Raw genomic sequence first — 115,343 nt, forward strand, 5'->3', positions numbered from 1 at the left:
ACAAGGAAAAACTTCTGTTTTTGTTTCCATAAACAATGAAATAAAAGCACATTTCAGTTTTGATATTTCGTTGATCCCAGGAACAGAAATTATGATTCAGGAATTGACTAAAAAATATGAAATTTCACTTATTTCAGGAGATAATACTTCTTCAAAAGAGCGTCTGTTAAAATTGTTTGGGAAGGAGGATAAATTAAATTACTGTATGCGCCCCGAAGATAAGTTAGAATTTGTGAAATCTCGTCAGCAGGAAGGTAAAAAGGTTATGATGATAGGAGATGGCTTGAATGATGCTGGCGCACTTCAACAGAGTGACGTAGGAGTTTCAGTGGTAAAATCTTCATTTGCATTTAGTCCCAGTTGTGATGTAATTATGGATGTTACCAAACTTCATTTATTGCCATCTTTCCTTCAATGGGCGAAAGGTACAAAACGCTTAATTAATATAGGATTTGGCTTTTCAATTTTGTTTAATATTTTTGGACTGTCTTTTGCGCTTACAGGTGGTTTAACTCCTTTGGTAGCAGCTATATTAATGCCTTCTTCAACCTTGACCATCATCTCTATTGCGTATTTCGGTTCGAGGAGAATGATACGGGTAAAGTAATCTATATTTAATATATTTCCGTTCACAAACTCTCAATTAGTTAAGCTCAAGGTAAAAAGTGAAATGCTGGTTACTATCTGTTGGAAAGGTAATTATTCTTATCTAACTTATAAAAAAAAGAGGCTGTCAATTTTAGTTTTGAGACAGCCTCTTATATACTATTAGTTTCCTAATTATCTAATTACAACTCTTTGTGTTGTTGTAACATTATTGTTAGTCACTTTTACAAAATAGATCCCTTGATTTAGACTAGCTACATTGATAGTTTCAGAAGTAGAGTTTACATTTGAAGTATAAACTGAGCGACCTAATGCATCAACCATTTCTATAGCAACCTCACCTTTAAGAGAAGGGAAAGAAACATTTAAAATATCATTTGCTGGGTTTGGATAAACTGTAAAATTAGTTAATCCTTCTTTAACCAATCCTGAAGGTGTTGGTTCTTCAAGGCTTAAAACCACGCTAAAGTCCATGAATCCTGTTTCCATAGATACATGAATGAATAAAGGAAGTTTATTATCAGTTAGACTATAGTATTCATATTGGTTTCTAATGATATTAAGATCTCCTAGAGGTGTTCCCGGTACAAAAATAGAATCGATAACATTGTATCGTAATACGTCTGTATAATCGTTTGTAGCTAATTTTAAAGTACCTTTTCCATCTACTTTCACATAAGATTTTCCTGAGAAAGGAAAACTCATTCCCATGATACTAACTGCTCCTGTATAAGTACTTGTTAAAGCATCACCATAATTAAAAGGGAAATTATAGTACTCTACATCTGTACCATCAAAAGTAGCAACTGCATCTCCTATTCCAGAAATTTGGAATACAAAACCGTTAGAAATAACTCCAGCGGCATCTACGGTTGTAAAGCTAGTTGTTAAATTTTCAATGTCTATCGCGTGAGTAGCTGTTGCGAAATCTGATGAGAAACTTGTGGATGAAGGATCCATTACGGTTAGAAGACGTGTGGTTCCATTGTATCCTGTGGCAGAACTATAATCCCAAGTCACACTATTTCCTACGGTAGCACTATAATTAGGAGCCATACTGTCAATCAAGAAGTAAGTGTCTCCCGTACCTATTGTAGGGTAAGTGCTTTGAGTAAACTGAGCTTTCACTCCCATTCCTATAAATAGAGCAGAAGCAAGTAAAAGTAAAGATTTTTTCATGTTTAAATTTTTAGTATTATTAGTCAAATGTAATATAAACCTATAAATTACACAATCTTAGACGCATATTTTTAATTAACGGTTGGATGTGTATTTAAATGGATTTTTTGATAAGCTTAGGATGAAAGTGAAGTACCGATAGTTATTGGCATGAAATAAGAAAGTTATTGTTAAAAATGTTGGGTTCACCAATTCCCCCTCTGGAGGGGGGTAGGGGGGAGGACTGGAGGAATCCTTTAGTCAGAAATATTGAAATTAAAAGCCAAATACGAATAGTTATCGATTGGAAAAAGGAAAGAGGAAAGTGCAACTTTCCTCTTTCCTCTCTATAGTGTGTGTCAACTAATTTTTGAAGATTTATGACGACCTCTTGCTCTTCTAGCAATGCGTTTATTTATTCAATAACTATCTTTTGGGTAGTCATTATCCCTTCTTGGTTTACTTGGATAGTATAAATTCCTTTGTTTAAGTTAGCAACATTGATCGTTTCGTTGTTAGAGGATAGGGTAGAAGTATATACAGTTCTTCCTAATGCGTCTATAATAAAAATATCGGAGTTATTTGTCCAAGTATTTAAATGAATATTTATTTGCTCATTTGCCGGGTTTGGATAAACTGTAAAAGAAGAAACTTTGTTTACCTCCAATCCAGCTGTTAATGGATCTTCATAACTTAGTGCTATGTTTACGTCAATTAAATTCATTCCACCTAAACTAAATATTAAATGGGAGCGAATAAAGATAGGTAAATTGCTTATGGTAAAATCATAATATTCATATTGAGTACGGTATAATCTAGCAGTATCTCCTAGGTCAACAACTTCTGCCCAAGCAAATTCATCAGTTTTTAAACGAGATACATTTGAATAACTATTACCCGCTAATTTCAATGTTCCAATTCCATCGTATGTTACGGTAACATCTCCTTCTAATTCAGGCTTAATTACTAACATAGAACCTCCTCCAAAATCTACTTTTACGTCTCCAGTTCCTTTGTAGGTATCAGTAACAGCATCTCCTAAATTGAATGGATAGTTAAAATACTTTGAAGTTTTATCTGTAAAAGGAACCACGATGTTTCCTAATTCAGACAAAGAAGTGTCTGAATTTATATATACAAATCCTTGGGAAATCTTCTCTGCCATAGTAGGATCTGTAAAATAGGTTTGTAGATACCCTTCAATTTCTATAAAATGAGAAGAACTTGTAAAAGTTGTATCGTAGGCTGTACCAGCAACTTCCTGAACGGTTACCATTTTTGCAAAATGATCATAGCCAAATAAAGAGCTGTAATCCCAAGTGGCATTATTTCCTGTTTCAGCATCGTAGGTATTTGCTAAGCTGTCAACTACATATAATTTTATACTTTCTCCTGTAACAGGGGAATTTGTTTGTGTAAACTGCCCAAATAAACCGAATGATGTAAGAGCAGTACAGATAAGAAGTGTGATTTTCATTTTCATAACGTTATTTTTTTTCAAATGTAATACTATTTAAAAAAGAAAACCCAAGTTTCCTTGAGTTTTCAATTATTTAAATTTGGAGGATCTTATTCAATTACAATTTTTTGAACTGATTTTGTATTTCCTTCTATAACATTTACAAAGTAAATTCCTTTGTTTAATGAAGTTACATCAATTGTAGTTGTTATATCGTTAGAAGTAGTAGAATATACTGTTCTTCCTAAGTTATCCACTAAAACAATTACTGTTTCTCCATTAGCACTTGGATTAACAATGTTTAACTGGTTTGTTGCAGGATTAGGATAAACTTTAAATTCCCCACTAATTTCAGAAGATATGTTGGATGTATTTGGATCGTCAATACTCATAACTACAGTTCTTGATGAAACAGGCTGGCCAATTGCAGATAAATCAAAATCCATTTTTGAGTGAATAAAAATAGGTAATCTGCTATTGTTGTGATCATAATATTCATATTGAGTAATTCCAATAGCAGCGATTGGAACCGTAAAATACTTTGCAGTAGCATTTTCTGTAATCTTAACCCTTTTTACGTTTGTATATGTGTTATTAGCTAGTTTTAATGTTCCATACCCATCAAACTTTGTATTTATGATACCTGTAACATCGAGATTCATTGGTCCACTACCATAACCTATGGCAGCTCCATCAACAGTAGCCGTTCCAGTAAAAGCATCGTTTGTTACAGCATCGTTTAATCCATACGGATAATTAAATACATTAGCATCATTTGCACCTGTATTAAACTTAACCACGATATCTCCTGAAGCGTCACTTGTAAAGATAAACCCCTTACTATTTAACGTAGAGGAGGTAGTAGCAGTATAGGTAGTCATAAAATTATCAATAACTAACTCTTCAGTAGCTAAAGGAAAATCGATGCTATAAGGTGCTGTAGTAGGAGTTATTACACTCGCTGCATTAGTTAATCCCGGAGCAGCAGCAGCTGTACCACTATAATCCCAAGTAACTCCAGTTCCTACTGTAGCATCCAAATTAGCAGCTGTACTATCTAACACAAAATAAGTTGTAGCATCTCCAACTTGAGGTGCATTCGTTTGTGTGAAAGGCGCTTGGGCCATTAAAGAAGTCCCTACTAAGAAAGTAGAAACAGCAAGTAAAATTCTTTTCATAAGTTAAATTTTTGTTTTTATATAAATCAAATATAGGTATTAATCTAGAAAATTAACAAAATACTAGATTATTTTTGAAATAATTAAAAATAATCTACTCCTCTTCTATCATTACTAAGCGAAAACCTACATTTGGATATGCTTGTTTATCGTAAGTTTTCACACTTCTATTTTGAATATCTCCTCCAAAATCCATCCAAGAACCACCGATCACCTCGTTTCCCTCATTTAGCATTTCAGCAACATTTCCATTCATGTTGTATAAACCCCAGACACTTGGAAAATATGAGACAGCAGGTGCTATTATATCCATACTTCCTCCCTTTTCATACTGTGTTTCACTCGATAAAATCGGTTTGCCATCTTCTCCTCTTATGATATTTTCATCTGGAACTCTAACGAAATTAGCTAAAAATTGCCCTTGACTATTTCTGAGAAAATTGCCTTGCCAAGCATAGTGACTCCCTTCTTTTCCTCCATTTGCAGCATAAATCCATTCTTCTTTGGTTGGTAAACGAAAAGTTATGTTCTGATTCTCTGATATTTCTCGGTTTCTTTCAGTGAGCCAAATAGCATAAGCTTGTGCAGCCTCATACGTTATATTCACTACAGGATATTCCTTATAGATATTCAACATATAGTGGCTGCCTTTGGTAAAATAATCTCCCCACTTAGTTGAGTCAGGATAATACGTATGGTATTCATCGATACGATTATGTTGCTTTAAATAAGCAAGAAACTCTTTATAATCAAAATTGGTTACAACTCGGGTTCCTAATTTATATGTTCTTAGTGTTTTACTTTTTCCGTCAATTTCAATTGTTCCAGCTGGAATGGTTGAAAAGATTTTAGAAAGACGTTTTTCAGTTTGTTTAACCGTTTCCTTTTTTATAGGTGTTTCCGGGTTGGAAGGGAAGAGAAAGAAAGAGCTTCCAATAAGTATAAGTAATAAAGTTTTCATAGAAAAATAGATATAATACTATAAAGATAGAAAAAATACGTTAGATTCCGTTCGCTTCGGAATATCAATCACCATTACTGTAAGGAGATTAGATTCCGTTCGCTGCGCTCCGGAATGACACTTAAGCCTTAAATAAAGAGGGAGAGGGGGCGGCTTCGCCGCCCCCTCTCCCTCTAACTACCTTGACGGTTGTCATTCCGGAGCGCAGCGAACGGAATCTGTTATTCATCCATGATTATCCTTTGTAGCATACGCGAAGCGAACGGAATCTGTTATTCTCCCATGCTTATCCTTTGTGGCATACGCGAAGCGAGCGGAATCCATTCTTTTATCAATGCTTTCGTATAGAATACATTTCCACAACGAAAACGTCATATAGATAGAAATTATAATTTAATCTTCATTGCAAAATCACCTATTTCTAGCTGATTAAATAGTGTCGAATGCTGACAGCCTCGGTATTATCTAATAAAAGAATACTGTTTTATTCTGTTAATCAAAGATTCTGATAAATAAGTATTTATATTTGTTTCAAAAAGGAATTTGAATACTCGAATGAAATGGTTGTCGTGGATATTGCTTAGCGTTGTACTACTCGTCACTGTTTTTTTTGGTTTACAAATCCCTAAAACAAAACTAGATTACAACTTTGAGAGCTTTTTTCCAAAGGAAGACTCATCAGCTTACTTTTTTGAAAATTATCGTCAGCATTTCCAATCAGATAACGATTTCTTATTAGTGTGTATAGAACGAAAAAAAGGAATTTTTGATTCTGATTTCTTAACGGAAATTCAAAAATTAACTCAAGAAATACAGTTACTCGACCATGTAACATACACACGAGCAATTACCTCAGAAAAAGAATACTTCATTTCTTCTTTTGGGCAAGTTTCTCAACGCCCTTACATCGATAGCAATTTAATTCTCGATTCTACTCTAATTTATTCGCATAGAGAGCTTATTAATAATTTAGTAAATAAGGAAGGAAATGCGCTCACCATTTTTGTTAAACACAATGATTATTTAAGCAAAGCCAAAAGTGATAAACTAGTAGAAGAACTTCAAAGTTTACTCAATAAATATGATTTTGAAAAAGTACGTGTAGCCGGAAGAGCAATAGGACAGCAGTACTACTTAAAAACAATGCAGCACGAGTTAGTGCTTTTTATTGGTATTGGGTTTTTACTCGTATTGATATATTTGTTGTTTACGTTTAAATCCATTTGGGGAATGTTGCTTCCTCAACTTGTTTTAATCGGCTCTATCACTTGGATATATGGTTGGTTAGCTTTTACCAATCAACCGATTAATATTTTACTCATTGTATTACCACCTATCTTATTAGTCGTTTCGATGTCTGATGCTATTCATTTGATATCTAAGTATTTAGATTTAAGACGCTCGGGTAAAGAAAAATTATCTGCCATTCAAACAACTATTCGTGAAATTGGAAAAGCAACTTTCTTAACTTCGTTAACTACTGCTATAGGATTTCTATCACTCGTTTTTATTGATGTAAAACCAATTCGTGATTTTGGTCTTTATAGTGGTATAGCTGTAATGATTGCTTTTTTAATCACATATTTAGTGCTTCCTTCTTTATTAACATTAACTAAAACCCCATCGCGTTTAATAGAAGCTTCCTCTGAATCATGGTATATGCGTTTGCATTTTCTGTTTTACGCTACTCTCAAGAAAAGAAAACTTATTCTAATTAGTGGAAGTATTATGCTTCTGATTTCAATTGTAGGTGTATTCTTTGTTAAAAATGACAGCTTTATCATGGACAATATTAGTCCGAAAAGTGAACTGAAGAAAGATTTCCTTTATTTCGATCAACATTTTGGAGGAATACGTCCTTTTGAACTTGCCATTCAGATTAAGCCAAACCAAAATATCTGGGAAAAGGAAACCTTAGAACAATTGGAAAAATTAGAGAATTATTTGCATTTCCAGTATGGAGTTGTGGTTAACTCATCACTTATCCAAACTATCTCCATTTTAAATCGAGGAAGTCACGGAGGAGAAAAGGAATTTTACGTACTTCCTTCACAACAAAAGGAGATAAATAACTTCAAACAACTCATAAAAATAAAAGATCAAGGAAAATTCGTTCGCTCCTTTTTGGATACTACGGAAACCCTTACTCGAATAAGTGGACGAATACCTGATTGGGGAAGTCATCTCGTGCAAAGTAAAAACAACGAACTTCACATGTTCATACAAGAAGCCGGAATAAACAACTACCTTACGGTAACACCAACTGGTTCTGCTGAGTTGTTAGATGTCAGCACTTCATTTATGTCACGCAAGCTATTGGAGAGTTTGCTATTTGCACTGGTGATTGTTTCGGTATGTATGGGACTTCTTTTTAAATCATTTAAGATGCTTTTCATTTCTCTAATACCCAATATTATCCCTTTGCTTATTACTCTTGGATTTATGGGGATTATGGGAATTCCATTGAATATTACAACGGCATTAGTTTTTACAATTTCTTTTGGAATAGCAGTAGATAACACCATTCATTTTCTCAATTATTACAAGCTTGAGTTAGCAAAGGGCAGAACTCCAGGATACGCATTGCGGAATGCATATTTCAAAGTTGGAAAGGCCATTTTATTAGCTTCTTTCCTTTTAATTTGTGGATTTAGTATTGTTAGTTTCTCTGCATTTACGGCTATTTCGTATTTAGGAATCTTGGTTACCTTAACTTTATTTATCGCCCTTTTAGCAGATTTAATATTACTGCCTTTGTTACTTATCTTTTTCTTCAGAAAGTAATTTCTCAACCACTACCTTATCAATTGGAAAGGTCACATCACTAACTGTCAGCTCTTTTAAACTTTTCCATCTCCATACTTCTCGTTCTTCTCCTTTAAATTGGAAAGGAATATGGCTTGTTAGAATTTCAGTTTCTTGCTCCGTTATTACTTTGTAATAAACACTAATAATCTGGTCATCTTTGTTGAATGCAGAGACTTGGAAGAAATCGGTTAGATAAATGAGTTCTCCAATTGTAATATCAATCCCCAACTCTTCTTTAAATTCACGAATAAGACAGTCTTTAAGGCTTTCTCCAAACTCTAACCCTCCTCCAGGAAATTTTGTGAATTCTTTTCCAAACCTACGTTCATCTGAGAGCAATACTTCTCCCTTTTGATTCATTAAAATCCCATAAACGCGAATATTAAAAGGCATATTATAAATTTTTCAAATACTAAATTTACATGCTTTTTTGATAAGAAGAGAAATTTATACCGATTTGATTGAATTAAGTGTTTGGTGTTTAAATAAAAAAGGGGATTGACAGTGTAATTATCGATCTAATTAGTTGTAAGAAGTTACTCATTATTTCTTTTCTTATTCGATTTTAGCTATTTTTGCTCAAAGCAAAAGCATGATTCCTGTACCCTCTATACCATTAGCAGAACGTATGCGTCCTAAGACGCTTGAAGAGTATGTTGGACAAGAACATCTACTAAAAGAAGGTGCAAGTTTGCGAAGAGCAATTAATGCCGGTGTTATTCCGTCGATGATTTTATGGGGACCTCCAGGAGTTGGAAAAACTACGTTAGCTTCTTTACTTTCTAATTACTTAAAAAGACCTTTCTATACGCTTTCTGCTATTTCTTCAGGAGTAAAAGATGTGCGTGAGGTTATTCAAAAGGCAGAAGGTCAAGGAATGTTTGAAAGTGGCGGTGCTATTTTGTTTATTGATGAAATTCACCGATTTTCTAAAGCACAACAAGATTCTTTGTTGGGAGCTGTTGAGAAAGGGATTGTAACCTTAATCGGCGCTACAACAGAAAACCCTTCATTTGAAGTGATCTCTGCTTTGCTTTCACGTTGTCAAGTATATACTTTGAATTCTTTAGACAAGAGCCAACTCGAACAACTTTTGAAGAATGCACTTGAAAGAGATGAATATCTCTCACAACTTGACATCGAATTAAAGGAAACAGATGTTTTAATGCGTATCTCAGGAGGAGATGCTCGGAAATTACTCACCTTACTGGAAATTGTAGTAAATACTTTTCCTAAAGATCAAAAAATCATAGTTACTGACGAAGATGTTTTAGCAATCGCTCAACAGAATATTGCACGCTATGACAAAGATGGAGAACAGCACTACGATATTATCTCTGCTTTTATTAAGTCTATCCGTGGAAGTGATGCGAATGCTGCCATATATTGGCTGGCACGCATGATTGAAGGCGGTGAAGATGCGAAATTTATTGCTCGTCGTTTGATTATTTCAGCGAGTGAGGATATAGGTTTAGCGAATCCTACAGCACTTATTTTAGCAAACAATACTTTTCAAGCTGTGAATACGGTTGGATTTCCAGAGGCTCGTATTATATTGGCAGAATGCACGATGTATTTAGCAAATTCCCCCAAAGGGAATGGTTCATATATGGCAATTAATAAAGCTCAAGAGTTAGTGAAGCAAACAGGAAATTTACCTATTCCGCTTCATTTACGGAATGCTCCTACCAAACTCATGAAAGAGCTAGATTACGGTAAAGAATACAAATACTCCCATAATTACGCTGGAAATTTTGTGCAACAAGAGTTTTTACCAGAAGAAATAAAAGGCACTTCATTTTTTGAAGCAGGAAGTTCCAAAAAAGAACAAGAAATAGCTGAGAATATGAAACGACTTTGGGGTGGGAAGTATTGAAAGGGGGAGAGTTCCAATGACTATTGGAGTAAAAGTAAGAAGTAATATGTTAATAGTTTAAAGTCTATAATATGAGATTAATCTGGTTAGTATTTCTATTCTTATTTTTCTATCCTATTTATTCTCAAGATAATTTGATAGAAGTATCTTCTCCTATAGATTCTTATATTATTTCCAATGACGATTCATTGTTAATATACATCTCGGAAGGGAAGATCTTTACGACCGATATCTCAAAGATGAGAGTGGAAAATAAATTTTCTATCTCTAAGAATGCTTCACAGTATAATTGGAGAATCATAAAACTCACGCGAGATAAGAAACGAATACTTGTTAGAAGAGAAGATAAAAGAACAATATATCAGCCAAAAATGGATATATATTCTTACCCCGAAGATTCTATATTCATAGTTGATATAGAAAAACAGAGTGTGCTTACAGCAATTGCTGGAAATATGTTTATTGATATCACAAATAGTGGGGGAATAATAATGGCTTCTAACAATTATAGAAAAAGCGAGAATGGTAATATATCACTTGTAGGAGAGATTACTTCTTCAAAAAGCAAATTACAAGGTGTGTCTCCTGGAATCATTATAGATATATGCTCTCATCCATCTAAAGATGAATTTGCACTGATTTACTATTCGTATAATTCCAAAGGAAAGAAAGTGTATTCTTTTGAAGTGTGGAAAGAAAATACATTAGAGTTAAAACCTCTACATAAGCGAGATTTTGATAATCAGCTTTTGGAAGTTAATTGTTCTAAAGATGGTTCTTTATGGCAAGTGGTTTTTAAAGATTGGAGGGGAGATACTCGTAGCTTATTTATGGAAGAAGCTGATATTAATTTAGATATGGAAGTCCTTGAATTATCTCCCTTTAAAGAAAAACTAAACTACAGTATATATGAAAAATCACGCATTTATCAATATAATGAAGATGAAGACATTGAAGTGTATAATCCCTCTTCTGATATCATTGAATATAAAATATGGCCTAAACTTTCATCTTTACAAGCTATTTCAGGCTTTTATCCTTTAAATAATGATGAGATATTACTTTTTAATAATCAGGATTTTTATACAAGCAAATTAGGTATTGAGAAATTCTCACTTGTTCAGAATGCATTGTATACTCAACAGAATAAAGATAGTGTTAAGGAAAGTTATCTCTATAATCAAAATGCTTTGGGATTTAGTATCAATACAAAAGAAATTTCAAATGCGAGAATAGAGCAGCAGATTGATGGCGAATGGCTTGTAATACAAAACGGCACCTCTGTTGAATTCTGGAACACGTCTCTACGAAAAAAATGGCGCACAATTCATATTTCTGAAAGAACTCAATTTTTCTTTGATTCTAAAACAATGCGTGTACTTCTTTTTGAAGAAACAACAACTAAAAATTATAGTGATTTTTGGTTGAGTACAATTGATTTAAATACTGGAAAAAAGACATCTCGAATCTATGAAAACAATCCATATCCATTCCCTTCATCTTCATCTAACTCTTGCATCCACAAAGAAGGAGATGAGTGGATATGTTCAGGTGGAAGGGGGATTTTTACAATTAATTGCCGAGACTTATCTATTACCCCAATCTATGAGTTTGATGAAAAATATTTATCACTAGAAGTAAATGCTTTAATCAACAATAAACTTCTCATTACACTTAACGAGAAAATTGCATCTCAAAATAGTTATGAAATTAAAACACGTAACTATAAGGCTATATTTAATTTTCTGGACACAACTTTTCATGTTATAGAAAACTCAATAGATTGGGAGCATATTTATCCTATTTCTGAATCAATATTTGCCGTCCAAAAGTCAGATGGAATTTATGTTTGGAAAAATAATATACAACAGAAAATATATACTCCGTCAAAGAATAATATATATTTTTCTCAGAATCTAGTATATACGAAGAATGGTGTTTGGCTAGCCGATGATAATTCACTTATTTTTGTAAATTATCTCGGAGTAAGTAAAAAAGATTCTAGTAAATATCTTATTTCTCATTTAAGTGGAAGTGATTCTCTTTTAGTATTTAATGATGCTTATTCGCGAGATATGATAAGTTTCTATCCCTCTAATAGTTATTTTAAAGAATGGAAGGTCCTGAAATCAGGTTTTATATTGAACCCAATATTGGATATTACTATTAATTCAAATGGGTATATTGCATGGAAGAATCAACTTCTTATTAATATCCATAATTTAGAAGTCGATCATATTGCAAATTCTCTCGATAAATTCTTTATCTTCCCGAAACAAGCCTCAATTTTGTCTATTGAATATACTTCAGAGATTGATTCTAAATATAATACTATTAATGAAGGTTCCTTCATTGTTAAAGAAATCTCAAAAAGGAAACAGCAAGAGGCCTTGTTAAGAAGTCCTTTTTTTAAAATGGATGATTATTTCAGCAGAGTTTTATTCTCAGAAGATGAAAATTATGTGATCGCTTATACTGATATTAACTTATTTAGTACAAAATATAGTTTTATATGCTGGAATATCAAAGCTAACAGAATTGTAACTGAGAAGGTTTCTGCAGGTATTATAACTGCTAAAAATATCCCTAATACTCCCTTAGTTGTTTTTTATCTTCAAGATAACTCTACTAAAACATATAATATGGAATTAGGAAAATGGGTTCATATAGAAATCCCTCTAATTAATGAACCTATTGTAGATTATCATAATGTGAATTTTCAAGATAGAAATGGTACATATAAGATTTTTTACTCAGATGTATATCTGAAAAGTGCTATTTTTATAAAGGATATCAATCGCATAGTAGCAGGTAGTGAAGATGGGAGGGTATATGTATGGGATATAGATAATTCTTCTCCTGAAATGATAATTCCTACAGGAGCTACTGCACCAATTGTTAATTTGCTAACATATTCTGAATTTATTATAGCAATTGATGCAGTAGGGGCACTTCATTTTATAAATAAGAATGATATGGTATGGAAGGTAACTATTGATATTATTGGAGGCATAGAAGGAGATACATTTAGTATGCCTCTTTCTGTAGTATGGCGTACATCTGAAGGATATTATAGTAGTGAAAAATCCAATTTGAAATATTTTAATATAATTAGGGGAAAACAAATAATTCCTTCGAACAGCTATGATGCGTTATTGAATCGCCCAGATAAAGTATTGGAGGTAATTTCATCTGATGAGATAGCCTTAATAAATGCCTTAAAAGAAGCTTTTGAAAAACGGATAAAACGAAATTATTTATCTAAAATAGAAGACATTCTTACTGTATCTCTGCCAGAGGTTAAATTTGCAAATAGTTTTGTCCCGCCGTTTACTACTCAAGATTCATTTATCGATATTCCCATTGAAAATTCATCGAATTCGGTGACTTTGGAAGTGAGAGACAATGGCGTTCTAATTTATGATATGCCTATTCAGGATATAGAGAAAAATTTGCGTTTAGAGCTGGTATCTGGAGAAAATGCTATTTATATAATCACTAAAGATGAAAATGGATTTGAAAGTATTCCCATTGCCTTCCAGTTAATATGCGAAAAGGAAGTTCAGCCTAAATTGTATTATATTGGAATCGGAGTTTCTAAATATCAAGATACTTTATGGAATCTTAAATATGCAGTAAAAGATATTGAAAAATTAAAAGAATTTTTTAGTTATAGATATGCTAATCAGGCTGAAATATATACTTTCTTAGACGAAGAAGTAATTAGTGAGAATCTTATAAAGATTAAAGAAATTCTATCGCAAACCTCTGTAGATGATAAAGTTGTTATTTCATTCTCAGGACATGGTTTGATTGGGAGAGATAAAGAGTTTATCTTTTGTAGTAACAATATTGATTTTTCAAAACCAGAAGAACGTGGAATTAAATTTTCTTTCATAAAAGATTTGATTAAAGATATTCCAGCAAGAAGAAGATTAATTCTAATTGATGCTTGTAATAGTGGGGCTTTGGATGAAGAGGAGAATATTAACATGACTTTGGCGGATAATATAAAAGAATATAATTCAAAAGGAATCACTGTGGTAGAAGGTTATAAACAAGAAAAATTTGATAGCTATGATTTAATGCAGCGATATTTCTTTGATTTCCAGCATAATGATGGTTCCTATATTATTTCTGCCTCTGGAGGAAAGGAATATTCGTATGAAGGAGAAGAATGGGGAAATGGGGTGTTTACATATAGCCTTATTAAAATATTGGAGGAGAAGAATTATTTTGATAAAAAAGAAACAGCTATTTCAATCTTACAAAAAAGAGTATATGAAATGGTTGAATCATTAACTAAGGGAAAACAAAAGCCAACAAGTAGAAATGAAAATCCTGAATGGAATTGGGGTTTATAAACTATTGTTTTATTATAGTAGAATCATGGCTTATAATCAATGACAATGCATCTTTTGCTCAACTTGATGATTCATCTTCGGACTAATATAAGGTATCCCAAGATTTAAACCTCGGAGTATAAGAAGTCCACCAATTAAAAATGCTATCACCAATGTGATTGGTTTTAATTTTTGACGTAAAGAGGCTGTGATTTTATCTCTTACCAGTGTTACTGCCCAAAGTATAGGTGTAGTTCCTATTCCAAAAGCAAGCATGGCTAAAAAACCATTGAAAGAACTTCCACTTGCAAAAGCTACAGTAAGTGCCATATACACCATGCCACAAGGTAAGAATCCATTGAGCATTCCTAATTGCAAAAAATGCCACCACTTAGGTTGATTTTTTATTTGCTGAAAGGTCTTCTGGAATGTTTTTTGAAAGGGATATTTCGAATTCTTCGGAATGATAAATGGGAATAATGCCATTAGAATAATTAGGACGCCGGAAATGATAGATAGGTATTGCTGAATTTCACCCCAGATAGCTTTGATTCCGAAAAAACCGATGAGGGCACCTAAAAAACCATACGCAAATGCTTTACCTATGAAATAGACTAGTTTTGAAAGAAAATTTTGTTTGTCTCTAGGGAAAGGAACAGCCATTACTAAAGGTCCACACATACCCAAGCAGTGTAAGCTACTACCTAAGCCTAATAAAAAAGCAGAACCGATAACAATTAAATCCATATTGAACTATTGCATTTGGAATTCTTTGTAATATTCTTTATTGAAAGATTTAAAGGAAACACGCACTAGATAATTATGACCAGAAGCAACTTCTTGCCTGTTAAATTGATATATACCTGTATCGTTTTGTGATAATTTCCGACGAGAATCTTTAGATTTATCTGAAACACAATAAAATTGAACAGAGCCTTCTTCTATACTTTCTGATATAAGTGCGGGAATTATTATAATCACCTTGCTATCTTTCTCTTCTATGCGAAAATCATCTCCGAAGTAGGAGGCGTTTTTCTTTGCCTCAAGAACATTGTTAAACTTGGTTTCTTCTTGGTAATAATCACCTTCCACTGCCATTTCATATTTTACGGTAGTGGCCACATAGGCCATATAGATCATACCTAAGGCAGCTAAGACAAATCCTAAAATGAGTAAATTACCTGTGTTTTTAAAGAATTTCATTCGTTTAATGAGTTAATAGCTACTAAGGAACGAAACTTTTTTGGTTTGTATTACCTTGTCTCCTGATAATATCTGAACATGTATATGCATCTTTCGACTACTTATCTTATCGGAAGGGACACGCACAAAGAACGTTATTTGAGGGTTATTTCCACTCAGTAATGAATCATAAGATTTTCCAGTCACATATTCAATCTGCGCAAAATTTTCTTCTACTTTCATGTCAAAAGGAAGTGTTTTTGCACTTTTGCTTACAATGATAATTTTGTATAAATTAGTTACTGTACCATCGTCATGTTCTTGATAAATTTGTCCGGGAACTCGCATTAGTGTTGCATCAAAGATAGGGCGTGTTAATACAATTGTTGTAAAGCCTATTGTCAGAATAGCTAATAGAGTAATTAACAATTTTGCTCGTAAATCCCAAGAAGATTGTCCAACAGTATTGGTTTCCAGTTGATGTTGACTTGCAATGGTAATTAGTTTGGGAGGTAAACCTACACGTAACATCATGTCGTCACAGGCATCCATACAAGCAGTACACCCAACACATTCCATTTGGAGTCCATCGCGAATGTCAATCCCGGTATGACATACATTAACGCACATTCCACAATCGATACAATCACCTTTAGCAGTATCATCTTTTCGTTTTTTACTACGTGGTTCCCCGCGGTTATAGTCATACACGACTGCTTTAGATTTTTTGTCCATTAAAACGCTTTGTAATCTTCCATACGGACAAATTACGGTACAAACGATCTCACGAATAAAAGCAAAAACAGTATAAAATATTATGGTGAATATTAAGATTGAAATAAACCCGATTATGTGCATACTTACGGGCTCCGTGGCAATTCTAAACACTTCATCAACTCCAATAATATATGCTAAGAAAGTATTTGAAATGATAAAAGAAAGGGTAAAGAAAATAATATGTTTGATTATTTTTCTAATGTAATAATCTGTAGATTTCTCTTTTTTTCTGGCAATTTGCATTTGTTTATGTGCTGGTCCTTCAATCCAAAATTCAATTTTACGGAACATCATTTCCATAAAAATAGTTTGTGGGCAGATCCAGCCACAGAATACACGCCCAAAGATCAGAGTAAAAACATAAATAAAGACTACTCCCAGTACCATTCCTACCCCTAGAATAATGAAGTCTTGTGGAAAGAACATTTTACCGAAGATGGAAAATTCACCTTTTGGTATATTCAACATTAAAAAAGGAATACCATTAATCTTTATAAATGGTAGTGTAAAGAAAATGGCATAATATAACCAACTGAGCCAGGTTCGGTATTTATAATATTTCCCTTTTGGTTGGAAGGCATAGACCCACTTTCGTTTTCCTTCGTTGTCAACAGTGGATATTTTGTTTCCGTAATGTTCAGGGATATATACTTCTTTTTCTGCCATTTTTTATTGTCGTGTGGACATTTTACAATTGTCTCTACTCTTCTTTGAAGATTTCACCTTCCGGATCCTTAGGGTCGGCTGGTGTTGTGCCTTGGATGGATTTTATATAACTAGCTAATTCGGCAATTTCTACTGGAGAGAATTGATCTTTCCATGAAATCATTCCTTTATCAGGCCAACCATATTTGATACTATAGAAAATATCATTTATTTTACCGCCATGTAACCAATGGTCATCTACCAAATTAGGCCCAATACCACCGCCTCCATCAACAGCATGACAAGCGGCACAGCTTTTTTCATATCTCGCTTTTCCGTTAGCGATAGCTGCTTCATCTAGCATAACTACGGTATTTTCATCTACGTTGTTGGCAGATTTTTTCAAATAAGCTTCTACTTGGATGGCAGCCACACGTTGTGTTTCTTTCAATTCAGATATCTGATCAGGGATACCCCCTGTGATAAATACACGGATGAGGTAAATAACACCAAAAATAACAGTTCCTGCAAAAGCAATGTTCCACCATGCAGGGATGTTATTGTCTAATTCACTGATGCCATCATAGTCATGACGGAGGTCAAGTCTTTCAACATCTTCTTTCGTATTTTTACCTCCTAGCCAGTCCATTAACTTTTCACCAAAAACACGTGTATCTGGCACAAATTCAGAAGATTTTTCATCTATAACATCTCCAGCAGCAGCTTTTTTTGCCATTCTCAAAATGGGATAGGCAAATAAGGCTATAACTAAAATAAGTAGAATTCCAATTACCTCTGAACCATGATTAAATAAATTTTGTCCCCATGTTAATTGCACTTCTTCAACAACTTCTTCAGCAGCTTCTGCTTCTTGTGCAAAAGACATAAAAGAAAGCACACTAAATAAGATTATAGTAGCTGCTTTGCACGAAATGATTTCTTTAAATTTCATATTCATTGTTTTTATCGTTTAAAGGAATATTCGCATTTTCTTCCATCTTCTTTTTGTTGCTAGTGAAAGCATACAAAGCTGCAATCACGAATACAGTTCCAAAGATGATAAGAGAAATGATAGGAAAGATGCTAACGTCTTCTATTTTAGTTAAATATTCCGAAAATTTCATATTTCTATTTATTTAATGAGTTACTTATTCTTTGCTTAAATCAACTTTTTTAATATCCGTTCCTAAACGTTGTAAATAAGCAATTAAAGCAATAATTTCAGTCTCTTCGTTTGCACCATTGATTTTTTGCTTCTTCAATTCTGCAGTGATTGCATTTGCTTGCATGAAATATTCATCAATCGCTTTATTGTCGTATCCTGCAGGATAAGGAGTGCCTAATTTCTGGAGTGTTCTAATTTTGCTTGGCAATAAGCCTACATTGGTTTTGTTTTCTAACAGCCATGGGTAAGCTGGCATGATACTTCCTTCACTAATACTTTGCGGATCATCCATGTGCATATAATGCCAAGAGTGTGAGTATTTACCTCCTATTCTGTGTAAATCAGGACCTGTTCGTTTACTTCCCCATTGGTACGGTCTGTCATAAATGAATTCTCCAGCGCGAGAGTATTCACCATATCGAGCAACTTCATCTCTGAATGGACGTATCATTTGTGAGTGACAGGTGTAGCAACCCTCTCGGATGTATATATCACGCCCGGCTAATTCAAGTGGAGTATAAGGAGTTACAGCATTAATTACCGGAACATCTTTATCAACCAATAGTGAGGGAGTTAACTCTACCAAACCGCCGATTCCAACAGCTACTAAACTTAAGACAGTCAATAGAATAGGTCTTCTCTCTATAATTTTGTTGTGCCAATATATTTTATGATTTTCATCTTCTGGTTTTGGTAAATGTTTATATGAAACAGCTTCTGCTAATTCATTTGCTTCAAATGAACCTTTAAGGATAGTTTTTCTCAAGTTATAAACAGCTAATACAGCACCAGTTAAGTATAAAGTACCTCCTACAATTCGTAAATAATAAGCAGGAAGGATATGAGTTACTGTTTCCAAAAATTGATATTTTAATTGACCTGATTCAGTGAAAGACTTCCACATGATACTTTGAGCAAAAGCAGCCCAATATAAAGGAACTGCGTATAATATGATTCCAATTGTACCAATTAAAAAATGAGTGTTTGCCATCTTTTTAGAATACAAATCTGTTTTCCACATTTTTGGGATTAGCCAGTACAACATTCCAAAAATTAAGAACCCGTTGAAACCAAGTGCTCCTACGTGCACATGCGCAATTGTCCAGTCTGTATAGTGTGAAATAGCATTGATTGATTTTACTGATAAAAGTGGGCCTTCCAAAGTTGCCATTCCATAACATGTTAAGGCAACAATAAACATTTTTAAAATAGGGTTATCCTTTACTTCATTCCACGCACCACGAATAGTAAATAATCCATTTAACATACCACCCCAACTTGGTAAAATCAGCATGATACTAAATACAGTTCCTAAAGCTTGTGCCCAAGTCGGAAGTGCCGTATATAATAGGTGGTGAGGACCAGCCCAGATATAAATAAAAATCAAGGCCCAGAAGTGAATGATACTCCAACGATAGGAATAAATTGGTCGATTAGCTACTTTAGGAACGAAGTAGTACATTAATCCTAACATCGGTGTAGTTAAAAAGAAGGCTACTGCATTATGCCCATACCACCATTGTACCAAAGCATCTTTCACCCCTGCAAAAGCACTATAACTATGACCAAAGGCATACGGTAAAGCCATGGAGTTAACAATGTGCAACATGGCTACAGCAACCCATGTTCCGATAAAGAACCAAATAGCTACATACATGTGACGTTCACGACGTTTTAGCATAGTTCCAAGCATATTGATACCATAAATTACCCAAACAATAGTTATAAGAATATCTATTGGCCACTCTAGTTCGGCGTATTCTTTACTAGTAGTAAAACCTAATGACAATGATACTGCGGCTAGGGCGATAATTAGTTGCCATCCCCATAAGTGCAGTTTTCCTAATAAATCACTGTACATTCTAGTTTTTAATACTCGTTGAAAGATATAATAAGAACCAGCAAATACAGCATTTCCTACGAATGCGAAAATTACTGCATTGGTATGAATTGGCCTAAGCCTACCAAAGGTAATATACGGAATACCTCCATTTAAAGAAGGAAAAGCTAATTGTGAAGCTGCGATAACCCCGATTAACATTCCTATAACTCCCCAAAAGAGTGTAGCAATTCCAAATTGTTTTACAATCTTGTTGTCATAATAAAATTGTTCTTTCTCTACCATTGTGTTTAGTTTTTGATTTTATTTTTTTCTTGTTTAGAAGCGTTTGTAGAAGCGTTCTTTTTTACTATTTCGTCCTCAAAAAAGATTCTATAAGCAGGGGAGTAGTCGTCTTCGTATTGACCCGACTTTACATTCCAAATAAAAGCACCTAAGAAAACAAGTGCCACGCACATGGATACGATTAATAAAAGTCCAATTATTCCCATCAGTTTCTTTTAAACTTAGTTTAAAGTGGCAAAGAAAATGAAATAAAGGACAAAGTTGTATGATATAGGTTTGGTCAAAACATGACTTTTGTCATGGAGTAGAAAAGGGTGGAAAGTTGAAAAGTTGAGAATGGAAAATAAATAAACTTTCCATTCTCAACTTTCAATTATTTTATTTTCCTATCTTATTTTCTAAGATAATTGCTTTAGGGAAAAGAATATTGTTTTCCAAATGAACATGTAAGTAGGTGTCACGCTCGAATTCTTCTAGTTTTTTGAAAAAGAAAGAATAAGAGTCACATGCGTCATTTGGCAATGCATAATTATTGGTGATTTTTCTGAAATTCCTTAGTGCATCACCAGTTTCGTCATGTTCAGCTTCCATTTTTGCTACAGCATTAGCAAAAGCGCCTCCGGTTGCTTCTGGCTTTTTACCTTCTGATAATAGCTGAGCCATTTTACGAATTGCAGGGAATAATACATCCTCCTCTTTACTCATGTGTGTAAGAAAATCTTTAAACATAAGTTTTACTTGGCTTGCTAACTCCTTTAATTCAGGGTGGTGTTGACCATGGCGTTGTGCTACATTATCTGCTAATCCACTAATGATTTCAGCATTTTCCCTCACATAACGATGGTGTGTTTCTAAAATATAATCAGCTAAAAACTCAACATCCCATAGATTATAGTCTTGAGACATTAAAAGTGGCTTCACGTTATGTTGTACTTCTTGGATTTCTTTTTCAATTTGTTCTTTTTCGACTCCTGCTTCTTTGCATGACTCGCTTAGGGTCTTGTTAGCGTGCCAAAAACAATCTACATCATGTTTCTCAAATACTTGGATAAGTCTATAGTCTTTAGCAACCATAGTTCGAACGGTTTCTTTTACTCCATCGAAGGAAATTTTAATTCTACTTCGTTTTAAAGGAGTTGTCGATGCAGAAGAAGCGGTGTTGGTGTTGGTGTTACTTTTCTTTGTGATACGAATTTCAAAAACACTAGGGCCTTGTTGTAAGTAATCCCAAGTAAAGGTATCGCCTTTAGTAGCTGATAATTGGTAATATAAAGGTTTTGGATCATGGTCGTTATGCAAGATAAAACTTTCACCTTCCTTCAGATTATCAAATGTTTCTATGATAGTTTTATGTTTTATTGCGGGAGACAACTTAGTTGCGTCCAATATTTCTTCATTTGAGTTCTCTCCTGCTTTCTTTTTAGTTATTCTAATTTCAAATAATTCGGGACCTTCTTGTAAATACACCCAATCAAAAATATTACCTTTTAAAGATTCGAGTTGATATTTTAGGGGTTTTGGGTCATGATCGTTACGCAAGATAAAACTTTTTCCTTCTTCAAGTTCTTCAAATGTTTGGATAATCATTTGGTGTTTGATAGAAGGGTGTAATAAAGGAGCATCTACAACTAATTCATCAGAAGTTTCTTCTTCAGTTGTCGGAGTATCACCTTTTTTTGTAATTTTTATTTCATAAAATGTTGGACCGTTTTGAAGATATTCCCATGTGAAAGTATCTCCTTTCATTGAAGAAAGTTGGTAATATAAAGGCTTTGGATCGTGGTCGTTCTGTAAAATAAAATATTCTCCTTCTGCTAAATCTTCATACGTTTGAAAAATAGTTTGGTGCTTTATAGCAGGAGCTAATTTGGTAGCATCCACCACTTTCTCTTGATTACCTAACCCTTTTTTTTCAATCTTAATTTGAAATATGGATGGTCCTTGTTGTAAATAATCCCAAGTAAATGTATCTCCAAATACAGAAGAGAACTGGTAATATAAAGGCTTTGGATCATGGTCATTTTGCAAAATAAAATAATCTCCTTCTGCTAAATCTTCAAAAGTTTGCAGGATGGTTTGATGTTTAATCATCGGAGAAAGCTTTGTGGCATCTAAAATTTTTTCAACTGTTTCCATATTTTCTAATTAGAGAATGCAAAAATAGTAGTTTTTATTAGGGGATAAAAGAAAACACTTAAAAAACACTTAAATGTCTTTTTTAAACTTTTTTGCGTTAAAATGGTGATAATTGTGAGGAGTTTAGTTGCTCCAGATCTGTTTTGTGAATTATTCTATATATCTTAAAGTCTTCCAAAATTTTCGTTGCTTTAGAATTTTCTTTTAGTTTTTTAGTTCATTACCGTTGTCTTACTAATACTATAAAACATTTTTCTTATTTTTGTACACGAAAAAAACGGATGATGAAGGATTTCTTTACAGCAATTGATGGGTTTGAAATATTTAATGCAACGATGGTGCTATTCGCTGTAATAGATATTATTGGTTCTATTCCAATTATAATTAAGGTAAAGGAAACCTCGGGAGATATTCATGCGGGGAGAATTACCATAGTTTCATTAATTATTATGGTTTCCTTCCTTGTTATGGGGGAAAGTATCTTAGGTCTTTTTGGAGTTAATATATCCTCATTTGCAGTAGCAGGATCCTTAATTTTATTTGCTTTAGCAATAGAAATGAGTACTGGAATTCAGTTGTTTAAAGAAAGCCCAGATCCTAAAGTGAGCGGGAAGAGTACGAGTATTGTTCCTATTGCATTTCCTATTATTGCAGGTGCTGGAACTATGACAACTTTGGTATCTATTCGAGCAGAATATGAGATGATTAATATTTTGATTGCTATTGTGATAAATATGGCTTTGGTTTTCGTTGTACTGCGTTTAACGCGTAGAATTGAGCGTCTTCTTGGACCCGGAGGTATTGCTATTATCAAAAAAGTATTTGGAATCATCTTATTAGCCATTGCTGTGAAACTCTTCGCAACGAATATTACAGTACTATTTCAATAATTTGTAACTCGTTTGCATTTACAAATTACTTTGTTAATGGACAACGGGTAGCTTGTAGTAGGATTAGTTCTTAAGGAATTTTATTTTGGCAAAATATTTGTAACTTTCTTTAAAATAGTGAGTTATTAATTTAAATTTGAAGCCATGAAAACCAGTCTCCTAATCCTTACAATCGCAATTTCTTTCGTGTTACGTGCAAATGAAGATTTTCTTGAAGCTATAAGCCAAAATAAGGTGAGTTATTCTATAAGTTATAAGAGTTTTGGAGAGAAAGGAATTTCTCTGAATATCAAGAATCTAACAGCTAATGTGATTAGTCTATCAATTGCTCCAGGAACTATTTTCTTACCTGAATCAGATGATGAACAAACTTTAATGAATGCAGATGAACAATTGATTGTATTGAGACCAAAAGCGGAAGATTTTGTATTGGTAGATGGATACTGTATAAATTATAATAAATTAGCTCCTAGTGAAGAGAGTACATATAAAATTAAAAAAACCAACAATCCTAATTTAATCGCTCTATTAGATTATTTCAAACAAAATCCAATTTCAAAAGATAACTATCAAGCAGCTATCTGGGCTGTTAGTGATAATGAAGATATTGCATATATAGAGCCAATAACAGAGTCAGACAAAGGTGTTCGTGAATTAATTGCTAAGATGACTAATAGGCCTAATCCATGGTATTCTAAAGATGAAAAGATTGAAGTTGAACCTAGGCAAGTTATTGCGAGAGGGAGTTCAGTTGTAGAAGGTATTTTATCTATGACTCCAGAGAAGGACGTGGAAGTATATGTCACTGTAGAAAATAGTAACATGGAACAAATTCGAGATTACCCAGGTATGAAATTTGACAAAGGTTGGAGCACTAACCTTCGTTTTAAAATTGCAGTATCCGGATGGGAAAAAGGGAATTATACTGCCACAATTCGAGATAAGGCTACCGGAGAAGGATTAAAAACTTTCGAATTTTCTATATAAATTAAACTTAAACTGTTCAAAATGAAAACCTTCACATGCATACTTTTATTGGCAGCAATAACTTTTCAAAGCTACGCCATTGACTTTGTTAGTGCCTTACAACAAAAAAAGGTAAAAGTAGAAGCTCAATTTTTTAATTTAGGAAAAGAGGGGCTTACACTTGAGTTATATAATCCTTCTAAAGATTCATTGAAACTTATAATTGAGGGAGGAACTATCTTTATACCGAAAAGTAATGAAGAACAAACTTTACTTAATGTGGAGGAGGAGTTTATTGTGATAGCTCCAATGGGGAATTTTTCTATTAACGTAGGCGCATATTGTACCATGTTGCATAAACATGTTCCGACTACAGAAGGTAATTCTTTTAGCTATAGCAAAACAACAGATCAGAAACTCCTTGCTTTTGTGAATTTTGTGAAACAACATAAAATTGATGAAGGAAATTATCAACAGGCTGTTTGGGTAATTACTGATAACCAAGATTTAGCATTTGTAGATCCAGATTTAAAAGGAGGAAAAGAACTGCGTGATTTTTTGGGTGGAATGACAAGCCAACCAGCCAAATGGTACACTATCAGATTTGATATGTTTGCTATACCAGGGCAGCCTGTACAACGAACTAGCTCTACTATTGAAGGTTTTATTTCTTTGCAACCTAATGTGCGTGTAGCTACATATCTAACGATTGAGGATGCAAATCATAAAATCATTCGTAGAATTGACCAACAGACTATTGTGTTTGAGCGAAATGATTCAAAGCAAGTTCCCATAACTTTGGTGATAGGGGATTGGGAAAGTGGAAAATATACACTAACTATTCGCAATCAATTAAATAGTCAGCCGTTGAAAAGTTTTGAGTTCGAATTATAAATGCAGTTTATTTCCCCTCAAGTTTAATGACACGAACAGGGCAGGCTTTTACTACCTGCTTACAAGTTTCAATGTCTTCAGGGCGAACATCTAGCTGAAATACTCCCTTCTTTTCAATTCCTCCAATGAGAACAGCTTTTCCATCTTTTCTAGACATTCTCCAGTGGTCGTAATCGATTTCAACACATGCGTTGCAGCCGATACATCGTTCTCTATAGTGAATGAGCTTAGGCATTTTCAGAAACTACTTTATACAGTTTATCAGAAGGTCTTACTTTCTCACTCACTTTAAAAGTAATGGTGTCTCCTTTTACAGCTTTTTCTACTACTTGCCCATTGTCTAGTCGAATTTCTTCCGCGATTGCTTCAACTAATCCTGTAGTTGGTCCTATGATAAGCACTTTATCTCCTTTTTTGATATCGTGACTATCCATACGGAACTCACCTACACCAACTTGTTCAAAGTATTTCATACTCTTTCCGATGTAGATTTTACGAGTGGTAGCAACGGAACCGTAGGATTTACTCCATTCGCCCATTTTTTGTCCCATATAATATCCATCCCAAAATCCTCTGTTGTAAACTGTGCTAAGTCTTTCTCTCCAAACAGCAATCTTTTCAGGAGTATAAGTACCTTCTTGAATAGAGTCAACTGCCTCACGATAACATTGTGTGGTTGTATATACATAGTCGGCAGCACGTCCTCTTCCTTCAATTTTTAATACACGAACACCTGCATCTAGAATTTGGTCTAAGAATTCAATAGTACACAAATCTTTGGCCGACATGATGTATTCATTGTCTATTTCTAATTCATTTCCGTTTTCGTCTTTTACTTCATATTTAAATCTACAATTTTGAACGCATGCGCCACGATTTGCAGATGCATTATCTGAATGTAAACTCAAATAGCATTTTCCAGATACAGCCATACATAAAGCACCATGAGCGAAAATTTCAATCTGTACTAATTCTCCTTTTGGACCTCGAATATCTTCTCTTTCAATTTGTTTTACAATATCACCTACCTGTTTTAAAGTTAATTCTCTTGCCATTACCATTACATCGGCATAGGAAGAAAACATTTCAATTGTCTCAATATTAGTGACATTACTTTGTGTACTAATATGTAATTCCATTCCAACTTTTCGGCAGTAATTCATAACTGCTAAATCAGAAGCAATAACAGCCGTGATTCCAGCTGCTTTGGCGCCATCCACAATCTTTTTCATTAATGAAATATCGTGGTCATAAATAATTGTATTAAGTGTAATATAGCTTTTTACGCCATTCTCATCACACAATTTTGCAACCTCTGGAAGGTCTTCCAATAAAAAGTTATTTGTTTGGCGAGCACGCATATTTAATTGCTCTACCCCAAAATATACTGAATCAGCACCAGCTTTGATGGCAGCAGCCATGGCTTCTTTAGAACCCGCTGGGGCCATTACTTCGATTTTTCCGTATTTACTCATAAAAACTCAGCTTGTAAGTTTGAATTGTCTCAAATTAGATGACAAATGTAGTTATTTTTTAGTTTTTTACTTAATGTAAGTAGGTTATACCCTAAAAGCTAAGGCATATTGTCAAGAATGTGACAAGGCGGGAATAATGCAAAATCAATTTATATTAATCGTTTCTTCTTGGCCAGCTCGATTGCTTCTATCTTAGAATGTACTTGAAGCTTTTGGTAGATATTCTCAATATGTTTACGGATGGTAGAGGGAGATAGGAATAAGTTTTCTGCAATAATTGTATAGGTAAGTCCTTTGGATAATTGTTCTAATACTTCAATTTCTCGTTTTGACAGGATAATCTCATTCGGATTGGCATCTGCTTCTTCACTGATTACAATAGGGTTTCTGAGTAGGTTTAATGTTTTTAAGGCAATAGAAGGAGTCATTGCAGCTCCTCCTTCTAAGGTTTGTAGAATGTAGTTGTGTAATTCTTCTAATGAAGTTTCTTTAAGTAAATATCCATCAGCTCCAGATTGAATGGATTTAAAAATATTCTCGTCATTATCAAAAACGGTGAGCATGATGATTTTAATTTGCGGATAGCGTTGTTTCACTAATTGACAGGCTTCAATTCCGTTACAATTTGGCATTTCAATATCCATTAAGATAACATGTATATTTGGGTTCTCTTCAAGCTTCTGTAAACATTGATTTCCATCATTAGCTGAAAAAACTACTTGAATATCATTAAAAAAAGAGAGTTTATCCTTGATACTCTTAATTAGAAAATTATTATCATCTATAATAGCTACTTTGATTTTCATAGATCATTTTTTAATATTAGCTCAATGCTTGTTCCTTTCCCTTCGGATGATGTTAAAGAGAGTTGAGTACCAAGTTCAATGGCACGTTTTCTCATGTTATTTAGTCCGTTACCTAGTTCAGTTTTCTCTTCATTAAATCCTTTACCATTGTCTTGAATGGTGAAATGTAAGTCTTTATCCTGTCGAATATTTACAACAACTTGGGAAGCTTCTGCATATTTTAAGGAGTTATTTATGGCTTCTTGAATTATTCTAAAAATGTTCAACCCTTTAAGATTTCCAAAGTCGATATCTTTAGGGAGTTGCTCATCAATTATAAAAAGGATTTCCGTATTGGGATAGAATTGTTTTGCCTTTTCAGTAAAGTTAGCCACGCGAGATAATAAATCTTCCATTGTAATGGATGTAGTATGCATAGCCCAGATAGTATCTCGTAATTCTCCAATAGTTCCAGATGTAAAGTCTTTAATTTCACTTAGTTTTTCTTTAATAGTAGGATTTTCTTTTTGAATACTATAGCTAAGATTGTCTAATGCAGAAATAATAAAGGCTAATTGGGCTCCAATATTATCGTGTAAATCGCGTGAAATACGTAGGCGTTCTTCTTGTAATTTTTGGGTAGCTTCGTACCTTAATTGAGTTTCTTTTAGTTCTGCTTCACGTTTAAATCTTTCATGTTTTGACTTTTGTCTATCAATAAGTAGATACGTAAATAATAGAATGAACACAATAAATATAGCAAATCCGATTAAAAATAAATTTGATCTTTGTAATTTCAATTGATTCTCTGCAATTTCTGCTCGTTGTTCAAGTATCTTTTTCTCTTTTTCTACAGTTTCATATTTTGTACTAATGTCTTCAACTGCTTTGATTTTGTTGATATTGTACAAACTATCATTTAGAGAACTGTGCTCTTTTAGATTGTAATAAGCATTCTGAAAGTCCTTTAAGTTCATGTAATTCTCTTCTATCTGTCCGTAGTTATAAACTCGAATATCTGGATATTGAATTTGCATAGCTAACTGATTACTTTTCTGGAAGTATTCATTAGATAAACTATATTGCCCTGTTTCCTTATAGAGTTCACCCAACGAAGTATAGCTCAACATCAAAGGAAAAATATCTTTTAACCGTTCTCGAATAGCTAAAGAGTGTAAGAAGTAATCTTTGGCATTTTCGTAATTTTGGAGTAGCATTTGATTTTGACCTAAAAATTCAAGGGCATAGCTTATCCCCACAGAATCTTTGCGCTTTTCCTGAATCTGCAAAGAAAGTAGAAAGCGTTCGTTGGCCGTTTTTAGATCACCTATATTTTGGTAAACAATACCACTTTCGTTATTGATACGTGCAATCCCTTCAAGGTCTTTTCTCTTTTCGTAAAAGAGTAACGCTTTATCATAGAAACTGATAGCGCGCTCATTTTGATTGAGTTTGCGGTGCATTCGAGCTAAATCATCATATAAAGCACCAATAACCTTTTGTTCATTTGCGTTTTGAAGTATTTCTAAAGATCGGTAATAATATACAGAAGCACTGTCTATAGCCCCTAATTTCATCCATGCATTTCCGATATTCCGGTAAAAATAACCTATTTGTATTTTGTCTCCCTTTTTATCGGCTACTTTTATTCCAAAGTGAGCCAATGAAATAGTTTCTTCATACTTGGTTGCATGAATAGATTCAATAGCTTGTTCGAGTAATTTAATTTGTTGCGTGTAATTTTTTTCCTTCTTTACGTGCTGAAGAATACTATCTATAAATACAGCCTTCTGCGAAAAGGAATTCGCACTGAATATCCAAATTAGAAATAGTATAATATATTTTAGTTTCATTTAGTATTCTATCAATAGAGGTTAAAAATGCTAATGTACAGAATAATTTTATACCATTAAAAGAAAAGCATCCTGAGAATAAATCATACTCTCAGGGGCATTTCTTATAACTTGAAAATCCAAGTTGGGTGGTAGGTAATATCTTCATTTTAACTTATTTTCCTTACTCTTTCTTTCTACAAATGTCATATATAAATAAGAGCTGTACAATACGACATTTGATGTATAATTATTTCTTATGTAGTGTCAATTTGTGTATTATGCTCGTTAGTATAAAAAAAAAGGCACTCATTTCTGAGTACCCCTGCATTCAATTAAGAACACTATGAAAACTGATTATTTTCTTTTTATACAAACATATATAAAAAATATATGTGTAGTAATAGGGCAAATGCAGTATTTATTCGACAGAAATGACACAGGTGTCTTTTACTTGAACTTGTTCTCCTTTTCGTATTTTAGCTCTTTTTCTAGTTTCAATTGCATTTTGAAAGATGATTTCTTTGTTTTCCACCATCATTTTGGCATGCCCACCCGACTGTGCTATCTGTGTGGCTTTGAGTAATTGAATTAATTCAATGTATTCACCTTCCAAGTGGAATGATATTTTTTTCATATTATTTTACTTCTTGCATTAATTTTCGAATCCATGGAGAGATTAGAATAAGTATCACACCTGCTATTAAGGCATATATAGCAAATTGCTTATATCCTGCGGTGTAATTCATCATTTTGTCAAAATTAGAACTGCCTTCATTTCCTTTGGAAAGATTGGCTCCGAAAAGTCCTGCAACATATTGTCCATAAGCACTAGCTAAGAACCAAAATCCCATCATCATCCCTTGCATAGATTTAGGTGATAGCTTGGTCATAATGGATAACCCAATGGGTGACAAACAAAGTTCTCCTAAGGTTACGATCAAATAAGCTAAGATGAAGATGTTTAGGCTAGAAACACCCGCTTCCGAAGCAAAAAATCGCATCGCATAGAAAACATAAAAACCAGCACCTAAGAACAAAAATCCTAATCCGAATTTTACTACTGTATTTGGTTCTATTTTGCGTTTGGCTAAAGCTAACCAAACAAAACTAGCAACAAAGGCGAATATGATAACAAATAAAGCATTTGCGGCATTGTTTACGCTATTAGGATCCATTTTTAGAATACCCATAAAATCATCGTCTAAATTATTGAGTGCAAAAATGCTAAGTGAACCTCCTGCTTGTTCGTAGATTCCCCAAAATAAGATAGAGAAGATGATAAATAGTAAAGCAGCTATGAGTTTCTTTTGTTCAGCCCATGAATGTTTTGTCATCTCAAAGAAGAAATAGATAAGTGCCAAAGGTCCTACGATATACATGAATAAATCGGTATATCGGGTGTTTTCCACCATCATGTAAATCAATGGAATAGCTAGCAAAGAGCCAACATATACAGCATATTCTTGCCAGCGTTTGTTCTTTTGAATTTTAATCTCGACAAGTTCTTGTTCTACAGGAGCAGTAGCTGTTCCGTCAATGTCTAACTCTTTCTCATGTGGCACATTGTTTAAAAGGGGGGAGAGTCCAATTGGTCCCATTCTCTTTTGTGTGAAAAGAAAAGTTAGTAAGCTGATAGTCATGACAATTCCCGCAAATCCAAATGCTAAATTCCAGGAATAATGTTTTCCTACATATACACAGATAGCTCCTCCAAGTAAAGCCCCAATGTTTATTCCTGAATAGAATACGGAAAATCCGGCATCTCTGCGGTTGTCTCCATCTCTGTATAATAAACCTACCATGGTGGAAATATTGGGTTTGAAGAAACCAGTGCCAATCACTGTAAAACTAATTCCAATCAAAAAATAATCATGAGGATTGAGAGCCAGAATGGCACTACCTGTAATCATCATAATACCACCCCAAAACAGTGATTTTCGAAAGCCGATAATTTTGTCAGCAAATAAACCACCAGCAAAGGTAAAAGCGTATATAAAAGCTTGAATTGCACCGTAGCGAAGTTGAGCAGTTTCTTCAGTCATGGATAATCCATATACTGTGTCAATCATAAATACTGTTAGCATTCCTCGCATTCCATAGAAGCAGAAACGCTCCCACATTTCAGATAAGAATAAATACCATAATTGTTTTGGATATTTTCCTTTGAAGTTGTGTATCTCTTCGAGAGTTAGGGTTTTTGATATATTACTCATAAGTTGTTTTATTATATGAATGTAAAAGTAGGAATGAAAATGAATAAAAGGAATTTTTAACAATAAAAAAAGGTTGCAATATGTTGCAACCTTCTTGAAATGTCATCTTTTAGTTTAGTGAATTCCTTTCATAGATTTGTTTAGGAATCGGGATAGTATAAGTAACCCAGCTCCTGAAGCAATCATTAAATAGGTAATAAACGTATATAAATCAAAATCGTATTTTACAAGAATTTGTTCTAAAGTGGCAGCCAAATAGTTACCTAATGCAAAACTTGCCATCCAGATTCCCATCATGATTGAAACAGTTTTTTGTGGTGCTAATTTAGTTACCATAGACAATCCAATAGGAGAAAGCATTAACTCCCCACAAGTTAAGAGTACATAGACTACTACTAACCACATTGGACTAACAAGATTTCCACCTTCTGCACTCTTTGTAGCTAATGTCATGATGTAGAAAGAAATTGCTCCAATAAACATAGCTATCGCAAATTTGATAGGAGTTCGTGGATTTAACTTTCGTTTTGCCAATTGCACCCATAATATGGAGAATAGCGGTGCTAATGTAACAATCGCGATAGGGTTTACATTTTGAAACCACGTAGTTGGGATTTCAAAACCAAATACTACTCTATCCGTATTTTCTTGTGCAAATAGATTAAAGGTACCACCTGCTTGTTCAAATCCTGCCCAGAAAACAATATTGAAGAAAGCTAAGATTAAAATAACCATAACACGTGACCATTCTGTTTTTCCAGATGTGCCACTGGCAATTGATTTGCCAAGAAATCCTATTCCTCCAATTAATGCTGCCCAAATAACAATTTCATGCACGATATCTCCTGTTTTAGACCAGAAGATCATAGTAGCAATAACGATAGCTACATTTACGATAGAGTAAATAATAATATCCATCCAGTCTTTTGTTATAAGATCTGTTCTATTTTCTTTATAGGCTTTTGGTGGTAGCCCTAAATCATTTAGTGTACTTCTACGAGCGTGAAACCAAATCACACCGATTAACATACCAATACCAGCGGAAAGATAACCGTAAGGCCATCCAAATTTCTCACCCAAAGTCCCCGCGATGAACGGAGATAGAAAAGCACCGATATTGATACCCATATAGAAAATAGTAAAACCACCGTCTTTGCGAGGATCGTCATTTTCATATAGATTACCAACAATGGTAGAAATATTAGGTTTAAAGAAACCATTTCCTAAGATTAAAACCCCTAATCCCATGTAGAAGAAGAATTTCTGATCATCAAGGTTGCTAATAAATTGAGCAGAAGAGCTAAATGCTAGCATAAACTGACCTATAGCCATGGTGATACCACCTATTAAGATAGATTTGCGCTGACCTAAAACATTATCAGAAAACCATCCTCCTAGAATAGGAGTAAGGTAAACTAAAGCTGTAAAAATACCGTAAACTTGTAATGATTCTGCACGATCAAGTCCAAAGCCTCCTGTTGCTAATTCAGCGGTTAGGAAAATGGTTAATAAGGCACGCATTCCATAGTAGGAGAAGCGTTCCCACATTTCAGTAAAAAATAAACTGTATAATCCTTTAGGGTGTCCTTGTTTTTGTGTTTCGTTGCTCATATTCATTTATAGTTTAGAGTCGGTAAAACTATAAAAATTAAAATATAAAAGCCATTCCAGAGTAGGAAATTTAGATTAAAGTTGACAAATGTCAGATTATGTTGATAAATATATAGACTAATTAGAAGATAGTCAGCTGATTATACTTTTCTTTCTATTTTACGCCGTGGAGTAATCTTTTCAATAAAGGATGTAGAAGCATAATCAGTATAGCGGCCCCTAATGGAATGAGCGTAAATAATAAGAAAAAATGACCCAAAGAATAATTCTCTTTAATGATTTCTACTTGTCCTCCTAGAACAGCTGCCAATTTTTGTGCGATGGCAATAGCTAAATACCAAATCCCATACATAAATGCTAACATACGCCCTGGAACGAGTTTGCTCACATACGAAAGTCCAACAGGTGAAATAAATAATTCTCCAATTGTGTGGAATAAATAGGTTAATACTAGCCATAACATAGATATTTTAACTCCTTCAGCAATTCCCCATGAACCTAAAGCTAAGATTAAAAAACCAATAGCTACGAAGATAAGTCCAAAACCATATTTAAAGGCTACAGATGGATTGTACTTAGAATCCCAAATCTTACTAATACTAGAAGCCAATAGGATTATAAAAAAAGAGTTTAAAGTAGAGAACCAAGAAACCGTGATTTCTGATGATTCAGCATTAAATTCTCTATACAACATGGTGATTACTGCTGTCCATATCAATGCAAAACAGATAAATAAAATGATATTTGACCATTTAATTTTATCCCAAGTTTTTTTAGCTAAAGTGATGAGTACCCATGAGATAATAGATAACGGAACAACCGCTAGTAAGGAGTTTACTATATTGAATGTTAAAAGTGCGTTTCCTTCTAAAGTACGATCAATGTAGTCTCGAGCAACAATTACCAAAGAAGATGCTCCTTGTTCAAAACTCATAAAGAAGAACATCAATGAGGCAGCGAGTAATATAATCCCAAACATCCGATCTCGTACCACTTTGCCATAGCGTACAATTCGTGTAATTAATAATGTAAAGAATAATAAAAGTGTTCCAATTATTACAATAAACTGTCCCCTAAATACACTTCCATTTGATTTGCTGATATCTAAAAACTTAAACATATCCATCTCTGGAATATTTTTAGAGATAGGGTCGTTAAAAGCATACATCATTCCCAAAACACTTACAACAAGGATTAGGATAATATCCATCTTTTTGAATGGGTTTCTTATTTTTTCATCAGGATGTGCAATTTGATCATCAGATTCATTATGCTGGTCATGCTTCTTTAAATCTCCGATGGTTCCAAAGAGTGATTTAGATAACCAGAATTGAAGAGTCCCCAATAACATAAATATTCCTGCAAGACCAAATCCAATATGCCATCCAAAGCGTTCTGCAAAATAGCCACATAGCATCATTCCGAAGAAAGCTCCAGCATTCACACCCATATAGAAAATGGTATATCCACCATCCTTCTTTTTGGGGTAGTGTTTATACATTTCTCCAATAATGGAAGGCATGTTTGGCTTGAAGAACCCTGTTCCAAGTACTAAACATGTTAGTCCAGCAAAAAAGGTAGCATTGCTTTCAATAGCCATAAAAGCATGACCTAATGTCATGATTAAAGCGCCCACAATTACAGATTTCCATGAGCCTAATAATTTATCAGCTATAATACCACCAAAAACCGGTGTGATGTATAGTAACATGACATAAGTTCCATAGAGCGCTGAAGCTGATTCTACCGTCCATCCTAAACCAGAATGAGAATCCCCAAAAATAACTGCCGCCGTAAGATATTGTATGAGTAGAACACGCATTCCATAAAAGGAGAAACGCTCCCACATTTCTGTAAAGAATAATACAAACAATCCACTTGGATGTCCTAATACTTGTCTTTCTATCCCAACGGCTGGACTCATGCTTTAAAATTTGAATGGCGAAAATAAGTATTTAAAATAGAATGAGTTATAGGATGGTCTGAAAATATGTATATAAATAATTTTGTAGAAGTAATCCGAACATTAAGCGTTAAATGTAATAGATTCATCTATTTATTTGACGATTTTAATTATTAAATTCTATTTTTGGATTCTTATCGATTATAATTATGTCAAGAATTACCCTTATTGTAACTGTTTTTACATCAATTCTGCTTTTCTCCTGTCAACAAAAACAAGAAGAAAATCAAGAAAAAGATTTAACTTGTTGCCCTGTAGAGAATCACAGCTATAGCAATATCAGTGAGATAAATACGACTCATTTGCACTTAGATATTACCGTAAATTTTGATAAGAAGGTGATTGAAGGAGTGGCTAGACACAAGATGATTAATAATGGAACCAATAGTGCAATCTTTGATGTCAAAGGACTGGATATTCAAAAAATAACCTTAGGTCCTGAAGGAAGTGAACAAGAAACTACTTTTAAAATAGGAACCTATAATGATTTGTTGGGAGCTCCTTTATTTATTGATATTGATTCTACTACTCAATTTGTAAATATTTATTATTCCACTACACAGGATGCAGATGCATTGGATTGGTTGGATGCTCGTTTAACAGGAAGCGGGAAATACCCTTTCTTATATACGCAAGGAGAAGCTATCTTAACACGTTCTTGGATTCCTATTCAGGATACGCCTAAAAATAGGTTTACCTATACTGCAAACGTAAAAGTACCAAAGGATTTATTAGCTGTTATGAGTGCTACAAATCCTGTTGAGAAAAATGCAAATGGTGAGTATTCTTTTCAGATGAAGCAGCCTATTTCTTCTTATTTACTCGCTTTAGCAGTAGGGGAATTGGAGTATGCTAAATTATCAGATAATAGTGGTGTATATGCAGAACCATATATGATTAAACAGGCAAGAGATGAATTCAAAGACATTCCTAAGATGATTAGTGCAGCTCAAGCTATGTATGGCGATTATTTATGGGAAATATATGATGTATTAGTATTGCCTTATTCTTTTCCGTATGGAGGAATGGAAAACCCACGTTTAACTTTTGCTACTCCAACTTTAATCGCAGGTGATGGTAGCTTAGTCTCTGTTGTTGCACATGAATTAGCTCACTCATGGTCAGGGAATTTGGTGACCAACGCGACATGGAATGATTTCTGGTTGAATGAAGGATTTACTGTGTATTTTGAAAACCGTATCATGGAAAGTGTTTATGGAAAAGAAATTGCAGATATGTTGGCTTTAATTGAATTCCAAGAATTACAGAGAAGTGTTGACGAGATGATGGCTACAGGTAATGGCAAAGATACACGTCTAAAATTGGAATTACATGATAGAGACCCCGATGATGGTATGACGGATATTGCTTATGTTAAAGGAGCCTTTTTATTAAAAACAATTGAAAATTTGGTTGGACGTGAAAAATTCGATGATTTCTTAAAGAATTATTTCCATAATTTCCAATTTGAAACGCTTACTACTGAAGAATTTGTGGCTTATTTAAATAAGAACTTAATTGAAAAATACAATGTAGATTTTGATGTAGATGAATGGGTTTATGGAGAAGGAATTCCTGCAAATTGTGTTCAAATTACTTCAGAACGTTTTGAATTGGTTCAACAATTAGCGAAGTCTATTCAAGATGGAGGTAAACTACCTGTCGGAATAAAAAGAAGCGATAAAATTACTCAAGAGTGGTTGGCGTTTATTCGTGCTTTCGACGGGAAATTATCAGTTGAGAAAATGGCAGAAATTGACGCACAACTCCATTTCAGAGATAGTGGAAATGCTGAGATTATGACAGAATGGTTTGTATTGGGAATTCAGAATGAATATATGGAAATACGCCCTGAAATGGAAGCTTTTCTTATTAAAGTAGGAAGAAGAAAATTCTTGGAACCACTTTATATAGAATTAGCTAAGCACTCAAAAGAAAGTAGGGAATGGGGTAAAGAAGTATATGAGAAAGCAAGACCACATTACCATTCCATTTCATACAAAACGATTGATAAAATATTTCAGGAAACAAAGTAATTAGCTTTTTATCGGTATGGGTATGATTACTTTAAAACTGAAGTTTCTCCCCATATCATAAATTCCTTGCCTTCCGTTGGCAGGATTGATCATCAAATATTTAAGTCTGCTTAAATGATTTTGATAAGCTGTATTAGTAATATTTTCTACATTGATACGTATAGAAAATAGTGTCTTGGAATGATGAACAATGTCTATTCCCACTCCAGCGTGAAGCAGTGTGTAACTAGGAGTCTTTGTCTCAGTGTTATAGGCGGTTAATATTTCATCTTGTTTAAAATAATGACTAATTCCAAATGATAAATAAAGGTTTTCACCCCATTTTCCAATCTTTTTAATATCAGCTCGTAGTTCAGATCCCCATTTATGTGCAGGTATAAATGGGATATATTTCAAAGAATTTATTTGTCTCGCTTGCACGTAGGAAAAGGTGTTCTCGAAATGTAACCAATGGATAGGATGGGGATGTAAATCTATGCTTATCTCTCCTCCCCATAAGTGTGCATCCGCTGAAGTATATTGATACGTTTTATATCCTTCAGTAAGTGAATCACCGCCCCATTTGTTAAGCAATTGATGGTAATAGATATAATCTTGAATATAATTATAGAAAAGAGTGATCTCACCATTGACATGCTCTGTATTCCAACCAAAAGCATAATCTGCTTGCCAACTATTCTCAGGTTTTAGAGCGAGATTTCCAATGATGTAATTTGAAGTTCCTTCGTGTACGCCATTTGCTGAAAGTTCTGCAATATTCGGAGCCCTAAACCCTTTGGCTAAATTGATTTTGGTGTATAAATTAGATGTTATCTGATAGGTTAAACCTATGCTTCCAGAAATGGATTGATACAATTGTTGAAAAGAAGTGAATTGTTTGAAATCATCAGCCGTAGGATGTATGGTGGGAGATTTTAAAGAATCTAACCATAACTCTTTTCCATGTTGAGTTCTTAAATCATAACGAATTCCTGCACTAAAACTTAATTTTTCCCATGACTTAGAAGTAATGGCAAATACTCCCCAATCAAAAAGATTATAATCTGGAATTAGAAATTCTTCACCTTTATTCAGTGAACTCTGATACATTCCATTCATTCCAAATGAAATATCCCAATGCTTGATATCAGGTAAAGTATATCTAAAATCATAGTGGAAAGTGTGCATAGATAGAAATAAACCGTATTTATCTTCATCTAGGATAGATTCAAATTCTTTCCGTTGATTTTGTTGCCAACCTATAATTGCTTTTAACCTTCCTTCGCCTAACATAAATAAATTTTGAGAAACTACCTTGTAGTGGAAAATACGCTGGAAAGGAACGTATGATTTATAGGATAAAAAATCCTTTTTTTCTATGGCGCTCTCTTCACCATTTCCTTGATTATTAATTTGTTTGATGAATTGTCCGATACTGTCCCGCTCTCCTTCGATGATGCCTGGTGTAAATTCATATCGATTAAAAGTAATGTGTGAGAAACCCCATGATTTATTTAGACCTATGGTTGCTAGGATGTTATTCTCTTGAAAACGGGAATTGAATACATATCCATCGTATTTGTTTTTATAATCATGAGCTGCCTTTTGGGAATAGCGTAAGTCCCAAATGAAACCTTTTTGATTACCACTGATGTTTACAGAACCAGCTAATAAATCGTTATTTGTTTGATAGTTGAAAATCACTCCTCCTCTAATTTGCCCATCTGCTGGGGAGGGAGCTGGGAGAAAATTGATAACACCAGCTAAGGCATCACTTCCGTAAATTAAACTGGCTGGACCTTTTAGCACTTCCACATGATCTACAGTAAACTCATCAATTTCAACTCCATGTTCATCACCCCATTGTTGCCCTTCTTGTCGAATTCCATTATTGATAACCACCACGCGATTATAACCTAATCCACGAATAACAGGTTTGGCAATTCCGGGTCCACTTGAAATAGTAGAAACTCCAGGAATGACTGTAAGCGCTTCAATAATGGACGAGGCAGTAATTTGCTTTAATGTTTTAGCTGAAAGTGTAGAAATAGGCAAAGGCATTTTTTTTCTAGCTGTGGACTTGGAAACGCCTGTTACCACTACTTCATCCAATTCTTTCTCTACAACTGCTTCTGTCAATTCAATGTCAAACTCAGTAATTTCTGTAAGGTCTATAATTTGGGAAAAGTCCTTATATCCTGTTGCAGTAACTTTAACAAGTAATTTAACTTTAGGCAAATTTTCGAGAAAGTATTGTCCTTGAAAATCTGAGGTAGCACCTTTTTTTATGTCAGGGAAATATACTTTTGCACCAAAAATAGGTTCTTTACTTTTGCTGTCTTGTATTATTCCTTTGAGAGTGGACTTATTTCCTTGGGGTTGTTGTCCAAACAAAGTAAGTGTACTTATTAGATACACTAGTAAAATTATATATTTTATCATGTAATTTGAGTATTATAATCTTTATATTGAAGCGGAAAATGCGTAAATGATGTCCCTTTAGATTATATTACAGGAGGTCCACGGTGTTGAAAATGAAAGATTTGAGCAAGATACTTACTTTCTGTATAATGAGAAGTGTACAGAATAGGGGAGTAAATATTTACTTCATTTGTGGAAAAATCAAGTGTATCATCCCAAGAAAGAGGAAGCATATCGCAATAGTTACATTCTTCAGACTGACTATCAAAATGAATAGACTTCTCTTGACAATGGTGTTCTTTTAGGTGGCTTATCCAGTGTAAGGTTTGAACATACAAAGGAAGTGAAACAATAAAGATAAATACAATAAACAGCAAGTTTTGTGTCCATTCTATAGAGAATAGTGTAAATGGATTATATGAATTGAGTTTATTTTTCATATCTCTTTCTACAAAGATACTGTTTTTTCAGCTTGTTTCATTCCTTTTCATTACTTTTGGACACATGAAAAACGAGAACTCATCCAAGCGCACAAGTTGGCCTATTATGGAAACTTTTTACACTATTCAGGGTGAAGGAGCTAATACAGGGCGTGCGGCTTATTTTATTCGTACAGGAGGCTGTGATGTGGGATGTGTTTGGTGTGATGTGAAGGAAAGTTGGGATGCTTCTGCACATGCACAAAAGAACATCGATGAGATTATGAAGGGAGTGAAAAAAGCTCCCGCTGATTTTGTGGTGTTGACAGGAGGAGAGCCCACGATGTATTCACTTGAAACTTTGGTAGATGCGCTTCATAAAGAAGGGAAAGAAGTGGCTATTGAAACTTCGGGAACACATCCTTTAGACGCACAGGTAGATTGGTATTGTTTTTCTCCGAAGAAATTTAAAGCACCCTTAGAAGAAGCATATAAAAAAGCAGACGAACTTAAAGTCATTGTATTTAATAAAAGTGATTTGAAGTGGGCAGAAGAACATGCTCAACAAGTAAATGACAAATGTCTCCTATATCTTCAACCAGAATGGTCAAAAGAGGCACAGATGTTGCCTTTGATAATTGAATATATAAAGAAAAATCCAAAGTGGAGAATCTCTTTACAGACACATAAATACATGAATATTCCTTAAAATATGAAAAATCTAATTACTCTTTCTTTCCTACTTATAACATTAATGTTTAGTGGTTGCGCTACTGCTCAAATGGGATATGGAACTAAAAGCAAAAAAGCAATCAAATTATATGAAGAAGCGCAAAGAGCACCCAATCAAAATATTAATGTGAATACTGGGCTGCCTAATTATAGCAATGGGATTGAAATCTTAAAGAAAGCTTTAAAAATTGATGAAAATTTCTTGGAGGCACATCAATTGATAGGGGAGTTTTATCGCTTATCAGGAAAAAGTAAAGAGGCTGTTTATCACTACAAACGCTCCCTACAAATCCGCCCAACTGCAAATTTAAATGGACAACTTTATATTGATATTGCTGATTTACAAATAAAAAATAGAGAATTTGATGATGCAATTGCCTATTGTGACTTGGTGATTAATAGTCGTGATAGGAGAATCTCTGAACTTGTTATGCGAGCAGCTCAAATTATTAAAGAAGATGCTGAGTTTTCTAAATACGCGTACAATCATCCATTGGATATAAAGCTTCAAAATATAGGGAAAGGAATCAATACCAATCGCCCAGAATACTTCCCGACAATCACTGTGGATGGGAAAACGATGCTATTTACGCGTGAATTGGAAACTTCACAGCGTGGACCAAGAGGGCAAGAAGATTTTTTTGTTTCTGAATTAACTCCTGATGGAATGTGGGGAAGGGCTGTTCCTATGCCAAGTAATATTAATACCATTCGTAATGAAGGTGCACCAACCATTTCAGCTGATGGAAGAACTTTGATTTTTGTTGCTTGTGCTGATGAAACTGGAAGCTATGGTGATTACCGTGAAGGAAAGGGGAGTTGTGATTTATTTGTAACTGAAAGAATTGGAAATAAATGGTCTGATCCAGTGAATTTGCCTGGATATGTAAATACATATTCCTGGGAATCACAACCTTCTTTAGCTGCAGATGGAAAAACGCTTTATTTTATTCGTAAGGTTGGTTCTGGAAGAACTGCCCATAGTGATATCTTTATGAGTGAAAAACTGGCAGATGGCTCTTGGGGAAGAGCAACGCCTCTTCCTGATAATATTAATACTCCTGGTATGGAAACTTCTGTGTTGATTCACCCAGATGGGCAAACGTTGTATTTTGCTTCAGATGGCCATACTGGTTTAGGAGGGAGTGATATTTTTATGTCACGCAAAGACCCCCTTGGGAAATGGGGTGATCCAATCAATTTGGGATATCCAATTAATACAGAGGATAATGAAAATTCCTTGCTAGTTGGTCCAGATGGAGATGTGGCATTCTTTGCATCTGATAGACCCGGAGGAGAGGGTGACTTAGATATTTATTATTTTGAATTACCCAAAGAGTTACGACCTATTAAGACAACCTATTTTGAAGGTTTGGTGTACGATGCTGTGACCCGAAAGCCGATTCAAGGGCAGTTTGAGTTGGTGGACTTATCCAATGGGAAAACCGTGGTAGAGTCTAAAGCTGATCCTGTTACAGGTGAATTTTTGGTGGCACTTCCCACTAAAAAACAATATGCTTTGAGTGTTTCTTATCCTGGTTATGCATTTTTTTCTAAGAATTTCGACATGACGGAAGGTGAAGATGCTGTTCACATGGATGTGCCTATGGTACCACTAACAGACAACCAGCCTATTTTATTAGCCAATGTATTCTTTGACTTAAATAAATCTACACTTCGCCCTGAGTCTTTTGTAGAGCTGAATAAATTAGCTGATTTACTTATTAAAAATGCTGCTATTCATGTTGAAGTTGGTGGACACACAGATACACGTGGTGATGCCAAAAGCAATCAGAAATTGTCAGAAGACAGAGCTAAATCCGTGTATGATTATTTGATTGAAAAAGGAGTGGAAGCAAAACGTTTGACTTATAAAGGGTATGGGGCAACACAACCAATCATTTCAGATAACGAGATATCTAAGCTATCCACAGAGGAAGCTAAAGAAAAGGCACATCAAGAAAATAGACGTACGGAATATAGAATAATCAAATGATTTCTTTTTTAAGACTGATACGTATTTCAAACTTACTTATTATAGCCCTTACCATGTATGGTTTGGGCTTTTATTTTGATAACCTAGCTAGTCAGTCTTATGTCTTATATAGTTTTGATTTCTTTGCTCTTGTATTGATAGTTATTTTTATTGCTGCTGCGGGAAACATTATCAATGATATCAATGATATATTGATAGATCAATTGAATAAGCCTAAAAAGTTAATTGTTGATACTTTTATTTCTAAGAGGAAAGCACTCATACTCTATGGAAGCCTAAATTTTATTGCTATTCAATTGGCAATGTATGTTTGGTTTAAAACGGATGAAATAGTATTTCTTTGTGTGCCATTAGCAACAGTTATTTTACTTTGGTTGTATGCTGTATATATAAAGAAATGGCTTGTTACAGGTAATTTAGTGGTTTCTATTCTAACAGCAATCGTTCCTATGTTGGTCGGAATTTATTTTTTCACATTAAAGGATATCGTAATGACTAATCCTTTTCCTTTCAGCTTTCCAATTAATACTAGTTTTTCTCTGTTTTTTTCAGGTGGCATATCGATTTTTGCTTTTTTGCTAAATTTCTCCAGAGAAATAGTGAAAGATATGGAAGATGTCGAGGGAGATAAAGTCTATCACGTTCGTTCTATTCCAGTCGTTTGGGGAATGAATGTTGCAAAAGGACTGACAGTTCTACTACTTATTATATTCTTGGCATTTGTTTCTTTTATTGTAAACTACTTTCAATTAGGTTTAGGAGGGAATTGGGTGATTTCTCCACTTATCTTAAGTGCATTTGCTGTAATATATACCATCTTCTTACTTATGAAAACAGTCGATAAGAAGAATCTTCATTCTGTAAGTAATTTACTAAAACTTGCCATGGCATTAGGACTCCTAACACCTTGGTTGTGGGCTATTATTATCTCCTTTTAGTTTATTCTTTTACCATCATCTTTGTAAATACCTTCTGAGGACATTGAATCTTCACAATATAGGCTCCAGCAGGATAAGTAGATGCATCTACTTCTAAGGAAGTATGAATTAGTTTCTGTTGTAGAATAATTTCTCCCATTAAGTTATATACAAAAATTTCATTCTCTTTATTTTGAAATTCTGATGGTAGTTGTATAGTGAAGATATCTTTTATCGGATTGGGATTAATTTGAATAGAAGGTTCTTCTTTGAAATTAGAAATATGTGATGTAGCCGGAGCAGTAACAACAATATCTGCTTTATCTCTTTTCCAGACCCCCATTTCATTTGTTCCTGCCCACACGTAATTTGGACTAACTGTCATACATGTAATTGAAGTATCTGCTAGTCCAAGGTTAATCGCTTCCCAATAATCTCCGTTGTTTGGAGTTACATATACCCCGTTATCAGATGTAGCAACAGCTACATAATTATCCCAAGAGGTAAAACTTGTTACAATTGAGAATAACGGAATTTCATTGCTTACATCACTCCAATTCGCTCCATCATCTATCGAACGGAATACACCACCGCCTTGTGTTCCTGCAAATAAGGTGTCTCCATACGCATGAAGTGAATTAACAAACATATTGGTTAAGCCATTATTAATGGCAGTCCATGAATTTTGTCCAACTGTATTTTTATAAATCCCATCTTTTGTTCCAGCATACAATTGGTTTCCTTTTACAATGAGTGAGTTAATTTGATAAGCAGATGAGGGTAAACCTGTAATTACGGAAGACCAAGAGTTTCCATTATCTGTACTTACATAAACATATTGTTCCCCTATATAGATGATGGAACCCGCAAATGCAATAGTTTTTGGTAATCCACCATTCGGAGTTGCACCAACTTGAGACCAATTCATACCGTTATTCGTAGAACGATAACCGTAAAATGTCTGGTAATCATTATCTTGACCAAATAAAAGAGCATTTGCTCCATTAGCCTTTACTGTTGTAACACTTCTTGCATCAAATCCGCCCATACTATAACTCCATACATTGTCACTTTCTGTGATCTTGAAGAGTGAAAGTTGACTTGAATTATAGGTCGGGTCTTCAGTACTAGCCAATATGTTGTCACCAGAAATATCGATTGCAGTCACTGGCTTTGAAGTGAGTCCAAGATGTTGCCATGTTGTACCATCATCATCTGTTTTATAGATACCACACCCATTATACCCTAGTCCATGTCCTTTATAACCAATGCTTCCAACATAAAAAGAGCTTCCATCTTTATAAAAAGCTTGATAATTTGTTTTGGTTGGATAACTATTTCCCATTGATACAGCACTCCAATTTGTGTTGTCTGTAGTTTTGTACAATGTACCATTGCTATTATTACTTGCGTAAACTGTATTGCCATTCACGCCTAATGCATAAATGACATCGGATGAATTCAATCCACTATTCGTTGATACCCAATTTCCCCATCATTAGTAGTTTTAAAAATACCACCTCCATCGGTTCCAAACAGAATGTCATTTCCAGCTGTAACCATAGTAAGAATTACGTAAAAAGGAGGGCCTGAATAAGATTGAGTCCAATTTACACCATTATCAGTGGATTTATAAACTGTTCCACCATAACCAGCGGTGTATAAATCATTCCCTTTAACGGTCAAGCAAGTCATAATATCTGGATTTGGGAAACTGCTAAAATCTAAAGCAGTCCATGTAGAACCGTCATCTGTTGATTTGTAAACTGGATTCTGGTTGGTAGCAATGAATAAATCACTTCCTTTTATTGCTATATCGTAAACTGATACGGTATTAGATAAACCACTCGAAATCCAATTATCTCCATTGTCGGTTGAATAATAAACACCAGCATCCGTTCCAGCTACGATTCGGTTATTAATTTTTACCAAACTACGAATGTATGTAATTACAGAAGGTAAACCATTGCTACTTCTTCTCCATGTTACTCCGTTATCGGAAGATTTGTATATTACACCATCTGTACCTGTAATTATTTCATTGTTACTGATAATAACAGAGTAGGCACTTCCACTATACAAACCTTTAGTTGGTTGCCATTGTGCCAAAGAGAAATAGGTGAATACAGTCAAAAAGACAAGCGTGAGTTTTGTTTTCATAAGTGGTTTAATTTTTTGAATACTTAGTATTCTTATTTAAGAATCAAATATATTGAATTAGTGCTATGAAATTGTTCTTTAAAATATATAAATTTTGTTTAAACTGATTAAAATCATTTTACCTTTATCCCATGTTTTCAAAAAAAATTATTCTAGGCTCGTCTTCACCGCGGCGCAAGCAGTTGGTTGAATCTTTAGGTGTATCATGTGAGATACGCAAGGTTGATGTGGATGAAATATATCCAACTTCTCTTTCTTTAACTGAAGTACCTTTGTATTTAGCAAAATTGAAAGCAGAACCTTTGAAAACTTCTATTCAACCAGGCGAAGTATTATTAACTTCTGATACAGTTGTTTTGCTTCATGATGAAATAATTGGTAAGCCAACAGGAGAAGAAGATGCTATTCAGATGTTAAAAAAATTATCAGGTAATACACATAAGGTTGTTTCAGGTGTAAATCTTTATAGTATTGATAAGGAAATGGCATTTTCTGTGGTGACTGAAGTAACATTCAAACCTTTATCTGATGAGGAAATTATCTATTACGTGCAAGAATTTAAACCATTTGATAAAGCTGGTTCTTATGGAATTCAAGAGTGGATTGGAATGGTTGGGGTAGAGAAAATTAACGGCTGTTTTTATAATGTGATGGGCTTACCCGTACATGATTTGTGGAAGATGTTAAATGAGCAGTTTTAATAATACCCTAGTGTAAATAGGTGTACCCATCTATTGTTGAGGAATAAGAAGATGAGGTAAATGAAAGGAAGGACATAAATGGATAGGTTAAAAAGAAAGCTAAAGGTGACGTTTTTTCCTTTTTTTAGATAAGCAAAACTAGGTAAGAGTAGAGCGATAATCAATGGGAATAGGTAATTGTAGATACCGTATTCTGGTTGAAGAGTATAGATTTTATTTTCCTTCATGAGATGAAGGTCTATAATTTCTCTAAAAATGTGTGTCCTACGTAATTGAATGGGGTTTTCTCCAATCAATCTGATGATGTCTTTTGATAAGAATAGATGTTGCCCATTGGAGAATGAAGTACGGGAAAGTTCGCTGTATTTACCTTCTAGGATAGTGTTTGGTTTTATAATATATACTTCCTCTTCTACATGTTTTAATATAACGATATCTAATAATAGAAGAAATAAAATACCTAAACTCGCAGAGAGTACGATTTGAAAATAACGCCATTTCTTACCAGTAGTTAGGCTAACAAAATAGACATTATCTTCTTCTTCCGTACGCTTCTTCATGCGTTCATACTGTTTGCGTGCGAATGCAATTTTTTCTTCACGAGTTGCTTTTCGATAGCGAACGGAATGGGTTGTTGATGGTGATACTGATTGTTTGCTTTTCAGTTTATCTAAGGCGTATAGAATTTGTTCATAAGCTTCATTGATTTCGATGAATTTTTCCATGGCTGATTCTGATTGGTTTCTATCGGGGTGATATTGAAGAGCCAATTTTCTATATGCCTTTTTGATGATTTCTTCGTCCTTTGTTGGAGCTATTTCTAATATGTCAAAATAGTATTTAGCACTCATCGAATAGCCTGTGTTGTTTTGTTTCGATCGATTTTCCCTGAATCCGTTTTTATGAGAGAAGGAAGGAAGAAATAAACTTTTGGCCGCTCGTATTTATCTACCAAAATATCAATTTGTTCCTGAAGATTAACTTTATTAATTCTTTCCTCTCCAATGAAAATCACTTTCTGTCCTAGTTTTACATCTGGCAAATAACTGATGATAAAACTCTCTGGGGGAAGGAGTTGATGTAATTTCTGTTCCACAATTTCGGGACTTATTTTAATCCCTCCTGAATTAATCACAAAATCGGACCTTCCTAACCATTGAAAAGATGTTGAATTTATAAGTCGTACGATATCGTTTGTTTTTAGATTTTCTATTCCCAATTCTGGACTATGTATAGTCAAGCAATCATCTTCAGTTGTGAAAGTAGTTTTCCCAATTGCTTGAAAATTACTATTTAACTGTTTTAAACTTTTTAGAGCAATATGAGAGATTGTTTCGGTCATTCCAAAAGTCGAATATACATTACAAGAAAATTTTTGAATCTGTGATATTAAACTCTCTGAGACTGGTGCACCTCCGATGATTAGGTGCTTGATGAGGTTTAATTTTTCGGGATTTTGTTTGATAGTTTCTTCCAACTGAATAGGTACCATTGAAACAAAATCAATGGAATGATTAATGTTTTTGAGTGGATTGCTATCTACAGAACAGACATATAAATTGAGATTATAGGTGAGAGCGCGTACAACTAGCATTTTCCCACCAATATAATCAATAGAAATACAGAGTAATGCAGATTTACATTTGTCTAATTCTAAAAATTCTCCCGTCATTTTAGCCGAAGCTTCCATTTTCCACTTTGGTATTTCAATGGTTTTTGGAGAGCCTGTAGAACCAGATGTTTTTTGTGAAATGATAGATGATTCATTATTCCATACATCCAAAAATGTATGAAGTTTCTCAATTTCATTTGCAGAATCCCCTATTTGTAGCACATTTATCATATTATTTGGGCATGAACTTTGCTTTAATTTGTGTCGTTCAAAACTTAAATTTGCAAAAAATAAGTTTAATTTCGCAATTAATTATTATTAATATAAATATATGAAAGTATTTGGAGTTTTATCTATCGTTATATTTTTTATACTCACCTCCTTTACGTGGGTTTCAAGCCCTAAGGCTGATGAAAAACCAGGAATCAAATTTGAAAATATTACTTTTAAAGATGCTTTACTGAAAGCGAAAAAAGAGAATAAATTGATATTTATGGATGCTTATACTGTTTGGTGCGGTCCATGTAAATTTATGGAAAGAACAACTTTCCGCGCAGAAAAAGTTGGAGAAGTATTTAATGCAAATTTTATTAATTTACAAGTGGATATGGAAAAAGGAGAAGGGTTAGAAATTGCTAAAAGATACCAAATAGCTGCATATCCTACTTTATTGGTGATTAATGGAGACGGGAAGGTTGTGAAGCGTATGTTGGGAGCTATGGATGAGGCCGAGTTGTTAAAAGAAATCCAAGAAGTTATTAAGAAATAATATTTTCTGAAATAGATGATGATTATTCCGATGCGTTCATCGTATCGGATTTTTTATTTTAAATTCTTTTAAATCATTTGGTAATCAATATAAAATGATTTATCTTTGCACCCCAATAAAAAATACTGTAAACCCTACATGAACAGTATATTATTAATTTCTTTCAAACTTATAGGGTTGTTTGAAATACAAATTTAAAATCGCCAATATGGCTAAAAAACAAATTTTACAAGGGAATGCTGATTTTGACTGGGAAGCTCTGTCAAATGAAGGATATACCAAAGCAGAACATGCTGAATACGCTGATAAGTATGAAGCAACTTTATCTTCTATTAACGAGAAAGAGGTAATTACAGGTACTGTAGTTTCTATTTCTGATCGTGAGGTAGTTGTAAACATTGGTTATAAATCAGAAGGAGTTATTGCTTCTAACGAATTTCGTTATAAAACTGATTTAAAAGTAGGTGACGAAGTTCCAGTGTACGTAGAATCATTAGAAGATAAAAATGACCAATTAGTAGTATCTCATAAAACAGCTCGTATGCACTATGCTTGGGAGCGTGTGAATGAAGTTCTTAGAACTGGAGAGGTTATTACGGGTTATGTAAAATGTAGAACAAAAGGAGGTTTAATCGTAGATGTATTTGGTATTGAAGCTTTCTTACCAGGTTCTCAAATTGATGTTAAACCTATTAGAGACTATGACGTTTATGTTGGAAAGAACATGGAATTCAAAGTAGTTAAAATTAACGAAGAATTTAGAAACGTAGTAGTTTCTCACAAAGCTCTAATCGAGGCTGAAATTGAAGAACAGAAAAAACAAATTATCTCTGGACTTGAAAAAGGTCAAGTACTTGAAGGTATCGTTAAAAACATTACTTCTTATGGTGTGTTTATTGACCTTGGTGGAGTAGATGGATTAATCCATATTACAGACCTTTCTTGGGGTAGAGTAAATCATCCAGAAGAAATCGTTCAGTTAGATCATAAGATTAATGTGGTTATCTTGGATTTCGATGATGAAAAGAAACGTATTGCATTAGGATTGAAACAATTACAACCACATCCTTGGGATGCTTTAGATGCTAACATAAATGTGGGAGATAAAGTAAAAGGTAAAGTAGTTGTTTTAGCTGATTATGGTGCATTTATTGAAATCGCCCCAGGTGTTGAAGGTTTAATCCACGTATCTGAAATGAGTTGGTCTCAGCACTTAAGATCTGCACAAGATTTCTTAAAAATTGGTGATGAGGTTGAAGCAGTTGTATTGACTTTAGATCGTGATGAGCGTAAAATGTCTCTAGGGATTAAACAATTAATGCCAGATCCATGGGAAAATATCGAAGCTAGATACCCTATCGATTCTAAACATACAGCTAAAGTGCGTAATTTCACAAACTTTGGTGTATTCGTTGAATTAGAAGAAGGAGTTGATGGACTTATTCATATCTCTGACCTTTCTTGGCAAAAGAAAATTAAACACCCATCTGAATTCTGTAAAGTTGGTGATGAAATGGAAGTGGTTGTTCTTGAAATTGATAAAGAAAACCGTAAAATTTCATTGGGTCACAAACAATTGGAAGAAAACCCATGGGATGTGTTTGAAACAATTTTCCAAGAGGGATCTGTACACCAAGGAACTGTTACTGACTTAAAAGATAAGTCTGGTATCATTGCACTACCTTACGGTGTTGAAGGTATCTGTCCTTCTAAACACATGAAAAAAGAAGATGGTTCTAATGCTAAGATTGAGGAAGTTCTTGATTTTAAAGTAATAGAATTTAATAAATCAGGTAAGAAAATTATTGTTTCTCATTTAAGAACTTTCGAGGAAGGAGAAGATGAGGTAACAACTAAAAAACCTGCAAAAGCTAAATCTTCAAAATCAGTAAGTGATGTAAACAGTGGAACTGAGAAATCAACTCTTGGTGATATCGATGCATTAGCTGAATTAAAAGAAAAAATGGAAGGTAAAAAATAATTACCTCACATGACATAACTAAAAATCCCGATTCATGAATCGGGATTTTTTTATTTCCTATCTTTATCCTGTGAAAAATATACTCTTAATACTGCTTCTTTTTTCTTTCTCTGTTGGTAATGCACAAAAATTCTTTGAGAATGATACAGTCTTTAATAAGAAGAGGACTATTTGGGTAAGTAGTGTTGTGGGGACGGGATGGGTAGGAAGTATTGTTGGTTTACAAGGTGTCTGGTATAAAGACAGCTGGTCTAATAAAATGCATATTTTTAATGATTCCAAAGAATGGCGTGGTATGGATAAAATGGGTCATGCTTTTACTGGAAATATGATTGCAAAAAATATGTCTGCTTTATACCGATGGTCGGGACTTACGCGCAATCAAAGTCTATTGATTGGCTCGTCTATTTCTTTTGGGTATATGGCTACTTTAGAAATATTGGATGGTTTCTCAACTAATTGGGGATTTTCATGGAGCGATATTGGAGCTAATTCACTTGGAATTGCTTGGAATGTGTGGCAAGAATTAGCGTGGCAAGAAGAACGAATTAAATTGAAGTTTAGTGCTCATTTGTCGCCCTATGCGAAATACAGACAGGAAGTGCTTGGAAGTACGTTTATGCAACGTATTTTAAAAGATTATAATGGACAAACATATTGGTTGAGTATTAGTCCAGGTAGTTTTCTTTCTTCCTCTTCTAGATTTCCCAAATGGATAAGTTTCAGTTTTGGATACAGTATAGATCAGAAATTACATGGACAAGCAGATATATATACCTATTATTCTGATAATGCTCCACCGAAAACATTCTATGCGCAAAGCCAATTCTTATTCTCTTTAGATATTGATTTTGAAAAGATACCTACTAAGAAAAAATGGCTACATGTTATATTTAAGGCTATTAATCATGTGAAAATGCCATTCCCAGCAATGATTGTTACTGGAAAGAGTGTTAAGGTACATCCATTCTATTTTTAAGAGTGTTTTAATATAACTCAATGAGTTTCTTTTAAAACAGACTTATTCTTCATAGCGTTTAAACAGAGTGGCAGCAATATGTCCTCCAAAACCAAAAGTATTGCTTAACGCATATTCAATACGTGCTTGAATTCCTTTATTTATTGGAAATTCATATAAGCCCTTGCACTCAGGTTCCATATTTTGAACATTAATGGTGGGTGGTACTATTTGTTCTTGCAAAGCTTTGATACATAAAATAGCTTCAATAGCACCAGCAGCACCTAGTAGGTGACCCGTCATAGATTTAGTTCCACTTACTAGTAAGGATTTTCTTTCTCCAAAAACAGCTTTCAGCGCTTTGATTTCACTAATATCTCCATTTGGAGTAGAGGTAGCATGCATATTGATATAGTCCACATCATCTGGTTGAATGTCTGCTTCTTCGATGGCTAGATTCATTCCTAATATTGCCCCAGCCCCATCAGGATGAGTGCTGGTCAAATGGTAAGCATCTGCTGCCATCCCTCCACCTACAATTTCTGCTATTATTTTTGCGCCTCTTGCTCTAGCATGCTCTAATTCTTCAATAACTAAAGCTCCAGCACCTTCTCCCATAACAAATCCATCTCTATCTATATCAAATGGGCGAGATGCTGTGGCATATTCTTCGTTGCGTGTTGATAGAGCTTTCATGGAACCAAATCCTCCAATCGTTGCTGGAGTGATAGCAGCTTCTGAACCACCACAAATAATAACATCTGCTTTATTCCATTTAATATAGTTAAATCCATCAATGATTGCAGTTGTAGAAGTAGCGCAAGCAGAAACGGGTGAGTAATTTACTCCTCTAAATCCATATTGCATAGAGATAACACCTGCAGCAATATCTACCAATGTTTTTGGTATTAAGAACGGATTAAATCGAGGCGTTCCATCTCCGGTGTGATAATCTCTTAATTCACTTTCGTATGTGTGAAGCCCTCCCATTCCTGAGCCCCAAATAACACCAGCTCTGTTGAGATTAATCTTTGTAGGATCTATTTGTGATTGTTTTATAGCCTCTGCAACAGTGACTAGAGCATATTGTGTAAATGGATCATATTTTTTAACCTCCTTTCTGTCTAGGAAATCTTCTACATGAAAATTCTTTAATTCACATGCAAATTGCGTTTTAAATTTTGATGCGTCAAAAGATTGAATAGGTGCTGCGCCACTTATTCCATTGATAGCGTTTTTCCAAAATTCTTCAACTGTATTCCCTATAGGAGTTAATGCTCCCATCCCAGTTATAACAACTCTTCTATTCATAGTAATTAATTGAGTGCGTAAAAATATAAAAATATAGTATGAAAAATGTTAAAATAAAATTATTGACTTGCTATTTTAACCTATTGTGCATATACAAAATCAAGTAAAATACTGTTGTTGGATTGTATTTAATTTGTTAAGATGCAAGAAATAGAAATAATTCACAATTGTCATTCCGACGAACGAAGGAGTGTCGAGGTCTAAGATTACAGTCTGTATCTTATTCTAAATGCACCACTTATTATTTTATTAAAAACTTCGTTCCTATGCCTAGTCGGTAATTGAAAGTATAATGTTTGTCATAATCTTTATACACTTTCATGAAACCATTGTCGTAACGCACAAATAATTCGATAAGCGGATTTAAACGATAACCTATACTGACTGTGGCACCTACATCTAATTTATTGAAACTTGAATGTGCCTGTTCGAGTACGTCAAGAGTAGCGGATTTTCCTTTATATACTTCATTTATATTTCCATATATTTTGTTATTTACGGCATAACTAATAACAGGTCCGAAGCTAATACACATATTACGGTATCCAACTCTTCCTAATTCAAACACATAGTCAAATAGAAGCGGAATTTGTACATAATCATTATTATAATTAACAGTTCCTCTAGAAGATTTATCATTTTCACCACTCATGCAGTACTCAATCATAGGGGAGAAATAAAAGCTAGCATCTCTAGTCATTCCTTCTCCTAAACTTCTTTGAAATGGAATTTTAACAAAGAAGCCAATAGCAGGAGAAAAACGTCCTTTTGAGAAACTATGAATGCCTCTAATGTTAGATTGATGGATATTTCCTTCAATACCAATACGAAGTCCTTCTTTCTTCTTGTCTAATTGAGCATGGCTGGTAGAGAACCCTATAATTGATATAAAAATAGCGAGTAATAATTTTGATTTCATTAGTCTTTCTGTTAGTGTTAAGTACATAAAACTTTCCGAATATACGAAATTTATTGAAAAAGGTTTTAAAATAAATTTAATTCAAGTTTTACTAAAATTAATCAGGCTAGAAATTGGATAACGTGTATATTTACTTTAAATTTATTGAAATCATTATAATTAATAAACTATGAATATTATTCTTCATGATTTATCAGGTCATTTAACATTTGCTCCTTTGACCTTAACAAGACCTGTTGGGAAATTAAGGACTGGAATGTGGACTAATGAGGAGCGTTGGCAATTTTATTGCCCGCAGGCTACTATTTCTTTTATGACAAAGGATTATCTGTCAGAAAAATATTCAGCCAACATTACTAAGGATAACCTATGGGTAAACGCTGCAGTGATACCGACTAATGAATTAGTAAAGAATATTACAGATTTGAAAAAAGGTGAATCTCTTTATATTAATAATGCATTTATTGCTTATAGAGGGGAGGAGTATTTACCAGTAAAACCTAAATCCAGCGCAAAGGCGAATATTATTATACTCGAAAATAGATGGGATATATATCAAAAGAATGATCAAATTCTAGCAAAAGATTTCCAAGCTTATACGGCAGGAAAGAAGAGTCAAGCAATTTCTGATACAAATACTATAATTGGTGATGCAAAACGAATTTTCCTTGAAAAAGGAGCTAAAGTAGAATGTGCTATACTTAATGTGAGTGATGGACCTATATACGTAGGGAAAAATGCCGAAATTATGGAGGGGAGTATTGTAAGAGGAGGATTAATTATGCTGGAAGAAAGTATTCTTAAAATAGGTTCAAAGATATATGGGGCAACCACCATAGGACCTCATTGTAGAGTAGGAGGAGAGGTGAATAATTCCATATTTCAAGGGTATTCTAATAAAGGTCATGATGGATTTATTGGGAATTCTGTTATAGGAGAATGGTGTAATTTAGGAGCAGATACCAATTGTTCTAATTTAAAGAATAATTATGGAAATGTAAAAACCTATAATTATTTTTTGCGAGAATTAGAACAAACTAATGTTCAGTTTATGGGTGTGATGATGGGTGATTACTCTAAAACAAGCATTAATACCATGATAAATACAGCTTCTGTAATTGGGGTTTGTGCCAATATTTTTATGAGCGGATTTCCGCCTAAATATGTTGCCGACTTTTCTTGGGGAGGAGAACCAAGCGCGCCCGTATATGAGTTGGCTAGTGCCTATGAGTCAATTCATGCTATGATGCAGAGACGCCATCAAGAGCTTACTGATGAAGACAAGCGAATCTTAGCGTATCTCTATCCTTAAACTCTTTCTAGAATTGTAGCATATCCTTGCCCAACGCCAATACAAAGAGTTACTAAAGCATATCGTTTTTGAGTTTTTTGGAGTTGGATAGCAGCCGTTTGTAGTATACGAGCACCAGTCATTCCGAGTGGATGACCGATAGCAATAGCACCACCGTTCGGGTTGATACGTGAATCATTATCTGCTAATCCCCACTGACGAGTACAAGCTAATGCTTGAGCGGCAAAAGCTTCGTTAAGCTCTATGATATCCATATCATTCATGGTTAACCCTGTACGTTTAAATAACTTATTAGCAGCATACACAGGGCCTATCCCCATGATTCTTGGCTCTACTCCTGCAATAGCAGCACCTACTATTCTTGCGATAGGTTTTAATTGATGATCTTTTATTCCTTGCTCACTTGCAATAAGTAAGGCAGCTGCTCCATCGTTTAATCCTGAAGCATTACCTGCAGTAACGGATCCGTCTTTCTTGAAAGCAGGTCGTAATCCAGCTAAAATTTCTACGGTAGTTCCAGCTTTAAAGAATTCATCTTTACTAAAAATAAGCGAGTCTTGTTTTTTACGTGGAATTTCTACTGCAATCACTTCTTCAGCTAATCTTCCATTTTCCCATGCGGTTGCAGCCTTTTGTTGTGACCAAGCAGCAAATTTATCCTGATCTTCTCTAGAAATACCATATTTTTCTACTAAATTTTCAGCTGTTATTCCCATTCCATCTGTTCCATATACTTCATGGAGTTTTGGATTAATAAAACGCCACCCAAAGGATGAATCATACATTTTTGAATCTGTACCAAAAGCTTGCTCGGATTTACTAATTACCCATGGACTTCGTGTCATGTTTTCTACGCCACCTGCAAGATAAACTTCTCCAGCACCGTCTTTTATTGCACGTGCAGCATTGATAGCAGCTGCCATTCCTGAAGAACACAATCTATTTACTGTTTCCCCACCAATTGTATAAGGTAAACCTGCAAGCAAAAGCGACATTCTAGCAACATTCCTATTATCTTCCCCAGCTTGGTTAGCACAACCCATAATCACATCTTCAATAGCATTTGGGTCTAGATTTTTATTGCGGTTTACTATTTCTTTTAAAACAAGTGCTGCCATATCATCTGGTCTAACAGCAGATAATGTTCCTTTGAAATTCCCTATTGGAGTTCTAATTCCGTCAATTATGTATGCGTCTTTGGTCATGTCATCAATTTTGAAAGGCTAAATTAATAACATTTTTTGGGGCAATAAGCATAAAATAGATAAGAATAATAGAATTAAGGATAAACGGAGTAATTATCTTTTGAAAAAAACACATATTTCATGACGAATTTCCAAAAAAGTCATTAACTTTGCACTCGCTTTTAATTGAAAAAAGTATTTAAACAACGGTTTAGATTAAGTGAAAGCAGCGGATGTGATGGAATTGGTAGACATGCCAGACTTAGGATCTGGTGCCGCGAGGCGTGGGGGTTCGACTCCCTTCATCCGCACAAATTAAAAGTGGTATAAGTGCAAGCTTGTACCATTTTTTTTTAACAAGCAAGTTTGTATTTTAAGTTATACGATACGTAATATGAAAGTAGTAAAAGAAAACATCGATGATCTAAATGCGCTTTTAACAGTGACAGTAGAAAAGAAAGATTATCAAGAGAAGGTGGATAAAGCTTTAAACGATTATAGAAAGAAAGCAAATATTCCCGGATTTAGAAAAGGAATGGTTCCTATGGGAATGATTAAGAAGCAATATGGAAAATCACTATTAGCTGATGAATTAAATCGTTTAGTTGGGGAAAGCCTTTATAAATATATTGAGGATGAAAAATTAGATATACTTGGGAATCCACTTCCGAAAAATGACATTGAAGTAAAAGGTGATTTTGACAATCCGGACAACTTTGAATTTGTTTATGAAATTGGAATGGCTCCGAAGCTAGATATTAAATTAACTGCAAAAAACAAATATCCATACACAAAAGTAAAAGTGGATAAGAAACTTATCGACCAGCAAATTGAAGATCTTACTAGACGTTATGGAAAATTAGTTAGTTCTGAAACTGTGGGAGAAAAAGACATGATCATGGGGCAGTTTGTAGAATTAACGGATAAAGGAGAAATTAAAGAAGGTGGAGTTATGAATAATTCTACTGTTACTATGGAGTTTATCGATAAGAAAGCCCAAAAAGAATTATTAGGAAAGAAAGTAGGAGATAAAATTGTGATCGATCCTATGTTGATGGCTCGAGATAATCATGATGCCCATCACATGTTAAATATACCAGAGTCTGATATTCCAAATATTTCCAAAAAATTCCAATTTACAATCAATGAAGTAAAAGTGATGCAGCCTGCGGAAATGAATCAAGATTTATTTGATAAATTGTTCGGCAAAGACCAAATTACTTCAGAAAAAGATTTACGCGATAAATTAAAAGAGGATTTAACTAAGATGTTTGAAAAAGATAGTGAACGTATCTTAGTAAGACGAATTTCTGCTGATTTATTGAAGAAAACAGATGTTCAATTACCAAACGAATTCTTAAAAAGATGGATTATCGCTTCACAAGAAACTCCAATTACTATGGAGGAGGTGAATAGTGATTATGAAAACTATACAAGAAGTTTGAAATGGCAATTAATTCAGAATAACATTTTCAAAGCCAATGAAATTAAAATTGGTCATGAGGAGGCTATTCACTATACCAAAGGCTTATTAGCAAATCAATATGCACAGTACGGCATGCCAATTCCTGAGGATAAAGAGTTAGCACATTCAGCTCATCATGTATTGGAGAATCAAAAAGAAGCTCAACAAATCTATGATATGATTGGTGAGGATAAATTGATTAACTTCTTTAAAGAAACTGTGAAGTTAGATGAGAATGAAGTAGATTATGAAGAGTTTGTAAAAATAGCTCAAGATAAAGAAGCTTAGAATTTGATAATTTTAACGATATAATCCTCGAGGTTTCTCGGGGATTTTTTATATTCGAATGTTAAATAGAATAATAGTATGATAGTAGTTACAGGTGCCGCTGGTTTTATTGGAAGTTGTTTAGTAAGTCGTTTAAATGCAGAAGGGTTTAACCAAATCGTGGTAGTGGATAAGTTCTTAAATGACTTAAAAGCACATAATTTAGTAGGGAAGGAATATGTGGAAAAGGTGGATAGAGATATTTTTAAAGATTGGTTAAAAGAACACGGGAAAGATGTTCAGTTTATCTTTCATATCGGTGCGCGCACAGATACTACTGAATTCAATAAAGCCATCTTTGATGAACTAAATCTCAACTATTCTAAGGATGTTTGGAATTTGGCTACTCTACATAGAATACCATTAGTATATGCTAGTTCTGCTGCTACTTATGGATTGGGAGAATATGGATATATAGATAGTCACGATGTTGTTGAAAATTTAAAACCATTGAATCCTTATGGAGAATCCAAAAATGATTTTGATAAGTGGGTACTTAAGCAAACAGCAACTCCTCCATTTTGGGCAGGATTAAAATTTTTCAATGTATTTGGTCCAAATGAATACCATAAAGGAAGAATGGCTTCGGTGATTTTTCATGCTTATCGTCAGATTTTACATACAGATAAGATGAAATTATTTAGATCGCATAACCCTGCATATAGCGATGGAGGACAAACACGTGATTTTATCTATGTAAAAGACTTGTTGAATATATGTATTTTCTTGTATAAGAATCAGCCAGAAAGTGGGTTATATAATGTTGGAACGGGAAATGCACGAACATTTAACGATTTGGTAATAGCCGTATTTAAAGCGCTCAACAAAAAAATAGATATTGAATATATTGATACTCCGATAGATATTCGAGATAAATATCAGTATTTTACAGAAGCATCCACTGATAAATTATTGGCAGCTGGATATCAAGATGGTTTTTGTACTTTAGAGCAAGGAGTTACAGAATACGTAAAAGAGTTTTTAATGGACGGTAAGTTTTATTAAATCATTTATCTGCTATCTTTTTCTTTTGAAATTTTTGCTGAAATACTATAAAAATAATCGCCGAACAATATATTGGTATAGAGGCCTTATCTGTATCTAAATAGTTGTTGATGAGTCCATGGAAGAAGTAGGAACTATTTGCTAAAACAAGCGCTAAAATCAAATAATATAAATCTTTTTCTTCTGGGAAGTTTCTTTTCAGGTTGATTAATAGTTTAATCCCTATTGTAAATAAAGATGTCACAAAGAATATAATAGCAAGCATTCCAATTAAGCCCATTTCTGCTAAGGGGCCTAAGAATTCGGAATGCGCATTTCCATTATCACCAAAGTTAGTAGAGATGATAGTTAAATTTTCGGGTCTTTGGTAGGGAGCATACTCAAATGCATAAGTGGCTGGACCAAATCCGAAGATTGGTTTTTCCTGATACATAAGGTAGGCTGCTTCCCAACGGTTTATTCGCTCAAGGTTTGAGGCGTCTGAGGTGAAATTAGCAGAAGATTGAATGCGTTCCTCAAAATTTGTAGTAGTATGCTCATATTTATTCTTAGAAAGAGCTATTTCTATTTCGTGCCATGAACTAACTAATACAGAAATAATAAGTAAGAGAATGACAAGAAGGTATCTGAATTTAATTCTAAAACGAATTAGTAACCAAACTCCTAAGGCAAAAATCACACTTAACCAAGCAGCTCTGGTATAACTGAAATAGAGTCCTATAACTGTAATGGCAGTCATTAGGATTAAAACCAAATAGATATATAACTTATGACGTTTGTAGCTTAGTAAACCGAGAATAAAGAATAAATTGATAACTACACTTGAACCATAGATAGTATGATCTTTAAAGAAGGGAAACATTACCCAGTGTCCTTCTCTTTCGGCAAAAGAATATCCATAGTGTTTGATGAGTGTAAAAATAATTACCCCAGTCATACTAAGTGTATAACTCCATAATAATTTAGCAATAGCAGATTTTTCTTGAAAGAAATTATGTCCAATAAAAAAAATCGGAATCAAATACCATAGTTTCATTAACAAAAATTTAGCAGATACTATTGGCAAAACACTGGTGATTGTGGTAATAAGAGTCCAGAACAAATAGAATCCAACAGATATTACAATAGGATTTTTCCAAAAACTTTTAGGTAAGCTAGGAGATAGAGTTTGTTTGAAAATAGCTAGCAGCATGAGTCCAAAAAGTAATGGCTCTGTAGGCAGAAAAAGACCTAAGTCTATATCGGTAAATTCTTCAATATTGATAGAAAGAGGAGTAAAGAATATAACCAGTAAAAAAGCTGTTCTGATATGGAATAGCCCAATATAAAGAAGTAATAAGATAATAGGAAATGCACTAAAAATAAAATTATCTTTTATGATAAAGTAGGTATTTAGGCCCATAAATAGTAGGGCAATACTGAAAATAATATTTCTATTTTTCAGCAGTTCCAAAGTTATAATGCTTTCTTTATTTCTTTGATTCTATTTGAAATTAGCAAGATAATAAATGTCAAAAGAAGCGAAGAAAGTGTAAATACCAATACAATAATTATACGTTTTGGTTTTGCTTTTAGGTCAGAGGCAGCTGCTCTTTCGACCACAAATTTACTAGAGAATCCTTCAAAAGCATCAGACTTTGCTTGCTCGTATGAAGCTTTAAATAAAGCATAATTGTCCATTCGATATTCTCGCATATCAGTTAGCGCATCGTATTTTGCGCCAAATGCTTCATTTGCTTCAATCTGCTTTTTGAAACGAGCTCTATCTTCACTGTTTTTAGCTTCATTCAATGCTCTATATAATTCTCCACGGGATTCAGCACTTATTACTCCTAACTTTGCCAAATCATATAATTGTTGGTCTATACTATCATTTTCATACTGAAGCTGAAGTAATTTTCTTCTGTTAATTTCGTAGGCAGGAATGGTCCTTTCACGAATTAAATCAAAAGATAAAGTATCGATAAGGTCTACAATTCTATTAGCAATATTGGCAGCTCTTTGAGGGTCTTTGTCTAATACTTCAATATTGATAGAACCGAATTTAGTTCTTCTAAAACTGATATGGTCTTCGTAAGCCTGATTTAGCCAATGGTAATACCCTTTTATGTTTGGTTTTATTTCATAAACTTTTGCTAAATCAAAATCAGAAATTATACGATCTCTCATAGGGGAAGATTGTAGAATCTGAATCATTTGCTCAGCCCTTTCTTCTTCACCAAAGTCCATAGAACTCGCTTTAGCATTACTTTGTGCATTGAAAGAAACAGTATTGGTAGCGCCAGGAAATACGATTGCATTTGACATGTATAAAACTGGTAATAGTAATGATACAACGATGGAAACAATAACTGCAATTCCACTAACAATGAATAATATCTTTTTATTTTTTAGCGCAAAGATCAATAAGTCATTTGCGTTCTCTGTTTTATTAATTTCCATACTTTAAAGTTGCGCAGTAAATTTACTATTTTTTAATTATTTTATGAGTGTCATTTCATTTATTAAATGAGAAGCCTCACCATAAATATCTATTACCCATAAAACATAACGAATATCTACTGAGATATTACGACATCTTGATGAATCAAAGAAATAATCACTCATAGTGCTTTCCCAAGAACGGTCAAAGTTGATGCCTATAAGATAGCCATTGCCATCAATAACAGGTGAGCCTGAATTTCCGCCTGTTGTGTGCAACGAACTAGTGAAGCATACCCATAATTCACCATTTTGAGCATACGCTCCATATTTCTTTTGATTGAATAATTCAAGCATTCTAGGTTCTAATTCAAAGTCTTCTAATCCAGTGTTGTTTTTTTCAATAATTCCTTTTAAAGTAGTGTGGGATGTATAATGCATTCCATCTTTTGGATAGGAGCCTTCCACTTTACCGTAAGATAGCCTCATTGTATTATTGGCATCAGCCCAATGTTTATCTTGAGGGAACATTTCGTATTTTCCTGCTACATATTCTTTCATGAGCTGATTCTTGGATGAATAGTAGATACGTAAATCCCCAAGTAATTTGGAAACAAATATATCTTCCAGTTCTGTAAATAGAAGATATCCGGGATCTTTTGCTATTTTCTTTTTAGCATATTTTTCAAAATGTTCGAGTACGTCTAGAAATTTCTTTTGGTTTACTAAGAAAGATTTGGAGTAAATAGTTGTTTTAAGTTTTTGAGGTGTATTTTTAATCATACTAGGAGGTAGGAAATTGATATCAATAATTGATTTATAATATTCGGTTTGAGCTAAAAAAATTTCTCCATCGATGGAAGCATTGTACTTGTTGTAAAAACCTGTCAAACTTTGTTTCTGTTTCTCAATAGCTTTGCTGAGTTCTTCTTTTTTTCCTTGGCGATACAAATCTAAGAGTTCATCAACCACTCGAGCTCTATCAAAAACTTCGGCTCCCGAGTAAGCATATTCCGAATAGATATTATAAATAAAATCAGCTTTGTTATATTGATTAGATAACTTTCTGAGTTCATCTACCACTTTACCATATTTCTTTTCCCATTCTGGGTTTTCCTTCACTTTGTTTATATATGTCTCCTCGTATGTAATTTTCTTTTCTAAGGCATTTTCAGCCTTAAGACCTAAGATTTGACCTTGCCATTTTTTCCATGCATTTGCTACACGTGCTTGTTTTGGGGCGTAATTGATCTCTACTTGTTGTGAATGTCTCATGGCCTCATCCATTACAGCAATGGATAAGTCACGCATCTTGATTTGAGTGGGTCTTAATGTATCAATAATGAAAGACAGTTCGGTGCTGATTGTATGTTGTTCTGTAAAACCAGGAAATCCAAAGATCATAGAGAATTCATTATCTTCTCTATCTTTTAATGAAATAGGCAAATGATAGAGTGGTGTATAAGGGATATTCTCTGTGCTATACTCAGCGGGTTGATTATTTTTATCCACATAAATTCGGAATACTGAGAAATCACCGGTATGGCGAGGCCAAACCCAGTTATCTGTGTCACCACCAAACTTTCCGATAGTTTTAGGGGGAGCACCGACCAATCTAACGTCTTTAAAGGTTTCCTTAACCATAAGAAAATAGCTATTCCCAAAGTCAAAAGCTTTTACTTCAGCCTCAAAATATGTCCCTTTTGTTGCTTCTGCTTTTATAAGAGCCATGTTTTTTTGCATAAGTTGATAGGCTTCGGAATTGCTTAAGCCATTAACGCCTCTTAAAACTAAGGCAGTAACATCTTGGATACGTACAATGCGGGTAGCTGTAAGGTCTAAATTTGGTAATTCGTCTAGTAATGACTTAGCCCAGAAACCTTTATCAGCAATATTATTTTCTACAGTTGAGTGCGCATATATTTGAGAATAGCCGCAGTGATAATTGGTAAGGATTAATCCTTTTGTAGAAATAATTTCAGAAGTACAACCACCACCAAAATGTATAATAGCATCTTTGATACTAGAATTATTTACATCATATATATCTTGGGCTGAGATTTTCATTCCCATAGCTTTCATGTCTGATTCAAATGCTTCCAAAATGGAAGGAATAATCATTCCCTCTTCTGCAAATGAGAAAGAGAATACGAAAGAGATTAGTAGAATTATTCTAAACTTTTTCATAATTTTATTTAGCGTATTTTTGATATGTAGTTTGTAAAGATAAAAACACTTTGCAAAATATGACTATATGTTGTGAAATAACATAACTTTGCTATATGGATTTATTGCGTTTTATCTTTCATTTTGGAGTCATTTTGGCTGTATATAATTTTATATGGTGGCTAATCATGGTTCTTTTTAAGTTAATTAAAGGTGGTAATAAAACATATCTTTTTGAGGTATATTTTATTAAATCAATAAGATATGTTTTTCTTGGGGATGTAATATTTCTTTTCTGCCTTGAATTAAACAATAATGTAGTGTCTATAAATTATTTTTTAACAGCAGGCCTGATTTTGTTGATATATTTTATTGGAAAAATTCAAATGAAGCAACAACGAAATAGGCTTTTTTCTATTCAAACATCTTCTCAAATGGGAAGTTTAAATAGTTTCTTTGAGAATCTTAAACCTGTTTTTAATTTGAAATTAGAATTCCTGGTATTAGTATTAACCTTTACCCTGTATGGAGTCTTCTATTTTTACCCTACTTGGGCATTTAATAATATTGCCAATTGGTTTTTGACGAATATTCAGGGAATCATTGATGCGCCTGTATTTGGATTTATCTTTAAAGTAGTTGGATTCTTCTTCTTGTTAAGCGTTATATTCAAAGTAATAAATGCAGTTTTATTTATTTTATCAGGCGGTTTGAGAAAAACTGGAAATATAAATAATCAACAAGATGACAATCATTTTGATGATTATACAGAAGAATCTTAGTTGGTTAGAGCAAGTAATTTCTTAATAACTTGCTCTGTTTGTGCTTGTAAATCAGAGTCTGCATTATTATCTATTATAAATGAGGCTAACTTACTCCTTTCTATGTCTGTCCATTGACTTTGTATTCTTTTCAATACTTCGTCTTCAGTCAAATTATCTCGTGCAACTACACGCTGAATACGAATATCGAGTTGGGCACGAATTAGAATAGTGTAATCAAATTGAGTATATGCTCCTGTTTCAAACATGATAGCAGATTCATTAAACACTAGCGAAGTTGTTTGATTTTTACACCATGTTTTAAAATGCTCTCGCACCGCAGGATGAACGATGTTGTTTATTGCTATTTTTAAATTTGAATCATTAAATATCTTTTGCGCTATAAATGAGCGATTTAGTTGCTTATCATTATAAGCTCTTTCTCCAAAGACGCCTTTAATTTGCTTTATAACTTGAGGGTCACTAATCATAATTTTCTTTGCTTCTTTATCAGAATCAAAGATAGGATATCCCATTTGGGAAATAATACGTGCAACAGTGGACTTCCCTGAACCTATTCCTCCGGTTATTCCAATTTGGAGCATGAAATTAGATTTCCTTTACTGCTACTTTGGTAAAAGGTAAAGAAACAATTGCGTTATAATCTTCTCCGGCTTCTTCCATATCCTCATCATCCTCTTCATAAAACCATTTGATCTCTACAGAAGTCCCCTTTTCATTTAGTTTTTCTAGCAATTTAAAGAAATCCAATAAGCATTTAGAAGAAGAAGTATTGAAGTACTCTAACTTAACATTGAAAACAGTAGTAGCATGAGGAGTATTTCCGTATTCGGTAACCCAATTATTTAACTGTTGATAAAATTCAACTGAATTTTCAGGAATAGATCTTCCTTTTAATTCGAGTATGCCATTAGCGGCATTAAAATCAACAGCTGGTGTTTTTGAAGTTCCTTCTAGTTTAAAGTTTTCCATAATTAATTTATTTTAATGTTTAAGATAAAGAAACTGAGGTTCTTGTCTAAATGTTTAAAATCAAATCCCAGTTTATTACCTGATTTTCGAGCTATGTCCAAGAAGCCAAGACCCGCAGTGCCTTTACTTGATAATGAGCCTTTTTCCAATGTTTGTCTATATGCTTCTTTTAGACTTTCACTGTCCATGGCATTTATTTTCTCTAATCTTTCCTTTAAATTTTCTTCATCCTGGACACTAACAAAATTGCCTGAAGTGATTTCATAGGATTCCCCTTTTTGGATGATTTGAAAAAAAGATGTTTTTAAAACATCATTATTCTTCAAGAGCTTTGCGAATTGTGAATCAACATCTATAGTATGATGAAATAAATTTTGCATACATTCTACCAATATATTGAATACTCTTTTCTTTATTTTTAAAGCCGTTTCATCTTCATCTAGTTTAGATTTAACTGCGTAAAATACAGAAGAGATGACATCTGGAGTAACAACACCAACAAATGAAAAAAGAGCTTTCTCTTCTTTTACTGATTTATATAGTTGTTCTATAGTCTCCAAGTTGACGTGTTAATATCTGATAATGACAAATATATATTTTAATTCATATAATTTCAAGAAAATTAAATTTTGATTTTAGACAGGTATTCACTATTTATATCTAACATGTTAATAATCAATGGGTTTTAATGTTTGAAAAAACAATTAAATCTCTATGAAGAAAATAATATGACAATAGATAGTAAAAGTCACGTGTAAATATGTCTATTAGGGTTTATAAATAGCTACATTTGTATTTTAAAGTTATAAAATTGGCTCAAAACTCAGAATGGTTTGAAAGATGGTTTAACACCCCTTATTATCATATCTTGTATAAAGATAGGGATGAATCAGAAGCAGAAGAATTAATCCGAAATTTAATACGGGTATTACATCCTAAAAAAGAAGATAAGATATTAGATCTAGCTTGTGGCAAAGGACGTCATGCTATTTTTTTAAATAAAATGGGATATGATGTCACAGGGGTTGATTTATCAGCCGAAAGTATTCATGAAGCGAAAAAATCAGAAAATAATAGCTTGTGTTTTGATGTGCATGATATGCGAGAAGTTTATAAAGAAAATGCCTATCAATTTGTGTTGAATCTCTTTACAAGTTTTGGGTATTTTGAAAACTTTGCGGATAATGCGCGGGTGCTGAATGCTATTTATAAAATGCTTACACCCGACGGTATATTTGTATTGGATTTTATGAATTTAACTCATGTGTTGAAAAACCTAGTTGTAGAAGAAGAAAAAAATGTGGATGGTATTTTATTTCATATAACTAGAAAATGTGATGGGGTATTTTTATACAAAGACATACGTTTTCAAGATAAAGGTAAAGAATTTTATTTTCAAGAGAAAGTACAAGCGATTACTAAATTGGATTTAGAAATTTTATTGGAAGTTAATAACTTCAAAATATTGAATACCTTTGGCGACTTCAATTTATCAGCATTTAATGAAGATAAATCAGATCGTTTAATATTTATAGCGCAAAAGAAATGAATTGGATAATAGGAATCATACTTTTAATTTTGTCCGTACTGTTAGGGGGAGCAATAGTTGTGTATTTGCAACACTTCAACAGAGAAAGACTGATTAAAATATTGCTTTCGTTGAGTGGTGGATTCTTGTTAGCTATTGCATTTGTTCATTTTATTCCAGAAATTTATGCAAATCACACATCCAATATTGGGTATTATATACTTTTGGGCTTTTTATTTCAACTTTTATTGGAGTATTTTTCCAAAGGTATAGAGCATGGACATATTCATGCTGAGAAAACGAATGGAGCAATTCCTTGGTCATTATTTTTGGCACTGAGTATTCATGCATTTTTTGAAGGCATCCCCCTTGAGGCTCATCTGTCAGGAGCTCATGAAGTGATAGAGCATTTTCACACAGGTCATGAACACGTTGTAATGAAAAGCCTTTTACTTGGAATTATCTTGCATAAGATCCCAATGGCTATTGCTTTGATGACACTTTTGCTTAACTCAGGATTCTCTAAGTTGAAGGCATGGATGGTAGTCGGAGTTTTTTCTTTAATGGCACCTTCTGGAATGTTATTTGGCCGTTTAGGGGTAGGTGCTGAGAATTTAGAAATTATTCTAGCGATTGTCGTAGGAATGTTTTTACATATCTCTACTACTATTATCTTTGAATCTAGCGAAAATCACAGATTTAATTTTATTAAACTAGTGAGCTTATTAGCTGGTGTCGGACTAGCTATTCTTGTGATTTAACTATTGTTTATTATAGGTGAGGGTAATGGTTAGTGGCTCATAGAAGTAATGCTTTTTAATGTAAACCTAATTTTGAAGCAACAATTTAAAATTAAATAATAAGCCCTTGTCAAAGCATTTACCTGCCATTTATTTGAACAATATACTACCTATTAATCTTTTTTCTATTTGCTTGTCAGTTTAAAAGTTTATTATATATTTGTAACCAATGTCTAATGTTGTATAATTTGGTTATGAATGAATATTTAACAATTTCAGAAGCTGCAAAACTGCTAAATAAAAGTACAAAAACGCTTCGTAGGTGGGATGAAGAAGGTAAGTTAACAGCTGTTCGTGAACCTATGAGTAATTATAGAGTTTATAGGAAAGTGGAAGTACAAACCTTATTTGCCGAGTTTCTAAATGATGATATTGAAGAAACAATTTCCAATTTTGTTGAACCTGACCACGAGTATAAAGTTTTAGAACTCTTTGCTGGTGCTGGCGGCTTAGCTCTTGGGATGGAAAAGGCTGGTTTAAAATGCGTTGCACTTAATGAAATTGATAAATATGCTTGCGGAACTTTGAGGAAAAATCGCCCAAATTGGAAGGTGATGGAGGGAGATATAAAAAATTTTAACTTCTCTGAATATCATAATCAAGTAGATGTTGTTACGGGTGGTTTCCCTTGTCAGGCATTTAGCTATGCTGGAAAAAGATTGGGGTTTGAGGATGCAAGAGGAACCTTATTTTATGAATTTGCACGTGTTGTCAAAGAAGTTAACCCTCCCATTTGTATTGGTGAAAATGTCAAAGGCCTTTTGAGTCACGACAACGGAAAAACAATTCAAGGGATGATTTCTATTTTAGATGAAATAGGCTATAATGTTGTTCCTGTCGAAGTTTTAAAAGCAATTAATTATAAAGTTCCACAAAAAAGAGAACGATTGATTTTAGTAGGAATTAGAAAAGATATTGAGTTAAAATACGAATATCCAAAACCTTATAAGAAGATTTACAATCTAAAGGATGCTTTGAGAAAAGGAGAATTATTTGACACCAATGTTCCCAAGTCAGTTGGTGCGAAATATCCAGAAAGTAAGAAAGTAGTTTTGGATTTAGTTCCGCCAAAAGGATATTGGAGAGATTTGCCTATTGATATTCAGAAAGATTTTATGGGAGCAAGTTTTCATTTAGGTGGTGGGAAAACTGGAATGGCAAGGCGAATAGGCTGGGATGAACCTTGTTTAACATTGACTTGCAGCCCTGCACAAAAGCAAACAGAAAGGTGTCATCCTGATGAAACTCGTCCATTCACTGTTCGTGAATATGCCCGAATTCAAACTTTTCCTGATGATTGGCAATTTTCAGGTCCAATGGCACAACAATATAAACAAATTGGAAATGCTGTTCCTGTTAACTTAGGGCGAGAAGTTGGTTATTCAATTATTAGATTTTTGAATGATTATTATAGCTTATCAAATCCTAAATAATAGCTGTAATTTTCAAATGTAATTTGGTCAAGGATAGAACGCTTGGATTTTTTTGTTTCAGAAGAAATTTCTTCTAAAGCTGAATTTTCCTTTATACTTTCATCCTGTTCTACAGCTTTTAAATAGTCATTAATTGCTCTTGGCAAAGCTTTATAAAGTTGAAATAGTGCATTCTCTTTTCCCGAAAGCAAAGCATAAAATTGGTCTCCTGATATTTTATAAACTCTTGAGTGACTATATTCCTTTCCGTTTATTTCACCTTTCCAAAGCTCATTGAAACTTCCTTTGGCTAAAATTTAAACCCAATAGCATTTTGCCTTTTTGTAATCATCCGCATAACGAGCCAGTTTCTGAAATAAGGCTTCTGCTGAACTACTATTCATTGTGTTGTGCTTGTTTTTAATGTCAGCAAAAAGAGTATCATCACTTGCTTTAATGTCAAAACCACTTAAATTTCCTACTTCATAACCTTTTATTCCACCTAAAATTTGCTCATGAAACGTTCCAATAGAGTTGTTAATAGATTTATCAATCTGACGAAGAACTTCAGATTGGATTAAATCATCTTCATCAATATCATTGAATTTAGCGTCAAAAGTCAGTTTGATAGTATCCACTTTATTGGTGTAGAAACTTTTCTTTGAAATATTATTTTTTGCTTTCAAATAGGGCTTGTATAAATTTCCGATACAGTTTAAAAGATGTTCGTCCGAAATAAAGTTTACATATTTGTTTGCCATTAATTTTAATCGTTAAAAATTCATTTGCTAAGTTATAAAATTTAGTTCAACTTTTACTTCTATTGTTTTTGCAGTATTGTTTTAGAATTATAGCTATTTCCTAATCCACAGGGAAAGCACTACCTTCCGTACATAATTTAGCTCTTATTATTCGTTTACAAGCTTGATTTACTTTTTCTTGAAATGCGGCATCAGAATTATATTTATCTAAGATTTCTTGATGCGCTTTTCCAGCATCTAAAGGCATAAGCAAAATATCAACACCGGCTTCGATCGCTTTTATGTTAGCTTGAGGAACATTTGCAACTCCTAACATGTTCATGGCATCAGTAATAATCAGTCCTTTAAACTTCAAGCTGTCTCGTAGTAAATCGGTCACAATTACTTTAGAAATCGAAGAAGGGAGTCCATTTGTATTGTATTTTTCATTATCTTCTATGGCAATATGGGCAATCATAATACTCACTACTTCATTGGCAATAATAGGAGGGTAACTACTCACTTCCTTCATTTCGCCTTTGATATAAACAAGTTGTTTATGTGTATCTCCCTCAACTAATCCATGTCCGGGAAAATGCTTTGCTGTTGCTATGATATTGTTATTCTGTGTAGCGGTAATAAAATTATTTGACCAAGGGATAATGCTGTCAGGATGTTGTCCAAAACCCCTCCAGCCCACAGTTTTGTTGGGTGACATATCGACCACGGGAGCAAAGTTATAATTGATCCCAATTTCCTTTAAATCTTTAGAAATAGTATTGGCTACTGCAATTACTTCTTCTGCGGAAAGAAGTGTATTGGCTTTTTTTACAGGAGTAGAATTGATGATTTTTCGATTGACTAAACTTGGTTCCGCATCGGCGCTATATAAAAAGGGTAGGCTTCTTTGAGCCACATTCCATCCATTATATTTTTTAACCCATCTAGTAAATTGGTCCTTTGTTCCATTGAGTAGTAAAATACCGCCTATTTTTTGTCCTTTTACCCACGTGTTTATTTTACTTTCTTCATCACCATATTTTCCGATGGCAGGCATGATTAGTTGAGCAACTCGTTGAGATGGAGATAGTTTGCTAAAATACTGTTCTACTAATTCATCCAAATTTTGGTTAGAAGCATAAAAATCCTTTAGGGAGAAGGTGTTCTGCACTATTGAGTCTTGTGCTTGAACACTGCCAAAGAATAGTATTGTAGCAATAAGAATATGGATTTTTAGCGTCATCTTAATATTTAAATTCAATGTTAACTTTCATTTCAGGAGAAACACTTTTCGCAACCGGACATGCTCTTCCTGCGGCTTCAATTCGCTTTATTTCATCTGCTGACCAGCCGTTTCCACTAAGATTTAATGAAATATTTAATGCACCGATTCTTCTAGGGTTGCTTTCCATAATTTTTTCTACTTCTCCTTCACAATGTTGAAAGTTGATTCCATGTTGATCACAATATATGCCAATAATGGTAATCATACAATTCATATAAGCATTAGCAACCATATCGGTAGGAGAGAAACGGGTTCCTTTTCCATTATTATCAACTGGTGCGTCTGTTTCAATCACAGTTCCTGATTTAACATGTGTAGAGGCAATTCTTAAATTCCCAAGGTATTTAGAGGTAGATGTTATATTTTTCATGATTTATTGCGTAACTTTGTTTTTGTAATTAAATAACAAAAGTAGCGTTTTATCTATCGAAATACTAGTATGACAAAATTTAAGTTTTATTTTCGTTAGAACAAATTGTAAATAATTGACGATGTCAGCAACAGAAGAAATACAGCCGGAAAAAATCAGAAAGCCTAAATGGTTACGTGTTAAATTGCCAACCGGAGAGAGTTATAAGAAAGTGCGTCAAATTGTTGATGAGCATCAATTGCATACTATCTGTGAGAGTGGAAATTGCCCAAATATGGGTGAATGCTGGGGATATGGTACAGCAACATTTATGATTTTAGGGAATATTTGTACACGTTCTTGCGGCTTTTGTGCTGTTAAAACTGGAAAACCTGAAGCTGTCGATATATATGAACCAGGCAAAGTTGCACGTTCTATTAAATTGATGGGAGTGAAGCATGCTGTCATTACGTCTGTTGACAGAGATGATTTGAAAGATGGAGGTGCTAATATTTGGGCACAAACAATTCGCGCAATTCGAGCTCAATCTCCTGGAACAACTTTGGAAACACTTATTCCAGATTTTGCTGGAAAATGGGAAAATTTGAAGATAGTTACTGATGAGGCACCTGAAGTAGTTTCACATAATGTTGAAACGGTAAGGCGTTTGACTAAAGAAGTTCGTATTCAAGCAAAATATGATAGAAGTTTAGAAGCTTTATTTCGTATAAAAAAATCAGGAATGCGTACGAAATCAGGTATTATGCTTGGTTTAGGCGAAACTCACGAAGAGATTTTAGAAACAATGGATGATCTTCGTTCTGTAGGGGTTGATATTATTACCTTAGGGCAATATTTACAGCCAACTCCAAAACATTTGCCTGTACAAGAATTTGTTACCCCTGAGCGTTTTGAAGAATACCGCATTCGTGGATTAGAAATGGGCTTTAGATATGTAGAATCTGGGCCTTTGGTACGTTCTTCATATCATGCGGAACGGCACGTTTTTGATTTAAAGAATCCAGTAGAATAGCTAAAGAATAGAATTTAGGGAAGTATTATAACGTCATAATATCTTTCTCCTTTGCTGAAATTAAATCATCAATTTTCTTGATAAAGATATTAGTGATATCTTGAATATCGGTTTCAGCTGTTTTCATTTCATCTTCAGAAAGACCTTCATTCTTTAATTCTTTAATAAAATCTAAGGCATCCTTACGATTATTTCGAACACTAATTTTGGCATTTTCTCCTTCTGCTTTTGCCATTTTTGCTAAATCCTTTCTTCTTTCTTCAGTTAGAATAGGGATACTGATTATCAGCATTTCACCGTTATCTTGTGGTGCTAAACCTAAATTTGCATTAATGATTGCTTTGGCACATTCACTTAAAATACCTTTTTCCCATGGCTGAACAGTTAAAGTACGAGCATCTAATGTCCCAATATTAGCAACTTGTTGAAGAGGTGATTTACTTCCATAATAATCTACCATTACACCATCTAACATGCTAGGAGTAGCTTTACCTGCGCGAATCTTTCTTAGTTCAGTATCTAAGTGATTTAACGTATTGTTATTAGCTTCCTTGAATTCGCTTTTAGCCATATTTATTTCCTCAATCATCGTAAAATTTGATTTTAATTTACAAATTTAATAAAGATATTGATTTTTTAATAGATATATTTACTCAAATCAAGGATGGTTATGCTACAATGGTGCCCACGCTTTCTCCTAATACTATTTTCTTTAGGTTACCTTTTTTGTTTATATCAAACACGATAATAGGTAGATTATTCTCTTTACAAAGTGTGAATGCGGTCATATCCATCACATTTAATCCATTTGAATATACTTCATCAAAAGATATTGTATCATATTTGGTTGCATTTGGATCTTTTTTAGGATCTCTGGTGTAGATTCCATCCACTTTTGTTCCTTTAATAATCACGTCTGCATTGATTTCGATGGCACGGAGTGATGCTGCAGAATCTGTAGTAAAATATGGGTTTCCAGTTCCTGCACCGAATATAACTACTCTTCCTTTTTCAAGGTGTCTTACAGCACGTCTTCGTATATATGGTTCTGCAATCTCTTTCATTTCAATAGCAGATAAAAGACGAGAGTCGATATTTATATTTTCCAATGCTGCTTGAAGTGCCATTGCATTAATCATGGTTGCCAACATTCCCATGTAATCTCCATGGGTTCTGTCCATTCCTCCTTCTTTTGCTTGTACTCCTCTGAAAATATTTCCACCGCCAATAACAATACTCAATTCTACTCCTAAATCAGTGATTTCTTTAATTTGTTCTGCATAATGCTTGAGTTGGTCATTATCAATTCCAAATTCTTTATCACCCATGAGCGCTTCGCCGCTTAACTTAAGTAGAACTCTTTTGTATTTCATCTTGTAGAAACTTGTCGTTATTAAAATCGTTGCAAAATAATACAAAAAAAAGAGAGAAACAACGTTCTCTCTTTTTTTAAATTTTTATAAACTTAAAGAATAGCGTTTAAATTCATTAACCGTTAATCCAGATTCAACTGAATTTAAGAAGGCCTCAACTGTTTGTTTGTTATTTCTAACAAACTCTTGACTTAATAAAGTGCTTTCTTTGAAGAATTTATTTAATCTCCCTTGAGCAATCTTCTCAGCCATGTCAGCTGGTTTTCCTTCTTGAATAGCTAATTCTTTAGCAATCTCAAGTTCATGATCAATTGTTTTTTGGTCAACTCCTTCAGCTGTAATAGCAATTGGATTCATCGCAGCTACTTGCATAGCGATTTGTTTTCCAGCTTCCTCAATGTTAGCTCCACTCTTATTGAAACCAACTAAAGTAGCTAATTGATTTCCTGGGTGATTGTAAGCAACAACTGAAGTAGCAATAACTCTCTCAAATTTTGAAAGATCTAATTTTTCACCAATAACACCTGTTTGCTCTACTATTTTCTCTTCAATAGTTAATTTGTCATTAAACTTTAAAGACTTTAAAGTATCTATATTATCTACATCATTTTTAACTCCAATAGCTAGAATTTCTTGAACAAATTTTCCAAAATCTTCATTTTTAGCCACGAAGTCAGTTTCACAATTGAATTGGATAATATATCCTTTTTCTCCTTTTGCATCAGCGTAAATAAGGCCTTCTTTCGCCTCATTGTCTCCACGTTTAGATGCAATTTTTTGTCCTTTCTTTCTTAGGATATCCATAGCTGCTTCAAAATCACCATTAGCCTCAACTAATGCATTTTTGCAGTCCATCATTCCTGCTCCAGTCTTTTGTCTTAGTTCGTTTACTAAACTTGCTGTAATTACCATAATCCTATTTTGTAATATTTACTTTGTAATTATTCTTCTTCTTCTTCACTATCATCTTCTTCTAAATCGATGTCATCTTCGATAACTTCATCTTTAACGACAGCAATTGTTTTCTTAGAAACTTTTGACTTTTTTGGAAGTTCTTCTTCAGTTTCCTCTACTTCAGGTTCGATATCTTTAGAAGTTTTTCTTTCTTCTAAACCTTCTTTAATAGCAGCAACAATATGGTCTATAATAACAGCTACAGATTTGGTAGCATCATCATTTGCAGGGATTGCAAAATCTACTAATTTAGGATTAGAGTTTGTGTCAACCATCGCAAAAGTAGTGATTCCTAAACGGTTTGCTTCAGTTACAGCAATTTTTTCATTTAAGATATCAACTACAAAAATTGCAGCAGGAAGACGAGTCATATCAGCGATAGAACCAAAGTTTTTCTCTAGTTTTTCTCTCTGTCTTGTGATGAATAGACGTTCACGTTTAGAAAGTGTATCCCATGTACCGTCAGTTTTCATCTTATCAATAGAAGTCATCTTTCTGATAGATCTTCTTGTTGTAGCGAAGTTTGTCAACATACCACCAGTCCATCTTTCTGTAACGTATGGCATATTAACTTCTTTAATTCTGTCGATAAGAACTTGTTTTGCTTGTTTCTTAGTAGCAACAAATAATACTTTCTTACCTGATTTTGCAATTTGTTTAATTGCAGCACTTGCTTGGTCTAAGCAAGTAATTGTCTTATTTAAATCAATAATGTGGATACCTTTTTGCTCTGCAAAAATGTATGGAGCCATTGCTGGGTTCCACTTTCTTTTGAGGTGTCCAAAGTGTACACCTGCATCTAATAATTCTTTAAAATTTGCTTTTTTTGACATTTTTTTATTTTTTCTAGTTTACGTTCCTTTAGTAATCAGTAGAAGAGGGTTCTTTCGAAAAGTACTCAACCACTTGGATACTAAACAATCGCCAAATAAAGTTAATATTCTAACGTTTAGAGAATTGGAATTTCTTACGTGCTTTTGGCTGTCCTGGCTTCTTACGCTCAACCATTCTAGGGTCACGTGTCATTAATCCACCTTCTTTTAACGTAGGTTTTAATTCTTCGTTCAATTTTACAAGTGCTCTTGCAATTCCTAAACGGATTGCTTCTGCCTGCCCATTGATTCCTCCACCTGCTACGTTTACAGTTACGTCATACTGACCAGCAGTTTCAGTAACGTTAAATGATTGCTGAACTTTTGACTGTAAAGTTGCAATTGGAAAGTATTCTTTATAATCACGCTTATTTACTGTAATATTACCTTTTCCTGGCTTTAAGTAAACACGTGCAACAGAAGTTTTTCTTCTTCCTAATGTATTTATAACTTCCATATTTTTTATTTGATAGATTCTAAATCAATTTTCTCTGGCTTTTGAGCTTCATACTTGTGTTCTGAACCTGCAATAACCCTCAAATTCTTATACATTGCATTACCTAATTTAGATTTAGGTAACATTCTTCTAACAGCCATTTCTACTAAGCGCTCAGGATATCTATCTCTGATTTGCTCTGCTGTTAATTCGCGCTGACCTCCTGGGTAACCTGAGTATCTAATATACTTCTTTGTAGCCCATTTCTCTCCATTTAAATTGATTTTCTCAGCGTTGATAACAATAACGTTATCTCCACAATCAGAGTTTGGAGTGAAATTAGTTTTGTGTTTACCACGGATCAATTGCGCTACCTTGCTGGCCATACGCCCTAGCGTTTCGCCTTCCGCATCTACCAAAAGCCACTTTTTATTGGCATTCTCTTTACCGATAGAAACAGTTTTGTAACTTAATGTATCCACTATTATTAATTTTTATAAATAAGACAATAATCCCAATTTGGGGGTGCAAATATACAATTTAATGAATTGAATAACAAATAGTGGTTAAAAAGTTTTCTAAAATTTCATCTTTTTTCAAAAATACGCTCTTTTTTCTTCTCGTGTATGTTTTTAAAACAGATGAAATATTCTATTTATTCAGATGATTTGCTATTTTTGGACATGTAATTTTCAAATATATATAAAATGAAATCTTTTTCTATTATTCTTCTTATAATATTCACAACTTTCTTTGTCTCTGCTCAAAAAGAAATGTCTCTCGAGCAATCTGTGTTGGGACAATATCAACAATTTTATCCAACAAATGTTTTTGAATTCTCTTGGATAGGGGATAATGGTGAATATGCTTATCTAGAAAATTATCGTACACTTATTATTGGTAAAGTGGGAGGGAAGGAAACAAACTCTCTATCTATCCAAGAAGTAAATGAAAAAATAGGCACTAAATTCAACTATTTTGCTGGTTTAGCTTGGAAAGATTGCAATCAATTTATATTAAATGATGAAAATATAATTGCATTTTATAATATTTCAAAAAAGGAAGGAAGAACCCTGGATTTACCCGAAAAAGCGGAGAACATTACGTTTAATGCTACATTTGATAAAGTAGCATATACCATTGACAATAATCTTTATTATTCCTCTTTGGATAAATTTGAACAACATGTTGTTGTGGAGAATAGCGATAAAAACATTGTTACTGGTCAAGCTATTTCACGAAACGAAATGGGTATTGATGGAGGTATATTTTGGGCTCCTTCAGGTAAACATCTGGCTTTCTATCAGAAAGACGAATCTCTTGTGCATGATTATCCGTTATTAAATAATGAAGATTATCCTGGTTCTTTAAAATCTATTAAATATCCTATGGCAGGACAAGAGAGTGAGCGTGTTAAAGTAGGTATCCTAACTTTGGATAAAAATGAAACTGTATTTATTTCACCTCAAAATGGTATTGATTATTATTTAACTAATTTGGCGTGGACTCCTGATGAAAACTATATTATACTTGCCGAAGTTGCTCGCTCACAAGATCATATTTGGGTACAAAAATACGATAGAAATGGGAAGTTACTCAAAGTGCTTTTTGAGGAAACAAGTAAAACATGGGTGGAGCCTGAACGCCCTGCTTATTTTCCTTCTAAAACAAGTAATGACTTTGTTTGGGTGAGTGAGCGTGATGGTTTTGATAATCTTTACTTTTACTCTGAAAATGGAGATTTAAAAACACAATTAACTAATAATAAATTCCCTTTAAAATCGATAGTCGCTAGTCAGAATGGAGAGGTATATTTCTTGGCTACCGGAGTCAGCCCATTGAATACTTTATTATATAAAGTAAATACGAAAGGAAAACAAGCCTTGTTGACAATGGAAGAAGGAACGCATACAGTTAGCATAGATGCAGCTGGGAAATATATATTTGATCAATTCTCTGCACACAGTATCCCGAATAAAGCTCAAATACTTGATGCAAAAGGTAAATCAGTCCAAATTTTAGTAAATGCCGAAAATCCTTTAGCAGAATATGGAATGCCAGAAGCTGAAATCAACGTTATTAAAAATAAAAATGGGACAGATTTATATACTCGGATGATAAAGCCCAAAAACTTTGATTCATCTAAGAAATATCCAGTTCTGATTTATGTTTATGGGGGACCTCATGCTCAGTTAATAACCAATAGTTGGTTAGACGGTGGAAGTTTATGGATGTATTGGATGGCTAATCAAGGGTATATTATATTTACATTAGATAACCGAGGTTCAGCAAACAGAGGAGCAGAGTTTGAACATGTTATTCATAGACAACTTGGAGTTGCTGAGAATGAAGACCAATTAGTCGGTGTTGAATATTTAAAGAGTTTACCGTTTGTAGATGCCAATAGATTAGCAGTGCATGGTTGGAGTTTTGGAGGATTTATGACATGTACGATGTTGTTAAAGTCTCCTGATTTATTTAAAGTAGGTGTAGCTGGTGGTGCAGTAACTGATTGGAAATATTATGAGATTATGTATGGTGAGCGTTATATGGATACCCCACAAGAGAATCCTGAAGGTTATGAAAAAACTTCAATAATCAATCAAGCAGATCAATTAAAATCAAAGTTGTTGCTTATTCATGGAACTATTGACCCGGTTGTGGTGATGCAACATACTTTGGCGTTGACTGAAAAATTTGTGCAGCTAGGAATTCAAATGGATTATTTCCCTTACCCTATGCACGAGCATAATGTATTGGGCATAGATAGAGCCCATTTGATGCGAAAAGTGTTAATGTATATAATGGAAAATAATAAGTAGTTAAAGCCAAGATTTATTTAGCTTCTTTTCTACTTGTTTCATCAATTTTCGGATAACAACTTCTTTTGATCCAACATTTCCTACGCGGATTAATTCCGTATGGATAGGTTCTAAGTTGCGGTAGAATGTAAATGTGAAAGTTACATTGGTTGTATTATCTCTGTAGAGAGGGAATAAATGTCCTGCTTTAATTTCTTCTTCAAATGAAGTTTGCTTGGAAGGGAATTTAAATTTGGTATTGTATCCACGTACGGAAACGAGCAAATACGTATCTATTCCCTCTCCTTTTAATTTGGATTGCAGAGTGTCAGATAATAAAGCCAACGGCGATCCTCCTTGTTTGATTACATTTAAAGATGCTTTGGTTTTTACATTGTATGCATTGAGCATTTGAATTAAAGCAATTTCTAATGAATATCTGTCAGACACGTCATTTTGCTGTGCAATCACTAAAGCATTTCTTGTTTGTAATGGGCGATTCTGTGCGAATACCGCTGTTTGAACAAACAAGAAAGTACCTAAGAGTAGAAAGAGAGTTTTCATTACAGTTTATTTAAACTTAAAGGATAAGCATAGCGTCTCCGTATGAATAAAATCTATATTTCTCTTTTATTGCTTCGTGATATGCCTCCATCATTAAGTCATGCCCTGCAAATGCCGAAATCATCATTAATAGGGTAGAGGAAGGTGTATGGAAATTAGTTATCATAGCATCAGCAATAGAAAAATCATAAGGTGGAAAAATAAATTTATTTGTCCAGCCATCAAAAGGTTTTAATAAGCCGTCTGTTGATACTGAAGATTCAATAGCTCTCATGGTTGTTGTCCCAACAGCACATACTTTATGTCTATTCATCTTAGCCTTGTTTACAATATTAGAAGCTTTTTCGGAGATAATGGTTTGTTCAGAATCCATTTTGTGTTTGGTTAAGTCTTCTACTTCAACCTCTCTAAAAGTACCTAGTCCAATATGTAAAGTAATATCAGCAAAATCAATTCCTTTTAGTTCCATTCGTTTTAGCAAATGTTTAGAAAAGTGTAATCCTGCAGTTGGGGCAGCTACGGCACCTTCAACAGATGCGTATATAGTTTGATAATTATCAGCGTCTTCAGGAACAGTTTTTCTATCAATATATTTTGGAAGAGGGGTTTCTCCTAAACTTTCAATTTTTGCTTTAAATTCATCGTAAGAACCACTAAATAAGAAACGTAAAGTTCTCCCTCTAGAAGTTGTATTATCAATAACTTCTGCAACTAGTTCTTCATCATCACCGAAATACAGTTTATTTCCAATTCTAATTTTACGTGCTGGATCTACCAACACATCCCATAGTAGAGATTCATGATTCAACTCTCTTAAGAGGAATACTTCAATTTTTGCTCCTGTTTTTTCTTTATTACCATATAAACGAGCTGGGAACACCTTTGTGTTGTTACGAATCATCACATCACCTTCCTCAAAATAATCGATAAGATCTTTGAAAAGTTTATGCTCAATTTTTCCTGTTTTTCTATCTACTACTAATAACCGGCATTCATCACGATTCTCACTAGGATATTTGGCGATTAGCTCTTCTGGTAAATTAAAATCGAACTCTGAAAGTTTCATGTTTTATTTCTCTATTTTTTAAGCCTACAAAGATACTATATATTTTTGATAAATAAAAAAGTATCATTATGAGGTGTGTTAAATTGTTATAATCTATTCACTTAACGTAACTTCTTCGATTTTGTTTAGCCAATATTCAACCGACTCACTGTTTTCAATGGAAAAAGAACCCGAGTGTGTTCTTCGCAAAGCAATAAGTGTAGCCCCTGATTGTAGGGCTTTTCCAAAATCGTTTGCTAGCGACCGAATATAAGTACCTTTGGAACAAGTCACTTTAAAATCTATTTCTGGCATACGGATATCTGTAATTTGAAATGATTCAATAACTATATCGTTTGCTTCTAATTCAAGATCTTTCCCTTTTCGGGCGGATAGATAAGCGGGTTTTCCATTTATCTTTTTAGCTGAAAAAATAGGGGGGATTTGTTTTTGAGCTCCCTCCATATTCTGAGCAGTCTGTATAATGTCTTCTTTTAAAATATGAGAGATGTCAAATGTTTGATTAAATTCTGTTTCTAGATCATAGCTAGGGGTGGTTTTTCCTAATAAAAAAGTCCCTGTGTAGGTTTTATTTTCTGCTGTTAGTGATTCACTCAATTTAGTGTTCTTACCAGTACAAATAATTAGTAAACCTGTTGCCAGAGGGTCTAAAGTTCCTGCGTGCCCAACTTTAAATTTTTTTATATTGTACTTTTTACGAAGTTTCCACCTCAATTTATTAACTACATCAAAGGATGTCCAATGTAATGGTTTATCAACAAGAAGAGTTTCTCCTTCTTTAAAATCAAAGTTGTCTTTTTGCATGTATAATATGAGAATAGAGTCTATTCTTACTCTGGCTTTTTATGAGATACAGATTTAGGTCTTTTCATAATCGTATAGAAAATGACCACATATCCTAAAAGAATTAAGATAGGTGCAATAGTTAACCTTATTGGCGAAAACAGTTCATTTGCATCGAATACATTAGGATCTTTTGAAGCACCTCCTATCATTATAAGAAATCCAATAATATTTAAAAAGATACCTACTAGAAGCAAAATGTAATTTGTTCTGTCAAATAAAAAAGAATGTTTATTTCCGTTTGTTCTCATAATTCTAATATAAATTATCTAATTTTTTACGTAAATATTTGTTTAGTGCAAACCAAGTTGAAACTAAGCTAATTATCACACCTAATACAATTAAAACTAGGAATAAAAGCAAGAATGTTTTCATATCATAAGCTGGACCGATTATATCCATATAGCGCTTAAGTGCATAGAACACACCAATTAAAAGTGCCATTCCTATGATGGCTGATAAGAATCCTTGGAAGATAGAAGTTAAAATAAACGGCTTACGGATAAACCCAGGTTTTGCCCCCACTAGTTGCATAGTTTTTACAGTAAATCTCTTGGAATATAACGCCAATCTGATAGTGTTATTAATCATTGCGAAAGCAACGATTGTTAAAAGTCCACCGATGGCAATAAAAATGTATATCCATTGGAGAAACCCAAGATTTACCTGTTCAATTCTGTGCTCATCATAGTTTACTTCAACTACTTGGTTGGCATATTGAGAGAGAATTTTTTCTTTTAATTGAGATAATCCTTCTTTGTTTACAATAGTTGCTGTAGGATTAAAGGTGATAGATGGAGGGAATGGGCTTTTGCCATCGAAAATTTCTTTAACTTTTTCAGCTTCTTTGTCATTGGACTGAAACACTTCTAAGGCTCTTTCTGGTGAAACAAACCATACAGATTTAATTTCAGGCCAATTCTTTAGTTCTTGCTCAATCAGTTTGATGTCAGAATCATTTAGGTCGGGATTAAAGAAAAGATCGATTTCAATATTTTCTTTTGCTGCATTTTGAGTATGGTCTAGCCCAAAATATGCGCCGATTACTAGTCCCAACATGAATAGGACTAGTGAAATGCCAACTACCACAGAAAGATATCCGGATTGTAAACCTCTTTTTTCGTATTTTTTGGAATTTGAACTCATTTGAGTTACGAATGTAGGAAGAATTTTTAGAACTTGTTTTTGAATAGTATATAATTTCTTCAAATTTTGTTAAAGAGATATAACTATTTACCCGTTGTTCATTTACAAAAATCAATAATTTATACCGTAAATGAATTTTATTTAATATGTAAAGATGTAAGAGATAGGAACTCCTCTCAATTGTCACCCCGACGGACGAAGGAGTTTCGGGGTCTAAGATTATCTACATTTTATTCTAAATTCACAACGAGTAACTATTTTTCTTTTATCTTTCGAAAATGGTACAATCAACTATTAAAAATATTATTTTGGATTTTGGCGGTGTTCTTCTAAATATCGATTATAATAAAACAATAGAAGCATTTAAACAATTAGGTATTCCGCATTTTGAGAAGATGTATGCTCAACTTCATCAGACGGATTTATTTAATCAGTTTGAAAAAGGAGAAATTTCAAAAGAACAATTTATTGAAGAACTGAAATCATTTCTACCTACAAATATCACTGATGATGCCATTGTACATGCATGGAATGCGATGCTTCTCAATTTTCCAAAAGAAAGATTAGACCTTTTACTTCATTTAAAACAGAATTATAACCTTGTTTTATTAAGCAATACCAATTTTATTCATATAGAACAATTTAATCTAAATTTATATAGCGAACATGGGATTAGTTCATTAAAACCTTTTTTTCAAACTATTTATTTTAGTTGCGAAATGGGTATGAAAAAGCCAGATATTGAAATCTTTTTAGAAGTATGTCTTAAGGAAGATTTCTTGCCTAGTGAAACCTTGTTTATAGATGATTCTCCACAACATATTGAAGGAGCTTTGAGGGCAGGGATTAACGCGTATCTATTAGATACAAAAAAAGAAAATATTATTGAGTTATTGCATCGATTACAGTTGATTAAGAAATAGGGAAGATTATGAGTTCACTTACTAGTAACTAATTTAACTTTTACTTTACCTAGTTTTCTCTTTTTTTCAGTTTTCCCTTTATCACCTACAAATCTTTTGTTGGTTCCTAATGTTCCGATTGCTAAATCAAAAGAAGATTTCTTTAAACATTCTTCTTTTTCTTTCCACATAGGTATTTTTTCTTCTTGGAGCGTCATGACTTCTAGTTTTAGCGTTTGTTAATCAATTAACGTTCCAAAAATAGAAGAAGTTGGTTTAGAAAGTAAATTAATCCATTTCTATGATTAGAATCCCTAACTGACTATTTAGTCCCATTATTGGAGTAGCAGCAAAAAGGGAACTATCCTCATCTAAAAATGTCATAGGACCTTTTGCCTCTAATAATTCTGTTATTTCAAAAGGGCTTCCTTCATCTTTTTTATTAGTGCTTAGTATTACATTATCTGTAGAATCTACTAAAATTGCTCGCTGAATATTCATATCTTTTAATGATTGAATAAAATATTGATCAATTTGATTTTTATTTTCGGCAATCATTTCACTTCTAACTGCAAAACCTAGGGATGCTACTAATTTTTTAGCTTCTAAATTCTTAAAATCATTTATTTCTGATTGATGTTGATTCTTTAGATTCTGAATTACATGCTCATGTTGCTCTTTAATTGATTTAATAGCTTTGTCATAGCGACGAGTAGTCAAACTGTTTTGAATAGAACCCCAAAATATGGCGATAATGAACAAAGAAAGTAAGATTAAGCTTATAATATTTCTTTTCCAAAAAGGTATTTGTACAATTGTGTCTGTATTTTCTATTGTATTTATTTCTTCTTTTTGTGTTGACTCTTCATTCTTCATAAGTGTATAGTTTAATCTATTTTTTTAAGTAATAATTTGCCTTTCTCTGATGTTAAGTAAAGATGCGTCTCTTCCAATTTGTAGGTAAGAGGTGACCTTAATATTTCTAAGATATCTTCTTCAATTTGAGAAGCTTCACCACAATACATTCGTGTTGAAACTAGAGATTGAATATTCATTAATTGATACCCAAAAGTTAAATTTCCATTTACTTGATTGCATCCTGCAAATCCGCTTATTTTTCTTTCAGTTAAATCAATTTCAAAATGGGGGAGTTCATCGGGAAATAAATCTGGAGTTAATATTTTGTCGTTAATTCCATAAAGAACCCAAATATCATGTAATTGAGGGCTACCTCTATATATACCGCAACCCACATAATTATTTGTCTCTTTTTCTGCTATTTTTTCAAATTTAATTTCAGTTATAACTCCAATTTTATTGCATTCTTCTTTCTTGATATTAACTTCTATGTAGTATGTTTTATCTTTTGCAGAAATTTGAATATTTCCTTGATTGTCTATTTTAGTTTTTGTATCCCCTATGAAATGAATTGCTTTTTTACTGTCTGTAAAGATGATATGGTCATTAAATTGTATAGATAAGTTCCATGATTTATCATTAGGGGAGGCATAGAAATCTAAAGAATTGATAATAGGATGTTCTATACTGGTTTCTTCTTTATTATTTTTTTCTATTTTTTTTGAATTCCCACATCCTGAAACTATAAGTAACGTTAAGAGGAGAAATATAGAAAAAATTAATTTCATGTTTTTTTATGCTAATATAATTGATTTTATACTTTAATGGGTAATAGGTTTAATTTATTTTTAAATTGATTTAATCTGTTTCAGGGGCTAACCTTAATATGATACCATCGATATTCTCATTTATTTTGATTTGGCATCCCAATCGGCTATTATTTTTTACAAAGAAGGCTTGGTCTAACATATCTAATTCAGCTTCACTTTGTATATCTAATTTATGTTCTGATTCTAGGTAACATTGACAAGTAGCACACATAGCCATTCCTCCACATCTCCCTTCTACGGGCAATTCATATATTTTACAAAGTTCCATGATATTTAAATTCATATCTGTTGGAGCTTGTAATGTATGTTTTTCACCATCTCTATCAATTATATATACTGTAATATTTTCCATTTTCTATTTTTTACAAAGCTACTTATTTTTTATACAAATTGGTGCATAAAAAAAGGGGCTGTCTCAAAAAGGCAGCCTCTTTTTTATTATTTTCAAGCAGCCAGCTTTGGATTAGTTGTTCCAGCATGGTTGATTTTATGATTTTGGGTAAAAATTAGAACAACGAGATTGATTTTTAACAAATCAGCTGATTTTTGACTGTTTTTGGGCGTAATTTTCCCTTTCTTATACATTTTTCCAATGTTGAAGGCAATAGCGAAGATAGCAAAATCCATCGTTATCAAATCTTTACCAAAATGTCGAAAGCGGTAGTACTGTTTGTTGGATTTCCCTTGTCCAAACACCGACTCAGGTTCTATTGGACGCTTACTTCTGTGATAAAGCCCCTCTTCGGAGGTCAAAAGTTGCCGGACCCGTTCTTTGTGGCGATTCAAGTTATGATTAATTTCAATTCGGCGATTAGCTTTTGCTTTGTAGCACAAGCATTTAAGAGGACAACCTTTACAGTTTTTTGCCTCATAATAACTTACTTTCGAGATAAAACCACTGTCCGATTTGCGACTTCCTTCTCCTGTTTTTTCCATGTGTTGCCCCATTGGACACACAAAATAATCTTTTTGAGAGTTGTAAAATAAATTTTGGGCAATAAACGCGTTGTTTTTGAACGCTTTTTTCTGTTCTTTATGAAAATAGGGAAACTTGACAAACGGATCGATGTCATTGAGTTCCATAAAATCATAATTTTCTTCGCTTCCGTAACCTGAATCGGCAACTGCCTTGTTCAATACTGTATCAAAATTTGCACTGAAACGCTCTCTGAAACCAGTTACAAAGGGTTTGAATGTTAAAAAATCGGTCGGATTGGAGAAAAAATCGAAGTGGCTGATAAATTGATTTTCAGTACCAATTTGCAGATTGTAAGCGGGTTTGAGCTGCCCGTTCTGCATGTGGTCGTCTTTCAGGCGCATAAAAGTAGCATCGGGGTCGGTTTTGCTGTAAGAATTGCGATTGCCGAGTGTTTCAAGGTGTTTTTCATATTCCTCCAATTTTAGCAAATACTTGTTTTCCAGTGTTTTTATCTCTTTCTGTTCTGCTTTGCTACGGTTTTCGCGATTGATCTCTGCTATGCGTTTTTTTAGTTCCTCGCTGTTGATGGGAGTGGGCGGCTCATCATCTGGACGGTTATCCTGCATAATACCTTCTTCGATATATTTCAGCACTTGATGGATTTTTGCTTCGAGTTTTGCCTTGTTTCTTTCCACCGTTTTGCGCCAGACAAAAGTATAGCGATTGGCACGCGATTCCAGTTTTGTGCCGTCAATGTAAGCTATATCCAAGCTCAAATAACCCATTTCCACCAGCATCGTAACAGTCTGTGTAAATATCTCATTGATAGTGTCTTTCAAATGTTTTGAACGAAAACGGTTGACGGTGTTGTGGTCGGGTTCAAGTCCGCCCGCAAGCCACATAAAAGTGATTCTGTCTTTTACAGCGTCCTCTATTTTGCGGCAAGAATAGATATTGCTCAAATAGGCAAAAATTACTATTTTGAGCATTACCCGAGGCGGATAGGAACTTGTCCCGCCACCCTTATAAGTATCAATAACCTTACTAATATCCAGATTATCGACTATCTGATTGACAAGTCGAACAGGAGAATCCTGCGAAATTTTGCTATCCAGACTTACAGGAAACAGAGTTGCCTGCCCTTGACTATACGCTTTGAAAATTGGTTTCATATGAGTTATGTCTTTGATTATCAGGTGCTAAGATACAAATTTATTCTCAAATTACCAAATGTTTTGACAAAAAAAAGCTGCCTCAAAATACTTTTGAGACAGCCCCTTTTTAGTATTTAAGTTGAGATTAGTATTCCCAAACATCGTGTTCGATAATTCTAATCTTTTCTGTAATCTTTTGTGATTCCATTAAGGCATCTACTCCCACTCTGTATTTATCGATATTTCGGTCATAGACATTATCTTCTTTATAAATAAAGGAGCTGAATCTTCGTTTCATGAAATAGTCATCGAAACTCATCCATCTTGCACCGTTATCTTCATTGTACACGAAGTAGTTGTTAAATACATAACGACAATCTGTTGGGAAGTATAACCAAAACATAGTCCATGTTCCATTTATAGTTCCATTCTCGTCTTTATCATATCTAACAGGAGCAATACCTAAGATTCTAACATCTAATACAGAGCGTTGTTTATCAAAGAACCAATCTTCTTTTAAACGATATTGTACGATATCAGAAGAAGTAAACCAGAGAGTATCTCTTGGAGGGTACACAGGTACGCCATTTACATCTAAAGAGTCTTCACCGTATTGATCTTGCAACGCATCTATAGGAATTGGTCCTAACTTCGCTAAATAGAATAAAAGGTTGTATCTATAAATAGAGTCTGTTTTATAATTTTTGCCTGGTTCTGGTAAAATTGGATATTTAAATTGGTCACCATCTCTAACGGAAGTTCTTACAGGATTATAATCTGAATAAACTGTTAAATCTCCAGCTAAGATATGTTGACGCATAATAGTCCACAAACTCCATCTGTTTTCATTTCTTACCCAATCTACTTCTCCTGTAATAGGGTCTGGGTTAGAAAATTCATCTAATGGATAGTATAGAGGTCTATTTATTTTCTCACGAAGGTCAATTGCTCTCCAAATACGTTTACTCCAGATAACATCAGCTTCACGAACTGATTGATACGGGATTAATCGTTTTGTTGGGATATTAGCCTTTAGGTAAACTCCATTAATAACGCCAGTTTCTGTACGACTATTTATTGGTCCACCATTGATTTCTTGTGCGTTCACATTTAACGCTAAAATCAAAATACTATAAAACAATATCTTCTTCATGATTTGAGTTTTAATTATCTTATTTTACTTTATATACTCCTGCTTGTCGTTTTTGAGTACCACCTGGTTCTCTATATGTTACGGATACAGACACCATTGCACCTTTTTGAGCATTTGATATAAGTCTTAAAGCTTCTCCACTTAGTGCAGAACCAGTACCTTGTATTGGTTTAGGAGCACCACTTACTGACATTTCCCAGTTTACAACAGAAAACGTTGCGTCCAATGGAATTTCAGGTGGATAACCAGCGAATAATCTATTTGCAGCTCTCAGTTCTGCAGAAGTAGCAGACTCACCACTAGCAATTCTACCTAAAGAGATAGAAGGCTTAGGTAAGTTTTGTACTCTAAATTTAAATCCTCCTAAACTAGTAGAAGTACCATCTTGTGCTACACCTGATATATTGATAGTTGCCTCTCTACCTGATCCAGGTTTTGCTATATAACCTTTAGCTCCTTTTGAAATAGTTACGTTTCCACCTCCTGAAAGGCTGAAGCTAGGGTATCCTGATGCAGCTCCTTCCACTTTATTGTCGTATCCTCTATATAACACGTTCATTTCTGGTAAGGACACTGTTCCTTGAGGTTTTCCAACGGTATAATTAAAAGACCATGGTTTCCAAGTGATTTCTCCTTTCTCACGAACACCAATAACTCCAGTTGCTCTGTAATCTCCAGGAGTTCTACCATCTAAACTTATTGCTCCAGAAGTTTCTTTCCAATTACCTGGAGTAGAATCGTTCACTCCATATCTAATTTTAGAAATTTCAGTAGAGTCATAAGCTGCAATCATTACGCGTAATTGTAAAGAGTCTCCTGCATTAATATACCCCGTTCTAGCAAAAGCCAAAGGTTCAATCTTATTAAAGTTAAATGTAGGGGCATCAACTTTTGATAAGAAATAACCAGCCGCTCTGTTTTCTGCATTCAAGACATCTAATTTAATAGAAGTCAGAATAGCAGCAGCAGCAACGATTGGAGAGTGATTGAACATAGCAGCACTCCATGGTAATTTAGCTGTTTCTCCTCCATCGGCAACTTCTACCATTGCAGGTATAGTTAATGATCTATAAAATTGTGCGATAGTTGATGTGTCATCTGGATTAGCAGTTCTTAATGCTTCAGATAATCCACTTAAATCAGCAGGCGGAGTGAAGCTATAATTCTTTCCATTAAATGGATATGTTGCCATCAAGATAGCTATATCATCTCTATATTTATGAATAGAATCTCTAATAGCCATACCTCTAGCATTTGGTTTATTAGCTTCAGAGCCAACGAAAATATGTGTTGGTATATCAAAGTTATCCATTTGCTGAATTTGTAATAAAGACTTTAGTTCAACTATTCTTCCATTCTCATCTCTTTCTGCAACCCAATCTTGCCCTTCTGCAGTTTGGATCATAAAATTAGATTCTCCTAGGATATGACTAGTTAAACTTTTAGTTCTTTTATTAAGAATATCAGCTTTACCTTGCCAAAAATCAATAGATTTCATGTCACCTTTCGTTGCTTTTAAAGCGGCTCTTTTGCTATCAAATGTTCCGTAAATATTTACAGTTGACCCATCGATTACTAAACCACTATCATGCAACTTTCCGTTTAAGGTAACGAATGCAGCTACAACTTGTTTTGATACGTTCAATGCTAATAGTGCAGTTAACACTAAGTACATCATCCCGATCATCTTCTGTCTTGGGGTTTCTTTTCCTCCAGCCATTTTATTTACTTATTAAGATTCTTAATTTATAATATTAAAATATGGCTTTTACCCATTACTTCTCATGGCTTTTAACATGTTGCCATAGACATTGTTTAAATCTGTTAAGTTCTTAGATAACATTGACATGTTTTCTTTATATAATCTAGTATCCTCAACAGATGCTGCTAAATTCTCCATCATGTTAGTAACTTGACCTTGGAATTTTTCAGTAGCTTCCAAATGAGCAGAAGAACCTTTTAGTTGTAATTCATATACATTGTTTAATGCTGCAAGATTTTTAGAAACCTTTTGCATTTGCTCTCCGAATGATTGACCTTCTTCTTGAGAAGATGTCATTCCTGATATAGCTACAGAAGCTCTTTCGTATGACTCAGATAATTGAGCAACTTTATCAGAAGCTGCTTGTAAACTATTAACATAAGAATCAGTTGCAGCAGCAGCAGTTGTTACTCCTTTTAATTGAGCTGCATTTTCTCCTAATGTTCTCATACCATCACCTAATCTTTCGATTAAAGCGCTGTCAATTTTTGCTTCTTCAAGCATTTTATCTAATTCTCCAGAAATTCCAGTTCCTCTTCCACCTCTTCCTTTAGAACCTGATAATTCTGATGGATCAAAATTTTCATCATTGCTTAATGCTAATTCTGGATAAACTAATTCCCAATTTGGTTCTTCGTGAATTGGTTCAAACGCAGAGAATGCGAAGATAATAGCCTCTGTACCGAGTCCTATCATAAGCATTAATCCCGCACCTGGATAGTGTTGTATTTTAAATAATGCTCCGATAATTACTACAGATGCTCCTAGACCATACAATTTGGCCATAAACTTTTTCCATGCTTTACTTCCTGGCTTCATAGATTTATTTTTTTAAGGTTTAACGATTTATTTATTTGTTTTATTTGTTCCGAATTTATTACTGTTTTATCTTAACTGAAGATCTTGTTTCAATTCCTCACCTCCTTCTTTACTGAAGTTTCTTCCTCCTCGTCCAAGATGTTCTGCTACAGATCTAGTTCCTACATAAGACTTTGAAGAGTCTTGGTATTCGTATGTTCTAGATGAATTCTGTAAATAGAATCCTATATCTTTCCATGAACCACCACGGATAACCTTTCTTTTCATTGATGGTGGATCCCAGTCCATTGCATTGTATCTGTATTCTGGATTTAAATCATGAGTGAATTCATAGTTAGATTCATCATAAGCTGTTTCACACCATTCAGCTACGTTTCCTGCCATACAGTATAGACCCCAACCATTCGGGTTGTATGAGAACACTTTTACAGTATAGAAACCACCATCTTCAAAGTATCTTCCACGTAGTGGTTTAAAGTTACCTAAGAAACATCCTGATGCATTTCGAATATATGGACCTCCCCAAGGATATTGAGATAATTCAAGGTCACCTCTAGATGCTCTTTCCCATTCTGCCTCTGTTGGTAAACGGAAATCATGTACAAAAATTTCTCCTCGGCTAATTAACCAGTTATTCAACAATTGTGTTCTCCATACATTAAATGCTTTTGCCTGTACCCATGTTATTCCAACTACAGGATAATTATCATAGGCAGGGTGCCAAAAGTACATGTTAGTCATTGGATCGTTGAATGAATAAGTGAAATCACGAACCCAACATAATGTATCAGGATAAACATTTACAGTTTCGTCAATGATGAAACGCTGTCTATTTTCATGTCCTCTAATAGCATTGTTTTGCCCTAATTTGTTTGGTTGACCCATATCTAAGTCTTGCCCTTGAGGCTCTTTTGTGAATGGGTGTTCAGGAGAACGCAAAGCTCTATGATCCTGGTCTAATTTACGACCTTGATTATCATATCCATCCTGCTTAATATAGATTTTACCTCTTCTAGCTGCTTCAACTAAATCAATCCAATAATATTTGAAATTCAATTTACGAGTGTCTATTTCTTTTCTCTTATAGAAACGTTGTACAGGTGGGTAATACATTTCTGATAATAGCGGAACCAATTCTGGGTCATTATATGAAAAAGATCTATCCCAATTTAAATTGAATTTCTCAATGTTTTCAAAACGATCGCTTGATTCGTAATCAGTCCACTCCATGATTCCTTCATCATAGTATTTATCCTGATAGTTAATGAATCTATCAGCTATCTCATCTTCTTCCACGTTTAGATAGATAGTTCTTCTTGCAATGGAGTCTCTTACCCAATATACAAATTGTCTATATTCATTGTTCGTAATCTCTGTCTGATCCATGTAGAATGCAGAAATAGAAACTGTTTTTGAAATAGTTTGGTGCATAAAAGGTACATCTTGGTCATTTTGTCCCATGGTATATGAACCAGCAGGGATATAAACCATACCTAGTGGAACCTCAGGATAATATGTCCTTCTTCCTAAAACACCTGTTAAATGTCCTGTTCTTGTGCTACAAGAAGCTAACATTAATGTGATAAATACAACAACAAATACTTTTTTCATCATTTTATGTTTTTGCTTCCGTTGTGTTTTTTTCTAAAAAATAAACAACTTCGGAATCATTATAACGTCAAAGTTTCTTAAATGGTTACAAAAAATTAAAAAACAAATTATAAATATCTTGGGTTTCTTGATTTCGTAATCAATAATGGAGGTAATGCATGACAGTACTTCAGCATTATTTCATGCGAACCTTTAGAGATATTAGATATTCTATTCAATGAGATATCATAAGAGTAACCTAGTGTAAATCCATAATAGCTACCGCCTACCATTAAGGCTACAGCATCAAATGTTCTGTATGTCACTCCTAAATATAAGAAGTTATCCCAAATTGCTCTAATGTTGATATCTGAGCTGAATAATTTAATATCTGATCTAGCTAATACGTTAGCTTCTAATCCTAATTCATGAGAGCCAATTCCCATATTGTAACGATATCCCCCCATTAAATATAAGTGGCGAGCTGTGCTAAAGTTTAGGTTTTTCATTTCCATAGCAGGGATGTGTGTTGTTGATAATCCTACATACCATCCTTTTAATGAAGCATAATAGACTCCAAAGTTAGCGTCAAAGCTTATTGCAGAACTCTTGTTAGGTAAAGAAGCGTCATTCGGATTTTGATCTGGTGTAATCCATGTAGGGTCAATACTGTAATTTACTAATCCTAATGCAGCACCGATTCCTAATTTCCCATTACCAAGTGGTAAGTGAAAAGCATAGTTTAAAGTGAAATTATTTTGTTTTGTAAAACCGATTTCATCATAATAATATGATAAACCTAGTGCACTTGGAAAATACCTTGCTAAGTCGGCTTCAACATTAACTAATGTGGAGTTTGGCGCTCCTACAAATTTATCCCATTGATCTCTATAAATTAAAGTACCGCAAATCTGATGGTTTAAATCAACACCTGTTGCACCAGGGTTGATACTCGTTTTATCAAAAATAAAATGAGTCAACAACTTATCTTGCTGACTAAAAGCATATGAAATGCTTATAGCGAATAGTAGAGTGAGTAATTTAATTTTCATGTAACTATTTGTTTTTCACGGTTTTAATATGAGATAAACAGTATATCTCTAATTTTTTGAGGACTAAAGTAGTTAAAAAAATATAAATATGCATAATATTCTATTTTTTTTCTAAAATTATTTGAATTTATAATTTATGGTTTAATCTGCTATAATGGAAATGTTATGTAAATTTCTGATATGTTTTCCACCATAAATCTGGAATTTCTCCTTTCATTGTATTCTGATACGTTTGATAACTGCAAGGAATGAGCTGATGTCTTAAAAATTTAGAAGGGTTTGTACCTGGATAAGGGACTTCCATCCACCATCTGGCACTCTTTTCACTTTTATAAAAGATTATCTCTTCATCTAACTCTTCTAAAAATACTTTGAATTTTATGTAGTTCTTTTTGGAGCCAATTGGAAAATCACCTTTACGAAAAGAATAGCCTTCATTAAAGTACCATATTATCTGTGCGACAAGCTCATCAGTTGTTTGATTGTTGTTGCTATAGTAGTTGAAGATACCTATGCTTGATAGTTTGTCGCTAATGCCAGCATATCTGGCTAAACGACATATTTGATCGGCGAAAATTCCGTTTGGGGATGTGTAAAAAGGGTTTTGAATATCACTTGCCCTTATGGATTTTAAGTCTATACTCAGAACATCTGTGTTCCTTAAATAGGGCTCTGCAATTTCTATGTCGTTGTTGACTTCGCCTAAACGGCATATATCAAAATACAACTCATTAAATAAATTTAAAACTGAATTAGGGATATAATGTGTTTGTGCGCCTATGTTTGTATAATTAAATAAGTAACAAGGGCTGTCAGATAGGATGTGAGTGAGCCATCCGTCTTCTTTTAGATTATCTTCTAGATTACCAAGGTCAAGGCGATTATCAATAGTTGTGATGTTAACGAGCTGTTCTAATGAGGGGTATGCGTCATAAATTCCTTTAGTTAAATCTTGTGAGCCTCCAATAATAATTGGAATAACATTATTCTTTATAAGTTCTTCGCATACAGATTGTAGTGCGTGAAAACTATCTTTTATATGAGCGCCAGGTAAAATAGTTCCTAAATCATATAAGGCATGCTTCCAATTGTTTCCAATATAAAGGTTGTATAATTTTTCTCGGAAAAGATGTGTGTCATTTTTGTTTGGGTATGGAATGGCATTTCTATATTCAGGTATGTCTAAGATGGCTATACTGTTTTTCTGTATTTTAGGAAAGTCACCATTCTGAAATTTTTGAATATAATTTCCTAAAGACTCTTCTGAGTATATATTATTGGATGTAACTTCTTGAAAATAAATAGAAATATCTTTCATGTTAAATCATTTCTGCGAAGGTATGCAGAGGAGAAACATGATTTATTAGATTGTCATAAAATAATTCAAGTTCAGTTGTTAATAACGCGTATTATCTCTTTTTCTTTTTTGAAGCGTAACTTTGATTTTGGGAGATTTCAACACATTCTTCGTAGGTCAAGGCATCCACGTCGGCTCCTTTTGGGAGTTTGAAATTATTTTTTCCAATTTTCAGGTATGGTCCCCAACGTCCATCTAGCAATTGCATGGTTGGGTCTTCTGTAAATGTTTTGAGTACACTTTTTTCGTCTGCAATCCTTTTTTGTTGAATAATTTCGATAGCACGCTCAAGATTTATCTGCATTGGATCATCTTCTTTCAACGAGAAGAATTTGCTATTATGCTGAAGATAAGGACCAAATCGACCAATATTGGCTTTGATAACTTTCTCTTCAAATTCACCAACCTCTCTCGGTAATTTGAATAGACTTAAGGCATCTTCTAGTGTGATTGTTTCAATTGATTGATTAGGAAGGAGGCTAGCAAATTTGGGCGTTTTTTCTCCTTCTGACTCTCCTATTTGAACCATGGGGCCATATCTTCCAATCCTTACTATTACTTTTTCGCCAGAAGTTGGGTCAGTTCCAAGTTGTCGTTCTCCAGAGGCTCTTTCAGAGTGCTCTAAAGTTTCTTCTACATTGGAATGGAAAGGATTATAGAATTTACGTATCATTTGAGTCCATTCTAACATTCCATTGGCTATTTCGTCAAACTCTTGTTCAACTTCTGCAGTAAAATGATAGTCTAGAATATCACCAAAGTGCTCCACTAAGAAATCAGTCACTACACTTCCGATATCTGTTGGAGATAATTTATTTTTTTCTCTTCCAGTAATTTCAGTATGATCTTCTTTCTTTATGGATTGATTGGATAATGTATAAACGGCATAGTGACGTTCATTTCCTTCACGTTCTTTTTTCTCAACATATCCACGTTGCTGTATGGTTGAGATGGTAGGAGCATAGGTTGAAGGTCTGCCTATGCCTAGTTCTTCAAGCTTCTTTACTAAAGATGCTTCTACGTAGCGAGGCGGAGCCATTGTAAAACGCTCTCTAGCAATAATAGCATGAGTCGTCAGGTTATCTCCTGATTTCATTGCAGGAAGAATACCTTCATCCTCTTCATCTTCCTCCTCTAGGTTAGTAACCATATAAACTTTTAGGAATCCATCAAAATTGATTACTTCACCTTTAGCTACAAAATGCTCTTTTACACTATTAGAACTGATTTTGACAGTTGTTTTTTCAAGTTTAGCTGGACTCATTTGTGAAGCTATAGCACGCTTCCATATCAATTCATATAAGCGATTCTCGTCATTTCCTTTATTAATGGACGAAACATTAAAATCTGTTGGTCGAATTGCTTCGTGTGCTTCTTGAGCGCCAGAACTTTTTGTTTCATATTTCTTAGGATGACTGTATTCACTTCCATAATTTTTTATAATAGCTTCTTTTGCGCTATTAATAGCAAATTCAGATAAGTTCACGCTGTCAGTTCTCATGTAAGAGATGAGTCCAGATTCGTATAGGCTTTGTGCAACACTCATAGTTCGAGATACACTGAATCCTAGTTTTAAGCTAGCTTCTTGTTGCAATGTAGAAGTAGTAAAAGGAGCGCTTGGGTTCTTTGTACTAGGCTTTTTGGTAACATCTTCTACTGTAAAAGAAGCTCCTTTACATTGCTCCAAAAACTTCTCTGTTTCAGAATTTGTATTTAAATTTCGTGATAAAACAGCGTGGAAGTTGTCTTTATTTATTTGGAAGTTGCCAATTACTCTAAAATAATTTTCAGTTTTGAAATTTAATATTTCACGTTCCCTTTCAACAATAAGGCGTACAGCCACAGATTGAACACGTCCTGCAGACAAGCTAGGTTTTACTTTCTTCCATAAAACGGGTGAAAGTTCAAAGCCAACTAATCGATCTAAAACTCTTCTAGCTTGTTGTGCATTTACAAGTTTTTGATTGATTTCACGTGGTTCTTGTATGGCTCTTGTTACGGCAGTTTTGGTAATCTCATTAAAAGTAATTCTTTTTGTGTCTTTGTTTTTTAGTCCCAAGGTTTCGTATAAATGCCAAGAAATAGCCTCTCCTTCACGGTCCTCATCAGTTGCAAGCCATACAGTTTCAGCTTCCTTTACTTGTTTTTTTAATTCTGAAACGATATTTTTTTTGTCGGAACTAATTTCATATTTTGGCTTAAAATCATCTTCTATATCTATAGAAACACCTTTCTTAGCTAAATCACGCACATGCCCATAGCTAGACATTACATGAAAATCTTTTCCTAAGTATCCTTCAATGGTTTTTGCTTTAGCAGGTGATTCGACGATAACTAAATTTTTTGCCATATTTTTTCTTTATGTTAATTTCTAAACTCTCTGAAATGGGATGCAAATTAAAGGCAAAAAAAAGCAAATCGCAAATTTTTGAAATTCCATCATTTCTGAAAATTAGTTTAGACTTGGAAGCGACAAAGATATATTTTTTTCTAAAAATGAAAATTTTCAAAGATTAATAAGAAAATTTAACACTGACATTTTGACACGTTCTAAAGAAACTGTATCTTTGCCATTCGGTTTTTTAATTTAAGAAAAAAAGATGGGCATCAAAATAAAAAATCATGATGAAGCTAGACAGGGGGAGGCTCTTGTCTTAGAAGGAGTGAAAGGAGATAAGAAATTATATTTAGAGAGTTATGGGTGTGCTATGAATTTTGCTGACAGTGAAGTAGTAGCATCAGTATTAGCAGGTGTTGGATTTTCTACAACTGAAAATGCAGAAGAGGCCGATGTTGTATTTATCAATACATGTGCAATTAGAGATAATGCTGAACAGCGTGTAAGAAATAGATTAGCGCAATTTAACGTAATTAAAAAGCATAAACCAGGCTTGGTGATTGGTATTCTTGGTTGCATGGCTGAACGAATTAAAGCAATCTTATTGGAGGAAGAAAAGCTAGTTGATATCGTTGCTGGACCTGATTCATATAGGAGTTTGCCTCAGTTAATCGCAGAAGTTGAGGGAGGACAAAAAGCTGTAAACGTGTTACTTTCTAGAGATGAAACGTATGCAGATATCAATCCAGTGAGATTAGATAAAAATGGTGTTACTGCCTTTGTGAGTATTACTAGGGGATGTGATAACATGTGTTCTTTTTGTGTAGTTCCCTTTACCAGAGGGCGGGAAAGGAGTAGAGACCCACAGACCATCGTTAATGAATGTCAAGATTTATTTGACAATGGCTACCGTGAAGTTACGCTTTTGGGGCAAAATGTAAATTCCTATAGATGGAATATGAATAGCAAAGGGGAGATAAAAGAAGCGCACCTTCCAACGGTTAATTTTGCTGAATTATTAGAAATGGTTGCTAAAGTAAATCCATTGTTACGAGTGAGATTTTCTACACCACATCCAAAGGATATGACAGATGATGTATTGTATATAATAGCCAAATATGAAAATATTTGTAATTACATACATTTTCCCGTACAATCTGGAAGTAGCTCGATGCTTGAAAGGATGAATCGAAGATATTCGAGAGAATGGTATTTAGAAAGAGTGAATAAAATAAGGGAGATAATACCGAATTGTGGTTTGTCAACGGATATTATAGCTGGTTTTTGTGACGAAACGGAGGAGGAGCATCAGGAAACAATCTCTTTAATGAATGAGGTTATTTTTGATTCTTCTTATATGTACAAATATTCTGAAAGACCAAAAACATTGGCAGAACGTAAGTTTGAAGACAATATTCCTGACGAGGTAAAGCAAAAACGTTTGGAAGAGATTATTGAACTACAGAATGTACATAGTTTACAAGTAAAACAAGCACTTATAGGGAATGTTGAAAGAGTACTTGTAGAATCTATTTCTAAACGAAATGAAAATCAATTAATGGGAAGAACAGATAGAAATCATAAAGTAATTTTTGATGCTGAGGGAGTAAACGTAGGGGATTATGTAATGGTTCAATTAACAGATTGTAGTCAAGCTACATTTCAAGGGATATTGATAAAATAAATTATTGAGAATGGATATTCAGCAAGTAAAGCAACGTTTTGGGATAATAGGGAATTCTATGGGTCTAAATAGGGCCTTAGAAGTGGCTATACAAGTTGCGCCTACTGATATTTCAGTTTTAGTAACTGGAGAGTCTGGAACGGGAAAAGAAATTATTCCACAAGTTATTCATCAGTTAAGTAAGCGAAAGCATGGGAATTATATTGCAGTAAATTGCGGTGCAATTCCTGAAGGAACCATAGATTCAGAATTATTTGGTCATGAAAAGGGAGCTTTTACTGGAGCAAGTGGCAGTAGAAAGGGCTACTTTGAAGAGGCAGATGGAGGAACAATCTTCCTAGATGAAGTTGCAGAATTACCACATCAAACACAAGTGCGTTTGTTGAGGGTGTTAGAAACAGGCGAATTTATAAGAGTAGGTTCTTCTAAAGTCATCAAAACGAATGTACGTGTTGTAGCCGCTACAAATGAAAACATGGCTAGAGCTATTCAAAGTGGAAAATTTAGAGAAGATCTTTTATACCGTTTGAGCACAGTTCCAATTAAATTGCCAGCTTTAAAAGAAAGAAAGGGGGATATTCATTTATTGTTTAGAAAATTTGCATCTGACTTTGCAGAAAAATATAGAATGCCCGCCATTAAATTGACAGATGAAGCTGTTGAAATGCTAGAAAAATACCCATGGCCTGGAAATATTCGACAGTTAAAAAATGTAGTAGAACAAATTTCCATCATTGAAAAAGAGAGAGAGATTACGGAAGATAAACTGAACACATATTTACCATTGGATATAGCTGCTAATTTTCCAACAGTTCTAAAAGATAGACAAGAAGGAAATGATTCATTTTCTGATAGAGAACTTATTTATAAGTTTTTATTTGATATGAAGCGTGATATGAATGAGCTGAAAAAATTAATCGTCGAAATACTTAATGGAAATAAAGATGTGCACCTAACAGGTGTGCAAAAAGATATTTTAGGTAGTGTTTATTCAGATATCACAGGAGAACATCCAAATGTGTTGAGCCTCGCTTCAATTCCTACAGCCTCTTCAGGGAGAGATTTTGTAAAGAATGATGAGGTCACTATACTTGATGATGATTATCATGCGGATATAGAAGTGGAGGAATCGTTGTCGATTGGGGAGAAGGAAAAAGAGCTTATTCAAAAAGCATTAGAGCGCCATAGAGGGAGAAGAAAAGATGCTGCTAAAGAATTAGGAATTTCTGAACGCACTTTATATAGAAAGATTAAAGAATACGATTTAAAATAAATCAATTGATACGTAGGATATTATATATATTAGTATTGTTTTTGTTATCATCTTGTTGGCCAACAAGTGTTTCTTTTAGAGATGGGAGTGTGCCTCCTGAATGGAAGAGTTTTATGATAAATACCTTGGAAGGAAAGGCTCCTAATGCTCCTATTAGTTATGCGTCTCAACTAACAGAGGAATTAAAAGATGGAGTTCAGAATAGATTAGGATTAAGATTAGTAGTTAATGAATCAGAAAAGCCTCAGATAATTATTAATGGATCAATAGATAATTATTCGGTAACACCTCTTTCTCTCCAGGATAATACTTCAAGTGTTAAAAATAGATTGACAATACGAGCGAGTTTTGAAATTGCTATATCAGAACCTAAAGAAGATGTTATGAAGTTGACAAGTTCTCGATTTGCAGATTTTGATGCTTCACAAGATGTTGGCTCTGTGCAAGCACAATTATTAGAAGAAATTGATGAACAAATTGTGCAAGATGTTTTAAATAAGTTACTTTCGAATTGGTAAATGTTGAATTACACAGAAATATCATCTAAGATTAGGAATACTTCTTCAATGTCCCTATTGGATATTGAGACATTAGAGCAATTGAATAAGCGATTTCCATACACTCCAGTATTTTCTATGCTTATTTTGAAAGGATTATCTATGCATAATACAATTCGATTTGAAGAAGAGTTAGAAAAATATGCCTATAAGATTCCAGATAGATCACAACTCTACCATTTAATCCATGCTACTGAGAAAACAAAAAATAGCCAAATAACTGCGTTTATTTCTGATGCTGAGGGTGTTGATGAAGTTACTCCAGTTGAAGAACAGTTGGAAACAGTACATACACAGGAAGAGACTGTAGAGGAAGTACAGATTGAAATCTCTCAAGAGGATAGAGTAGAAGAAGATGAGGCAGCTCTGCCTATTCAAGAAGTTGTTAATGATGACATACCACTTGAAAAGGAAGATATAGATATACAGAAGGAAACCCAAAGAAAAGAAGAACGAGAAAGATTAAAACGATTGAGTCCGTTGGAAAGAGAAATTCTTGCAAGTGCTGTCAGCGCTTCTATTTCTTCTGAAATTGAAGAAGAATCAGTATCGTTTGAAACTATCAAATTTTCAGATTTAAGGGCTTTAGATGAAGAAAAGAAGGAAAGAACGGAAGCTGTTGATGAAGACATTATTTCTAATGAAGAAAGCCATACTGATTCATCCCTTCGAACATTTACAGATTGGTTGAATGTAAAAGAATTTATTCAAACAAAGGATATTTCAACCGAAACAAATGAAATTGAGCTTAAGAATAAGCAAAAAGAAGAAAAAAATAAAGAAAATTTATATGGAGAAAACTCAAAATCAAGTTTTCATTCCATCGAGCAGAAAATATCTGAAAGCATTGATGAATCAAGGCTTCCAGTAAGCGAAACTTTAGCTAAAGTTTATGTTTTACAAGGTAATTATCCAAAAGCAATCGATGCTTATGAAAAATTAATTTTGAAAAATCCAGAAAAAAAGATTTTCTTTGCAAATCAAATTGAAGAATTGAAAAATAAATTAAAATAAAATGGGTACTTTTTTAACAATCATTATTACAATAGCATGTGTGCTTTTAATCTTATTAGTATTAGTTCAAAATCCGAAAGGAGGAGGGCTTTCTACAGACTTTGGAGCGCCGCACCAATTGGGAGGAGTAAAGCAAACAAATGAATTTATTGAGCGTGCTACTTGGAGCTTAGCAGGATTAATTGCTGCACTTAGTATTGTAATGACTTTGATGTATCATACACCAAACGTAGCACCTGAAGATCAAAATAGTCAAAATACCGAACAAACTCAAGATGGTGGACAAGGAAATCAAGATAGTGGACAAGGAAATCAAGATAGCCAAGGAGAGGAATAAGAAAATATTAAAATAATATATGATGTCAGTATGTCAGCCATACTGACATTTTTTTTTATATAATTAAATCTATCCCTGACAAAAGAACTTGTTTTACATGTTTTTTGTACTTGGCATAAAATTCGCCAATAGGGGAATACAAATTTATAAATCATAAAATTTAGATAACATGTCACAATTAAAACCATTAAATGACCGGGTGCTAATTGAGCCAATGGCAGCAGAAGAAAAAACTGCAAGTGGAATAATTATTCCAGATACAGCAAAAGATAAACCAGTAAGAGGAACAGTAGTAGCTGTTGGGAAAGGCAAGAAAGATGAGCCTATGACAGTGAAGGAAGGAGATATTGTTTTGTATGGTGAATATTCTGGAACGGAAATCAAGATTGATGGAAAAGCATTCTTAATAATGAGGGAGGCTGACATCTATGGAGTTTTTAAATAATTAATTCAAACGATTTAGCTAAAAAAAAAATAAAATGGCAAAAGAGATATATTTTGATGAAACAGCAAGAAAGAAATTGCAAAGCGGAGTAGATGCTTTAGCAGATGCTGTAAAAGTAACCTTAGGTCCCAAAGGAAGACACGTAGTGTTAGGTAAGAAATTTGGAGCTCCTCATGTCACAAAAGATGGGGTTTCTGTAGCAAAGGAGATTGAACTAAAAGATCCAGCGGAAAATTTAGGTGCACAAATGGTTAAGGAAGTAGCTTCTAAAACTGCTGATATTGCAGGAGATGGTACTACTACAGCAACTGTATTAGCACAAGCTATTATTAAAGAAGGAATTAGAAATGTGGTAGCAGGAGCTAATCCGATGGACATTAAAAGAGGGATAGATAAAGCTGTTGCTGAAGTTGTAAAAGGATTAAGAAAACTTTCAAAAGAAGTTGGATCTGATAATGAGAAGATTAAGCAAATCGCCTCTATTTCGGCTAACAATGATGATACAATTGGTTCGTTAATAGCTGAAGCAATGAAAGTTGTTGGAAATGATGGCGTAATTACGGTAGAAGAGGCAAAGGGAATTGATACAGAAGTTAAAACTGTAGAAGGAATGCAATTCGACAGAGGATATTTATCACCTTATTTTGTCACAAATACTGAAAAAATGATTGTAGAGATGGATAATCCATATATACTAATCTGTGACACAAAGATTTCTAACATGAAAGAATTGTTACCGGTTCTTGAACCTGTAGCACAATCAGGAAAATCTCTATTGATTATTGCAGAAGATATAGATGGAGAAGCCCTTACAACTTTGGTAGTAAATCGTATCAGAGGTTCTTTAAAAATAGCAGCGGTAAAAGCACCTGGATTTGGGGACAGAAGAAAGGCTATGTTGGAAGATATTGCGATTCTAACTGGTGGACAAGTGATTTCAAGTGAAAAAGGATTGTCATTAGAAACGGCAACTATTCAAATGTGTGGTGTAGCTGAAAAAATTGAAATAGATAAAGACAATACTACCATTGTTAATGGTTCTGGTGATAAAAAAGCAATTAAGGAAAGAGTTGCTCAAATTAAAGCTCAGATTGAAGTTTCTACTTCCGATTATGACAAAGAAAAAATGCAAGAACGTTTGGCAAAATTAGCTGGTGGTGTTGCAGTATTGTATGTTGGAGCTGCTTCTGAAGTTGAAATGAAAGAAAAGAAAGATAGAGTTGAGGATGCATTGGCTGCAACACGTGCTGCTGTCGAAGAAGGAGTTATTCCAGGTGGTGGAGTTGCATTTATCAGAACTTTAGATGGACTTTTAAAAGTGAAAGGAGATAATGAAGATGAAAATACAGGTATTGATATTGTAAAAAGAGCAATTGAAGAACCTCTTCGTCAAATCGTAAAGAATGCTGGAGTAGAGGGAGCTGTTATTGTACAAAAAGTGAAAGAAGGTAAAAATGACTTTGGATATAATGCTCGTACAGATAAATTTGAAAATTTATTAAAGGCAGGAGTATTGGATCCTACTAAAGTAGCCCGAATAGCGATTGAGAATGCAGCTTCAATTGCTTCTATGTTGTTGACTACTGAGTGTGTTGTAGTTGATGCAGAGGAAGAGAATCCTATGCCAGGTATGGGAGGAGGAATGCCAGGAGGAATGCCAGGAATGATGTAAGATATGAGTTGTATCTCCTTAATAGGTATTACAAGCTTTAGATCAATATAAGCATAAAAAAAGAGATGGATATCCATCTCTTTTTTTAGTTTTTATCTTTTTGAAGTTTGATTAGAAATCGTCATCATCCATATCATCTTCGTCGTAATCATCATCTGGAATATCATCCATATCATCTTCAGTGTCATCTACATCCTCCATTTCATCGTCTTCTTCAGCTATATTTCCTTCATACTCTTCTCTCACTTCTTCTTTTAAGAAACCATCATCATCGTAATCATCATCGTCTTCGATAATTTCTTGTGCTTGAGTAACGGTCATCTTAATTAAGTAATAGAAATCATTTGTCTCGAAGGGCAATGCACTAACTGTGTTTCCGTCTTTATTGACAAATTTGATGAGGTGACCTTCAAATCCTTCAGGATAATGAAGCTTTATCATCTGTTTCACTTCTTTATCCAATTTGATATAATCTTTAACTACTCTTGGTTTATTATTCATGATTTTAATACTTCTACTTTATTTTGTGCTTCAAAAATATGAATTCTTCTATTACTTCAAAAAAAAATAAAACTTTATTCAAAAAAAATATATTATTTCCCCCATTATATTTTTATAAAAAGGGACACAATAGGTGTTATTGTATAAAACATCTTACATTATTAGGCACTTTTAGAGGGTGAAACTGAATATTTCTTATTTCATATCCAACAATCCATTAGAATATTTATTTTTGCATTATCATTTTGCTCATGGAAAACGTGAAACAATATAAATCAATTGGCATTATAGGCGGAGGTAGCTGGGCAACGGCTATTGTTAAGATATTGACTGAAAATGTAAATCAACTGAATTGGTTTATTAGAGATGAAAATGCCATTGAATATATCAAAAAATATGGTAAAAATCTAAAATATCTTCAATCGGTAGATTTAAAAGTAGATAAGCTTAAATTGAGTAATGATTTAGTTGAGGTAATTAAGAATTCTGAGATTATTATTATTGCAACACCGTCTGCTTTTTTAGTGTCGTTATTTGAAGATTTCCCTATTGAATTATTTAAGAATAAAATTGTTTTTTCAGCTGTTAAAGGAATTATACCTGAATATCATTCGATCCCTGCACGATTTATCCACAAGACTTTTAATATTCCGTATGATAATATAGGAATAATATGTGGTCCATGTCACGCAGAAGAAGTTGCACTGGAACGATTATCTTATTTAACTATTGCTTGTCAAGATGAAGAGATAGCAGATGAAGTGTCAGAATATTTTACTACGCGTTATATTAAAACTACGGTAAGTGATGATCTTTTGGGGACGGAATTTTCTGCAATTTTAAAAAATATCTATGCTGTTGCCTCTGGTATTTGTTCCGGTTTAGGTTATGGTGATAATTTCCAAGCTGTTTTAATTTCTAATGCTATTCAAGAAATTGAAAATTTTATTGATGAGGTGAATCCACTGCATAGAGATGTAAAATCAAGTGCTTATTTAGGAGATTTACTAGTTACTTGTTATTCTCGTTTTTCTCGTAATAGAACATTCGGGTATATGATTGGGAAAGGGTATTCTGTAAAAACTGCTCAAATGGAAATGGAGATGGTAGCAGAAGGTTATTATGCATTGAAATCTATCATGGAAATTAATAAGAAGTTTAATGTAGAATTGCCAATTATTGAGGCTGTAAATAATATTATTTACGAGAAGATATCCCCAGTAATTGAGATAAAAATTCTAACTGAAAAATTAAGTTAGTTTCGCCTTTAATTCAGTTTGTTTTGATATTCTAAATGGAAACGTGGTACTTCTACCTTAAACTGTTTTGTTTGCTCTCCTTTATCGTTTACTGTTACAAAATTATAGTAACCTTCCATATAGCCTAATTCTGAAGATAAATCACAACCAGAGGTGTACACATGGGATTCGCCCGGCTCTAAAACGGGTTGCTCTCCTATAATCCCTTTCCCTTCAACAATACGGGTAGGAGCCAAGGAGTCCACTATTCTCCAATAGCGAGAGAGTAACTGTACACGGGAAGTACTTAGATTCTCAATTTTAACACTGTAATTGAAAAAGTATAATTGTTTATTCAATTGCGTTAAATCCGGTCTGAAAGTTGTGCTAACAGTTATTTTGATTCCTTTTGTAATGGCAACACTCATAAAATGTATTCATTTGATTTCTGTAAATATATAATAATTATTTTAAGTTAACAAATAGGTAATGTTTTTCTTTATTGCCTGAACAAATCGTGTAATTCCGCCAGTTCATTAATTAAAATCAATTTTATAATTGCATAAATAAGTTATATTAATCTTTATTCTAATTTAACTTAAGCTTTGATTTCCTTTCTTGTCTTGAGTTATGGTGAATTTAGTTTTTTTTTGAAGAAAAAGATAAGTTTGTATTATTTACTTATCTAGAATCATTCTAAATTAAAAAATAAAAAAAAATATTTCCCTTTTGTTGGATAAAAGTTTAACAAAGTTATAATTTTGCCTAGACTTTAAAAGTTTATAGAGACATGCCAAATACGGTAAAACTAAAGAAAGGCCTTGATATTAAGTTGCTTGGAGAAGCAGATCAGGTCATCATCGAGGCGAAAAAGCCTACTGTAGTTGCGATAAAGCCTACAGATTTTCATGGATTAAATCCAAAAGTAGTTATTAAAGAGGGGGAAGAGGTTAAGCGCGGACAAGTGTTTATGTATGACAAAAACAATGAATCCGTTAAATTTGCATCTCCTGTTAATGGAACTTTAACTGAAATTGTGAGAGGAGAAAAAAGAAAGATTCTTGCAATCAAAATTAATGTTCTAGACAAGGATGACTGTGAGCAAGTTAATGTTGGAGATTTAGCATCAATGTCAAGAGAACAGGTGAAGCAAGTCTTGTTAGACGGAGGAATGTGGCCTTTTTTAAAGCAACGTCCTTTGGATAAGATAGCGAATCCTGAGGTAACTCCTAAAGCAATTTTTATTTCATCTTTCGACTCTGCTCCATTGGCACCGGATTATGATTTTATTATGCATGATCAGGGAGCTTTTTTTCAAAAAGGGATAGATGCAATAGCTAAACTAACAGATGGTAAGGTTCATTTAACTCTAAACGGAGATCAAACAGCTGATGCGACTTTCACAAATGCTAAGAATGTTCAGATTAATACAATTTTTGGAAAGCACCCTGCTGGAAATGTTGGAACTCAAATTCATCACTTTGATCCAATTAACAAAGGAGAATTTGTATTTACTATCAATCCTATAGATGTTGTTATTATTGGTAAATTCTTTACAGATGGTAAATTTGATTCTTCAAGAATTGTTGCTCTAACAGGTTCGGAAGCAAAAAATAGAAAATATTATAAAACAATTATAGGAGCTCAAGTTTCTTCTATTATTGATGGAAATATGGAAGAAGGGAATGTGAGAGTGATTAGTGGAAATGCACTAACTGGAGATAATGTTGGGAAAGATGGTTTCTTAGGATACTATTCTTCTCAAATAACTTTATTACCAGAAGGAAATCATTTGAAATTCTTCTTAACTAAGGGTTGGCTGGGATTAGGATTTGACAAATATTCTAGTCACCGTTTATTCCCAACTTGGATTACTCCAAATTCTAAAAAACGTTTGGATACAAATCTAAATGGTGAGGAAAGAGGTTTTGTGGTAACTGGAGAAATGGAAAAAGTATTTCCTTTTGATATTTTACCTATGTATCTTATTAAAGCAATCATAGTGAATGATATTGAGAAGATGGAACAACTTGGTATTTATGAAGTAGCGCCTGAAGATTTTGCGCTTTGTGAATATGTATGTACTTCCAAAATTGAAATTCAGGATATCGTTCGAAAAGGATTGGATGTGATCGAAGAAGAATGTATGTAAAACTTAAATTGTAAGAAATTGAAAGCATTAGAAAATTTTGTAGAAAACTTAGAGCCTAAATTTGTAAAAGGCGGTAAGTGGGAAAAGATGCATCCATTATATGAGACGCTTGCTACGTTTTTATTTACACCAAAGCATACAACTCAAAAAGGAGCGCATATCCGTGATGGAGTGGATTTAAAGAGAACAATGTTTACTGTGATTATAGCTTTAATTCCGGCTCTATTATTTGGTATTTATAATACAGGTCATTGGCATTATTCTATTATGGCAGATTTTGACCCTGCTACGTATGGTGCTTATGCCGATTATATGGCAGGTTTTGGAGATAAAGTTCTTTATGGACTTGGTAAAGTTTTACCTCTTATTATAGTGTCTTATGCTGTAGGTCTTGGAGTTGAATTTATTTTTGGATTCATGAGAGGACATAGTTTGCATGAAGGATTCTTAGTGACAGGGATGTTAATCCCATTAATTATGCCTGCTGATATTCCACTTTGGATGGTAGCTGTTGGAACTGCTTTTGCCGTTTTAATGGGAAAAGAAGTTTTTGGAGGAACAGGTATGAATGTGGTAAATATTGCATTACTAACTAGAGCATTCCTATTCTTTGCGTATCCCACTAAAATGTCAGGAGATATTGTATGGAAATCCGGAACGGCTGATTTATTGGCAAAAAATGGAGGGATGATGCCTGATGGTGTTTCTGGTGCAACAGCATTGGGCGACTTGGCAACGTTTACTGGAGATTCTCCGACTGTTGCCGGACAAATATTGTCAGCTGACATGAGTCATGCTGAACTACTTTCTCATTTTGAAAAAGCGTACGATCCAATTGAGGCTGTTATTGGTATGATGCCTGGCTCTATTGGGGAAACCTCTTTTATTGCAATAATGATGGGGGCTGCTATCTTGTTATTTACAGGAGTTGCTTCTTGGAGAATTATTCTATCCTTTTTTGCAGGTGGTTTTATCTTTGGTTTATTAATGAATGGGTTGGGTCATAATGCATATCAAGAATTGCCAGCATATTATCATTTGATAATAGGAGGTTTTGCATTTGGAGCTGTATTCATGGCTACAGATCCTGTAACCGCAGCACAAACCAATGTAGGGAAATTATGGTACGGATTCTTGGGAGGTATGTTCGTGATTTTACTGCGCGTATTAAATCCAGCATATCCAGAAGGAGTTATGTTAGCTATCTTATTAATGAACGTAACAGCACCTATTATTGACCATGTTGTGGTTCAAAGAAATATAGCAAGACGTACAAAACGATTAAAAACAGCATAATCATGAAATTCAATAAAGATAAAAACGGGTTTACATTTGCATTCTCAATTATAATGGTTGTTATTGTTGGGGTAGCTCTTTCAGCTTTATCATTAGGGTTAACTCCTCAAAAGCAAGCAAATGTAGAAGCTAAGAAGAAGATTAATATTCTTTCTGCTATGGGGATAGATGCAAACCGTAGTAATGTGGCAAAAATTTATGACGAACATATCAAAAATAGTTATGTTGTTAACTCTAGTGGGGATTTAGTGGAAAATCTTCCTGCTGAAAAACAGGCGTTTAATCTGGATGTTCTAAAACAGATGCGTGATAAGACGATAAGTGTAGAAGATAGATTGTATCCTGTTTTTGAGGCAGTAAATGAAGAAGGTGAAAATGTATATGTTTTACCAATGGCTGGTAAGGGTCTTTGGGGACCAATTTGGGGATTCATTTCCATTTCAGATGATAGAGAAACAATCTCTGGTGTATCTTTTGACCACCAAGGAGAGACTCCTGGATTAGGAGCAGAAATCGCTCAACATTTCTTCCAAAAACAGTGGGTTGGAGAAAAAATATCTACTGAAGGAAGTCCTATTTATATCAATGTTGTAAAAGACGGATCTGGTAAAGAACCAGAAAGAGTGGATGGGATTACTGGAGGAACTGTTACTTCGAAAGGGGTAGAAAGAATGGTAAATGAAACTATGAATGTTTATATTAAGTATTTTAACAAAATTAAATAAAGGGTTATGAGTACTACAGAAGAAGTTGCAAAAAAGAGAGAACCTAAGGAACCTCTTTTTTCTAAAAAGAATAAAAAATTAGTTACTGAGCCTCTTGGAGATAATAACCCAGTTACAGTTCAGATTCTTGGTATTTGTTCTGCATTAGCAATTACTGTACAAATTGAACAAGCATTCTGGATGTCTGTATCAGTATTATTTGTGTTAATAGCAGGAAACGTAGTGATCTCAGCTTTACGTAATTTAATACCTTCTAGAATTCGTATCATCGCACAATTAGTTATTGCTGCGACGTTAGTAATTATTGTTGATGAGGTATTGAAAGCTTATGTTCCAGATGTTTCTGAAAAACTATCTGTTTTCGTAGGACTAATTATTACAAACTGTATCTTGATGGGACGTTTTGAAGCTTTTGCGATGGCAAATAAACCATGGCCTTCCGCTTTAGACGCAGTTGGTAACGGTTTAGGATATGCTTGGGTATTAATGGTGGTTTCTTTTGTAAGAGAATTATTGGGTTCTGGTAAACTTTGGGGCGCTAATATTTTTGGAAGCAATCTACCAGGAGAAGAAAGTGGTTTATATGCTATGGGGTATATGAATAATAATATGATGATTCTTCCTCCAATGGCCTTAATAGTAATTGGTATTATTATTTGGGTTCAGAGATATAGAAATAGAGCATTGATTGAAGAATAATAGTTTACTTTAAAATTGAATTTATGGAAAGTACATTAGATATATTTGTTAAAGCCATCTTTACTGAGAATATGATATTTGCATATTTCTTAGGGATGTGCTCCTATTTGGCGGTTTCCAAAACAGTAAAGACTGCTGTTGGATTAGGAGCTGCTGTTATCTTCGTAATGGCTGTTACGATTCCGGCTAACTACGTGTTAGAAAATTACATTTTGAAAGAGGGCGCTCTCGTTTGGTTAAATCCTGAATATGGAGTGAATGGTTCTCAAACTATTGATTTAAGTTTCCTTTCTTTCATTATGTTTATTGCAGTAGTTGCTGCTATTGTTCAGCTAGTAGAAATGATTGTTGAAAAATTCCTTCCAACCTTATATGGTGCATTAGGTATCTTTCTACCATTGATTGCTGTTAACTGTGCAATTCTAGGAGGTGCTTTATTTATGCAAGATCGTCAGTATTCTACATTATTAGATGCTACTTCTTTCGGTATTGGTTCTGGAGTTGGATGGTTTATTGCTATTGTCCTTCTAGCAGCTATTCGTGAAAAAATTAAGTACTCAAAAACACCAGCACCTCTAAGAGGAATTGGTATTACCTTTATTGTTACTGGTTTGATGGGAATTGGATTTATGAGTTTTACAGGAATTGAATATGGCAAGAAGAAACCAGCTGCAAAGGCTGCTGATAAAGCAAAGATTGAAGTGAAAAGTGATATTCAGACTTCTCAATTAATTATTAATAAAAAAGACTAGATCAAATGGGATTTGCAATTATTGTTACCGTTATAGTTTTCTTACTAGCTATGCTAGTTTTAGTTTCTATGCTTCTTTATGTAAAGGCTAAAGTGGCGCCTGAAGGTAAAATGAAAATTACAATTAATGATGATAAAGTATTAGAGGTAGATGGTGGAGATTCTTTATTAACTACTCTTGCTAATCAAAAGGTGTTCTTGGCTTCTGCTTGTGGAGGGCAAGGTACTTGTGGAGAGTGTAAATGTGTTGTTCTTGAAGGTGGTGGATCTATCCTTCCTACTGAAGAGCCACACTTTTCTCGTAAGGAAATTGCTGGTAATTTACGACTAAGCTGTCAAGTAAAGGTAAAACAAGATATGAAAATTGTCGTGCCTGAAGCTGTGATGGGTGTAAAAGAGTGGGAAGCAAAAGTAGTTTCTAATTATAATGTGGCTTCATTCATTAAAGAATTTGTGGTAGAGATTCCTGAAGATATGAATTATCGTGCGGGAGGATATATACAGATTCGTGTTCCTGCTTGTACAATTGATTTTAAAACTATGGATATTACAGCTCACCCACAAGAACATCCGGGTGAACCTGATAAATTTCATGAAGAATGGGATAAATTCAAATTATGGCCGCTTCAAATGGTGAATACTGAAGATGCTATCCGTGCTTATTCTATGGCTTCTTATCCTGCTGAAGGAAGAAGAATAATGTTGAATGTACGTATCGCTACACCACCATTTGATAGAAAAACAAATGATTGGATGAAAGTTAATCCAGGTATTGCTTCTTCATATATCTTTAATTTGAAACCAGGTGATCCTGCAATTGTTTCAGGACCTTATGGAGAATTCTTTATTAAAGAAGATTCTGATGCCGAAATGTTATACATTGGAGGTGGTGCTGGGATGGCTCCAATGCGCTCTCACTTATATCATTTATTTAAAACATTAAAGTCAGGACGTAAAGTTACTTTCTGGTATGGAGGACGTTCTAGAAGAGAACTATTCTATATTGACCATTTTAGAGAATTGGAGAAAGAATTTCCAAACTTTAAATATTTCATTGTTCTTTCAGAACCTAGACCTGAAGATAATTGGACAACAAAAACAGATGTGAATGATCCAAACGGGGATGGATTCCTTGGTTTTGTTCACCAAGCAGTTATCGATCAATATTTATCGAAGCACGAAGCTCCTGAGGATATTGAATTTTATTTCTGTGGCCCTCCAATGATGAATAATGCCGTTGTTAAAATGTGCGACGATTGGGGAGTTCCTAAAGAAAATGTTTCATTCGATGATTTCGGAGGATAGCATAAATCTTATTAAATAATTAAATGGTCAACAACTCTGTTGACCATTTTTTTTATTCCTTTTAAATAATTCTTTAAATTGGTTAATTTTGTTGGAATTTAATGTCGTAATTTTAGATAAAACAAGTGATTCTTAAGCATTTCAAACATATCAAAATTGTATTTCTTTTACTTATTTTATTAAGCGCTTGTAGTATTCAAAAGGGCTTTGAAAGCCTTGATATTTACAACTATTTTGATGCGAAGAAGCAATTTGAGAAATCAATTAAAAGAGATAAGTCACCTGCTGCATATGGATTGAGCGTAATTTATTTTAGGAAAGATAACCCTTTCCATAATTTAGATTCCGCCTATCATTATAGCCTTCTGTCTGTTGAAGCATATAAAGATGTAACTCAAAAAAAACAATTGACGTGGAGTGAAAAACTGAACTTCAATTTAGATACGGCTAAAGTTCATCGAGAAAAGATTAGTGATTTAGCTTTCTCTAAAAAGATAAATGAGAATACAGTAGATGGATTTCAACTATTTATGAGTCAATACCCATGGTCTCAACATATTTCAAAAGCCATTATTAAAAGAGATTCTTTAGCATTTGAATTGCTTAAATTAGACCCTACAAGTACACATGCATCTATTTATTTAGAGAAGTTCCCTCAAAGTTTGTGGTATCAAGATGCGTTGAATATTTTATATCAAGCACAATATGCTGAAACTATTGAATCTAATCAAATTGATAGCTATATTACTTTTGTACAAACTTACCCAGACAATCCTTTTCTAACTGAAGCTGAATATCAGATTTACCATTTATCAACTAAAGAAAATACCATATCGGATTATGTTTCATTTATTAAGAAGTTCCCACATAATCCATATATAAATACTGCATGGACTAATCTGTATCGTAAATCAACATCAGATTATACAAAAGAGGCAATTATTAATTTCCAAAATCTATATCCTGATTTTCCATTTCCTGAGTTAATTGAAAGAGACCTTGTTTTAGTAGATCAAAATCTGTATCTGTTTATGAGAAATAATAAATATGGATTTATGGATGAAAATGGAAAGGAAATAATTCATCCCATTTATGAATATGCAGGGAATTTTAATAATGGGTTGGCAGTTGTATCTAAAAATGAAAAGGCTGGGTATATCAACAAAAATGGTGATTTAATTATAGATTATCAATTTGAGGATGCCGAAGATTTTAATGATGGTAGAGCGGTTGTGACAGTTAACGATAAGCTAGGATTTATTGATGTTTCTGGAAATTATATATTAGAACCTAAATTCCTTGACTTAGGATCCTTTTCTGAGGGAATTGCTTATGCAAAAGATGATTTGGGATATCGTTATTATCAATATGATGGTTCTCTTCTTACTATGGAGTATTTTGATGAAGCATTCTCTTTTGAAAAAGGAATGGCTAAGGTGAAAAAGAAAGAATTAAATGGGTATATAGGAAGAGATGGGCAATTTATTATTTCTTCTTCCTTCGGTAAATTAACCCGTTTTTCTGATTCTTTGTTTACTATTGAATATAGAGATAGTATGAATCTTCTTACTATTAAAGGAAAGGAAGTTTTTAAAGAAAGCTATGACTATATTGGAGCGATATCTTCTAATCGGGCAATTATAGAAAAAGATGGAAATTATGGATATGTGGATAGAAATGGTAAAATTGTAATTCCTATTAAGTATGTGACTTTCCCTAATTACATACAATTTTCCCAATTTAAAAATGGATATGCTCCTTTTCGTAAAGGATATAATTATTCTATGATAGATAGTTTGGGTAAAACTTTATTGCCGGCATTATTTACAGGAATTGGAGGTTTTGGTGAATTGATTCCTGTAAGTAAAGGAAATGGATGGGGATACGTTAACAAAAATGCCCAATTAAAAATAAATTACCAGTTCGACTATGCCGAAGCTTTTGAAAATGGTATAGCGATTGTTGAGAAAAATGGTAATATGGGATTAATCAATTTGAAGGGAGATTATATACTACCCCTTGAATTTCAATCTGTGAAACGGTTTACAAATGAGTTGCTGATTGTGCATGATAATCAAGATTTATGGGGAATATATTCGCTCAAAGGTGAGCTTGTTATTCCTGTGGAGTATGATAGAATCATTCAACTTTCTGAACATAAA

General features: G+C 33.8%; 104 protein-coding genes, 1 tRNA gene and 1 pseudogene (2 of these 106 cut by a window edge). 41 read left to right on the forward strand and 65 right to left on the reverse strand.

The window, feature by feature from the left end:
• Window positions 1-607: the end of a heavy metal translocating P-type ATPase metal-binding domain-containing protein gene (locus M9897_04035; GenBank protein MCO5268047.1), read on the forward strand. Its footprint begins 1,775 nt before the window's first position; the window shows 607 of its 2,382 coding nt (coding positions 1,776-2,382); the start codon falls outside the window, past its left edge; the stop codon is at window positions 605-607.
• A gap of 173 nt (window positions 608-780) precedes the next feature.
• On the opposite strand, the gene M9897_04040 is transcribed toward M9897_04035, so the two are convergent.
• The 4 genes from M9897_04040 to M9897_04055 form a co-directional block, all read right to left on the reverse strand.
• Window positions 781-1,785: a T9SS type A sorting domain-containing protein gene (locus M9897_04040; GenBank protein ID MCO5268048.1), complete on the reverse strand. Its 1,005-nt coding sequence runs from the start codon at window positions 1,783-1,785 to the stop codon at window positions 781-783.
• Between the two features lie 394 nt (window positions 1,786-2,179).
• Window positions 2,180-3,247: a T9SS type A sorting domain-containing protein gene (locus M9897_04045; GenBank protein ID MCO5268049.1), complete on the reverse strand. Its 1,068-nt coding sequence runs from the start codon at window positions 3,245-3,247 to the stop codon at window positions 2,180-2,182.
• Window positions 3,248-3,333: 86 nt separating this feature from the next.
• Entirely contained in the window at window positions 3,334-4,401 is a 1,068-nt protein-coding gene (locus tag M9897_04050; protein ID MCO5268050.1) for a T9SS type A sorting domain-containing protein, read from the reverse strand.
• A 94-nt stretch (window positions 4,402-4,495) separates the two neighbouring features.
• The gene (locus M9897_04055) at window positions 4,496-5,362 is read right to left on the reverse strand and encodes a formylglycine-generating enzyme family protein (protein MCO5268051.1); all 867 of its coding nucleotides are present in this window, start codon (window positions 5,360-5,362) and stop codon (window positions 4,496-4,498) included.
• Window positions 5,363-5,917: 555 nt separating this feature from the next.
• Here M9897_04055 and M9897_04060 point away from each other — a divergent pair.
• Window positions 5,918-8,146, forward strand: a complete 2,229-nt coding sequence (locus tag M9897_04060; GenBank protein ID MCO5268052.1) for an MMPL family transporter — start codon at window positions 5,918-5,920, stop codon at window positions 8,144-8,146.
• Here the strand turns inward: M9897_04060 and M9897_04065 are convergent.
• Complete coding sequence (locus tag M9897_04065) at window positions 8,120-8,563, reverse strand: NUDIX hydrolase (GenBank protein MCO5268053.1); 444 nt, start codon at window positions 8,561-8,563, stop codon at window positions 8,120-8,122. The genes M9897_04060 and M9897_04065 overlap by 27 nt on opposite strands.
• A 199-nt stretch (window positions 8,564-8,762) precedes the next feature.
• On the opposite strand from M9897_04065, the gene M9897_04070 reads away from it, so the two are divergent.
• Both M9897_04070 and M9897_04075 read left to right on the forward strand, forming a co-directional pair.
• Window positions 8,763-10,046 carry a replication-associated recombination protein A gene (locus M9897_04070; protein MCO5268054.1) on the forward strand — a complete coding sequence of 428 codons (1,284 nt, stop codon included), beginning with the start codon at window positions 8,763-8,765 and terminating at the stop codon, window positions 10,044-10,046.
• Window positions 10,047-10,117: 71 nt separating this feature from the next.
• Window positions 10,118-14,410, forward strand: coding sequence for a caspase family protein (locus M9897_04075; GenBank protein MCO5268055.1), 4,293 nt, complete (start codon window positions 10,118-10,120; stop codon window positions 14,408-14,410).
• Between the two features lie 36 nt (window positions 14,411-14,446).
• On the opposite strand, the gene M9897_04080 is transcribed toward M9897_04075, so the two are convergent.
• From M9897_04080 to M9897_04115, 8 genes are all read right to left on the reverse strand, one after another.
• Window positions 14,447-15,136, reverse strand: coding sequence for a sulfite exporter TauE/SafE family protein (locus M9897_04080; protein MCO5268056.1), 690 nt, complete (start codon window positions 15,134-15,136; stop codon window positions 14,447-14,449).
• Window positions 15,137-15,142: 6 nt separating this feature from the next.
• Window positions 15,143-15,592: a FixH family protein gene (locus M9897_04085; GenBank protein MCO5268057.1), complete on the reverse strand. Its 450-nt coding sequence runs from the start codon at window positions 15,590-15,592 to the stop codon at window positions 15,143-15,145.
• Window positions 15,593-15,604: 12 nt separating this feature from the next.
• A complete protein-coding gene (ccoG, locus tag M9897_04090; GenBank protein ID MCO5268058.1) occupies window positions 15,605-17,014 on the reverse strand; it encodes a cytochrome c oxidase accessory protein CcoG in 1,410 nt (469 codons plus the stop codon).
• 34 nt (window positions 17,015-17,048) lie between these two features.
• Window positions 17,049-17,945: a c-type cytochrome gene (locus M9897_04095; GenBank protein ID MCO5268059.1), complete on the reverse strand. Its 897-nt coding sequence runs from the start codon at window positions 17,943-17,945 to the stop codon at window positions 17,049-17,051.
• The gene (locus M9897_04100; protein ID MCO5268060.1) at window positions 17,935-18,117 is read right to left on the reverse strand and encodes a cbb3-type cytochrome c oxidase subunit 3; all 183 of its coding nucleotides are present in this window, start codon (window positions 18,115-18,117) and stop codon (window positions 17,935-17,937) included. Before M9897_04100 ends, M9897_04095 begins: the two co-directional genes overlap by 11 nt.
• A 24-nt stretch (window positions 18,118-18,141) precedes the next feature.
• A complete protein-coding gene (gene ccoN, locus M9897_04105) occupies window positions 18,142-20,283 on the reverse strand; it encodes a cytochrome-c oxidase, cbb3-type subunit I (GenBank protein ID MCO5268061.1) in 2,142 nt (713 codons plus the stop codon).
• A gap of 5 nt (window positions 20,284-20,288) precedes the next feature.
• Window positions 20,289-20,489 (reverse strand): cbb3-type cytochrome oxidase assembly protein CcoS, encoded by a 201-nt coding sequence (ccoS, locus tag M9897_04110; protein ID MCO5268062.1) that lies wholly within the window; start codon window positions 20,487-20,489, stop codon window positions 20,289-20,291.
• Between the two features lie 172 nt (window positions 20,490-20,661).
• Window positions 20,662-22,419, reverse strand: a complete 1,758-nt coding sequence (locus M9897_04115; GenBank protein ID MCO5268063.1) for a DUF542 domain-containing protein — start codon at window positions 22,417-22,419, stop codon at window positions 20,662-20,664.
• A 284-nt stretch (window positions 22,420-22,703) separates the two neighbouring features.
• Between M9897_04115 and M9897_04120 the strand changes: the two genes are divergently transcribed.
• The 3 genes from M9897_04120 to M9897_04130 all read left to right on the forward strand — a co-directional run bounded on the left by M9897_04120 (window position 22,704) and on the right by M9897_04130 (window position 25,169).
• Complete coding sequence (locus tag M9897_04120) at window positions 22,704-23,309, forward strand: MarC family protein (GenBank protein ID MCO5268064.1); 606 nt, start codon at window positions 22,704-22,706, stop codon at window positions 23,307-23,309.
• 144 nt (window positions 23,310-23,453) lie between these two features.
• Window positions 23,454-24,296, forward strand: coding sequence for a thioester domain-containing protein (locus M9897_04125; GenBank protein MCO5268065.1), 843 nt, complete (start codon window positions 23,454-23,456; stop codon window positions 24,294-24,296).
• Window positions 24,297-24,317: 21 nt separating this feature from the next.
• Window positions 24,318-25,169, forward strand: a complete 852-nt coding sequence (locus M9897_04130; protein MCO5268066.1) for a hypothetical protein — start codon at window positions 24,318-24,320, stop codon at window positions 25,167-25,169.
• Window positions 25,170-25,176: 7 nt separating this feature from the next.
• Here the strand turns inward: M9897_04130 and M9897_04135 are convergent, their stop codons facing one another.
• From M9897_04135 to M9897_04170, 8 genes are all read right to left on the reverse strand, one after another.
• A complete protein-coding gene (locus M9897_04135; GenBank protein MCO5268067.1) occupies window positions 25,177-25,404 on the reverse strand; it encodes a ferredoxin in 228 nt (75 codons plus the stop codon).
• Window positions 25,397-26,644 carry a U32 family peptidase gene (locus tag M9897_04140; protein MCO5268068.1) on the reverse strand — a complete coding sequence of 416 codons (1,248 nt, stop codon included), beginning with the start codon at window positions 26,642-26,644 and terminating at the stop codon, window positions 25,397-25,399. Before M9897_04140 ends, M9897_04135 begins: the two co-directional genes overlap by 8 nt.
• Before the next feature lie 149 nt (window positions 26,645-26,793).
• Window positions 26,794-27,450 (reverse strand): response regulator transcription factor, encoded by a 657-nt coding sequence (locus M9897_04145; GenBank protein ID MCO5268069.1) that lies wholly within the window; start codon window positions 27,448-27,450, stop codon window positions 26,794-26,796.
• Window positions 27,447-29,282: a sensor histidine kinase gene (locus M9897_04150; GenBank protein ID MCO5268070.1), complete on the reverse strand. Its 1,836-nt coding sequence runs from the start codon at window positions 29,280-29,282 to the stop codon at window positions 27,447-27,449. Before M9897_04150 ends, M9897_04145 begins: the two co-directional genes overlap by 4 nt.
• Before the next feature lie 400 nt (window positions 29,283-29,682).
• Window positions 29,683-29,898 (reverse strand): RNA-binding S4 domain-containing protein, encoded by a 216-nt coding sequence (locus tag M9897_04155; protein MCO5268071.1) that lies wholly within the window; start codon window positions 29,896-29,898, stop codon window positions 29,683-29,685.
• A 1-nt stretch (window position 29,899) separates the two neighbouring features.
• On the reverse strand, window positions 29,900-31,477 hold the full coding sequence (locus tag M9897_04160; GenBank protein MCO5268072.1) for a peptide MFS transporter: 1,578 nt from the start codon (window positions 31,475-31,477) through the stop codon (window positions 29,900-29,902).
• Window positions 31,478-31,591: 114 nt separating this feature from the next.
• Window positions 31,592-33,088, reverse strand: coding sequence for a peptide MFS transporter (locus tag M9897_04165; protein ID MCO5268073.1), 1,497 nt, complete (start codon window positions 33,086-33,088; stop codon window positions 31,592-31,594).
• 154 nt (window positions 33,089-33,242) lie between these two features.
• Window positions 33,243-35,012 (reverse strand): peptide MFS transporter, encoded by a 1,770-nt coding sequence (locus tag M9897_04170; GenBank protein ID MCO5268074.1) that lies wholly within the window; start codon window positions 35,010-35,012, stop codon window positions 33,243-33,245.
• A 188-nt stretch (window positions 35,013-35,200) separates the two neighbouring features.
• Here M9897_04170 and M9897_04175 point away from each other — a divergent pair, with 188 nt between their 5' ends.
• Entirely contained in the window at window positions 35,201-37,087 is a 1,887-nt protein-coding gene (locus M9897_04175; protein MCO5268075.1) for a M1 family metallopeptidase, read from the forward strand.
• Here M9897_04175 and M9897_04180 read toward each other — a convergent pair whose 3' ends face one another.
• Both M9897_04180 and M9897_04185 read right to left on the reverse strand, forming a co-directional pair.
• Complete coding sequence (locus tag M9897_04180; GenBank protein MCO5268076.1) at window positions 37,088-39,508, reverse strand: TonB-dependent receptor; 2,421 nt, start codon at window positions 39,506-39,508, stop codon at window positions 37,088-37,090.
• Window positions 39,509-39,570: 62 nt separating this feature from the next.
• A complete protein-coding gene (locus M9897_04185) occupies window positions 39,571-39,927 on the reverse strand; it encodes a hypothetical protein (protein MCO5268077.1) in 357 nt (118 codons plus the stop codon).
• A gap of 64 nt (window positions 39,928-39,991) precedes the next feature.
• Between M9897_04185 and M9897_04190 the strand changes: the two genes are divergently transcribed.
• Genes M9897_04190 through M9897_04200 form a run of 3 tightly spaced genes read left to right on the forward strand, consistent with a single transcriptional unit; the run spans window position 39,992 to window position 43,572 of the window.
• Complete coding sequence (locus tag M9897_04190) at window positions 39,992-40,615, forward strand: 7-carboxy-7-deazaguanine synthase QueE (GenBank protein ID MCO5268078.1); 624 nt, start codon at window positions 39,992-39,994, stop codon at window positions 40,613-40,615.
• Window positions 40,616-40,618: 3 nt separating this feature from the next.
• Entirely contained in the window at window positions 40,619-42,634 is a 2,016-nt protein-coding gene (locus M9897_04195; protein ID MCO5268079.1) for an OmpA family protein, read from the forward strand.
• Window positions 42,631-43,572: a UbiA family prenyltransferase gene (locus M9897_04200; GenBank protein MCO5268080.1), complete on the forward strand. Its 942-nt coding sequence runs from the start codon at window positions 42,631-42,633 to the stop codon at window positions 43,570-43,572. Before M9897_04195 ends, M9897_04200 begins: the two co-directional genes overlap by 4 nt.
• A 1-nt stretch (window position 43,573) precedes the next feature.
• Here M9897_04200 and M9897_04205 read toward each other — a convergent pair whose 3' ends face one another.
• Together M9897_04205 and M9897_04210 are read right to left on the reverse strand one after the other, a co-directional pair.
• Window positions 43,574-45,016 (reverse strand): T9SS type A sorting domain-containing protein, encoded by a 1,443-nt coding sequence (locus tag M9897_04205; GenBank protein ID MCO5268081.1) that lies wholly within the window; start codon window positions 45,014-45,016, stop codon window positions 43,574-43,576.
• Window positions 45,013-45,711, reverse strand: coding sequence for a YCF48-related protein (locus M9897_04210; GenBank protein MCO5268082.1), 699 nt, complete (start codon window positions 45,709-45,711; stop codon window positions 45,013-45,015). Before M9897_04210 ends, M9897_04205 begins: the two co-directional genes overlap by 4 nt.
• A gap of 131 nt (window positions 45,712-45,842) precedes the next feature.
• Here M9897_04210 and M9897_04215 point away from each other — a divergent pair, with 131 nt between their 5' ends.
• The gene (locus tag M9897_04215) at window positions 45,843-46,412 is read left to right on the forward strand and encodes a Maf family nucleotide pyrophosphatase (GenBank protein MCO5268083.1); all 570 of its coding nucleotides are present in this window, start codon (window positions 45,843-45,845) and stop codon (window positions 46,410-46,412) included.
• On the opposite strand, the gene M9897_04220 is transcribed toward M9897_04215, so the two are convergent.
• Complete coding sequence (locus M9897_04220; GenBank protein MCO5268084.1) at window positions 46,409-47,263, reverse strand: DnaJ domain-containing protein; 855 nt, start codon at window positions 47,261-47,263, stop codon at window positions 46,409-46,411. The genes M9897_04215 and M9897_04220 overlap by 4 nt on opposite strands.
• Complete coding sequence (locus M9897_04225; protein ID MCO5268085.1) at window positions 47,260-48,255, reverse strand: AMP-binding protein; 996 nt, start codon at window positions 48,253-48,255, stop codon at window positions 47,260-47,262. The genes M9897_04220 and M9897_04225 overlap by 4 nt, the downstream gene beginning before the upstream one ends.
• Before the next feature lie 100 nt (window positions 48,256-48,355).
• Between M9897_04225 and M9897_04230 the strand changes: the two genes are divergently transcribed.
• The 3 genes from M9897_04230 to M9897_04240 all read left to right on the forward strand — a co-directional run bounded on the left by M9897_04230 (window position 48,356) and on the right by M9897_04240 (window position 51,753).
• Window positions 48,356-48,793: a thioredoxin domain-containing protein gene (locus M9897_04230; protein ID MCO5268086.1), complete on the forward strand. Its 438-nt coding sequence runs from the start codon at window positions 48,356-48,358 to the stop codon at window positions 48,791-48,793.
• 208 nt (window positions 48,794-49,001) lie between these two features.
• Window positions 49,002-50,774: a 30S ribosomal protein S1 gene (gene rpsA / locus M9897_04235; protein MCO5268087.1), complete on the forward strand. Its 1,773-nt coding sequence runs from the start codon at window positions 49,002-49,004 to the stop codon at window positions 50,772-50,774.
• 34 nt (window positions 50,775-50,808) lie between these two features.
• Entirely contained in the window at window positions 50,809-51,753 is a 945-nt protein-coding gene (locus tag M9897_04240) for a YfiM family protein (GenBank protein ID MCO5268088.1), read from the forward strand.
• A 42-nt stretch (window positions 51,754-51,795) separates the two neighbouring features.
• On the opposite strand, the gene fabF is transcribed toward M9897_04240, so the two are convergent.
• Together fabF and M9897_04250 are read right to left on the reverse strand one after the other, a co-directional pair.
• Complete coding sequence (gene fabF / locus M9897_04245; GenBank protein ID MCO5268089.1) at window positions 51,796-53,043, reverse strand: beta-ketoacyl-ACP synthase II; 1,248 nt, start codon at window positions 53,041-53,043, stop codon at window positions 51,796-51,798.
• A 241-nt stretch (window positions 53,044-53,284) separates the two neighbouring features.
• Entirely contained in the window at window positions 53,285-53,962 is a 678-nt protein-coding gene (locus M9897_04250; GenBank protein ID MCO5268090.1) for a PorT family protein, read from the reverse strand.
• 169 nt (window positions 53,963-54,131) lie between these two features.
• On the opposite strand from M9897_04250, the gene M9897_04255 reads away from it, so the two are divergent.
• Window positions 54,132-55,274, forward strand: coding sequence for a glucose-1-phosphate thymidylyltransferase (locus M9897_04255; protein ID MCO5268091.1), 1,143 nt, complete (start codon window positions 54,132-54,134; stop codon window positions 55,272-55,274).
• Here the strand turns inward: M9897_04255 and pcaF are convergent.
• Entirely contained in the window at window positions 55,271-56,479 is a 1,209-nt protein-coding gene (pcaF, locus tag M9897_04260) for a 3-oxoadipyl-CoA thiolase (protein ID MCO5268092.1), read from the reverse strand. The two genes, M9897_04255 and pcaF, sit on opposite strands and share 4 nt — an antisense overlap.
• 208 nt (window positions 56,480-56,687) lie before the next feature.
• Here pcaF and M9897_04265 point away from each other — a divergent pair.
• The 3 genes from M9897_04265 to rfaD all read left to right on the forward strand — a co-directional run bounded on the left by M9897_04265 (window position 56,688) and on the right by rfaD (window position 59,255).
• Window positions 56,688-56,769: transfer RNA gene (locus tag M9897_04265), tRNA-Leu, on the forward strand.
• Between the two features lie 83 nt (window positions 56,770-56,852).
• Window positions 56,853-58,211: a trigger factor gene (gene tig / locus M9897_04270; GenBank protein ID MCO5268093.1), complete on the forward strand. Its 1,359-nt coding sequence runs from the start codon at window positions 56,853-56,855 to the stop codon at window positions 58,209-58,211.
• Window positions 58,212-58,289: 78 nt separating this feature from the next.
• On the forward strand, window positions 58,290-59,255 hold the full coding sequence (gene rfaD / locus M9897_04275) for an ADP-glyceromanno-heptose 6-epimerase (protein MCO5268094.1): 966 nt from the start codon (window positions 58,290-58,292) through the stop codon (window positions 59,253-59,255).
• Window position 59,256: 1 nt separating this feature from the next.
• Here the strand turns inward: rfaD and M9897_04280 are convergent, their stop codons facing one another.
• The 3 genes from M9897_04280 to M9897_04290 are packed head-to-tail and all read right to left on the reverse strand — an operon-like array spanning window position 59,257 to window position 63,863.
• Complete coding sequence (locus M9897_04280; GenBank protein MCO5268095.1) at window positions 59,257-60,708, reverse strand: O-antigen ligase family protein; 1,452 nt, start codon at window positions 60,706-60,708, stop codon at window positions 59,257-59,259.
• A gap of 2 nt (window positions 60,709-60,710) precedes the next feature.
• Window positions 60,711-61,697 (reverse strand): hypothetical protein, encoded by a 987-nt coding sequence (locus tag M9897_04285; GenBank protein ID MCO5268096.1) that lies wholly within the window; start codon window positions 61,695-61,697, stop codon window positions 60,711-60,713.
• Window positions 61,698-61,733: 36 nt separating this feature from the next.
• The gene (locus M9897_04290; protein ID MCO5268097.1) at window positions 61,734-63,863 is read right to left on the reverse strand and encodes a S46 family peptidase; all 2,130 of its coding nucleotides are present in this window, start codon (window positions 63,861-63,863) and stop codon (window positions 61,734-61,736) included.
• A gap of 365 nt (window positions 63,864-64,228) precedes the next feature.
• Between M9897_04290 and M9897_04295 the strand changes: the two genes are divergently transcribed.
• Window positions 64,229-64,624: a hypothetical protein gene (locus M9897_04295; GenBank protein ID MCO5268098.1), complete on the forward strand. Its 396-nt coding sequence runs from the start codon at window positions 64,229-64,231 to the stop codon at window positions 64,622-64,624.
• Here the strand turns inward: M9897_04295 and coaE are convergent.
• The 3 genes from coaE to M9897_04310 are packed head-to-tail and all read right to left on the reverse strand — an operon-like array spanning window position 64,621 to window position 66,156.
• Window positions 64,621-65,208 (reverse strand): dephospho-CoA kinase, encoded by a 588-nt coding sequence (gene coaE / locus M9897_04300; protein MCO5268099.1) that lies wholly within the window; start codon window positions 65,206-65,208, stop codon window positions 64,621-64,623. The genes M9897_04295 and coaE overlap by 4 nt on opposite strands.
• 4 nt (window positions 65,209-65,212) lie before the next feature.
• On the reverse strand, window positions 65,213-65,596 hold the full coding sequence (locus M9897_04305; GenBank protein MCO5268100.1) for a DUF1987 domain-containing protein: 384 nt from the start codon (window positions 65,594-65,596) through the stop codon (window positions 65,213-65,215).
• Window positions 65,597-65,598: 2 nt separating this feature from the next.
• Window positions 65,599-66,156, reverse strand: coding sequence for a SiaB family protein kinase (locus M9897_04310; protein ID MCO5268101.1), 558 nt, complete (start codon window positions 66,154-66,156; stop codon window positions 65,599-65,601).
• A 230-nt stretch (window positions 66,157-66,386) separates the two neighbouring features.
• Here M9897_04310 and M9897_04315 point away from each other — a divergent pair, with 230 nt between their 5' ends.
• The 3 genes from M9897_04315 to dcm all read left to right on the forward strand — a co-directional run bounded on the left by M9897_04315 (window position 66,387) and on the right by dcm (window position 69,357).
• On the forward strand, window positions 66,387-67,145 hold the full coding sequence (locus M9897_04315) for a class I SAM-dependent methyltransferase (protein MCO5268102.1): 759 nt from the start codon (window positions 66,387-66,389) through the stop codon (window positions 67,143-67,145).
• The gene (locus M9897_04320; GenBank protein MCO5268103.1) at window positions 67,142-67,885 is read left to right on the forward strand and encodes a ZIP family metal transporter; all 744 of its coding nucleotides are present in this window, start codon (window positions 67,142-67,144) and stop codon (window positions 67,883-67,885) included. The genes M9897_04315 and M9897_04320 overlap by 4 nt, the downstream gene beginning before the upstream one ends.
• Before the next feature lie 227 nt (window positions 67,886-68,112).
• Window positions 68,113-69,357: a DNA (cytosine-5-)-methyltransferase gene (gene dcm / locus M9897_04325; protein ID MCO5268104.1), complete on the forward strand. Its 1,245-nt coding sequence runs from the start codon at window positions 68,113-68,115 to the stop codon at window positions 69,355-69,357.
• Here the strand turns inward: dcm and M9897_04330 are convergent.
• From M9897_04330 to M9897_04345, 4 genes and pseudogenes are all read right to left on the reverse strand, one after another.
• A complete protein-coding gene (locus M9897_04330; protein MCO5268105.1) occupies window positions 69,333-69,503 on the reverse strand; it encodes a hypothetical protein in 171 nt (56 codons plus the stop codon). The genes dcm and M9897_04330 overlap by 25 nt on opposite strands.
• Before the next feature lie 33 nt (window positions 69,504-69,536).
• Window positions 69,537-70,097: pseudogene (locus tag M9897_04335) on the reverse strand (Eco47II family restriction endonuclease).
• A 100-nt stretch (window positions 70,098-70,197) separates the two neighbouring features.
• Window positions 70,198-71,319, reverse strand: a complete 1,122-nt coding sequence (locus M9897_04340; protein ID MCO5268106.1) for a hypothetical protein — start codon at window positions 71,317-71,319, stop codon at window positions 70,198-70,200.
• A 1-nt stretch (window position 71,320) separates the two neighbouring features.
• Window positions 71,321-71,731, reverse strand: coding sequence for an OsmC family protein (locus tag M9897_04345; GenBank protein ID MCO5268107.1), 411 nt, complete (start codon window positions 71,729-71,731; stop codon window positions 71,321-71,323).
• 121 nt (window positions 71,732-71,852) lie between these two features.
• Between M9897_04345 and lipA the strand changes: the two genes are divergently transcribed.
• Entirely contained in the window at window positions 71,853-72,743 is an 891-nt protein-coding gene (gene lipA / locus M9897_04350; protein MCO5268108.1) for a lipoyl synthase, read from the forward strand.
• A 25-nt stretch (window positions 72,744-72,768) separates the two neighbouring features.
• On the opposite strand, the gene frr is transcribed toward lipA, so the two are convergent.
• The 6 genes from frr to rplM form a co-directional block, all read right to left on the reverse strand.
• On the reverse strand, window positions 72,769-73,332 hold the full coding sequence (gene frr / locus M9897_04355) for a ribosome recycling factor (protein ID MCO5268109.1): 564 nt from the start codon (window positions 73,330-73,332) through the stop codon (window positions 72,769-72,771).
• 79 nt (window positions 73,333-73,411) lie between these two features.
• The gene (pyrH, locus tag M9897_04360; GenBank protein ID MCO5268110.1) at window positions 73,412-74,116 is read right to left on the reverse strand and encodes a UMP kinase; all 705 of its coding nucleotides are present in this window, start codon (window positions 74,114-74,116) and stop codon (window positions 73,412-73,414) included.
• An 84-nt stretch (window positions 74,117-74,200) separates the two neighbouring features.
• Window positions 74,201-75,031 carry a translation elongation factor Ts gene (gene tsf, locus M9897_04365; protein MCO5268111.1) on the reverse strand — a complete coding sequence of 277 codons (831 nt, stop codon included), beginning with the start codon at window positions 75,029-75,031 and terminating at the stop codon, window positions 74,201-74,203.
• A 26-nt stretch (window positions 75,032-75,057) separates the two neighbouring features.
• A complete protein-coding gene (gene rpsB, locus M9897_04370; GenBank protein ID MCO5268112.1) occupies window positions 75,058-75,903 on the reverse strand; it encodes a 30S ribosomal protein S2 in 846 nt (281 codons plus the stop codon).
• A 109-nt stretch (window positions 75,904-76,012) separates the two neighbouring features.
• Window positions 76,013-76,399 (reverse strand): 30S ribosomal protein S9, encoded by a 387-nt coding sequence (gene rpsI / locus M9897_04375; GenBank protein ID MCO5268113.1) that lies wholly within the window; start codon window positions 76,397-76,399, stop codon window positions 76,013-76,015.
• A gap of 5 nt (window positions 76,400-76,404) precedes the next feature.
• The gene (gene rplM, locus M9897_04380; protein ID MCO5268114.1) at window positions 76,405-76,860 is read right to left on the reverse strand and encodes a 50S ribosomal protein L13; all 456 of its coding nucleotides are present in this window, start codon (window positions 76,858-76,860) and stop codon (window positions 76,405-76,407) included.
• 225 nt (window positions 76,861-77,085) lie between these two features.
• Here rplM and M9897_04385 point away from each other — a divergent pair, with 225 nt between their 5' ends.
• Window positions 77,086-79,200 (forward strand): S9 family peptidase, encoded by a 2,115-nt coding sequence (locus tag M9897_04385; protein MCO5268115.1) that lies wholly within the window; start codon window positions 77,086-77,088, stop codon window positions 79,198-79,200.
• On the opposite strand, the gene M9897_04390 is transcribed toward M9897_04385, so the two are convergent.
• The 5 genes from M9897_04390 to M9897_04410 all read right to left on the reverse strand — a co-directional run bounded on the left by M9897_04390 (window position 79,201) and on the right by M9897_04410 (window position 82,861).
• Window positions 79,201-79,743, reverse strand: coding sequence for a hypothetical protein (locus tag M9897_04390; GenBank protein MCO5268116.1), 543 nt, complete (start codon window positions 79,741-79,743; stop codon window positions 79,201-79,203).
• Window positions 79,744-79,759: 16 nt separating this feature from the next.
• Complete coding sequence (queA, locus tag M9897_04395; protein ID MCO5268117.1) at window positions 79,760-80,809, reverse strand: tRNA preQ1(34) S-adenosylmethionine ribosyltransferase-isomerase QueA; 1,050 nt, start codon at window positions 80,807-80,809, stop codon at window positions 79,760-79,762.
• 93 nt (window positions 80,810-80,902) lie between these two features.
• Window positions 80,903-81,613 (reverse strand): tRNA pseudouridine(55) synthase TruB, encoded by a 711-nt coding sequence (gene truB / locus M9897_04400; GenBank protein MCO5268118.1) that lies wholly within the window; start codon window positions 81,611-81,613, stop codon window positions 80,903-80,905.
• A 26-nt stretch (window positions 81,614-81,639) separates the two neighbouring features.
• Window positions 81,640-81,903, reverse strand: coding sequence for a DUF3098 domain-containing protein (locus M9897_04405; protein ID MCO5268119.1), 264 nt, complete (start codon window positions 81,901-81,903; stop codon window positions 81,640-81,642).
• Window positions 81,904-81,907: 4 nt separating this feature from the next.
• Entirely contained in the window at window positions 81,908-82,861 is a 954-nt protein-coding gene (locus M9897_04410) for a permease-like cell division protein FtsX (GenBank protein ID MCO5268120.1), read from the reverse strand.
• A gap of 215 nt (window positions 82,862-83,076) precedes the next feature.
• Here M9897_04410 and M9897_04415 point away from each other — a divergent pair, with 215 nt between their 5' ends.
• A complete protein-coding gene (locus M9897_04415; GenBank protein MCO5268121.1) occupies window positions 83,077-83,721 on the forward strand; it encodes an HAD family phosphatase in 645 nt (214 codons plus the stop codon).
• 14 nt (window positions 83,722-83,735) lie between these two features.
• Here M9897_04415 and M9897_04420 read toward each other — a convergent pair whose 3' ends face one another.
• The 12 genes from M9897_04420 to topA all read right to left on the reverse strand — a co-directional run bounded on the left by M9897_04420 (window position 83,736) and on the right by topA (window position 97,544).
• Window positions 83,736-83,918 (reverse strand): hypothetical protein, encoded by a 183-nt coding sequence (locus M9897_04420; GenBank protein MCO5268122.1) that lies wholly within the window; start codon window positions 83,916-83,918, stop codon window positions 83,736-83,738.
• A 70-nt stretch (window positions 83,919-83,988) separates the two neighbouring features.
• Window positions 83,989-84,576, reverse strand: a complete 588-nt coding sequence (locus tag M9897_04425; GenBank protein ID MCO5268123.1) for a hypothetical protein — start codon at window positions 84,574-84,576, stop codon at window positions 83,989-83,991.
• 11 nt (window positions 84,577-84,587) lie between these two features.
• Window positions 84,588-85,346, reverse strand: coding sequence for an META domain-containing protein (locus M9897_04430; GenBank protein ID MCO5268124.1), 759 nt, complete (start codon window positions 85,344-85,346; stop codon window positions 84,588-84,590).
• 70 nt (window positions 85,347-85,416) lie between these two features.
• The gene (locus tag M9897_04435; protein MCO5268125.1) at window positions 85,417-85,740 is read right to left on the reverse strand and encodes a 2Fe-2S iron-sulfur cluster-binding protein; all 324 of its coding nucleotides are present in this window, start codon (window positions 85,738-85,740) and stop codon (window positions 85,417-85,419) included.
• A 92-nt stretch (window positions 85,741-85,832) separates the two neighbouring features.
• On the reverse strand, window positions 85,833-87,479 hold the full coding sequence (locus M9897_04440; GenBank protein ID MCO5268126.1) for an IS1182 family transposase: 1,647 nt from the start codon (window positions 87,477-87,479) through the stop codon (window positions 85,833-85,835).
• 127 nt (window positions 87,480-87,606) lie between these two features.
• Window positions 87,607-88,614, reverse strand: a complete 1,008-nt coding sequence (gene gldN, locus M9897_04445; GenBank protein MCO5268127.1) for a gliding motility protein GldN — start codon at window positions 88,612-88,614, stop codon at window positions 87,607-87,609.
• Window positions 88,615-88,633: 19 nt separating this feature from the next.
• A complete protein-coding gene (locus tag M9897_04450; protein ID MCO5268128.1) occupies window positions 88,634-90,334 on the reverse strand; it encodes a hypothetical protein in 1,701 nt (566 codons plus the stop codon).
• 48 nt (window positions 90,335-90,382) lie between these two features.
• Entirely contained in the window at window positions 90,383-91,195 is an 813-nt protein-coding gene (gldL, locus tag M9897_04455) for a gliding motility protein GldL (protein ID MCO5268129.1), read from the reverse strand.
• 66 nt (window positions 91,196-91,261) lie between these two features.
• On the reverse strand, window positions 91,262-92,806 hold the full coding sequence (locus M9897_04460) for a formylglycine-generating enzyme family protein (GenBank protein ID MCO5268130.1): 1,545 nt from the start codon (window positions 92,804-92,806) through the stop codon (window positions 91,262-91,264).
• A gap of 107 nt (window positions 92,807-92,913) precedes the next feature.
• The gene (locus M9897_04465) at window positions 92,914-93,837 is read right to left on the reverse strand and encodes a PorP/SprF family type IX secretion system membrane protein (GenBank protein ID MCO5268131.1); all 924 of its coding nucleotides are present in this window, start codon (window positions 93,835-93,837) and stop codon (window positions 92,914-92,916) included.
• A 163-nt stretch (window positions 93,838-94,000) separates the two neighbouring features.
• Window positions 94,001-95,155 carry a formimidoylglutamase gene (locus M9897_04470; protein MCO5268132.1) on the reverse strand — a complete coding sequence of 385 codons (1,155 nt, stop codon included), beginning with the start codon at window positions 95,153-95,155 and terminating at the stop codon, window positions 94,001-94,003.
• A gap of 91 nt (window positions 95,156-95,246) precedes the next feature.
• Window positions 95,247-97,544 carry a type I DNA topoisomerase gene (topA, locus tag M9897_04475; GenBank protein MCO5268133.1) on the reverse strand — a complete coding sequence of 766 codons (2,298 nt, stop codon included), beginning with the start codon at window positions 97,542-97,544 and terminating at the stop codon, window positions 95,247-95,249.
• A gap of 250 nt (window positions 97,545-97,794) precedes the next feature.
• Here topA and miaB point away from each other — a divergent pair, with 250 nt between their 5' ends.
• The 7 genes from miaB (at window position 97,795) to groL (ending at window position 104,514) form a co-directional block, all read left to right on the forward strand.
• Window positions 97,795-99,216: a tRNA (N6-isopentenyl adenosine(37)-C2)-methylthiotransferase MiaB gene (gene miaB / locus M9897_04480; protein ID MCO5268134.1), complete on the forward strand. Its 1,422-nt coding sequence runs from the start codon at window positions 97,795-97,797 to the stop codon at window positions 99,214-99,216.
• A gap of 10 nt (window positions 99,217-99,226) precedes the next feature.
• Complete coding sequence (locus tag M9897_04485) at window positions 99,227-100,489, forward strand: sigma-54 dependent transcriptional regulator (protein ID MCO5268135.1); 1,263 nt, start codon at window positions 99,227-99,229, stop codon at window positions 100,487-100,489.
• A 5-nt stretch (window positions 100,490-100,494) separates the two neighbouring features.
• A complete protein-coding gene (gene lptE, locus M9897_04490; GenBank protein MCO5268136.1) occupies window positions 100,495-101,007 on the forward strand; it encodes an LPS assembly lipoprotein LptE in 513 nt (170 codons plus the stop codon).
• 141 nt (window positions 101,008-101,148) lie between these two features.
• Window positions 101,149-102,060 carry a tetratricopeptide repeat protein gene (locus M9897_04495; protein MCO5268137.1) on the forward strand — a complete coding sequence of 304 codons (912 nt, stop codon included), beginning with the start codon at window positions 101,149-101,151 and terminating at the stop codon, window positions 102,058-102,060.
• A gap of 1 nt (window position 102,061) precedes the next feature.
• Window positions 102,062-102,397 (forward strand): preprotein translocase subunit SecG, encoded by a 336-nt coding sequence (gene secG / locus M9897_04500; protein ID MCO5268138.1) that lies wholly within the window; start codon window positions 102,062-102,064, stop codon window positions 102,395-102,397.
• 169 nt (window positions 102,398-102,566) lie between these two features.
• The gene (locus M9897_04505) at window positions 102,567-102,842 is read left to right on the forward strand and encodes a co-chaperone GroES (GenBank protein MCO5268139.1); all 276 of its coding nucleotides are present in this window, start codon (window positions 102,567-102,569) and stop codon (window positions 102,840-102,842) included.
• A 34-nt stretch (window positions 102,843-102,876) separates the two neighbouring features.
• Window positions 102,877-104,514, forward strand: coding sequence for a chaperonin GroEL (gene groL, locus M9897_04510; GenBank protein MCO5268140.1), 1,638 nt, complete (start codon window positions 102,877-102,879; stop codon window positions 104,512-104,514).
• Between the two features lie 111 nt (window positions 104,515-104,625).
• Here the strand turns inward: groL and M9897_04515 are convergent, their stop codons facing one another.
• Complete coding sequence (locus M9897_04515) at window positions 104,626-105,015, reverse strand: hypothetical protein (protein MCO5268141.1); 390 nt, start codon at window positions 105,013-105,015, stop codon at window positions 104,626-104,628.
• 251 nt (window positions 105,016-105,266) lie between these two features.
• Between M9897_04515 and M9897_04520 the strand changes: the two genes are divergently transcribed.
• On the forward strand, window positions 105,267-106,274 hold the full coding sequence (locus M9897_04520; GenBank protein MCO5268142.1) for an NAD(P)-binding domain-containing protein: 1,008 nt from the start codon (window positions 105,267-105,269) through the stop codon (window positions 106,272-106,274).
• An 8-nt stretch (window positions 106,275-106,282) separates the two neighbouring features.
• Here the strand turns inward: M9897_04520 and apaG are convergent, their stop codons facing one another.
• Window positions 106,283-106,681: a Co2+/Mg2+ efflux protein ApaG gene (gene apaG / locus M9897_04525; protein ID MCO5268143.1), complete on the reverse strand. Its 399-nt coding sequence runs from the start codon at window positions 106,679-106,681 to the stop codon at window positions 106,283-106,285.
• Between the two features lie 362 nt (window positions 106,682-107,043).
• Here apaG and M9897_04530 point away from each other — a divergent pair, with 362 nt between their 5' ends.
• The 7 genes from M9897_04530 to M9897_04560 form a co-directional block, all read left to right on the forward strand.
• Window positions 107,044-108,405 carry a Na(+)-translocating NADH-quinone reductase subunit A gene (locus M9897_04530; GenBank protein ID MCO5268144.1) on the forward strand — a complete coding sequence of 454 codons (1,362 nt, stop codon included), beginning with the start codon at window positions 107,044-107,046 and terminating at the stop codon, window positions 108,403-108,405.
• Between the two features lie 18 nt (window positions 108,406-108,423).
• Window positions 108,424-109,701 (forward strand): NADH:ubiquinone reductase (Na(+)-transporting) subunit B, encoded by a 1,278-nt coding sequence (locus M9897_04535; GenBank protein ID MCO5268145.1) that lies wholly within the window; start codon window positions 108,424-108,426, stop codon window positions 109,699-109,701.
• Between the two features lie 2 nt (window positions 109,702-109,703).
• Complete coding sequence (gene nqrC / locus M9897_04540; GenBank protein ID MCO5268146.1) at window positions 109,704-110,426, forward strand: NADH:ubiquinone reductase (Na(+)-transporting) subunit C; 723 nt, start codon at window positions 109,704-109,706, stop codon at window positions 110,424-110,426.
• 6 nt (window positions 110,427-110,432) lie between these two features.
• Window positions 110,433-111,125 (forward strand): NADH:ubiquinone reductase (Na(+)-transporting) subunit D, encoded by a 693-nt coding sequence (locus M9897_04545; protein MCO5268147.1) that lies wholly within the window; start codon window positions 110,433-110,435, stop codon window positions 111,123-111,125.
• Between the two features lie 23 nt (window positions 111,126-111,148).
• Window positions 111,149-111,877, forward strand: coding sequence for an NADH:ubiquinone reductase (Na(+)-transporting) subunit E (nqrE, locus tag M9897_04550; protein ID MCO5268148.1), 729 nt, complete (start codon window positions 111,149-111,151; stop codon window positions 111,875-111,877).
• 5 nt (window positions 111,878-111,882) lie between these two features.
• A complete protein-coding gene (gene nqrF / locus M9897_04555) occupies window positions 111,883-113,181 on the forward strand; it encodes an NADH:ubiquinone reductase (Na(+)-transporting) subunit F (protein MCO5268149.1) in 1,299 nt (432 codons plus the stop codon).
• Between the two features lie 125 nt (window positions 113,182-113,306).
• A protein-coding gene (locus M9897_04560) for a WG repeat-containing protein (GenBank protein MCO5268150.1) crosses the window boundary here: on the forward strand, window positions 113,307-115,343 show its 5' portion. Its footprint extends 75 nt past the window's final position; only the first 2,037 of its 2,112 coding nucleotides appear in the window; its start codon is at window positions 113,307-113,309; its stop codon lies off the right edge, out of view.

Origin of the sequence: Brumimicrobium sp. (assembly GCA_023957385.1) — a bacterium.
Taxonomy (GTDB): Bacteria; Bacteroidota; Bacteroidia; order Flavobacteriales_D; family Crocinitomicaceae; genus Brumimicrobium.

Bases quoted from the DNA above. Each gene is read 5' to 3' on its own strand.
- M9897_04040 (MCO5268048.1), bottom strand. From the start codon at position 1,785: ATGAAAAAATCTTTACTTTTACTTGCTTCTGCTCTATTTATAGGAATG.
- M9897_04045 (MCO5268049.1), bottom strand. From the start codon at position 3,247: ATGAAAATGAAAATCACACTTCTTATCTGTACTGCTCTTACATCATTC.
- M9897_04050 (MCO5268050.1), bottom strand. From the start codon at position 4,401: ATGAAAAGAATTTTACTTGCTGTTTCTACTTTCTTAGTAGGGACTTCT.
- M9897_04055 (MCO5268051.1), bottom strand. From the start codon at position 5,362: ATGAAAACTTTATTACTTATACTTATTGGAAGCTCTTTCTTTCTCTTC.
- M9897_04060 (MCO5268052.1), top strand. From the start codon at position 5,918: ATGAAATGGTTGTCGTGGATATTGCTTAGCGTTGTACTACTCGTCACT.
- M9897_04065 (MCO5268053.1), bottom strand. From the start codon at position 8,563: ATGCCTTTTAATATTCGCGTTTATGGGATTTTAATGAATCAAAAGGGA.
- M9897_04070 (MCO5268054.1), top strand. From the start codon at position 8,763: ATGATTCCTGTACCCTCTATACCATTAGCAGAACGTATGCGTCCTAAG.
- M9897_04075 (MCO5268055.1), top strand. From the start codon at position 10,118: ATGAGATTAATCTGGTTAGTATTTCTATTCTTATTTTTCTATCCTATT.
- M9897_04080 (MCO5268056.1), bottom strand. From the start codon at position 15,136: ATGGATTTAATTGTTATCGGTTCTGCTTTTTTATTAGGCTTAGGTAGT.
- M9897_04085 (MCO5268057.1), bottom strand. From the start codon at position 15,592: ATGAAATTCTTTAAAAACACAGGTAATTTACTCATTTTAGGATTTGTC.
- ccoG (MCO5268058.1), bottom strand. From the start codon at position 17,014: ATGGCAGAAAAAGAAGTATATATCCCTGAACATTACGGAAACAAAATA.
- M9897_04095 (MCO5268059.1), bottom strand. From the start codon at position 17,945: ATGAAATTTAAAGAAATCATTTCGTGCAAAGCAGCTACTATAATCTTA.
- M9897_04100 (MCO5268060.1), bottom strand. From the start codon at position 18,117: ATGAAATTTTCGGAATATTTAACTAAAATAGAAGACGTTAGCATCTTT.
- ccoN (MCO5268061.1), bottom strand. From the start codon at position 20,283: ATGGTAGAGAAAGAACAATTTTATTATGACAACAAGATTGTAAAACAA.
- ccoS (MCO5268062.1), bottom strand. From the start codon at position 20,489: ATGGGAATAATTGGACTTTTATTAATCGTATCCATGTGCGTGGCACTT.
- M9897_04115 (MCO5268063.1), bottom strand. From the start codon at position 22,419: ATGGAAACAGTTGAAAAAATTTTAGATGCCACAAAGCTTTCTCCGATG.
- M9897_04120 (MCO5268064.1), top strand. From the start codon at position 22,704: ATGAAGGATTTCTTTACAGCAATTGATGGGTTTGAAATATTTAATGCA.
- M9897_04125 (MCO5268065.1), top strand. From the start codon at position 23,454: ATGAAAACCAGTCTCCTAATCCTTACAATCGCAATTTCTTTCGTGTTA.
- M9897_04130 (MCO5268066.1), top strand. From the start codon at position 24,318: ATGAAAACCTTCACATGCATACTTTTATTGGCAGCAATAACTTTTCAA.
- M9897_04135 (MCO5268067.1), bottom strand. From the start codon at position 25,404: ATGCCTAAGCTCATTCACTATAGAGAACGATGTATCGGCTGCAACGCA.
- M9897_04140 (MCO5268068.1), bottom strand. From the start codon at position 26,644: ATGAGTAAATACGGAAAAATCGAAGTAATGGCCCCAGCGGGTTCTAAA.
- M9897_04145 (MCO5268069.1), bottom strand. From the start codon at position 27,450: ATGAAAATCAAAGTAGCTATTATAGATGATAATAATTTTCTAATTAAG.
- M9897_04150 (MCO5268070.1), bottom strand. From the start codon at position 29,282: ATGAAACTAAAATATATTATACTATTTCTAATTTGGATATTCAGTGCG.
- M9897_04155 (MCO5268071.1), bottom strand. From the start codon at position 29,898: ATGAAAAAAATATCATTCCACTTGGAAGGTGAATACATTGAATTAATT.
- M9897_04160 (MCO5268072.1), bottom strand. From the start codon at position 31,477: ATGAGTAATATATCAAAAACCCTAACTCTCGAAGAGATACACAACTTC.
- M9897_04165 (MCO5268073.1), bottom strand. From the start codon at position 33,088: ATGAGCAACGAAACACAAAAACAAGGACACCCTAAAGGATTATACAGT.
- M9897_04170 (MCO5268074.1), bottom strand. From the start codon at position 35,012: ATGAGTCCAGCCGTTGGGATAGAAAGACAAGTATTAGGACATCCAAGT.
- M9897_04175 (MCO5268075.1), top strand. From the start codon at position 35,201: ATGTCAAGAATTACCCTTATTGTAACTGTTTTTACATCAATTCTGCTT.
- M9897_04180 (MCO5268076.1), bottom strand. From the start codon at position 39,508: ATGATAAAATATATAATTTTACTAGTGTATCTAATAAGTACACTTACT.
- M9897_04185 (MCO5268077.1), bottom strand. From the start codon at position 39,927: ATGAAAAATAAACTCAATTCATATAATCCATTTACACTATTCTCTATA.
- M9897_04190 (MCO5268078.1), top strand. From the start codon at position 39,992: ATGAAAAACGAGAACTCATCCAAGCGCACAAGTTGGCCTATTATGGAA.
- M9897_04195 (MCO5268079.1), top strand. From the start codon at position 40,619: ATGAAAAATCTAATTACTCTTTCTTTCCTACTTATAACATTAATGTTT.
- M9897_04200 (MCO5268080.1), top strand. From the start codon at position 42,631: ATGATTTCTTTTTTAAGACTGATACGTATTTCAAACTTACTTATTATA.
- M9897_04210 (MCO5268082.1), bottom strand. From the start codon at position 45,711: ATGAAAACAAAACTCACGCTTGTCTTTTTGACTGTATTCACCTATTTC.
- M9897_04215 (MCO5268083.1), top strand. From the start codon at position 45,843: ATGTTTTCAAAAAAAATTATTCTAGGCTCGTCTTCACCGCGGCGCAAG.
- M9897_04220 (MCO5268084.1), bottom strand. From the start codon at position 47,263: ATGAGTGCTAAATACTATTTTGACATATTAGAAATAGCTCCAACAAAG.
- M9897_04225 (MCO5268085.1), bottom strand. From the start codon at position 48,255: ATGATAAATGTGCTACAAATAGGGGATTCTGCAAATGAAATTGAGAAA.
- M9897_04230 (MCO5268086.1), top strand. From the start codon at position 48,356: ATGAAAGTATTTGGAGTTTTATCTATCGTTATATTTTTTATACTCACC.
- rpsA (MCO5268087.1), top strand. From the start codon at position 49,002: ATGGCTAAAAAACAAATTTTACAAGGGAATGCTGATTTTGACTGGGAA.
- M9897_04240 (MCO5268088.1), top strand. From the start codon at position 50,809: ATGAATCGGGATTTTTTTATTTCCTATCTTTATCCTGTGAAAAATATA.
- fabF (MCO5268089.1), bottom strand. From the start codon at position 53,043: ATGAATAGAAGAGTTGTTATAACTGGGATGGGAGCATTAACTCCTATA.
- M9897_04250 (MCO5268090.1), bottom strand. From the start codon at position 53,962: ATGAAATCAAAATTATTACTCGCTATTTTTATATCAATTATAGGGTTC.
- M9897_04255 (MCO5268091.1), top strand. From the start codon at position 54,132: ATGAATATTATTCTTCATGATTTATCAGGTCATTTAACATTTGCTCCT.
- pcaF (MCO5268092.1), bottom strand. From the start codon at position 56,479: ATGACCAAAGACGCATACATAATTGACGGAATTAGAACTCCAATAGGG.
- tig (MCO5268093.1), top strand. From the start codon at position 56,853: ATGAAAGTAGTAAAAGAAAACATCGATGATCTAAATGCGCTTTTAACA.
- rfaD (MCO5268094.1), top strand. From the start codon at position 58,290: ATGATAGTAGTTACAGGTGCCGCTGGTTTTATTGGAAGTTGTTTAGTA.
- M9897_04285 (MCO5268096.1), bottom strand. From the start codon at position 61,697: ATGGAAATTAATAAAACAGAGAACGCAAATGACTTATTGATCTTTGCG.
- M9897_04290 (MCO5268097.1), bottom strand. From the start codon at position 63,863: ATGAAAAAGTTTAGAATAATTCTACTAATCTCTTTCGTATTCTCTTTC.
- M9897_04295 (MCO5268098.1), top strand. From the start codon at position 64,229: ATGAAGCAACAACGAAATAGGCTTTTTTCTATTCAAACATCTTCTCAA.
- coaE (MCO5268099.1), bottom strand. From the start codon at position 65,208: ATGCTCCAAATTGGAATAACCGGAGGAATAGGTTCAGGGAAGTCCACT.
- M9897_04305 (MCO5268100.1), bottom strand. From the start codon at position 65,596: ATGGAAAACTTTAAACTAGAAGGAACTTCAAAAACACCAGCTGTTGAT.
- M9897_04320 (MCO5268103.1), top strand. From the start codon at position 67,142: ATGAATTGGATAATAGGAATCATACTTTTAATTTTGTCCGTACTGTTA.
- M9897_04340 (MCO5268106.1), bottom strand. From the start codon at position 71,319: ATGACGCTAAAAATCCATATTCTTATTGCTACAATACTATTCTTTGGC.
- M9897_04345 (MCO5268107.1), bottom strand. From the start codon at position 71,731: ATGAAAAATATAACATCTACCTCTAAATACCTTGGGAATTTAAGAATT.
- lipA (MCO5268108.1), top strand. From the start codon at position 71,853: ATGTCAGCAACAGAAGAAATACAGCCGGAAAAAATCAGAAAGCCTAAA.
- frr (MCO5268109.1), bottom strand. From the start codon at position 73,332: ATGATTGAGGAAATAAATATGGCTAAAAGCGAATTCAAGGAAGCTAAT.
- pyrH (MCO5268110.1), bottom strand. From the start codon at position 74,116: ATGAAATACAAAAGAGTTCTACTTAAGTTAAGCGGCGAAGCGCTCATG.
- rpsB (MCO5268112.1), bottom strand. From the start codon at position 75,903: ATGTCAAAAAAAGCAAATTTTAAAGAATTATTAGATGCAGGTGTACAC.
- rpsI (MCO5268113.1), bottom strand. From the start codon at position 76,399: ATGGAAGTTATAAATACATTAGGAAGAAGAAAAACTTCTGTTGCACGT.
- M9897_04385 (MCO5268115.1), top strand. From the start codon at position 77,086: ATGAAATCTTTTTCTATTATTCTTCTTATAATATTCACAACTTTCTTT.
- M9897_04390 (MCO5268116.1), bottom strand. From the start codon at position 79,743: ATGAAAACTCTCTTTCTACTCTTAGGTACTTTCTTGTTTGTTCAAACA.
- queA (MCO5268117.1), bottom strand. From the start codon at position 80,809: ATGAAACTTTCAGAGTTCGATTTTAATTTACCAGAAGAGCTAATCGCC.
- truB (MCO5268118.1), bottom strand. From the start codon at position 81,613: ATGCAAAAAGACAACTTTGATTTTAAAGAAGGAGAAACTCTTCTTGTT.
- M9897_04405 (MCO5268119.1), bottom strand. From the start codon at position 81,903: ATGAGAACAAACGGAAATAAACATTCTTTTTTATTTGACAGAACAAAT.
- M9897_04415 (MCO5268121.1), top strand. From the start codon at position 83,077: ATGGTACAATCAACTATTAAAAATATTATTTTGGATTTTGGCGGTGTT.
- M9897_04420 (MCO5268122.1), bottom strand. From the start codon at position 83,918: ATGACGCTCCAAGAAGAAAAAATACCTATGTGGAAAGAAAAAGAAGAA.
- M9897_04425 (MCO5268123.1), bottom strand. From the start codon at position 84,576: ATGAAGAATGAAGAGTCAACACAAAAAGAAGAAATAAATACAATAGAA.
- M9897_04430 (MCO5268124.1), bottom strand. From the start codon at position 85,346: ATGAAATTAATTTTTTCTATATTTCTCCTCTTAACGTTACTTATAGTT.
- M9897_04435 (MCO5268125.1), bottom strand. From the start codon at position 85,740: ATGGAAAATATTACAGTATATATAATTGATAGAGATGGTGAAAAACAT.
- M9897_04440 (MCO5268126.1), bottom strand. From the start codon at position 87,479: ATGAAACCAATTTTCAAAGCGTATAGTCAAGGGCAGGCAACTCTGTTT.
- gldN (MCO5268127.1), bottom strand. From the start codon at position 88,614: ATGAAGAAGATATTGTTTTATAGTATTTTGATTTTAGCGTTAAATGTG.
- M9897_04450 (MCO5268128.1), bottom strand. From the start codon at position 90,334: ATGGCTGGAGGAAAAGAAACCCCAAGACAGAAGATGATCGGGATGATG.
- gldL (MCO5268129.1), bottom strand. From the start codon at position 91,195: ATGAAGCCAGGAAGTAAAGCATGGAAAAAGTTTATGGCCAAATTGTAT.
- M9897_04460 (MCO5268130.1), bottom strand. From the start codon at position 92,806: ATGAAAAAAGTATTTGTTGTTGTATTTATCACATTAATGTTAGCTTCT.
- M9897_04465 (MCO5268131.1), bottom strand. From the start codon at position 93,837: ATGAAAATTAAATTACTCACTCTACTATTCGCTATAAGCATTTCATAT.
- M9897_04470 (MCO5268132.1), bottom strand. From the start codon at position 95,155: ATGAAAGATATTTCTATTTATTTTCAAGAAGTTACATCCAATAATATA.
- topA (MCO5268133.1), bottom strand. From the start codon at position 97,544: ATGGCAAAAAATTTAGTTATCGTCGAATCACCTGCTAAAGCAAAAACC.
- miaB (MCO5268134.1), top strand. From the start codon at position 97,795: ATGGGCATCAAAATAAAAAATCATGATGAAGCTAGACAGGGGGAGGCT.
- M9897_04485 (MCO5268135.1), top strand. From the start codon at position 99,227: ATGGATATTCAGCAAGTAAAGCAACGTTTTGGGATAATAGGGAATTCT.
- M9897_04495 (MCO5268137.1), top strand. From the start codon at position 101,149: ATGCATAATACAATTCGATTTGAAGAAGAGTTAGAAAAATATGCCTAT.
- secG (MCO5268138.1), top strand. From the start codon at position 102,062: ATGGGTACTTTTTTAACAATCATTATTACAATAGCATGTGTGCTTTTA.
- M9897_04505 (MCO5268139.1), top strand. From the start codon at position 102,567: ATGTCACAATTAAAACCATTAAATGACCGGGTGCTAATTGAGCCAATG.
- groL (MCO5268140.1), top strand. From the start codon at position 102,877: ATGGCAAAAGAGATATATTTTGATGAAACAGCAAGAAAGAAATTGCAA.
- M9897_04515 (MCO5268141.1), bottom strand. From the start codon at position 105,015: ATGAATAATAAACCAAGAGTAGTTAAAGATTATATCAAATTGGATAAA.
- M9897_04520 (MCO5268142.1), top strand. From the start codon at position 105,267: ATGGAAAACGTGAAACAATATAAATCAATTGGCATTATAGGCGGAGGT.
- apaG (MCO5268143.1), bottom strand. From the start codon at position 106,681: ATGAGTGTTGCCATTACAAAAGGAATCAAAATAACTGTTAGCACAACT.
- M9897_04530 (MCO5268144.1), top strand. From the start codon at position 107,044: ATGCCAAATACGGTAAAACTAAAGAAAGGCCTTGATATTAAGTTGCTT.
- nqrC (MCO5268146.1), top strand. From the start codon at position 109,704: ATGAAATTCAATAAAGATAAAAACGGGTTTACATTTGCATTCTCAATT.
- M9897_04545 (MCO5268147.1), top strand. From the start codon at position 110,433: ATGAGTACTACAGAAGAAGTTGCAAAAAAGAGAGAACCTAAGGAACCT.
- nqrE (MCO5268148.1), top strand. From the start codon at position 111,149: ATGGAAAGTACATTAGATATATTTGTTAAAGCCATCTTTACTGAGAAT.
- nqrF (MCO5268149.1), top strand. From the start codon at position 111,883: ATGGGATTTGCAATTATTGTTACCGTTATAGTTTTCTTACTAGCTATG.